We start from the raw sequence: 115343 nt of genomic DNA, 5'->3' as shown, positions 1-115343 counted from the left end.
CTCCGACACCTGGCCCGTCCACTTGCGGGTCGCGTCCGGGCCGACGGCGAGGTCGGAGCCGGACGCCTCCAGCGCGGTGACGAGCGAGGCGACCGCGTCCGGCGGCATCGGGTTGCCGTCGTCGTTGAACAGCAGGAACTCGCCGGTGCTCTCCGCGACGCCGAGGTTGCGGGCAGCGCCGCGGCTCGGCGCCCCGCGCCGGACGAGCCGGAACCGGTCGTCGGGCAGCGCCGCCTGCGCGGCGGTGCCGGTGCCGTCGTCCACGACCAGGACCTCAAGGTCGCGGAACGTCTGGGCCGCGATGGACTCGAGGGCGTCGGCGAGACGCTCCCCGGCGCCGTGCGAGAGCACGACGACGCTGATCCTGCTGGCGGACAACCGACCCACTCCTTCGATACTCGGCCGGACCGGCGACGTGCCGGACGGCTTCCCTGCGGGGACCACCCGGCGCCCCGGACCGGACCCCGGGGACGGCGCGGCCGACGTGGTGGGGCGGGCGCCGTGCGGCCGGGTGCGGCGGGACCTGGGAGGGCCCTCGTCCAGAAGTTGCCGATCTTGACCGGATGTTACTGCGGGGAGCTGCGCCCCGTGGTCCGTTGGCCGCTATTGCGGCGGGTTCGCGATCTTCTCCCCGAGGAACACGCGGCGCACGGCGCGCTCGGCCGCGTTCCCGTCGTCCCACGGGCAGAACCGGGCGCGGAACGCCTCCAGGTTCTTCGTCGCCGCGTCGCTCCACGGCGCCCGGGACACGAACGCGTCGACCAGCTCGGCCTCGTTGTAGGCGATGACGCCCGGCGGGAACTCGGGGAGGTCGAAGTTCACGCCCCGGGTGAGCTTGTAGGTCTCCCAGTCGTTCGCGTAGATCACGATCGGCTTGCCGAGGTTGGCGTAGTCGAACATCACCGACGAGTAGTCGGTGAGCAGGGCGTCCGAGGCGATCGCGAGCTCCTCGACCGACGGGTGCGCCGACACGTCGATGACGCGGTCCTCGGGCCAGCCCATGTCGGCGGCCATGTCCTTGAGCTTGTAGTAGTAGTGCGCCCGCAGCAGCAGGACGTGGTCGTCGCCGAGCTGGCTCATCACGCGGCCGATGTCGAACATCGGGGAGTAGTGGCGCTGGTAGTCGCGGTGCGTCGGCGCGTACAGGACGGCGGTCGTGCCCTCCGCGAGGCCCAGCTCGTCGCGCAGCCGGGCCCGCTCCTCCTCGGTGGCGCGGACCAGCCGGTCGTTGCGCGGGTACCCGATCTCCAGCATCTCGTAGTGGCACGGGAAGCCGCGCTCCCACGCCTCGCTGGACAGCGGGTTGGACGAGACGAGGAAGTCCCACCGGTCGGAGCGCTCGATCAGGGCCTTGAAGTCCATGTCGTTGGCGCCGACCGGATACTCCATCTGGTCGAGGCCCATCTTCTTCAGCGGCGTGCCGTGCTGCGTCTCCAGATGCACCTGCCCCGGCCGCTTCACGAGGTGGTCGGGGAAGTTGACGTTGTTGACGAAGTACTTCGCGGCGGCGATCGTCCGGTAGTACTCGGCGGAGCCGGACACCACGTAGTCGACGCCCTCCGGCATCGCCTTGCGCCCGCCCGGCTTCACGATCCACACGCAGCGGATGTGCGGGGCCAGCTCCCGGACCTTCTCGTAGATCGCGGCCGGGTTGCAGGCGTACCCGCGGTACCAGTACGCGGCGAAGACGGCGAGGTCCTCCTCGACGGGCAGCCGGCGGCGGAGCTGGTAGTAGCGGTCCTTCGCGAGCTGCTTGGACCGGACGACGCCCTGCCGCTGGAGCTTGCGGACCTTGCGGCCGCTCTTCTTCGCCTTGGCCGTGAACCGGGGCGAGGCGAGCCGCTCCCACGCCTTGAAGTCGTTCCGCTCGATCGCCCGGTGCTTGTCGGCGAGGCGGGCGTCGTCGTCCGGCGGGACGTGCCCCGGCGGCTTGTACCGGTTGTAGGTCTTGGACATCTCCGCGAAGAAGCGCTGCTTCTCCGACGGGTAGACGCGGTCGGCGCGCTCGATGATGACGAGGAGGTGCCAGATCGTCCGGTCGAACATCAGCGGGCGGAACTGGTCCATCTCCGGGCCGAGCGCGTCCATGAACGCGAAGATGCGGTCGTACTGGTCGAACGCGTCGAAGTGCTTGGCGCTCGCCGTCTTCGTGATCGCGCCGCGGCGGCGCTGCCGGTAGACGTAGCAGACCCGGTCGAGGAAGCTGACCCGCTCCGCCGCCATCAGGACGGGGTAGGTGATGCTGACGTCCTCGTAGTAGCCGCTGTTGAAGCGCAGCCCGTGCTCGACCATGAACTCGCGGCGGATCGCCCGGTTCCAGATCGAGGTGAACATCTCCAGCAGGCTCGGACGGTCGGCGAGCGTGAACACGTCCGGCGCGGGCGGCTCCCGGAACAGGTGGTTGATGATGCTGCGCTTGACCTTGCCGTTCCAGTACGAGCGGGCGTAGTCGAACATCAGCACGTCGGGGCGGGTCTCGTCCAGCCGGTCGAGGACCGCGCGGACGGCGCCCTCGGTCGCGTAGTCGTCGCTGTCGAAGAACCAGACGTAGTCGCCGGTCGCCATGTCGAGGCCGATGTTGCGGGCGTGGCCGAGCCCGACGTTCTCGGTGAGGTGCCGCACCCGGACGCGGGAGTCTCTTTCGGCGAACTCGTCGAGGATCTCTCCGCAGCCGTCCGGGGACGCGTCGTCGATCGCGATGACCTCAAGGTTCGGGAGGTCCGGGTCGAGGATCGAATCCAGGCATTGGCGGATGTACCCCTGCACTTTGTGCGCGGGGACGATGATGCTCAAGGAGATGCCGTAATCACTGCTCACGCGTTGACCAATCGACTGCTCGGTGAATCAGGACTATACCCGCAGATGCTAGGAAATCTTATGTGCGGCGATGCGCGGGCCTGAGCAGCCAGCGGCCGTCGGGTTCGACGACCCTCCGGGTGAGCCGCTGTACCGGGACGGTGGCGAGCGCCGTGCCGAGCGCGAGAGCCCCGACCGTGACGGCGACGAGGCCGAGCGGCGTGCGGTAGAAGTCCGCGTCGAGGACGCCGCCGTAGTCGAGGCCCTTCACGATGAGGCCGTGCAGCAGGTAGACGTACATCGTCCGGGTGCCGAGCTCGGTGTACCAGGCGCGTCCGCGCGGCACGGCCGCGAGGAACGCCGCGCCCAGCACGACCGCCAGCGCCAGCGCCAGCAGCCGGTACCCCATGCCCTCCAGCGCCCCGAATCCCATGCGCTCGTAGCCCCGGTTCCACAGCAGGACGCCGTGCTCGATCTTCGGGACGACGTCCCCGCGCTGCCAGACGTAGGCCACCGGCAGCGCGATGACCAGCAGCGCGGCCCCGGCGTAGCGCGTCCACGGGCGGCTGCGCAGCGCCGCGACCCGCTCCGGCGGGGCGGTCAGCCCGAGCACGAAGAACGGCAGCAGCGCCGCCGTCCGGCACAGCGTCGAGTCGGAGTTGAAGCTCCAGCTCCCCGCGACCAGGCACAACGCGACCGACACCGCGACCGGGTACCGCAGGTGCGACCACAGCGGCGCGCTCAGCCGCCACAGCACGAGGGCCACCAGGAACCACATCAGGAATTGGGGACGGAAAATCTCGTGCAGCCGGAAGTCATTTCCGTTCAGCCAGACGAGCTGCAAACGGTAAAGGACGTTGAAAATCGCGAACGGCACGATCAGCATCGGGAAAATGACGCGGAATTTGTCGGTCGAGCGCATGAAGCCGCGGGAGAAGTAGCCCGAGACGAACACGAACACCGGCATGTGGAACCCGTAGACCACGCTGTAGGCCGCGTCCGCCGCGAGGCTGCGGGTGCGGAACACCTCCCAGACGTGGCCGACCACGACCAGCAGGATGAGGAAGAACTTGACGTTGTCGAAGTACGGGTCGCGGCGCCGCGGGCCGGGGCCCGGCGGCGGCGCCTGCGCCGCCTCGACGCCCGGCGCGGTACCCGGCACGACGCCGGTGGCGGCGGTGCCCGGCTCGGCGGTGCCCAGTTCGGCGGTGCCCGCTGCGGCGGTGCTCCGCGGTGGGGGAAGGGTGTCCGTCATGTCTCCGAAAGCTTCACTTGGTGCTCAACGGCCGTTCACGGGGAGGCATGGCGACTCTAGTGCCCGCGCGGGCGTGCCGCCCGCCGGATGCCCGAGGCGCATCGCTCAGCGTGACGCGCCGGGACGGCGCAGGGGGGTGAACACCCACGTCAGCTTGGGCTCCAGCGCCCAACTCATGGTCCGGACGACCGGCTTGGAGCACAGCGCCGTCCCGACGACGAGCGCGCCGCAGATCACGACGAAGACGCCGGGGATGGTGTGCATCCAGTCGGCGTGCCACCAGCCCGTGAAGTTCAGCAGCCGGGTGACGAACCCGTGCAGCAAGTACGCGTACAGCGTGTAGGCGCCGAGCTTGGTGAACCAGTGGCGGCGGCGCGGGACCAGCGCGAGGAACGCGGCGACGAGCACCGTCGCGGCGGCGAACATCGCGAGCCGCATCAGCGTCCCGTAGAAGTTGCCGACGCCGAGCTCGAAGTGGGCGTCCTTCCAGAAGATCCAGTTGCGCGACATGTGGTCCATGACGAGGTACGTGCCGCCGAGCCCGGCGAGCAGCACCACCGCGCCGATCGGCCGCGCGACCGGCTTCTTCAGCAGCTCGAAGTGCACGGGCTTCAACGTGAGCCCGAGGACGTAGAACGGCAGCAGCCCGATGACCCGGTGGATGTCGAACGTCCCGCCGAGGTCGCTCATGTACGACAGCAGCGCGAACCCGACCGCGACGGCGAGCGGCCAGCGGATCTGCTGCCAGACGGGCGTGGACAGCCGCCACATGAACAGCGCGAGCAGGAACCACGTCAGGTAGTACGGGTTCAGGAGGCTGATCTCCAGCTCGTTGCGCCCGGCCAGCCAGTCGTAGATGGAGTAGGCGAACTCGAACACCACGTACGGGACGCCGACGTTGGTGATGAGCTTGCGCGCCTTGCCGCCGGCGAACGTCCAGTTCCGCGAGAAGTAGCCGGTGATCACGATGAACAGCGGCATGTGGAACAGGTAGATGAAGATGTACAGGCCCTTGGCCACCGGGACGTTCAGCAGGTTGGCCAGCGAGTGCCCCGCCACCACCAGCAGGATCGCGAAGTACTTGGCGTTGTCGAAGTACGGGTCGCGCTCCTTGCGCGGCCGCGGCGCCTCACCCGCGGACGGGCCGGTGGACGGTCCTCCGGCTGGGCCCTCGGCGAGCGGCGGTCCGGCGGGAGCGGGGACGCCGGGGTCCGCGGTGAGCGGGCGGTCGGTGAGCGGTGCCGTCTCGGCCCCGAAGGGCCCGGTGGTGTAGGTCATGGCCTGCCCCCCGGTCTAGGTCTCCTTGCAGATGTCGTCGTTCGCCCGGATCTCGCCCTGCTGCTTGGGGATGCCGGCGCCGGCGCTCTTCAGGTTCGTCCAGTCGCTGCCGACGACGAGGTCGACGACGCCGGGCGTCCCGCCGCGGGTGCGCGCGGCCGGCGCGGGCTTGCTCGGGATGAGCGCGGCGAGCGACTGGGCCTGCTGGTCGGCCCCGGAACCGTACAGCACCTTGGTCGCGGACGTCGCGGCGGTCGCGTTGCCGCCGACCGTGACCTGGAAGCCCTGCGACTCCAGGTCGTCGGCGACGCGCCCGGCCTGGCCGTCGATGCCGCTGCCGTTGTAGACCCGCACGCGGATCTGGCTCGGCGGGATGGTCGTGCTGCCCGGCTTGGGCTCCTTCGGCACCGTCTTGTCGTTGCGGACGGCCGAGAAGAACGGCTGCGCGGCGGGGGTGAGCGCCACCCGGTTCGTGTCGAGCGGGTCGGGCCCGGACGGGACGGTCACGAACCGCAGCTTGCCGGAGGACATCCCCTGCATCTCGCGGCCGATGTCCATCATGACCTGCGGCGTCAGCTCCTTGTCGGTGGTGAGCGACTTGGTCACCGCGTTCATCAGGGCGAGCATCTTGCGCGGGTTGCTCAGCACGCCCGCGCTCATCGCCTTGCTGGCGAGGGAGCCCATGAACTTCTGCTGGCGCTTGATGCGGTCGGTGTCGGAGCCGTCCCCGAGGCCGTGCCGGACGCGCACGTACGCGAGCGCCTGCTCGCCCTTGATGACGTGCTTGCCCTTGCTCAGCTTGAGCTTGGACTTGGGGTCGTCGACGTCCTTCGGCAGGCACACCGGGACGCCGCCGACCGCGGTCGTGATGGACTTGAAGCCGTTGAAGTCGACCTGCATGAAGTGGTCGACGCGGATGTTGGAGAGGCTCTCGATCGTCTTGATGACGCAGGTCGCGCCGCCGTTGGTGAACGCCGAGTTGATCTGCGCGCGGGACTGGGGCGGGATCTGCGCGCCCTTGCGGCTCTTGCAGGACGGCATCCGGACCATCAGGTCGCGCGGGAAGCTGATGCCCATCGCCTGGCCGCCGCCGGGGGACAGGTGCAGCAGGATCATCGTGTCCGAGCGGGGCGGCTCGTTCTTCATCGACCGGCCGTACTTGGCGTTCGCGCCCTCACGGGTGTCGGACCCGAGGAGCAGGATGTTCATCGCGTTGTTCAGCTTCTTCGGCCGGTTCGGCCCGAGCTGGGCGTTGACGTCCTCGTGCGCGATGTTCCCGAACGCCTTGCGGTACAGGCCGTAGGCGGTGAGGGAGCCGGCCACCATGACCACCGACAGGCCCACGCAGACCCAGCCGAGGATGCGCCAGCCGCGTCGCGGCGCCGTCGGCTGCGGATCGGCGTCGTCGACGTACTCCATGTACATCGGGTTGCTGTTCATCGGCTCCGTGGTCCGGGACGCGGGGCGGGGTCCTGGGTGGGCAGGGCAAGGAGAGCGTAGGTCAGGCGAGCCGGCGAGGGGACTCGGATGCGGCATTCGGTCCCAGCGGGCCGGCGACCACCGTCACATGCTCCACGGTGAGCCGTCGATCCAGAACGGCTTCGTCGAAGTTTCGTTGGATTATGACGGAAGCCCCTGAGGCTAGTGGTGCGAGCAAGCCGGTCAGAACCCCGTTCAGTGTGGCGAACGGCATGTCAACCAGAAGGCGGTCACGCGCGTCCAGCTCCCATCTATCTGCGGCGGCGCGGGCCTCGGCGACCAGGTCCGCTCCGCTGAATGTGGCGTTTGTCACATTCAACGCGGGGGCCTCCGGAGTCACCTCCGGAGAGGGAGTGAACCTGTCTCCGTGACCGCGGACCTCCGCCGCGTAGTCGGTGACGCCGGGCGGGCAGTCGGCGAGCGGGCCGCCGAGCGCGTGCAGCGACAGGCCGACGACCTCCTCGGCTCCGCCCGCGAGCGCCTCGTCCGCGACCACGTCGTCCAGCACCTCCTGTGCGGCCGCCAGGATGTACGGCTCGGAGGGGGGCGGCGGTTCGATGGTTCCGTCGCGGAACGTGCCGGGATCGACGGGTTGCGCGACGATCCCGGCGGACCAGCAGGCCATCAGCCACACGGCGGTCTGCCAGTGCGGCGGCAGGACGAGCACGGCCCGCGTCCCCGGTTCGGCGGCGAGGCCGTCCACGAGGAAGTTCGCCGTCTTCGCGACCCAGTTGTCGAACGTCCGCGCGGACAGCTCGACCCGCTCGCCCGCAGCGTCGTCGTAGAAGGTGACGAACGGGCTGGACGGGTCGTCCGCGACGCGCCGCCGCAGCAGCTCGGCCGGCGGTTCGGCGGACCCGGTCGCGTCCCCGGCGTGTGCGCTCATGGTCCCCGAGCGTATGCCCGCATGATCGGCGGCGGCTCACCGCCCGGCCGGGGCCGCTACGCTCCGCACGGGAACGAACCACCATCGGACGGACGGGCACGGGGTCTGAACTCATGAACGCTGGACGGCTGCTCGTGCGGGTCACCGTCGCTCCGGCGCTGCTCGTCGCGGCGTGGCTGGCCGTCGCGCTGCCGCTGCTGCTCGCGGGCGTGTTCCGGCCCGGACCGGCGATCGCGCTGTTCGCGCCGGTCGCCGCGGTGGCGCTGTGGCTCGGCCTGCGGACCCGCGAGTGGGGCCGGGAGTGGGACGCGGTTCCGTGGTGGCCGGTCGCCGCCGTCCTCGCGATCACGGTGGCGTTCCTGGTGCTCCAGATCGTGATGGCCGGGGAGCAGATCGTCGTCCGGCGCGACCCGGCGTCCTACGTCCAGTTCGCGACGTGGTTGAAGGACGAGGGGTCGCTGCCGATCCCGCTCATGCAGTCGGCGTTCGGCGGTCCCGACCCGGCGCTGCACTTCGACAGCCCGGCGTTCTACCAGCACGACGGCGCGGTCGTCCCGCAGTTCATGGCGGGGTTCCCGCTGGTGCTCGCGCTCGGCGGCTGGATCGGCGGCACGCACGGCATGCTGCTGGCGGCGCCGCTGCTCGGCGCGTGCTGCGTGCTGGCGTTCGCCGGGCTGGTCGCGCGGCTCGTCGGGCCGCGCTGGGCGCCCGCCGGGGCGCTGCTGCTCGCGCTGACGCTGCCGATGCTCTACGTCTCGCGCGGCACGTTCAGCGAGCTGCCCGCGATCGTGCTGCTGCTCGGCGGGCTGTCGCTGCTGTGCGACGTCCGGCGGGACGGCGGCTGGGTCGCCGATCTGAAGGCGTTCCTGGCCGGGCTCGCGCTGGGGCTGATCGTGCTCGTCCGCATCGACGGGCTCCGCGACGTCCTCCCGGTGCTGGTCGTCGCCGGGCTGTGGGCGGCGCGCGGGCGGCGGACCGGCTACTGGACGGCGGGCGGCCTGCTCCTCGGCGCGGGCGCCGGGCTGGTCGAGGGCTACACGCTGTCGCGGCCCTACCTGTCGTATCTCGGGTCGTCCCTGAATCCGCTGCTGGCCATCGCCGCCGCCGTCGTCGTCGCGACCGTCGTCATGGTGGCGCTCCTGCGCTGGGACCGGACCGGCCTCCGGCTGCGCCGCCTCGGCTCGGCCGTCGCGCGCGGACGCCTGCCGGGCGCCGCCGCCGTCCTCACCGTGCTGGTCATGGCCGGGTTCGCGGTCCGGCCGCTGGTGCAGACCGTCCGGCGGGAACCGGCGACGCGCGACGACGAGATGAACGTCCGCTTCATCGAGACCGTGCAGCGCATCCAGCACCTCCCGGTGGACGGCACCCGCCAGTACTCGGAGCACTCGCTGTGGTGGGTCGCCTGGTACATCGGCATCCCGGCTGTGCTGTTCGCGACGCTCGGCGCGGCGCTCATCGTCCGGCGGCTGCTGCGCGGACGGTCGCCCGAATGGCTGCTGCCCTACGCGGTCATCGTCTGGACGACCGCGCAGGTGCTGCTCAGGCCCGGCATCACGCCGGACCACCCGTGGGCGTCCCGGCGGCTGATCGGCCTGGTCATCCCCGGACTGCTCCTGTTCACCGTGTACGCGGGGGCGTGGGCGGCGCGGCGCGTCCGCCGCCTCGGCTACGGGCCGGCGGTGGTCCGGGTGGGCACGGTCGTCGGCGTCGCGCTGATGCTCGTCCCGATCGTGATCACGTCCGCCGGGTTCCTGGTGACGCGGACGGAGCAGCACGAGGTCGGCGCCGTTCGCGGGATGTGCGACCAGCTCAAGCCGCGCAGCTCGGTGATCGTGGTGGAGCAGTCGACCGGGGACCGGTTCCTCCAGGTCGTCCGGGGCATGTGCGGGGTGCCCGCCGCGCGCACGACCGGCGGCGCGTCGCCGGACGACGTGCGCCGCGTCGTCGCCGGGGCCTACCGGGCCGGCCGCCGTCCGGTGATCATGGCGGCGAACGCGGCGCAGGTCGCGCCCTACGGGACGCCCGAACACGTCCTCCACGTGCGGACACGCCAGGACGGCCGGTCCCTCGCCGGGCCGCCCGGCGGGACGTGGGGCCTCTCGATGGACGTGTGGATCGCCGAGCCCGCGCGCGGCTGACCGGGGCGCCGTGCCGGACCACCGCGCGGCGGGAAAAGCGGTCGCGGTCGGCCGGGGCGAGTATCCTCGCGCTGCGTGAGCACACAGTCTGCCGAGCCGAAGACCGAGCCCGCGCCCGAACCCGTGGCCGAAGCCGTGGCCGAGACCGCGGCGGAGACCGTGGTTGAGACCACCTCTCAGACCGCCTCTCCGGCCGCGTCCCAGAGCGAGTCTCAGCCCGTGCCCGAGACGGCGGCCGTTCCCGCGCCCGCCGGGCCGGTGGACGGGCCCGTCCACGTCACGATCGTCCTGCCCTGCTACAACGAGCAGGACCACGTCATCGACGAGGTCGAGCGCATCACCGCGGCGATGGACGCGAGCGGCAAGACCTACGAGCTGCTCGCCGTCGACGACTGCTCGACCGACGCCACGCTCGCCCGGCTGGAGGAGGCCGCGCCCCGCTTCCCGAACATGCGGGTCATGGCGTTCCAGCACAACAGCGGCTCGGGGACGGTCCGGCGCATCGGCTCCCAGCAGGCCCGCGGCGAGATCGTCGTGTGGACGGACGCCGACATGTCCTACCCGAACGAGCGCATCCCCGAGCTGGTGGACGTCCTCGACACCGACCCGTCCATCGACCAGGTCGTCGGGGCCCGCACCACCGAGGAGGGCTCGCACAAGGCGCTGCGGGTGCCCGCGAAGTGGTTCATCCGCAAGGTCGCCGAGCGGCTCACCAACACGAAGATCCCGGACCTGAACTCGGGGCTGCGCGCGTTCCGCCGCGAGGTGTCGCTGCCGTACCTGCGGCTGCTGCCGCCCGGGTTCTCCTGCGTCACGACGATCACGATCGCGTTCCTGTCGAACCAGCACCCCGTCCGGTACATGCCGATCGACTACGCCAAGCGCGCCGGGAAGTCGAAGTTCCACTTCACCAAGGACGCCTACCGCTACATCCTCCAGGTGCTGCGGATGGTGATGTACTTCAACCCGCTCAAGGTGCTGATGCCGCCCGCGCTGTGGCTGATCGTGATCGGCCTGCTCAAGGGCGTGTTCGACATGGTCGTGCACTTCGGCTACTTCGCCAACAACACCATCATGATCTTCGTGACGGGGTTGATCATCGCGTCGCTGGCGCTGCTCGCGGACCTGATCGTCCGCTCGCGCGGCGACGTCTGACGCGCCCGTGCGCATCGCGATAGTCGGACCGGCCTTCCCGTACAAGGGCGGCGGCGCCCAGCACACCACCGAGCTGGCGCACCGGCTCGCCGCCGCCGGGCACGACGTCGTCATCGAGTCGTGGCGGGCCCAGTACCCCGGCTTCCTGTACCCCGGCCAGCAGACGATCTCCGACCCGGAGGGCGAGCCGTTCCCCGGCACCCGCCGCGCGCTCGACTGGCGCCGTCCGGACGGCTGGTGGCGCACCGGCCGCGCGCTCCGCGCCCGCGACCTCGCCGTCCTGGTGGTGCTGAGCCCGGTCCAGGTGCCCGCCTACCTGGGGATACTCGCCGGTCTTCGCGGCCGGACGCCCGTCGTCGCGCTGTGCCACAACGTCCTGCCGCACGAGCACAAGGCATACGACGAGCCGCTCATGAAGCGCCTGCTGCGCAGGGTCGACGCCGTTCTCGTGCACTCCGACGCGCAGGGCAAGCTGGCGCGGGGGCTGACCGGCCGTCCGGTGCGGGTGGCGGAGATGCCCGCGCACCTGCCGACGCCCGCCGCGCCGCCGCCGGGCGACGGGAAGGTCCGCCGCCGGCTGCTGTTCTTCGGGATCGTCCGCCCGTACAAGGGGCTGGACGTCCTGCTCCGCGCCCTCGCCGAAGGCCCGGACGACGTCGCGCTCACCGTCGCGGGCGAGTTCTGGGGCGGCCTGGACGGAACACGCGAGCTGATCCGCTCGCTCGGCCTGGCGGGACGGGTGGAACTGCGGCCGGGGTACGTCCCGGCGGCGGACGTCCCGGGGCTGTTCGCGGCGGCGGACGCGCTCGTCCTGCCGTACCGGACGGCGACCGCGTCGCAGAACGTGTGGATGGCGTACGAGCACGGCCTGCCGGTGATCGCCACCGACGTGGGCGGGTTCGCCGAGCAGGTCCGCGACGGCGTGGACGGCGTCGTCTGCACCCCGGACGACGTCGCCGCCCTGGCCGCCGCGATCAGGCGTTTCTACGCGCCGGGGGAGCCGGAGCGGTTGCGCTCCGGCGTCCGTCCGGTCGACCACGGCCCGGTGTGGGCCGCCTACCTCGACGCCCTCACCGGGCTCACAGGTGGGGCTCGATGACCTTCAGCAGGGCGCGCTTCGGCTTGGCGCCGACGATCTGCTCCACGACCTCGCCCTTCTTGAAGAGCAGCAGCGTGGGCAGGCCCATCACGCCGAACTTGTTCGGCGTCTCCGGGTTCGCGTCGTAGTCCAGCTTGGCGATCCTGATCTTGCCGTCCTGCTCGGTCGCGATCTGGTCGAGCACGGGGGCGATCATGCGGCACGGGCCGCACCAGTCGGCCCAGAAGTCGACCAGCACCGGGGTGTCGCTGTTGAGGACCTCGTCCGCGAAGGTCGCGTCGGTCACGGTGATCGGGGCCGTCACGGTCCCTCCTTCGTTCGCTGCGTATCCCTCACAAGCTCCCTGGACGCCGGTTCATTCCCGGCGTCCGCGGCGACCCTCGGGGCCGTCCGGCCGAGCAGGAACGCGACGCCCGCGTTGATCAGGTCGGCGGCGGTCAGCAGCACCCGGGACGCGATCGCCACCACGACCGGCGCGCCCGCGGGCAGCACCGGCGACAGCACCACGGTCAGCGCGGCCTCCCGCGCCCCGATGCCGCCCGGCGCGATGAACACGAGGAAGCCCGCGACGAACGCCAGCGCGTAGGCCCCGGTCGCGGTGAACGGCAAGCCCGTCCCGTCGCCGCCGACGGCGTCGCAGAGCAGCCAGGTGTGGACGCCGAACAGGCTCCAGCCGAGGACCGTCCAGCCGACCGCCTTCAGCGTGACGCCGAGGCTCACCGGGTGCTCCAGCGGCGGCCGCCGGATCAGCCTGAGCATCAGCCCGAGCGCCCACGTCACGATCTTCGGGTGCAGCATCGCCAGCATGACGGGCGCGAGGAGGAACAGCCACCAGTACGTCTCGCGGGCCGTCGCGGACGTCAGCGGCAGCGTCACCGCCGCGACCGCGAGCCCGCAGGCCGTGGACGTCGCCACCGCGAGCAGCGTCGAGCCGAAGCTGCGCTCCGGCGGCACCTTGTGCTCGCGGGTCATCTCGATCTGCGTGACGAGCGCCCACACCTTGCCCGGCACGTACTTGCCGAGCTGGGACACCCCGGAGATCCGGAACGTCGCGCGCACCGGCAGCGGCGACCCGAGCCCGGCGAGGAACTCCCGCCAGCCGAGCATCCAGGCGAACAGCCCAGCGAGCCCGGCGGCCATGGCCCCGGCGAGGGCGATCCACGACATCTGCCGGAACGCGTCGACGGCGGCGTCCCACTGCGAGGCCACGCTGTACCCGCAGAACGCGAGCGCGAGGACCACCAGGAGCACGCGCAGCGCCCGGACGGCGACGGCCTTCGTCTTCACGCGCCCAGCGTAGGCGAACGCGACCTCGCCGCCGCCCGCGCCGCCTACAGTTGGGGGCACGGTCAACGACCCGGCCCTGAAGCTGAAGGGCCGGGCTTGCAGCTCGTGACAGTCCCTGACCGGGGGACGGTGACACGGCCGCATGGGGCATGTTGACAAATACCCACGCCGTTCGTGCACGTCTACGGACGTTCACGGCGGCGATGTGGTCGGCCGGGCCGGCGAGCCCGCAGACCACGCAACAGAAGGTGTCCCGGGTGGGACGGTTGCGGCGGGAGACCATCCCGCAGCGCGGGCAGGTCTGGGAGGTGTAGTGGGCATCGACCTTGATCACTGGTACTCCGGCCCATCGGGCCTTGTAGCCGATGAAGGCTTCGAGTTGGTGGAACGGCCAACTGGAGTGGGTGGCCCGCTGGTGCCGTGGAACCCTTGTCCGGTCGCGGTCGCCCTGGAGGTCTTCCAGGGCGATGCCGCGTCCGGTGCGTTCGGCATCGGCCACCACCGACTTGGCGATGGTGTGATTGACGTGTGCGGCGTGCCGGGTCTCGCGCCGGGCACGCTTCTTCAGCTTACGTTTGGCGGACTTGGTGCCTTTGGCTTGCAGTTCGGCCCGTACCCGCGCCATCCGGCGCCGGTACTTCTCCAGCCCCCGCCCGTCATGGTTGGCCCCGTCGGAGGTGGCGGCCAGGTTGACGATGCCGCGGTCGACACCGATCCAGTCCACCGGGTCGGTGTCGAGCGGCGCTTCGGGCACCTCGCAGGTGGCCGTCAGGAACCATTTGCCGCCGCGCTGCAGCAGGCCGGACTCGCCGCGGCGGTGCGCGGTGAGGGTCTTGAGGTGGGCGGCCGACCCGGTGAACGCCACTCCTTTCAACCGGCCGTGCACCGTCCAGATCGACACCGTCCGCGCGTCGTACTGCCACGACAGGTTCCGGTCATCGAAGGGCTGCGCGGCATCCGGACGGAACCGGATCGGCTTGGCCTCGGCCTTGACGCGGCGCGCGGAGCCCTGCCCGCCCAGGTGCCCGGCCTTGATCTGGCCGCGCAGCATGGCGTAGGCGTCCACGGTCTTCCTGATCGCCCGGACGGCGGCCTGCGCGCCCAGCCCCCGCGCTCTGAGCTCGGTGTACACGGCCCGGTGCAACGGCACCTGCCGGGTCGCCAACCCGAACTCGCGGTAGGCCACCACCGACGCGTGATCGGCCGCCGCGTTGCACACGTGCAGGGTCGCGCTGAGGGCTGCCGCCTGCTCGGGCGTCGGCAGCAGCTTCACCTGCACCACGATTTTCACACCCGCGACCGTAGCGACACCCACTGACAGAACGCATCAACAAGATCACTCAACGTCACCTTCAACCGGTCGCGACCGGCACACCCACAATCCGGAAGGACGATCACTATGCCGCACTGCGCCACGCTTCCTCCCCGCCCTGAAGCTGAAGGACAGGGTCTCCACACTGCAGGTATCCGATGAAGATTTCCGATGTGGTCGCCTTCATGGGCCACCAGGTGCACGTGTGCCGGTACCGCGAGGCGGGGACGCTCCTCGGCTGGATGGGGCGCGACCTGCGCGGCAGGCGCGTCCTCGACGTCGCGGGCGGCGACGGCTACTGGGCCGGACGGGCGCGCAGGCGCGGCGCCGACGCCGTCTCGATCGACCTCGCCCGCAAGAAGATGGTCTACGGCCGGACGCTCGCCGACGCGCCCGCGCTGATCGAGTGCGACGCGCTCCGCCTGCCGTTCGCGGACGGCTCGTTCGACGCGGTCCTGTCGGTCTGCGCGATCGAGCACTTCGACGACGGCGGACGCTCCCTGGACGAGATGGCCCGCGTCCTCAAGCCCGGCGGCGAGATCTTCATGTCCGCCGACGTGCTGAGCCGCGCCGACGCCTGGCCGAAACTGCGCGACGCGCACAGGTCGAAGTACCACGTCCAGCACACGTACACGCACGAGAGCCTGCGCAAGCTGATGGACGAACGCGGCCTCGACCTGGTCAAACACAGCTACCAGTTCCGGACGGCCGGGGCCGAGCGCCTCTACCTGTCGCTGTCCACCTACGGCGGGAAGGTCGGCTTCAACGCGGCCGCGCCGCTGACTCCGCTGGTCGCGCTGGCCGACCGCGGCGCGCCGAACGAGCGTGGCAGCATCGTTCTTATTCAGGCCCGAAAGCGGTAGTTGTTCACGAGGTGCTGAATCGCTGTGTGAGGTCCCGCGAAGCGGGCATCGGCGGGCGTAGGCTCGAAGAGTAAAGAGTGATCTACGCCACCGGGCTTGGATGGGGGGATGGACCGTGGCGCCTCGAATCCTGCTCGACGCCACAGCCGTGCCGGCCGACCGCGGCGGGCTCGGCCGATACGTCGACGGGCTGCTCGGCGCCCTGCACGCGCAGGGCGCCGACCTCGCCGTCGCCTGCCAGCGCTCCGACGAGAAACGCTACGGGGAACTCGTGCCGGGGGCGCGGGTCGTGGCGGGTCCGGCGACGCTCGCGCACCGCGCCACCCGGCTCGCCTGGGAGCAGTCCGGCCTGCCGCACGTGGCCGAGCGCGTCGGCGCGGGCGTCATCCACCTGCCGACCTACACGATGCCGGTGAGCGCGACGCTGCCCACGGTCGTCACGATCCACGACGTGACGATGTTCGCCGACCCCGAGCCGCACGACCCGGTGCGGACGTCGTACGTCAAGTCCGCGACCCGGTCGGCGGCGCGCCGCGCGACCCGGCTGATCGCGCCGTCCCGGGCGACCCGCGACGAGCTGGTCCGGCTGCTCGGCGCCGACCCCGGGCACATCGACGTCGCCTACCACGGCGTCGACCACGACGTGTTCCACCGGCCGAGCGAGGCCGAGACCAAGCACGTCTCCGACCGGCTCGGCCTGCACGGACGTCCCTACGTCGCCTATCTCGGGGCGTTGGAGCCGCGTAAGAACGTCCCGAACCTGATCCGCGGCTGGGTCCGGGCCTGCGCCGGGCGGACCGACCCTCCGGCGCTCGTCCTCGCCGGCAGCGGCGGCTGGGACGACGACGTCGACGCCGCGCTCGCCACCGTCCCGCTCGAACTGCGCGTGCTGCGTCCCGGCTACCTGCCGTGGTCGGCGCTGCCCGGCTTCTTCGGCGGCGCGCTGGTCGTCGCGCACCCGAGCCGCGGCGAGGGCTTCGGCCTGCCGGTGCTGGAGGCGATGTCGTGCGGCGCGCCCGTCCTCACCACGCGGCAGGGGCCGCTGCCCGAGGTCGGCGGCGACGCGGTCGCCTACACCGAGCCCGCGGCGGAGGCCATCGGCGACGCGCTCGCCGCCCTGTTCGACGACCCGGGCCGCCGCGGCGAGCTGGCCGAGGCCGCGCATAAGCGCGCGCAGCGGTTCTCCTGGTCGGCGTCGGCGGCCGCGCACCTGGAGTCCTACCGGCGGGCCGTCGACCAGTACGCCGCGTCCCACAGCCACTAGGTCCCACAGCCACTAGGCTCGCGGTGGTCGCCCGCCGCGAGAAAGGAACCGAGTGGAAGCGATCCTCCTTGTGGGGGGCCGGGGCACCCGCCTGCGCCCGCTGACCATCTCCACGCCGAAGCCGCTGCTCCCCACGGCGGGCGTCGCCTTCCTCGCGCACCAGCTCGCGCGCGCGCACGCGGCGGGCGTCGAGCGGATCGTGTTCGCCACGTCCTACCGGGCGGAGATGTTCGAGGCCGTGTTCGGCGACCACGCGTACGGCGTCGACCTCGCTTACGTCTGCGAGGACGAGCCGCTCGGCACGGGCGGCGCGATCCGGAACGCGTCCGCCGCGCTGACCTCCGGGCCGGACGACCCGGTCCTCATCCTGAACGGCGACATCCTGTCCGGCCACGACGTACCGGCCCAGGTCAAGCTGCACGAGCAGGCGGGTGCCGCCGTCACGCTGCACCTCACCGTGGTGGACGACCCGTCCCGTTTCGGCTGCGTGCCCACCGACGACCATGGCCGCGTCACCGCGTTCCTGGAGAAGACGCCCAATCCGGTGACGAACCAGATCAACGCGGGCTGCTACGTGTTTCGCCGCTCGGCCATCGACACGATCCCGGAGGGCGAGGTCGTCTCCGTCGAACGCGAGACGTTCCCGTCCCTCATCGCGTCGGGCTCCATCGTGATGGGCCACGTCGAGTCGTGCTACTGGCTCGACGTCGGCACGCCCGAGGCGTTCGTGCAGGGGTCTCGCGATCTGGTGCTGGGCGAGCTGGCTTCTCCGGCGATGCCCGGCGAGCCGGGCGAGCACCTTGCCCTCGCCGGGTCGAGCGTGGCGGCCAGCGCGGTCGTCCGCGGCGGCACCACGGTCGGACGCGGCGCGGTGGTCGAAGCCGGGGCGACCGTCCTCGGCAGCGTCCTGCTGGACGACGCTTTCGTCGCCGAGGGCGCCACCGTCCGCGACTCGGTCCTCAGCCGAGGCGCCCGCGTCGGCCCCGGCGCCGTCCTGGACGGCGTGGTCCTGGGCGACGGCGCGGTGGTGGGCCCCGGCAACGAACTCCGTCCCGGTGCCCGCGTCTGGCCGGGCATCGAACTCCCTCCCACCGCGATCCGCTTCTCCAGTGACGCCTAACCCGCCTCACCCGACCGCGTCCGCGACGATGCGTTCAACCGTGTTGGGGACGTCGCTCCCGGAGACGTTCGCGGCCGTGACGTCCCCGCTGGACGAGGCTCGCCAGGTAGGGCCGCGCGTTGGCCACGCGGACACGGCGAGGTACTGGATCTTCGCGCGGGTCTTCAGCGACGCCCGCCGCATCCCCTGCCAGACGGGCGCGGCCTCCGCGCCCGCGATCCCGCGCGAGTCGGTGAGCAGGCACGCCTTGAACGCGATGTACTGCCGCGCGCGCGGCTCAGGCGACGGCCGCAGAAACGCGAAACAGACCGCGCCGACGACGACGGCGGCGAGCGCCACGAGCGCGGACGCCCGCCATCCCACGGGTAAGCGCGTCCACCGGTCGCGGGCGGCCCGCGCGGTCTTCGCGACCGCCGCCCGCCCGCTCGCCACGGATGTCGGCATGGGGTTGAAGAAATCACGAACAATCCGCTCCGTGTGAAGCCGCTCGCGCGCAATCGAACGGCTTATCTTGGGGAGGACGGCAAGACGATCGTGCTCCGCGATCCCGGGCACTCTGACGGAGGCACCGTGTTCCGGCGTGAGAAAAACTTGGACAAGTACTGGGACACCCTCGAGTGACATCAGAGCCGCGTGAGCTGTTGCCGGGATCGTTGTTGGGCGACGACGAGGTCGGGTTGCTCCGGCGGGCGCTGCTGGAATGGGGCGGCCCGGCGCACTGCTCGGATGAACTGGCCGTCGGCATGGGCTTCGATGGGGTCGATGACCTGCTTGATCAATGCCATCGAATTCGAGGGGCGCTCGAAAGAGATGAGCCCATGTCGTCGCTGGACTGGGCTCGGGCTTTGCTGGCGACGGAGATCGTGTTCGTCAGCGATGTGGCCGGGTCCGGCTATCAGTGGGCGACGACGACCGGTTACACCGACGAGTTCACCATCCGGCTGATTCGCTCGATCCAACGGAAGCTTGCGAAAGTAGTGGGCCCCTTCTTCGGAAAAAGCCTGAGCGCCACAACCGTCACGCCGCCAGAAGAGAAAGGATGAACTGTGGCCTGGGGGGTGTCCCTATGGGATTCGTCAAGCCGCTTGGGCGGTGAGTTTGCGTGTGGGCTGGTAGGGCTGTTTGTCCCGGAGCATGGCGTAGATGACGTCGCTGCGGCGGCGGGCCAAGCAGATGAGGGCGGCGTTGTGCTTCTTGCCCTCGGCTCTCTTCCGGTCGTAATAGGCCCTGCTCAGCGGGTCGGAGAGCGAGGCGAACGCTGCCAGGAACATGGCTCGTTTGAGCGCCTTGTTGCCGCCCTTGGGAGGGTGTTCGCCCTTGATGGACGACCCGGAACGGCGGGCGACAGGGGCGAGACCGGCGTAGGCGGCCAGGTGCCCCGGGGTCGCGAAGGCCGTGATGTCACCGATCTCCAGCAGGATTCGAGCGCTGGTCCTGATCCCGAGGCCGGGCATCGAGATCAGGACCTTGGCAAGAGGGTGGGCATCAAGGATCTCCTCCACCTGCGTGGCGACCTGGTCGCGCTGGTCGTGGACCGATCGTAGGGAGCGGGCCAGGTGCGGCAGGACGGTCACGGCCGCGGTGGTGCCGGGAACGACGACGGTCTGGGCGTCAAGGGCGGTCTTGACCGCCTCGACCAGGCGTCCGGCCATGCGCGGGGCCAGCGGTTTGGTGGTGGCCAGCAGGTCGTCTGCGGGGGCAGCGCGCAACCCGTCCGGGCCGCCGTAGGTGATCAGCAGTTCCAGTGCGGCGGGGTGGTGCAGCCTCGGTCCCAGGGCCTTCTCCAGAGCGGGATGGATGGTGACCAGCAGCCCGCGGATCCGGTTGACTAGTCGGGTCGACTCGCCCGCCAGGTCGTCGTCGAACCCGACGAGGACCTCCAGCTCGGCCAGGGCCTCCTGGCCGGTATCGACGCGTCGCAGGGAGTGCGGCAGGGTGCGGGCGGCGTCGGCGATGATGTAGGCGTCGCGGGCGTCGGTCTTGGCGTTGCCGGGGTGCAGATCGGCCAGGCGGCGCATGGTCAGCCCGGGCAGGTAGGCGACCTGGCAGCCCTGGTCGCGGGCGACCGCGACAGGCAGCGCGCCGATCGAGGCGGGCTGGTCGACCACCACCAACACCCGACCGTGGCGGCCGAGCTGGGTGAACAGGGTCCGCAACCGCTGCTCATCGTTGGGCAAGGCCTTGTTGTGCAGCTTCTTGCCGGAGGGGTCCAAAGCACAGGCGTGATGTTCGCCCTTGCCGACGTCCAACCCCAGGAACACCGCGTACTCGACGCTCACGTCTACCTCGATCGGGAGGGTGTTCGGCCTGGTCACAGATCTGGCGTCGGCTGCCGGCATCCACGTTACGGCGAGACGATGACTTCGTCACACAAGGCGCCTTGTCCCTATGAGCGGTCCACCGACGCCACCCGGGCCCGGTGACAACACCCCCCGGATCATTCGTGCGACAGGGGGCTTGAGTCATGCCGGACCGGGTGACCTGGCTCCCCACAACGGATGGGGACGCGAAAACGGTAACGGGGCGTTACGGCGTGGCCGGGGGGTGCATGCCCGAACGGCCGGCGCACCTGCCGGCTCCACCTCATCCCGCCGTCGGCTGTACTGGCACGCTGCCGCGGTTGATCGGTCAGGCGGCGTGGGTGTCGGTGCCGCGCAGGATGTACTGGTCGTCACCGAAGACCGCGGAAATCTGGAGTTGGCCGCCGAGGGCTTGGACGTAGCGGGCGATGGCGTCGACGGTGGAGACTTCGCCGCGTTCGATCTGGGACACGCGGCTCTTGGTCACGCCCATCTTGTCGGCCACTTCGGTCTGTGACAGGCCGACGGCCTTGCGACGTTCGGCGAGCCGATGGCCGTCGATGTATGCCTGGTTGCGCTTCCGGGCCTCGGCAACGGCTTCCTCACCGCCCGCCGCTGCGACGACGTCGGCGCGGACCTCACTCCACTTGGGGAAACTCGTCATCGTTGCTCCTCCTCGACCTGACGTTCCTTCAAATACTCCTCGTACAGGTCTTCGGCGCGGGAGATGGCTTGCTTGTACCAGCCTGACCAGTTACCGGACTTGTCGCCCCCGGTCAGCAGGATGGCCGAACGCCACGGGTCGAACACGAACAAGACTCTGATCTCCGAGCGACCTGCCGAGCCTGGTCGCAGTTCCTTAAGGTTGTGCAGCCGGGAGCCCTCAATGCGGTCCACGAGCGGACGGCCAAGCCCTGGACCGGCTTCGGCGAGACGGTCGATGGCGTCAGTGACCTGAGCCTTCGACCACTCGTCCAGACTGTTGATCCAGACGAGTAGCTCATTGGTGACGCGGATCTCCCACTCCTCCACACCAAGGAGTGTAGCGAATCCTTTACCCAGCTCCGGTCGCCAGGCATGGTTACATCCTGCTCTTGGACCACGTCGAGGCGAGCACGGCTACCGCAACCGTGTGGCCGTCGGAAGTGTGACTGCGGCTCGGGAGAGTGGTGGTTCTGGTGGGGCGGAGGCATGGGTGGGCGGGTGGCAGACTGGCGGGGTCTTGTTGAGCGGTTGATGGAGTGAGATGACCCCCGGACCAGGCGGCCTTCCCTACGCGGGTGGGCGTGGGGCCGGGGAGTCGACCGCTGGGCGGCTCCCCGGCCGGGTTCGGGAGTGGCGGCCGCCTTGGGAACTGGACCTGCTCGGGACGCTCGCGCCGCATCAGCGTGGTGGAGGGGGGGATCCCGCGTTCAGGGTTGAGCGGGACGGGTCTGTGTGGCGCGCGTCCTATACGCCGGAAGGGCCCGGGACGATTCGGCTGTGTTGGGCCGGTGATGTCGTCCAGGCAATGGCTTGGGGGCCGGGGGCCGAATGGCTGCTCGACGGGGTGCCGGAGCTACTGGGGGTCGATGATGAGCCGGAGGGGCTTGTCGCGCGGCATGACGTCGTCCGGGAGCAGGTGACCAGGCGGGGCGGGCTGCGGATCGGACGGACGCGGCGGGTTTTCGAGGCGCTCGTCCCCGCCGTGATGGAGCAGAAGGTCCTCGGGCAGGAGGCGTGGCGGGGCTGGCGTTACCTGCTGCGCCGGTTCGGGGAGCCCGCGCCGGGCGCGCCGCACATGCGGGTTCCGCCGCCGCCGGACGTCTGGGTCCGGATTCCCTCGTGGGAGTGGCACCGGTCGGGGCTGGAGGCCGTCCGGGCACGGACGATCATCGGCGCCGCGCGGGTCGCGCGGCGGCTGGAGGAGGGGCCGGACGAGGCGCGGCTCCGCTCGCTGCCCGGCATCGGGGTCTGGACGGCCGCCGAGGTCAGGCAGCGCGCGGTCGGCGATCCCGACGCCGTCTCCGTGGGCGACTACCATCTGCCCGGCCTGGTGGGCTGGGCGCTGGCGGGCCGCAAGGTCGACGACGCCGGGATGCTGGAGCTGCTGGAACCGTACGCCGGGCATCGCTACCGGGTCACCCTGCTGCTGGGATCGTCCGGGAAGCACCCGCCGAGGCGCGGCCCTCGGCTGCCGGTCCGCGACTACCGGTCGTTTTGACCTGGTCGGGTCCGCGGCGGCGGCGCAGCCAGAAGTTGTCGGGAGTCCAGTCGAGGCCGTCGCGGCTGTCGGCGCCGAACAGCGGGCCGAGGACGGCGAGGGCGGCGATGAGTCCGAGCACGTACAACATGGCTTCTTCCTTTGGGATCGCAGTGTTAGAGCGTTCCCGCGCGGGGCGATCGGTGGTGGCGGGGTCTCCGCCGCTTTCCGTCGCACCTACAGTTTGACTGGGTCCAACGTTGAGGTCCAGCGACAGTTCCTGCATGGATTGTGTAAGAATCTCTTCACTATGCTGGATCTCGGCCGGTTGCGGGTGCTTCGCGAACTCAAGCGGCTCGGGACGGCCGGAGCCGTCGCCGACGCGCTCGGGTACAGCCCGTCCGCGGTGTCGCAGCAGCTCGCGCAGTTGCAGCGGGAGGTCGGCGTCCCGCTGGTGGAGCGGGCCGGGCGGCGGCTGCGGCTGACCCCGGCGGGCGAGGTGCTGTGCGAGCACGCCGAGGCCCTGCTCGCCCGCGCGAAGCGCGCGGAGGAGGCGGCCCTCGCGGCGAGCGGGCGCGTAGCCGGGGTGGTCCGGCTCGTCGGTTTCCAGACGGCCCTGCTCCACGTACTGGCCCCCGCGCTGCCCCGGCTCGCGAAGATGTATCCGGAGCTCATGGTGGACGTCGTGGACGAAGAGTCCCACCGCGTCTTGCAGGATCTCGTCCTTCAGGAGATCGACCTCGTCATGACGGACGAATACGCCCTGCTGCCGCGTCCGCGACGTCCGGAGCTGACGTCGGAGGTCCTCATCACGGAGAAGATGCGCGTCGCGCTGCCCGAGGACCATCCGCTCGCCCGGGGCGGCGGCCCGGTGCGAGTGACCGACCTCGCCGGATGCGCATGGGTGACGGGCCACGTAGGCACCAACCACGCCGACCTGCTCGAACGAACGTGCGTGGAGCTAGGCGGCTTCCGCCCCGACGTCCGCCACAGGTCGAACGACCTCCTGGTGATCCTCGCGATGGTGGCCCATGGCGGGGTGGCGTGCCTCGTCCCCGACCTGGCGCTCGCCGAACGCGAGGACGGCATCGTCGTCCGCGACATCGCGGAGGCGCCCGTCGACCGCCGCATGGTCCTCTGGACGCGAGTCGGCGCCGACCTCCGCCCCTCGGTCATGGCCGTCGTCGACGAACTCCGCCGCTCGGCAGACGAACTAGTGGAACGCCACCCCACCTGCATCCGCGGCATCCCCTGACCAGCCCGGCCGGGCCGGAACGCCTGCGGGCCGAGGCCACCGCCGCTACCGGAAGTCGGAGGTCACGGCGGGGGCCCGAGGGCGCGGTCGTGCAGTCATGCGGTCGAGATCGGGAGGGCTCGGAGCCGTCCGAATTCGCCGATGCCGTCCGTGCGGCGCGATGCCTCCAGTCTTTCTGCGGGCACCTCGCCGTACAGGGTGGTGCGTTGCCGGGACGGACGGCCCGCGCGTCGCGCTATCTCCTCCAATTCGCTGATGGCCTTAAAGGAGCCGTTTTCGGATCCGGCCATTCGGCTGATGGTCTCCTCCATGAGCGTCCCGCCCAGGTCGTTCACGCCGCCTTGCAGGACGCGGGTGCAGAGTTCGTCTCCCAGTTTCACCCAGGACGTCTGGATGTTGGAAATGGAGCCGTGCAGCAATATGCGCGCCAGCGCGTGAACGGCGACGTTCTCCCGGACGGTCGGCCCCGGCCGTGCCAGCCCGGCCAGGTAGATCGGCGAATTGTGGTGGACGAACGGCAGCAGCACGAATTCGCTGAATCCGCCCGTCCGTTCCTGGATGGAGCGGAGCAGTTTGATGTGCGCGACCCAGTGCGCAGGGGTGTCCACGTGCCCGTACATCATCGTGGACGTCGTCGGCATGCCGATCTCGTGCGCCGTGGTGACGACCTCGACCCACTGGTCGGTCGGCAGTTTGCCCTTGGTCAGCACCCAGCGGACGTCGTCGTCCAGAATTTCGGCGGCCGTCCCGGGGAGCGAGTCGACACCGGCCTCCCGAGCCGCCTCCAGCCATTCGCGGATGGACATGTCCGTCCGGGACGCGCCGTTCACGACCTCCATCGGGCTGTACGAATGCAAATGGATGTCGGGGGCGCGGCGCTTAACCTCGCGGGCGAGATCGAAGTACGCGGTGCCGGGCAGGTCGGGGTGAATGCCGCCCTGCATGCAGACTTCGGTGGCGCCCGCGGCCCACGCCTCCTCTACGCGGTCTCCGACCTGCTGGAGGGAAAGGCTGTAGGCGTCGGCGTCGGTGCGGCGCTGGGCGAACGCGCAGAAACGGCAGCCGGTGTAGCAGACGTTCGTGAAATTGATGTTCCGGGTGACGACATAGGTGACCTCGTCGCCGACCGCCTCGCGGCGCAGGTCGTCGGCCAGCGCGGCCAGCGCGTCCAATTCCGGGCCGTCGGCGTGGAGGAGGGCGAGCGCCTCGTCGTCGGTCAATCCGGCGGGGTTCTGCTCGGCGCGGGAAAGGGCCGCCTTCACGTCTGCGTCGAAGCGTTGCGGGGCGGACAGGCGGTCGCGCAGCGCGTCCCAGTCGCCGTACACCTCGTCGAAATCGTCGCGGCGGTCGGTGGTGCGGCCGGTGGTGTCGATTTCGGTGTGCAGGTCGGTTCGTCCGGACGACTCGAAACCGCCGTCCGGCTCCTGCCAGGGACGTCCCTCAAGGACGGCGTCCTCGCGGGCGAGGCCGGTCGCCGGGTCGGCCAGGGCGGCGACGTGCGCGGTCAGGCGCGGGTCGAGCCACGGCTCGCCGCGCCGCACGTACTCGGGGTAGATCGTCAAACGTTCGCGCAGGTCGAAGCCCGATTCGGCGGTCTTCGCCGCCAGTTCCTCGATCTGCGGCCACGGCCGCTCCGGGTTCACGTGGTCGGGCGTCAGCGGCGACACCCCGCCCCAGTCGTCGATCCCGGCGCGCAGCATCAGGGCGAACTGGTCGGCGACGAGGTTCGGCGGCGCCTGCACGCGCGCCTTCGGGCCGAGGACAAGGCGCGTCACCGCGATCGTCGCGGCGAGTTCCTCCAATTCCGCGTCGGGGGTGTCGCGCATCTTCGTGTCGGGCTTCGCGCGGAAGTTCTGCACGATGACTTCCTGGATCGCGCCGTACTCGCGCATCGTCCGGCGGATCTCGAAAATGGCGTCCGCGCGTTCCTCGACCGTTTCGCCGATGCCGATCAAAATGCCGGTGGTGAACGGCACGTTGGTGCGTCCCGCGTCCTCAAGAACGCGCAGCCGGACGGCCGGGTCCTTGTCCGGCGACCCGAAATGCGGGCCGCCGCGCTCGGAGAACAGCCGCGTCGCCGTCGTCTCCAGCATCATCCCCATGGACGGCGCGACCGGCTTGAGCCGCTGGAAGTCGCGCCACGTCAGCACGCCCGGGTTCAGATGCGGCAGGAGGCCGGTCTCCTCAAGGACCCGGATCGCCATCGCGCGCACATAGGAGAGCGTGTCGTCGTAGCCGTGCGCGTCCAGCCATTCGCGGGCCTGCTTCCACCGGTCCTCGGGACGGTCCCCGAGCGTGAACAGCGCCTCCTTGCAGCCCATCGCCGCGCCCTGCCGCGCGATCTCCAGCACCTCGTCCGGGCTGAGGTAGGGCGCGTCCAACTTGTGCGGGACGGTCGCGAACGTGCAGTACCCGCAGCGGTCCCGGCAGAGCCGGGTCAGCGGGATGAAGACCTTGCGGCTGTAGGTGATGACGCCCGGACGGCCCGCCGCCTCCAGACCGGCGTCCCGGGTTCGGGCCGCGTACGCGAGCAGGTCGTCGAGCTGCGGCCCCCGAGCCTGCAGCAGTGTCGTCGCCTCGGATCGGTCCAGTGTCTTGCCGTCACGCGCGCGGGCCAGTGCCCGGCGGAGCGCGGAGCTGGTGGCGTCCATGCGGGCACTCTATGCCAATCGTCATATTCCAGATTGCTGTGGGTGCCCCGGCCGTCCGACCATCCCAAGCCGCGACGCCCGCGATCTATTCCCGACCCACTACCTGACCTCGACAAAGGCGTCCGGACTGCGCGGAGGGCGGTCGCGGGGCGGGGCGGCGGCGTGGCCGATGCCGACGGCGCCCATCGGGTCCCAGTCGTCCGGCAGGTCGAGGACGTCGCGGACGACGTCGCGGCAGAACATCGTGCTCGACACCCAGCACGACCCGAGCCCCTCCGCCGCCAGCGCGACCAGCAGATTCTCCACCCCCGCCCCGGCCGCGACGACGAACATCTCCCGCTCGGCGCGGGCCCGGCGCTCGTCCGGGTAGTCGTGCGAGCCGTCCATGACCAGGCACGGGACGACCAGGTACGGCGCCCGCCGCAGCGGCTCCCCGCGGCGCAGCCGCTTGGTGACCGACTCCTCGGAGAAGCCGTCCCGGCGCAGGTCGGCCTCCCAGGCGTCGCGCATCGCGTCGAGCAGGCGCGTCCGCGACTCCGCCGACTCCAGCAGCACGAACCGCCACGGCGTCGTGTGGTGCGGCGCCGGAGCGGTGATCGCGGCGGCCACCGCGCGGCGCACCGCCGCCGGGTCGACCGGGTCGGCGGTGAACTCGCGGATCGTGCGGCGTGCCTGGAGCACCTCGGACGGGCCGTACCGGAACATGTCCTCGTCGGGCGGCCGGACGAGCAGCCGCGCGCCCGGCCCGTCGTCCGCCGTGACCAGCGCGGACAGCCCGCGCACCACCGCGATCGGCACGCCGTCGAGCTTGCCCTTCACCAGTTCCGCGGCGGCGGCGATCTCGTCCGCGACGGCGGTGATCGTCTGTTCGAGGCGGTTGCCGTGCCGGTCGTCCATGCCGCGCAGGTCGCTCAGCGGGTCGAGGCCCGCGACGCCGATCGCCGCGTCCGTCAGCCCGTTCCGCCACGGACGGCCGAGCGTGTCGGACAGGATGACCGCGACGTCCGCGCCCAGCCGCTCGCGCACGCCCGCGCGGATCCGGCGGGCCGAGGCGTCCGGGTCCTCCGGCAGCAGCAGCACCGTGCCCGGCCTGGTGTTGGACGCGTCCACGCCCGCTGCCGCGAGGACGAGCCCCTGCCGCGTCTCCACGATCCGCGTCTCGCCGCGCGCGTGCACCCGCCGCGCCACCACCCGGACGGTCTCCGCGTCGATGGCCTTCTCCCGGTCGTCCGCGACCAGGACCCGGCCCTCCGCCTTGCTCACGATCTTGGACGTGACGACGAGCAGGTCGCCGTCCCGCACCGCGTCCGCCGGGATCAGCGCGGCGATGTCGTCGCCCTCCGCGACCTCCGGCAGCCCCGGGATCCCGAACACCTCGAAGTTCACTCCGCGTCCTCCGCCCGCTTCAGTTCCAACGCGAGGTCGAGGGCCGCGCGGGCGATGGCGGCGGTCGCCTCGGCGTCGCTCATCAGCAGCGGGCGCGCCCGCACCTCGATGCCCTCCACCCGGACGTCGGCGTCCGCGTCGTCGACGAGCCAGCCGTCCAGCAGCCCGAGCCCGTACAGCTCGGCGACCGCGCGGGCCGACGTCTGGACGCCGATCGCGGTCAGGCAGGCGTCCGCCATGCCGCGCACGGGGGCGTCCCCGATGATGGGGGAGACGCCGACGACGGTCTTCCTGGCCACCGCGTCGCGGATGCCGGGGACGGCGAGGATCGTCCCGATGCTCACCACCGGGTTGGACGGCGGGAACAGCACCACGTCCGCCGCGTCGACCGCCTCGACCACGCCCGGCGCGGGCTTGGACTCCTCCGCCCCGACCGCCGCGATCGACAGCGCCGGGACGGACGCCCGGAGCCGCACCCACCACTCCTGGAAGTGGACGGCCCGGCGGCCCTGGTCGTCCTCGATCACGACGTGCGTCTCGACCTGGTCGTCGGTCATCGGGAGCAGCCGGACGCCCGGGTTCCACCGGTCGCACAGCGCCTCCGTCACCGCCGACAGCGGATACCCGGCGGCGAGCATCTGCGTCCGGACGATGTGCGTCGCGAAGTCGCGGTCGCCCAGCCCGAACCACCCGGGACCGACCCCGTACGCCGCGAGTTCCTCCTTGACGGTGAACGTCTCGGCGGCCCGGCCCCAGCCCTGCTCCTCGTTGATGCCGCCGCCGAGCGTGTACATCACGGTGTCCAGGTCGGGACACACCCGGAGCCCGAACAGGGAGATGTCGTCACCGGTGTTGCCGATGACGGCGATCTCCGCTTCGGGGGCGGCGGCCTTGAGCCCGCGCAGAAAACGGGCCCCGCCGATCCCGCCCGCCAACGCCACGATCTTCATAAGATCAACCCTATTCACCCGCGTCCGGGCCCGAGTCCGTCCCCTCCCGGGACGTCCTCCCCTCTGGGTCTGACGGGCGTGGATATGCAAAGCTTTGCCGTGTAATCACGCAGCCTCGGTCTGGAGATGTCACCGTGAACAAGGAAGCCGTCCAGCGCCTGCGCGAACCGGCCGCCTGGGTACTGCTCGCCTCAGCGGGCGTGCAGTTGCTCGCGGGCATCATCAGCCTTCTCGGGGACGACGGCTCGTTCACCTACCGCGCCCTCCTGGAGACCCTCGGCGGGACGTTCCTCCAGATCGGGATCGTGGGGCTGCTCGTCCTCGCCGTCCTGCTCGCGACGTGGGAGACGCCCACCCCGCAGGGCAGGACGATCACCATGGGCGCGCTCGGCGTGCTCGGCGGGATGGCGCTGTTCGGCGTGATCTGCTGGCTGAGCGGGATGCTCGCCGACTCCGAGGCCGCGAACTCGGTCACGAAGCTGTCGGCGTTCCTGGTCGGGGCCGGGAAGCTCGCCGTGCTCGGCGTCGGCGGATGGTTCGTCTTCACCGTCTTCCAGCGGCTCCAGCCGCCGCGTCCGCAGATGCCGCAGGGCTACCCGGGCTACCAGCAGGGACAGCCCGTCCAGCCCGGCCAGCAGGGCTATGACCAGCAGGGCTATGACCAGCAGGGCTACGGGCAGCAGGGGTACGACCAGCAGGGCTACGGCCAGCAGCAGTACCAGCAGTACGGCCAGCAGCAGCCGGGCGCCGAGGGCCAGCAGCAGTACGACCCGCAGGCGTACGGGCAGCAGGGTTACGGCCAGCAGCAGTACTACCAGGGCGGCGCCGGTCAGCAGGCCGGTCAGCAGGCTGGCCAGCAGGGCTACGAGCAGCAGCCGCAGCCGTCCGAGCAGGACGAGATGGGCGAGTGGACCCGCGCCTACGGCGGCTCCGGCCAGGAGCAGGGCCCGCAGGGCACGCAGCCCGCGCCGCCGCAGCAGGGCGGCGGGGACCGTCCCGAGGACAGCGGCGACTGGTACCGCGACAACCGGCCCCCGCCGCCGCAGTGACACCGGCCGCAGCGACACGGGCGCGGTGAGACGGTCGCGCTGACGGTGGTTACCGCCCGATTAACGGATCTTCACCGAAAGGTCACCGGGCCCTCCCGGGATAGCCCGCTTTGTCGGGCCGGAAAGCTCTCCGGCTTGACGGGGCGGGCGCTACACACGTGTAATTTCGTCGGTGTAGTTTCAATGCGCTCTCAGGGGAATGAACCCCGGGGGGAGGCATTGACCAGGGGGTTCCACGGGCAGGGAGGTGCGCTGTGAGCGAGGTCGTCATCCCGCTGGCGCACGGCACAGACGGTGAAGAGTTGGGCTGGCAGGAGCGCGCCCTGTGCGCGCAGACGGACCCGGAGGCGTTCTTTCCGGAGAAGGGCGGCTCCACTCGGGAGGCCAAGAAGGTGTGCCGGGCATGCGAGGTGCGTACGGAGTGCCTGGAGTACGCGCTGCAGCACGATGAACGCTTCGGCATCTGGGGAGGGCTCTCCGAACGGGAGCGTCGCAAACTGAAGCGGCAGGCCGTCTGACGCGCGACGTCTCGCGTAACGTCCGACACACGACGTGACGCACGCACGACGTAACGCACGACGGCGCCGCGTCCGACCAGCGCGGCTTCGGGCGTCGAGACCGGCCGACGGGGAGAGGCCCTCTACGGGGGAGGGCCGCCGGATCTCGGGTTTCCGAAGCGTGTTCACATGGTCCGCGCGTACAGTGTGCAGCCGTGTCGGCTCCGTGCCGGCACGGCTGCTTTCGTTCTCCACGCGAAATCAGCCGTTCCCCGTCGTCCCCCCCACAGATCGATCGTTTTCTTGGCCCGCACTCTCGATCGCCATGTCGTCACGGCCGTCCTCGTCGCGCATGACGGTGCGCGGTGGCTTCCGGAGACGCTCAAGGCGCTGCTGACGCAGGCGCGTCCGGTGCAGCGCCTCGTGGCCGTGGACACCGGAAGCCGCGACCGCGGCCCCGCCCTGCTCGCCGAGGTCATCGGCGACGGGACCGTCCTCACGCTGCCGCGCACCACCGGCTACGGGGAGGCGGTCGCGGAGGCGCTCCGGCAGGACGCCGCGTCCGCGCCCGTCCCCGACGACGAGCCGGGGAACCCGCGCACCGAGTGGGTCTGGCTGCTGCACGACGACTGCGCGCCCGCCCACGACGCCCTCGCCCTTCTGCTGCGGACGGCCGACACCGACCCGGGCATCGCGGTGCTCGGCCCGAAGGTCCGCGACTGGGACGACCGGCGCGTCCTGCGCGAGGTCGGCGTCACCGTCGACGCCGCCGGACGCCGCGCCACGGGCCTCGACCCGCACGAGTTCGACCAGGGGCAGCACGACGGCGTCCGGGACGTCCTCGCCGTCGGCAGCGCGGGGATGCTCGTCCGCCGGGACGTGTGGGAGCGGCTCGGCGGGTTCGACGTCGACTACGGCCTCTTCCGCGACGACCTCGACTTCTGCTGGCGGGCGCACGCCGCCGGGCACCGCGTCGTCACCGCGACCGACGCCGTCGTGTACCACGCGGAGGCGGCCCGCCGCGGGCTCCGCGAGATCGGCATGTCGGCCGAGCACCCGGCCCGCCGCGACCGGCGCAACGCCGTCCACACGCTGCTGGCGAACCAGCCGCTCGGCGCGATGCTGCGGGCCGTCGTCCGGAACGTGTGGGCCTCGCTCGTGCACGCGCTGTTCATGCTGGTCACCAAGCAGCCGGGGGCGGCGCGCGAGGAGCTGCGGGCGCTCGGCGACGTGCTGCGCGACCCGGGCCGGGTCCGCCGCGCCCGCGCCGCCCGCGCGGACGGGCGCAAGCACGTGTACCGCAGCGTCCGCAGGTTCCAGGCCAGATGGGTGGTCGGACGGCGTGCGGCCGAGACGGTCTCGGAGTTCCTCGCCGCCCACGAGCGCGACCACGAGCACGACGAGGACCCGACCGTCGACGAGCCCGGCCCGATCCGCCGGTTCCTCGCCCGGCCGGGCGTCCTGATCGTGCTGGCGCTCGCCGTCGTGGCGGGCGTCGCCGAGCGGTCGCTGCTCACCGTCGCCGGACGGCTCGGCGGCGGCGCGCTCGTCCCCGCGTGGGGCGGCGCGGGCGACCTGTGGGCGCAGTACGTGTCCGGTTGGCATCCGGTCGGGCTGGGCAGCGGCGCCGGAAGCCCGCCGTACGTCGGTGTGCTGGCCGTGCTGTCCACGGTTTTGTTCGGGAAGCCGTGGCTGGCCGTGTCGGTCCTGCTGCTCGGCAGCGTGCCGCTCGCCGGTCTCACCGCCTACCGCGCGTCCCGGCTGCTCGTCACCGGGTCGGCGCGGACGGGACGCCGCGCCCGCGCCACCGGCCGCCGCGTCCCGGTCGGCGCCGTCCGGGCCTGGTTCGCGGCCGCGTACGCGCTGCTCCCGGCCGCGACGGGCGCCGTCGCGGGCGGACGGCTCGGCACCGCCGTCGTGCACGTCCTGCTGCCGCTGATCGCCGTCAACGTCGCCCGCGTGTACGGGCTGCCGCGCTCGGCGGCCGGTCCGGAGAACGCCGCGCTGGACGCCCGCACGCGCCGCAAGCGCGCCGGGCGCGCCGCCTGGGCCGCCGGGCTGCTGCTCGCCACCGCGACGGCGTTCGTCCCGCTGACCTGGCTGATCGCGGTGATCGCGGCCGGGACGGTCTGGGCCCTGTTCGACCGGCCGCGCCGCGAGGGCCGCCGCAACCTGCTCATCGCGCTCGGCGTCCCCCCGCTGCTCCTGCTGCCCTGGATGGCCGGGCTGCTGCTGCACCCGTCCCGGTTCCTGCTGGAGGCGGGCCTGCACCGGCGGTTCGAGCCCGGAACGAGCGCGGCGGGGCTCCTCGCGCTCGACCCGGGCGGGCCCGGCACGCCCGCGTGGTGGGCGCTCGCCGGTCTGCTCGCGGTCGCGGTGTGCGCGCTGCCGCTGCGAAGCCGCCGCAACACCGTCCTCGCGGGCTGGCTGATCGGCGTCTACGGGCTGCTCGTCGCCGTCCTGACCAGCGCCGCCGTCGTCACGAAGGGCGCGGACGAGGCGCCCGTCTGGCCCGGTGTCGCGCTGCTGTTCGCGGGCGCCGGGACGCTGCTCGCGGCGACGGCCGTCGTCCAGCGCGCCACCGAGGCCATCGCCGGGCAGCACCTCATCTACAAGGCGGGCGGCGCGGTCGTGCTGGTCGCCGCGCTCACCGCGCCGCTGCTCGCCGCCGGGTTCTGGACGGTCCGCGGCGCGGACGGCCCGCTCGGCGGGCTCGACCCCGACGTGGTGCCCGCGTTCGTCCACGGGCCGGGCGGGCCGCGGACGCTCGTCCTGCGCACCGACCCGGACGGGCGCGTGTCGTACACGCTCGTCCGCGACGGCCGTCCGCGCCTCGGCGAGGCGGAGGTCGCGGCGACCGGACCCGGCCCCGACCGGCTGGACGGCCTCGTCGCCGGTCTCGCCGCCGGACGCGAGGGCGACGACGGGCCCGCGCTGACCCGGATGGGCGTCCAGTACCTGCTCGTGCCGAAGCCCGCGAAGGACCCGGTCACCAAGGTCCTGGACGCGGCCCCCGAGCTGACCCGCCTCAGCCGCACCGGGACGTTCGCCGTGTGGCGGCTCCAGGCGCAGTCGGCGCGGATGATGCTCGTCGAGGGCGGCACGGTCACGCCCCTGCGCGCCGGACGGATCGACGGCCGCGTCCGCATCCCGGCGGGCACCGGGCCGCGCACGCTCCTGCTGGCCGAACCGTCCGACGGCGGATGGCGGGCCACCCTGAACGGCCGCGACGTCAGGGAACGGAAGGTGGACGGCTGGGCCCAGGGCTACGACATCCCCGCGGGCGGCGGCGAGTTCGCGCTCACGCGTTCGATGACGACGCGGCACGTGTGGATCGGCGTCCAGGCGGTCGCCGTCCTGGTCGTCGCGGCGCTGGCGCTGCCTGGCGCGCGCGGCGACACCCTGCTGTTCACCGGCGAGCGCGAACGGCGGCGCGGCCGCGGACGGAACGGCCGGGGACGGAAGGGACGGCGGCGCGGGACGCACACGCGCGTCTCGGAGGAGCCGCCGGCGCTGGCGGCGCCGCGTGCCGTGCGGGAGCTCACGGCGGGGCCGCCCGCTGAACCGTCCGTGGAGGAAGCCAGCCCCGACCCCGAGGAGGTCTCGTGAACCTGGACAGGGTGCTGCGCCTCTTCGGCATGCGCTACGCCTCCGCCGCGCTGATGCTCGTCGCCCTCGCCGCGCTGTACGGGGCGGCGACGTTCTCCCGTCCGGGCGAGGCCGCCGAGAAGGGCGGGCGGGCGCCCGTCACGTCGGCGGTGCTGGTGTGCCCGGGCCATGAGGGCGGACGGCTCGCCGTCCAGTCGGCGGGCGAGCAGCGCGGCGCCGGACGCGCCGACATGGCCCCGACCAAGGGCGGCTCCGCGCTCGCCACCATGACCTCGCCCGGCCAGGGCTGGGGCAAGGACACGAAGTCCGGCGACGACTCCTACACGCTGCGCGCCACCGGCGCCCTCGCCGCCGGGCTGGAGGCCGAGCAGACCACCGACCGGGGGAGCGGCGACGACCGGGGCCTCGCCGGGGCCCGCTGCGCCGCGCCCACCACCGACACGTGGTTCGTCGGGCCCGGCCCGGACGCCGCCGACCAGGTCGTCCTCTACCTGACGAACGTCGACTCGCAGCCCGCGTCCGTCGACCTGGCCGCGCTGTCCGGCGAGGGCCCGCTCGACACGGTCGAGGGGCGCGGCACGCGCGTCGACCCCTACACGACCAAGGTCGTCCGGATCGGGGAGTCGGACGAGGGGCTCGGCAGCATCGTGAAGTCCGCCGCCGACCTCGCGCTGCGCGTCCGGACGACGAGCGGGCGGGTGGCGGCGTCGCTGCGCGTCCGCGCCGGGAAGGGCAAGGGCGTCGAATGGCTGCCCGCGTCGCCCGCGCCCGCCGCGTCCGTGATCGTGCCGGGGGTGCCGGGCGGGGCGGGGCAGCGGCGGCTGCTCGTGTCCGTGCCGGGCGACGCCGACGCCCAGATCAGGGTGCAGGTGGTCACGAAGGACGGCACGTTCGTCCCGGCCGGGCAGGACGTCCTGGACGCGCCCGCCAAGACCGTCACGTCCCTCGCGCTCGACGGCGCGCTGTCCGGACGGGCGGCGGCGGTGCGGCTCGTCGCGGACCGCCCCGTCCTCGCCGGGTTCGCGGCCGAGCGCGGCGCCGACGTCGCCTACGGGGCGGCCGCCGCGCCGCTCGGCGCGTCCGGGCCGGGGCTCGTCGCGGACAACCGGTTCGACTCGACGCTCGTGCTCAGCGCCCCGGCGGGCGCGGCGACCGTCCAGGTCACGACCGTGAACGCGCAGGGCAGGAGCGGGCCGCGGGAGGTCGCTGTTCCGGCGGGGCACACCGTCGAGTCCAAGCTCGCCGCGCCGAACGGGGGCACGGAATTCGGGGTGATCATCACGCCGAAGGCGGGCTCCGGTCCCGTCTACGCGGCGCGGACGCTCTCGAAGGGCAAGGGCGACGAGTTCCTGTTCACCGTCCTGCCGATCGTGCCCGCCGTGACGAGCATCGACCTGCCGGGCACGGCCGACTCGCAGAGCGCGCTGACACCGGGCTGAGGCGGTCCCGAGGTCAGTCGTCCGGGCTGTCGTAGCTCGGGTCGACGGACTCGGGGGACAGGCCCAGCAGGTCGGCGACCTCCTCGACCAGCAGGTCGCGGATCAGCCGGGCCAGCTCGGTCTCGCCCTTCGCCCGCGCCTCCACCGGACGCCGGAACACCGTGATGCGGACCGGCCGGTCGCCCTCGCCCGGGACGGTCTGCCCGAGCGGGACGGGCCCCTCGAACCACGGTTCCACGCCGGGGACGTCCTCGACCGTGAAACGCACCTTGGCCAGCTCGCGCCCCCAGCGGCGGCCGAGTCGGCGCACCTCGTCGTCGACGAGGTCGTCGAACCGCTCCGCGCGGGTGCGGGAGACCGGCGCCTGCGGGGGTGTGAGCGGACCGCGGACGCCACGGCCGTGCCGGTCGCGGCGCCGTACGCCAGCCAGACGGGATCGCACCCGATAAGCGTACCTCCACCACACGCGCCGCAGACGGGCCCTGTCTGCACGGTGAGAGTTTGAGACCACACGGAATGTAGTTGTTACCCCGGAAATCACCCGGTAACGGCGACACGTGCGCCCGGGTGGTGGCGGAGCCGCTGGGACGGAGGTACGGTCAGCCATCGTGAGCCCCGTCCGCACCTGCTCTCGTACCGCCTGCAAGGCGCCCGCAGTGTTCACGCTCACGTACGTCTACCGTGACTCCACGGCGGTCCTGGGGCCGCTCGCAACGTACGCAGAGCCGCACTGCTATGACCTCTGCGCCGAGCATTCCGAGCGGCTCACCGCCCCGATGGGGTGGGAACTGGTACGGCTCCCCGTCGAGGAGGAGACCGAGCCCAGCGCCGACGACCTGGAGGCGCTCGCCGACGCGGTCCGCGAGGCCGCAAGGCCCGCCCCCGGCGGGACGCACGAGCCGGTCGGGCAGGGCACGGAGGTCGGCCGCCGCGGCCATCTGCGGGTCCTTCGCTCCGAGCCCGCGGGAACCCAGCCCGGCCAGGAGTGACACGCCCTCGCGATCCCCGGCCCGGCGTGGGTTCGCGCCGGAACCCGCCCCTCGTCGGCGGCGTCGCGGCGGGTCCGGACCGTCCGTCCCGGTAGGCTCGGGAACCCCGTTTCTTCGTTTCTTCGGGCCGGGTTCTTCGAACAGGGAGCAGGAGTGGGCGACCTCGCCAAGATCTTCAAGGCGTACGACATCCGGGGCGTCGTGCCGGACGAGCTCGATCCCGCGACCGCCGAGGCGGCGGGCGCGGCGTTCGTCCGGGTCACCGGGGCCGACGCGGTCGTCACCGCCCACGACATGCGGGAGTCGTCGGTCCCGCTGGCCGAGGCGTTCGCGCGGGGCGCGACGTCCCAGGGCGCGGACGTGATCGAGGCCGGGCTCGGCTCCACCGACATGCTCTACTACGCCAGCGGCAGCCTCGACCTGCCCGGCGCGATGTTCACCGCGAGCCACAACCCGGCCCGCTACAACGGGATCAAGCTGTGCCGCTCCGGCGCCCGCCCGGTCGGCCGCGACACCGGCCTCGCCGACATCCGCGAGCTGATCGAGAACGGCGTCCCCGCCTACGACGGCAAGCCCGGGACGGTCTCGCGGCGCGACATCCTCAAGGGCTACGCCGAGCACCTGAAGACGCTGGTCGACCTGTCGTCGATCCGTCCGCTGAAGGTCGTCGTCGACGCGGGCAACGGGATGGGCGGGCACACGGTCCCGTCGGTGTTCGAGGGCCTGCCGATCGACCTCGTCCCGCTGTACTTCGAGCTGGACGGCACCTTCCCGAACCACGAGGCCAACCCGATCGAGCCGGAGAACCTGCGCGACCTCCAGGCCAAGGTGCGCGAGACGGGCGCCGACATCGGGCTCGCCTTCGACGGCGACGCCGACCGCTGCTTCGTCGTGGACGAGCGCGGCGAGATCGTCGCGCCGTCCGCGATCACGGCGCTGGTCGCGACGCGCGAGCTGGCGAAGCACCCCGGCTCCTCGATCGTGCACAACCTGATCACGTCGCAGGCCGTCCCGGAGATCGTCTCCGAGCGCGGCGGGGCGCCCGTTCGCACCCGCGTCGGGCACTCGTTCATCAAGCAGACGATGGCCGAGACGGGCGCGGTGTTCGGCGGCGAGCACTCCGCGCACTTCTACTTCCGCGACTTCTGGTTCGCCGACTCCGGCATGCTCGCCGCGCTGCACGTGCTGGCCGCGCTCGGCGAGCAGGACGGCCCGCTCTCCGCGCTGATGACCGAGTTCACCCGGTACGTCGCGTCCGGCGAGATCAACAGCGAGGTCGCCGACCAGGACGCGACGACCGCGCAGGTCCGCGAGGCGTTCGCCGGACGCCCCGGCGTCACGGTCGACGAGCTGGACGGCCTGACCGTCGCCGACGACGCCGCCGGCTGGTGGTTCAACCTGCGGCCGTCCAACACCGAGCCGCTGCTGCGCCTGAACGCCGAGGCGGGCGACGAGGAGACGATGGCGGCGGTCCGCGACGAGGTCCTCGCCCTGGTGAGGAAGAAGTGAGGGAGAGTGACGCTGCGATGACCATGCACCTGGACTCCTGGCTCCTGGAGATCCTCGCCTGCCCGAACTGCGGCGGCGGCCTGCGCGCCGACGAGGCGGCCGCCGAGCTGGTCTGCACCGGCACCTGCGGCTACGCCTATCCGGTGCGCGACGACATCCCCGTCCTGCTCGTCGACGAGGCGAGGACTCCCGCTCCGTGACCTCGCCCGGCCTCGACCCCTCCCGGCTGGACGACGCGGACGCCGCCGAGGCGGCCGACCCCGGCGGGATGCTGCGGCAGGTGGCCTCGTCCGCCGCGCAGGTCCGGGAGGCGCGCCGCGCCGCCGAGGAGGCGGGCGTCGGCGTCCTCGCCGAGGACGGGCGCCCCCGCGCGATCGTCGTCGTCGGCATGGGCGGCTCGGGCATCTCCGGCGACGTCCTCGCCGCCGTGTGCGGGACGGGTTGCGCCGTCCCGGTGACGACGGTGCGCGGCTACCGGCTGCCCGGCTGGGTCGGCGCGGCCGACCTGGTCATCGCCGTGTCCTGCTCCGGGCGGACGGAGGAGACCCTCGACGTCGCGGCGGAGGCGGCCCGCCGGGGCTGCCGGCTGCTGTTCGTCGGCGGCGAGGGATCGCCGCTCGCCGAACTCGCCGCCATGACCCGCGGGGTGTTCGTCCCGGTGCGGTCGGTGGGGCAGCCGCGGGCGACGCTGTGGGGGCTCACCGTCCCGGTGCTGCTGGCGGCGCGGGCGCTCGGCCTCGCCGACGTGCCCGACGCGGTCCTGGAGTCGACGGCGACGCGGCTGGAGGACGTCGCGCACCGGTGCCGTCCGTCCAGTGAGCCGTTCGTGAACCCGGCGAAGCGGATCGCGCTCGACCTCGCGGGCGACGTGCCGCTGGTGTGGGGGTCGTCCGCGCTGGCGGCGACGGCCGCGTACCGGCTGTGCTGCCAGCTCAACGAGAACGCCAAGTATCCGGGCGTCTTCGGCGAGGTCCCGGAGGCCCAGCACAACCAGGTGATGGCGTTCGACGGGCATTTCGCGCGGGGCAGGGTCTCCTCCTCGGAGGATCCCGACGACTTCTTCCGCGACCGGTCCGACGACCCCGAGCACGGGCTGCACCTCGTCCTCCTGCGGGACGCGGACGAGCACCCGCAGGTCCGCAAGCGGTGCGAGGCGTCGGCCGAGCTGGCGCGCGGCCGGGGCGTGGCGGTCACCGAGATCGCGGCCGAGGGCGAACACCCGCTGGAGAGAATCGCGACACTGATCGCGCTGAGCGACTATGTCACGGTTTACTTGGCTATCGCGCTGGGGGTGGACCCCACTCCCGTGCCTGCCATTCAAGAGCTCAAAGCGAGGATTGCGTAGAGATGAGTGCTGAGGGTGGAACGAAGGCCATCGTCGCCGCGTTGGCCGCCAACCTCGGGATCGCGGTGTCGAAGGCCGTCGCGTTCGCGTTCACCGGTTCGTCGTCGATGCTCGCCGAGTCGATCCACTCGGTCGCGGACTCCGGGAACCAGGGGCTGCTGCTCCTCGGCCGGAAGCGCTCCGAGCGGGACCGGACGCCGCAGCACCCGTTCGGGTACGGCCGGGAGCGCTACTTCTACGCCTTCGTCGTCGCGGTCGTGCTGTTCACGGTCGGCGCGGCGTTCTCGCTGTACGAGGGCTACCACAAGATCTCCCATCCGGAGAAGGTAGAGTCCCCGATCTGGGCGTTCGCCGTCCTGATCATCGCGATCGGGATGGAGTCGTTCTCGTTCCGCACCGCGATCAAGGAGTCGAATGCCATCCGCGGCGAGCAGTCGTGGTGGGCGTTCATCCGGCGGGCGAAGGCGCCGGAGCTGCCGGTCGTCCTGCTGGAGGACCTCGCCGCCCTGATCGGCCTGCTGCTCGCGCTGTTCGGCGTGTCGATGGCGGTGGCCACCGACGACGGCGTCTGGGACGGCGTCGGCACCGTCGCGATCGGCGTGCTGCTCGCCGCCGTCGCGACGATCCTCGCGATCGAGACGAAGAGCCTGCTGATCGGCGAGGGCGTCGACCCCGAGCACGAGCGGGCGATCATCGAGGCGCTGGAGTCGGTCGACCAGGTCGACCACGTCATCCACATCCGCACCGAGTACCTCGGCCCGGACGCGCTGCTCATCGCCGCGAAGATCGCCGTCAACCACGACGACACGGCGGCGGACGTGGCGCGCGGCATCGACGCGGCGGAGGCGAAGATCCGCGAACGGTTCCCGGAGGCGAAGCTCATCTACCTGGAGCCCGCCCTGGACGAGGCGTCCCGCACCGGCGTCACCGTCGCGGACGCGAAGGCACCCGAAACGTCCTGAGCGTTCGGTCTGAGTTTTGGCCTGAACGTTCGGGCGGGTGCGTCGTCCGGGAGGGGGTGCGGCGCGTCTTCTAGACGGGGGCGCCGTTCCGCGAGGGGCGTCGTTCCGACATGGGACCCCTCGCCGGGCGGCCGTTGCCGTGCCGGCCGACCCCAGCCCAGGCTAGACCGGCTGTGCCTCGTGAGAGGCGCGTACCAGGCCGTCCGGCGAGGTGCTTTCCCATGCCTCCCCACCCGGACCCCTGAAACCGGGTGGTTCTGGTGTGACCGCGGCAGCCGCACCGAACCCCCTACGCCGGCGCCGCTGCCGTTGCGGTCACGGTTGAAACACTACGTTCGCGAGCCTCTTCCGCACGTCCCCCTCAAGGAGGGAAAGCGGGTGGTACCAGAGGCGGATCCGCCTCGTCCGCATACATCCGCGCGGTGAGGTGATACCTCGGCCCAACGGTCAGTATGGAGTCGTGACCTCCGATGACAAGCCCAAGACCGGAACCGGCCCCGCGGGGTTCGGCCCGGCCGTAGCGCACCACGCGTGGCGGCTGTCCGGCCGGATCGTGGCGGGCGTCGGACAGTTGCTGCTCTGGATCCTCACCGGCATCGGGACGCTGCTGCGCCCGCTCGCGCTGAAACTGGGCGCGCGGCTGAACGGCGGCCCCGCCGGTCCGGGCGGGGCGACCGCGCCGCTGCCGCGCTGGATCGGCACCTGGCGCGAGGTCGCCGGCTCCTGGTACTTCGCCCCGGTCACCGGGCTCGCGCTCACCGTCGCCGCGCTCGCCGAACTGGCGCCGAGCGGCGAGTCGCCGGTCAGCCTCGCGGGCGGGTTCGCGGTCGCGGCCACGCTGCCGCTCTGCTGGCGCCGGGAGAACCTGCGGCCGGTCGCGGCCATCGTCCTCGGAGCGGTCTCGGCGAGCCTGCTGACCGGGCAGATCCTCCTCGTCACCAGCGGCTTCGCGGCCCTCTACACGCTGTACGCGCTGGGCCGCCAACTGCCCCGCCAGTCGGCCGGAGTGCTCGCGGTCGGCAGCGTCGTCACGGTCGCGGTCGTGTACCTGGCGACGTCGACGCTCCGGGACGTCCCCTGGCCCGCCGTGCTGATCGCCGTCCTCGCCGCGATCGGGCTGGGCGACGCGCGCCGCGTCGTCGAGTCCGCCGGACGGACGGAGGCGGAGGCCGCCGAGCGCACCAACGAGACCCTCACCCGGCTCACCGCCGTCCAGCGGGAGCAGGCGGTGATGCGCGAACGCGCCCGGATCGCGCGCGAGCTGCACGACGTCGTCGCGCACTCCGTCTCCATGATCGCGGTGCAGGCGGAGACGGCGCCGTACACGATGGAGAGCCTGTCGCCGGAGGCCCGCGCCGGGTACAGCGAGATCGCCAAGACCGCGCGGGAGGCGCTGGTGGAGATGCGGCGGCTGCTCAGCGTGCTGCGCGCCGACGCCACGCCGGAGCCGGACGCGGCGAACTCCCCGCAGCCCCGGCTCGACCGGCTGCCCGACCTGATCGAGCAGCACCGCGGCGCGGGCGGCCGCGTCGAGCTCGCCGTGCACGGCGACCCGCGCGGGCTGTCCACGACGGTGGAGCTGTCGGCGTACCGGATCGTCCAGGAGGCGCTGACGAACGCGCGGCGGCACGCGCCGGGCGCGGGCGTGCACGTCGATCTGATGTTCCTGCCGGACCGGCTGGCGGTCCGGGTCCGCGACGACGGCCCGGGGCCGTCGTCGCAGCCCCCGTCGTCGCAGACCAGGGTGCTGAGGCGGGACGACCCCGAGTCCCGTACCGCCGTCCTGGATCCGGCGGGCCCCACCGCCGTGGACGCCGGGCACACCCGGCTGGAGACGCCGGAGCCGCCGGAGTCCGGTGGCGGACACGGCCTCGTCGGCATGCGGGAACGTGCGACCATGCTGGGCGGGCGGTTCTCCGCCGGCCCGGCCGCCGAGGGCGGGTTCCTGGTGGAGGCCGAGCTTCCGGTGACGAGGGAGGGGAATTCCACCCGTGGACACGGTTCACACGGTTCCGAGGCGCCTCCGGGGCGGCGCTGATCCGGCGCCGGCCGCGCCGGCCGCGCCCGCCGTCCGCCCGGGGCGGCGCCGGTGATCAACGTGCTGATCGTCGACGACCAGACGATAGTCCGCGCCGGGTTCGCCGCGCTGCTCGCCGCGCAGGACGACATCACCGTCGTCGGCGAGGCGGGCGACGGGCGCGAGGCGCTCCGGATCGCCGAGCGGCTCCCGCGCCCCGACGTCGTCGTCATGGACATCCGCATGCCCGGCATGGACGGCATCGAGGCCACCCGCCGCATCCTGGCGCTGCCGGGGTCGGACAACGTCCGGGTGCTCGTCCTGACGACGTTCGACGTGGACGAGTACGTCTACGAGGCGCTCGCCGTCGGCGCCAGCGGGTTCCTGCTGAAGGACGCGACGGCCGACGAGCTGGTCTCCGCCGTCCGGGTGGTGGCGCGCGGCGACTCGCTCCTCGCCCCGCAGGTGACCGGACGCCTCATCCGCGAGTTCACGAAGCAGCGGCGGAACCGTCCGCAGGCGCCGTCGGAGCTCGCGACGCTGACGGCGCGGGAGACGGAGGTCCTCGTGCTGATCGCGGGCGGGCTGTCGAATGGCGAGATCGCGCAGCGGCTCGTCGTCAGCGAGCACACCGTCAAGACGCACGTGGCGCGCGTGTTCACCAAGCTCAACCTGCGCGACCGGGCCCAGGCCGTCATGCTCGCCTACGAGTCGGGCGTGGTGGTGCCGGGCGAGAACACGGCGCCGTAACCGGGCGCGGCGTCGTCGTCGGAATGCGGTGTCGTGGCCGCAGGGCGGTGCCGTGGCCGAGCGCGCCGCCGTGGCCCGCTGGTCAGCCGTGGTACGGCGGGTAGGCGCCGGGCGGCGGCTGGGGCGGGTACCCGCCGGGCGGCGGGAACGCCGGATGCGCGGCGGGCGGCACGGACGGGTAGCCGGGCTGCGCCGCGGGGTAGCCGGGCTGTCCGGGCGGGTGCGGGCCGGGGTGGCCGTGCGCGGCGTGCGGGTGGGGCGCGGGGCCGCCGTAGGTGCGGTAGGCGGCGCGGGCGCGGCGGCGCCGTCCGGCGAGCAGCACGGCGCCGCCGACCGCCACCAGCGGCCCGACGATCATCATGATGACGCCCTCGCGGCCGTCCTTGGACTTCTGCTCGTCGTAGCCGCGCTCCGTGGAGTCGCCGCCCCTGATGGTCGTGCAGGTGTCGCCGGGCGACATCGTCCTGCCGCCGCATTTCACGTCGTCGTCGCCGCTCGACGCGGCGCCGCCCACGAACAGGCCGATGCCGATGATGATGCCGAGCACCCCGTAGACCATCGAGCGCATGAGCCGCCCTTCCGTCCGGTTACCGGGCGGATCGTAGCGGTTACGAGAGGCGCGCCGGGCTCGTTCCGAAACACCGCGATCGGTCCCGATTCGTCGGTGGCACCGGCGATGCCGGGCCGGATCATTGTGGGGGGACGACCCCCCACGCCCCTCGGAACGGCCCGTCACCTCCGGCGCAGCAGCCGCATCGCCTTCTCCTTCTCGAAGTCGAGCGCGCGGGTCGGCGGCGCGGACAGCCGCCCGATGCGCTCGCCCAGCTCCCGCACGTGCGCCTGGACCTGCGGCTCGGCGAGGACGCGCAGCCCGAACGCCAGCTCGGCCGGGCCGACGTCGTAGCGCTTCTCCAGCGCGAGGGCGAGCGCGACGGCGCGCAGCTCGGCGTCCCCGAACCGGCGGTGCCCGCCGCCGCGCCGCGCGAGCGCCGCCTCCCGGGTGACGGGCAGCAGCCCGAGGGCCTCCCGGTAGCGGAGCATTCGGGGCGAGGTGCCGAGCCGCCGGGCGGCCTCCGTGATGCGCATGAAGCAATTCTGACAAATTCGTGTCAGAAAGTCGCGCTCGACCGTGCCTCGCGGTGTCCGGCCCCCTTAGACTCGCGGCGTTGACCCAGTGCCCGTCCGGGCGTCAACCCTCGCGTACCTCGCGTACCGCACCGCCATCCGACCCGCCATCCGCGGACCAAGGAGCAACGAAAGCATGGACTACAAGGTCGCCGACCTTTCGCTGGCCGACTTCGGGCGCCGGGAGATCCGGCTCGCCGAGCACGAGATGCCGGGCCTGATGGCGGTGCGCGAGGAGTACTCCGCCGCCAAGCCGCTGCGCGGGGCCCGGATCATGGGCTCGCTGCACATGACGATCCAGACCGCCGTCCTGATCGAGACGCTGGTGGACCTCGGCGCCGACGTCCGCTGGGTGTCCTGCAACATCTTCTCCACCCAGGACCACGCCGCCGCCGCGATCGTCGTCGGCAGGGACGGCACGCAGGACGACCCGAAGGGCGTCCCGGTGTTCGCCTGGAAGGGCGAGACGCTCGAAGAGTACTGGTGGTGCACCGACCAGGCCCTGCGCTGGCCGGACGGCGGCACTCCCAACATGATCCTGGACGACGGCGGCGACGCGACCCTGCTCGTCCACAAGGGCGCCGAGTACGAGAAGGCGGGCGCGGTGCCGACCGCGTCCGAGGACGACCCGGAGGAGTGGGGCATCATCCTCGACACCCTCCGCCGCACCATCGCCGAGACGCCGGGCCGCTGGACGGAGACCGCGGGCGCGGTCAAGGGCGTCACCGAGGAGACCACGACCGGCGTCCACCGCCTGTACGAGATGGCGAAGGCCGGCACCCTCGCCTTCCCGGCGATCAACGTCAACGACTCGGTCACCAAGTCGAAGTTCGACAACAAGTACGGCTGCCGGCACAGCGTGATCGACGGCCTGAACCGCGCCACCGACGTCCTGATCGGCGGCAAGGTCGCGGTCGTCTGCGGCTACGGCGACGTCGGCAAGGGCTGCGCCGACGCGCTGCGCGGCCAGGGCGCCCGCGTGATCGTCACCGAGATCGACCCGATCTGCGCGCTGCAGGCCGCGATGGACGGCTTCCAGGTCACCACGCTGGACGACGTCGTCGAGATCGCCGACATCTTCGTCACCACGACCGGCAACTTCAACATCATCACGGCCGCGCACATGGGCCGGATGAAGCACCAGGCGATCGTGTCCAACATCGGGCACTTCGACAACGAGATCGACATGGCCGGGCTCGCCAAGACCCAGGGCATCGAGAAGATCGAGATCAAGCCGCAGGTGCACGAGTGGCGGTTCGCCGACGGCCACTCGATCATCGTCCTCGCCGAGGGCCGCCTGATGAACCTCGGCTGCGCCACCGGACACCCGTCGTTCGTGATGTCCAACTCGTTCACGAACCAGGTCATCGCGCAGATCGAGCTGTTCACGAAGACCGAGGAGTACCCGGTCGGCGTGTACGTCCTGCCGAAGCACCTGGACGAGAAGGTCGCGCGCCTCCACCTCGACGCGCTCGGCGTGAAGCTGACCGAGCTCACCAAGGAGCAGGCCGGCTACATCGGCGTCCACGTGGAGGGCCCCTACAAGCCGGACCACTACCGTTACTGATTCACTGCGTCAGCCGGTACTGCCGGACGGGTCGCCACCCGTCCGGCAGTCGCTTCTTGAAGGTGCGGATGAGCGATATCGCGGGTGGGGCGCTCGCCTATGAGGGCGTCAAGCGCATCGAGTGGGCCGATCGGAGCATGCCCGTTCTGCGGCAGATCCGGGAAAGGTTCGCCGAGGAGCGCCCATTGGACGGCTTCAAGGTCGCGGCGTGCATGCACATCACGACCGAGACGGCCGGGCTCATCCGGACCCTTCAGGCGGGCGGCGCGAGCGTGGCGCTCGCGGCGTCCAATCCTTTGTCGACGCAGGACGACACGGCCGCCGCGCTGGTGGAGGAGTACGGCGCGGCGGTCTTCGCCCGCGCCGGAATCGACCGCGAGGGCTATTACGCGCACATTCACCAGGCCCTGGAGACCGAGCCCGACTTCGTCCTGGACGACGGCTGCGACCTGGTCAACACGTTGCACATCGACCGGACGGATCTGCTCGGCGCTGTCAAGGCGGGATGCGAGCAGACGACGACCGGCGTCATCCGGCTCCATCAAATGGCACGCGAAGGCGCGCTCCGTTTTCCGATGGTCGCGGTGAACGACACCGACACCAAGCACATGTTCGACAACCGCTACGGGACGGGCCAATCTACACTGGACGGAATCGTCCGCGCGACCAATACTCTGTTGGCCGGTAAGACGATTGTCATCGCGGGTTTCGGCTATTGCGGACGTGGTCTGGCCGAACGGGCCCGCGGGTTGGGTGCGCGTGTAGTGGTGACCGAAATCGATCCTGTGAAGGCGTTGGACGCCGCTTTGCAGGGGTTCGCCGTCCAGCCGATGGCGGAGGCGGCCGTGCACGGCGACGTGTTCATTACGGTCACGGGGAATCGTGACGTCGTGAACGGTGAGCACCTCGCCGTCATGAAGGACGGCGCGATCCTCGCGAACTCCGGGCACTTCGACGTGGAGATCGATGTCCGGGCGCTGAGCGAAATGGCCGTCGAAGTGCATCACGGGATCCGGCCGCAGACGGACGAGTACGTGCTCGCGGACGGGCGGCGCCTCGTCCTGCTCGCCGAGGGCCGCCTCGTCAATCTGGCGGCCGCGGAAGGGCATCCGGCGGCCGTCATGGACATGTCGTTCGCCGATCAGGCGCTCACCTGCGCGTGGCTCGCGACCGCGCATTCGACATTGGCCCCGGCCGTCCACGACGTGCCGAAGGAGATAGACACGGAAGTGGCGCGGCTGAAGCTGGCGTCCATGTCGGTGTCGATCGACGAGCTGACCTCCGAGCAGGAGGATTACCTGCATTCCTGGCGCCTGGGGTCGTGACCGTGCCCTCCGGGACCTATCTCCTCATGAACGGGGATGTCGAAGAGCGTTTCCAGTGCGCGCCGGGGCCGGGCGGCTGGCGTTACACGTCGCGGCGTTCCGACGGCGTCCGGACCGACCTGGTCGTGGACTCGCGCTGGCGGCAGATCCGCGTCGAAGTCGTCACCCCGACGTGGTGGCTGCGAGGCGGTGTCACGGGCGCGCAGGTCGCATGGGTGCGCGCCGCCGGAGAAACGCTGCGCGCCGCCGGGGAGACGGGGACCGAGCACGCCGAACGGGCGTCCGGATTCATGTTCGACTCGCCCGCGTTCCTTGTCGCGGCCGCCCATTCATTGGGCTTGGAGGAGGGGGCGCGGACGACCGTTCGCCTCGTCCTGCTGAGCGGGCCGTCGCTTTCGCCGCTGACCGTCGCGTGGCAGTGGAGCCGGGGCGAGACGGCCACGTACGAAACGGAGACCGAGCCGCTTCCGGTATCGCGCTACGAGGTCGCGGATCTGGCCACGGGAGAGGTCGAGACCGTCCATTTGGCGGGGGACGTGGTGGTCGGCGCGCCGGGCGTGGAATTGACCGAGCTGGATTCCCCGCCGAATCTGCGCTCCTGAACGCTTACGCGGAATGAATCCGGCAGGATCAACGTCCTTGCGGGTTGTGGTTCTGCGGGTAGTGGCTTTGTGGGTATTGGCCTGACGGATATCGGCCTTGCGGATATTGACCCTGCGGGTACTGGCCTTGTGGGTACTGGCCTTGCGGCGGATATCCCTGCTGCCAAGGTCCCTGCTGCGGCTGCTGCGGAGGGGCGGGCGGCCCAGCGGGCGCGTACGGGCCGCCGGGCGGCGCGGTCGAACCCGGGTGGGGGCCGGGCGGGTACGGGCCGGGAGCGGACGGATGAGGCCCGTGCAAGACGCCCTGGTAGGGCCCGGCGCCGTAGTCGGACGGCGGCAGGAACCGCGGCTGCCCCGGGCCCGGCGCGCTGAACGGCGGCGGCGCCGGCGGACCCGCCGTGATCGGCCCGGACGGCGGCGGCCCCGCCATCGCCATGGCCGGCGCGGCGGCGGGCTGCCAGGACGTCCAGCCGAAGCGCCTCATCCGCTGCGCCCTGCGCTGGGCCAGCCTCCACTCCTCCCGGTACCGCCGCTCGGCGAGCACGGCCGACAGGAGGATCTCCGGCCGCACCCCCGGCGGCGGCGGTGGGCTCACCACGGCGACGACCTGGGACGCGATCCGCTGCCCCAGCGAGTCGCGCACGTCCGGGAGCAGCTCCCAGAAGCGCGTCAGGTACTGGCGGGCCGTCATGGCGAGTTCGTCCGAGAGCATCGACAGCTCCAGGGAGCGCCCCCACCAGGCGAGCTGCGGCGGCATGACGGCCACGGGCCCGAAGAACATCGCCGACGCGGGCACCCGCTCCTGGATGACGATCGTCCCCGCGAACAGGTCCCCGAGGCGCTTGCCGCGCCGGTTGCAGAACGAGGTGATGAGCGCGGGCGAACCGTAGAGGATCCAGAACTCGATGACCCCGGCCAGTGCGCGCACCAGTGCCTGCCTGAAGCGGACGGGCCCGCCGTCGTCCGCGACGACCCGGAGACCCACGGCCATCTTGCCGAGCGTCCGTCCGCGGGTCAGCGTCTCGAAAAGGCACGGGTACCCGACCAGGACGGCGACGGTCACGAGCAGCGTCAGCCCCACCGTCCAGGCGTCGTCGGCCACGAGCGACGTCATCGCGGTGATGTACACGGCGAAGTACAGCAGCATCGTCTGGAAGAGCAGGTCGAGCAGTATGGCGCAGCCACGGCTGGCCAGCCGCGCGACCCGGATGTCGAGCGCGACGGCCTCGCCGGTGACGAGTTCGGCCATGTCCTGATCCTCCAAGGGTGTGCATCAGGGTCCGGTCCATCTTGCCGGTTCGGCGGGACGACGCGGGTCGGTGGGACGACGGAGTTCGGTGGGACCACGCGCGTCGCGTTAGTCTCCCCGGGTGGACGTCGACGCCTATGTTGCCGCGCACAACGCGGAATGGCAGCGCCTTGAGTGGCTCATCAACCGCGGCCGCAAACTGTCCGGCGCGGAGGCCGACGAACTGGTCGAGCTCTACCAGCGGACGGCGACGCACCTGTCCGTCGTCCGTTCCAGCTCGCCCGACCCCCAGCTCGTGGGGCGGTTGTCGTCCCTCGTGGCACGAGGCAGGGCGACGGTGGCCGGGGCGCAGGCGCCGCTCTGGCGCGACGTCACCCGCTTCGTCACGGTGTCCTTCCCGGCGGCCGCGTACAGGATGCGATGGTGGTGGCTCGGCAACGCCGTCCTGGGCAACCTCCTGGCGCTTGCACTGGCGATCTGGGTCGTGCACAACCCCGAGGTCCAGGCGAGCGTCGGGACACCGGACGAGATCCGTGAACTGGTCGAACACGACTTCGCGAACTACTACACCGAGCACTCCGCGTCTTCGTTCGCGTTCCAGGTCTGGGTCAACAACGCGTGGGTGTCGGCCATCGCTCTTACGTTCGGCATCCTGCTCGCCATCCCGACCGTGTACGTGCTGCTGGCGAACCAGGTCAACCTCGGTCTGATCGGTGGCCTGATGTTCGCCTACGGCAAGGGCGACGTGTTCTTCGGGCTGATCCTGCCGCACGGCCTGCTGGAGCTGACCGCCGTCTACCTGGCGTGCGCCGGGGGCCTCAAGCTGGGCTGGACCATCATCGACCCCGGACGCCGCCGCCGCGGCCAGGCCCTGGCCGAGGAGGGACGCGCCGCCATCAGCATCGCCATCGGGCTGATCGGCGTCCTGCTCGTCTCGGGCCTCATCGAAGGCTTCGTCACCGGCTGGGTCCACACCACATGGCTCCGCATCTCCATCGGAGTCGTGGCCGAGATCGCCTTCCTCTCCTACGTGATCGTCCTAGGCCGCCGCGCGGTCCGCCAAGGCGAAACCGGCGACGCCGACCTCCGCCCCGACCTCGCCCCCGTAGCCGGCTGAAGTCAAAGGCGTCCGGCGGCTTTCAGGGCCAGGTAGGCGTCGGCCAGGGCGGGGGCGATTTCGTCTGGTGGGGCGTCCACTACTTCGACGCCGTGTCCGCGTAGTTCGGCGGTGAGGTGGCGGCGTTCGGCCCGCGCGCGTTCTGCGGCGGCCGCGTCGTACACGGACGCGAGGTCGCCGCGTCCGGCCGCCATCTCGCCCACCCGCGGGTCGGACACCGCGGCGATCATGACCAGGTGCCGGGCGGTGAGCTGCGGCAGCAGCGGGAGCAGGCCCTCTTCGAGCGCGGCCGCGTTCAGCTCGGTGAGCAGGACGACCAGGCACCGCTGCCGGACCCGCGCCATCAGCGTCGACACCATCCCGGCCGCGTCGCACTCGATGAGCTCCGGCTCCAGCGGCGCCATGGCGTGCACCATCGCGGGCAGCAGGTCCGTCCGGGACGCGCCCTCGACCCGGGTGCGGACGCGCCGGTCGTAGGCGAGCAGGTCGACGCGGTCGCCCGCCCTGGACGCGAGGGCGCCGAGCAGCAGCGCCGCGTCCATCGAGCAGTCGAGCCGGGGAATGTCGCCGACCCGTCCGGCGGACGTGCGGCCGGTGTCGAGCACGAGGTAGATCCGCCGGTCGCGCTCCGGACGCCACGTGCGCACCACGATGTCGTTGCGGCGCGCGGTGGCCCGCCAGTCGATGGAGCGGACGTCGTCGCCGTCCACGTATTCGCGCAGGGAGTCGAACTCGGTGCCTCGTCCGCGGATGAGGGTGACATGCGCGCCGGTGAGCTCACGCAGCCGTGCGAGCTTGGCCGGGAGGTGGCGGCGGGACGGGAACGCGGGCAGCGCGCGGACCGTCCAGGGCGCGGCGCGCGAAAGCTGCCGCGCGGCCAGCCCGAGCGGCCCGACGGAGCGGACGACGACCGTCACGGCCTTGCGGTCGCCGCGCCGGGTCGGCGTCAGCGTCATCTCCACGCGGCGCCGCTCCCCGGCGGGCACGTCCACCCTCACCATGCGCGGGGTGGCGCCCGCGCTGGGCGGCCACACGTCCCGCAGGCGGGCCTTGAGGCGGCGCCGTCCGAGGTTCTCCACGATGAGGGACACCTGGGCCGACTCCCCGAGCCGGACGTTCTTGTCGCCCGCGCGGTGGAAACGCAACGCGCGCACGTTGCCCGCCAGGGCCAGGTCGGCGAGGACGCCGAGCAGCAGCGCCCCCCACACGGCGAACAGCGCCCACCACTCCGGCGCGAACAGCGGGACGATCGCGCCGAGCAGGGCCAGCAGCCCGAGGCGCCCGGTCAGCGCCATCAGCGCGGGGCGGGGACGTGGGACAGGATGCCCTCCAGCACGCCGTCCGCGGTCGCGCCCTCCAGTTCCGCCTCGGGACGCAGCTGGACGCGGTGCCGCAGCGTCGGCCGGGCCAGGGCCTTCACGTCGTCCGGCGTCACGTAGTCGCGGCCGGACAGCCACGCCCACGCCCGGGACGTCGCCAGCAGCGCCGTCGCGCCACGCGGCGACACCCCGAGCTGGAGCGACGGTGACTGGCGCGTAGCCCGGCACAGGTCGACCACATACGCGGCGACCAACTGGTCCAGATGGACGGCCCGGACCGCGGCGCGCCCTGCGGCGAGCTCGGCCGCGCCCGCGACCGGCTGCACCTCTGACAGGTCGCGCGGGTCGAATCCGGCCGCGTGCCGCTGGAGCATGGCGATTTCTTCGTCCCGCGTGGGGACGGGCACGGTGAGCTTGACCAGGAACCGGTCGAGCTGGGCTTCTGGCAGGGGGTAGGTGCCCTCGTACTCGATCGGGTTCTGCGTCGCGCACACCACGAACGGGTCGGGCAGAGCGCGCGCGGACCCCTCCACGGAGACCTGCCGTTCCTCCATGGCCTCCAGGAGCGACGCCTGCGTCTTCGGCGGCGTCCGGTTGATCTCGTCGGCGAGCAGGAGGTTGGTGAAGACGGGCCCCTCGCGGAACTCGAACTCCGACGTCCGGTTGTCGTAGATGAGCGATCCGGTGACGTCGCCCGGCATCAGGTCGGGGGTGAACTGGACGCGCTTGAAGTCGAGGTCGAGGGCCCGCGACAGCGTCTTGATGAGCAGCGTCTTCGCCGTGCCGGGGACGCCCTCCAGCAGCACGTGGCCGCGGCACAGCAGCGCGATGACCAGGCCGGTGACGACGGAGTCCTGGCCGACGACCGTCTTCGCGACCTCGCCGCGCAGCGCGGTCAGCGCCGCGCGGGCCGTCTCGCTCTGGCGCCGCGCGTCCTCGGAGAGCGCGCCCGGCGGCGGGGTGTCGCTCTCGGCGCCCTTCCCGAGATCTACTGGGTGGTTCAAGACTGGCGTACCTGCCTTTCCAGGTCGTCGAGGACGTCGCTGAGCGCGATGAGCCCGGCGTCGTCCACGGGTGGGGGACCGTACAGGGCCGCGCCGACGTACGGCTCGTCGTAGGGCGTCCGGCGGGCGACCGCCGTGACGATCTCCTGCGCGGCGGAGGGGTCCTGCGCACGGCCGCGGGGAAGCCCGAGCAGCGGGACGAGTCGTTCGCGGGCGCCGGAGCGCAGCGCGTCGGAGGCGCGGTCGCGGGCGTGCCCGGCGCGGTAGAGGCGCGCGCGCCCCTCCACGGTCTCCGCGGACCGGACGACGACCGGCAGCGCCTCCGCCACCACCGGCCCGAGCCTGCGCGCCCGCCACAGCGCCACCAGCAGCACCGCGACGATCAGTTCGAGGAAGAACAGCTTGGTGCCGAACGGAAGGAGGTCGCCGAGGGACTTCTGCCCGGCCCCGGAACCCGTCTTGGGCAGGTCGGGGATCAGCCAGACGACTGAGGAACCCGAGCCCGCCGCCAGGTTCATGGACAGCGCGGCGTTCCCCTGCTCGGTGAGCCTCCGGTTGGTCAGCGGCCCCCTGGAACCGAGCACCGTGACGGTGTTCGCGCCGTTCTGCACCTGGACGAGGCGCGCCCCGCCGTACTTCGTCCCGTAGCACTCGGTGCCGGGGCCGGTCACCTCGTACGTCATCGCCTCGTGCAGCGTCACGGCGCCCGCCAGGGTCGCCGCCTGCAGAGAGCAGCCGGGTGCGTCGGCCTCCACGGGGCCGGGGTAGTCCTCGCGTACGCGCGGGGCCAGGTCGGCGAGGGCGAACGACGTGGGTTGGACGAGCAGCAGGTTCGCCTGGACGTTGCTCAGCAGCACGAGGTCTTCGTTGGTGAGCCGTTCGGTGCGGGTCACCACGATGACCGTGTCCGGCCTCGCCTGGTTGACCGCGTCGTTGGCGTGCCTGGCCACGGTCACCTGCGTGCCGTGCTGGCGGAGGATCTCCACCAGGGCGCGACTGCCGTCCGGCTTGGGCGAGGTCGGGTCGAGTGCGTCGGGGGACGTCGACGGACGCAGCGCGGCCAGGATCACCGCGACCACGACCATGGCGAGCAATGCGGCGACGACACCGCGCGCGGAGCGCCAGCGCCGTCCCGCGACCTGCCGGGCGGACGGCTCCGCGGGCCCCTGCGCGCCCTGGGACGAACCCTGGGGCGCGGTCTGCGTCACCATCGCGGGCCCTCCTCGTCACCGGCTCCGACGGGGGCGAGTTCGTCCGCCTCAAGCGGCTTGGGCTTCGCCGCCCGGAGCCGTTCGTCCACGTCCTTGACCCGCGCGTACCCCTCGGCCGTGCCGGGACGGTCGCCGTACCAGACGTCGTCGAAGACGAGCACGGCCGCGCGCAGGTCGTCCGCCAGGGCGGGCACGGCCTCGCCCGCCTCGGCCGCCAGCTCGTCGGCGGTGCGCCCCGGACGCGCCGCCAGGACCGCCCGCTCCTCCAGGTCGCGGGCTATCGCCCGGAGGCGTTCGCGGATGGCCTCGGCCCACTGCCCGGCCGCCGCGTGGCGTTCCGCCGCGTCCCGGTGGTCGAGCGCGGTGGACGGCACGTCGTCCAGCAGGGGGGCGCCGCGGGAGCGCGGGTTGCGGCGGCCCTTCATCAGCCACACCGTGATCGCCAGCGCGGCGAGGACGACGACCACGATGACGGCGATCGACAGCCAGCCGCCGCCGCTGCCCTGCGAATCCGGACGCGGGGACTGGTCGAACAGGTTCTGCAGCCAGTTGGCGAAATCCTCCAGGAGGCGTTCCACCCAGGACGGCTTCTCGCGCTGGTAGATCTGCTTCTCCAGCTCGCGGCGGGCCATCTCGCGCGCCTCGTCCCGGCCGACCGGGTCGCCCGCCTGAGCGCCGAAAGCCTGAGCACCGAGCGCCTGAGCACCGAGCGCCTGAGCACCGAGCGCATGGGCGGTGAGCGTTGTGAGCATGGCCGTCATTGGTTCGCCCCCGTCCCGGGACGTGCCGGTAGTGGGTTCGTCCGCCACAGGTCGATGAAGCCCTCGCCGCGGTCGGTGTCGCCGTGGTCGGTGTCGCTTTGCTCGCCGCCTTCTGGCGCGGAGCCGTTCCGGTCTCGCGCGATGGACTCTCTCGCGATGGCGGAGGCGGAACGTCCTCTGGTACGCAGGTCGAGGTCGAAGCCCTCACGGCGCATGCGCCTGTCCATGTACAGGAGGGCGATCACACCGGCGTCGAAGGGGAGCACCACCGACCAACTGACGATGCGGCCGACCGTGTCGACCGCGAGAGCGCCCATCGTCGCGTCGTTGCCAGAGGAGCTGCCGAAAAAGATCAGTTGAACGACCAGGAACGGGATGCGCAGCGCGAAGAAGCCCATGAACACGGTGATGAGCATGGCGAGCAGCAGCGTCCCGAACGTGCGGAACCAGCGCCCCTTGGAGAGCGCGACCGCCCGGCGCAGCGCGCCCGTAACCGTCTGCCGTTCGAGGACGACCGCCGGGACGGCCTGGACGAACAGCAGGTAGAGCCACACCATGAGCCCGATGCCGATGGGGAAGCCCAGCACGCCCGCGAGCACTCCCAGCGCCGGATGGGCCCCGCCGACCAGCAGCAGGGTGAACGGGACGAGGGGCAACACCAGCGCCCCCAACGAGATGCCTATGACGGCCGCGGCCGTGACGACCAGCCGGAGCAAGCGGGGCCTGGCGTCGCGCCATGCCTGCCTGGGCGCGATCGGCATCCCCACGAGTTCACGGCCAAGGATCGGTGCGAGCATCCCCGAGAGCAGCAGGATCCCGAAGGCCGACAGGACCAGGCTCATGACGGTGAGGGTGAGCTGCGCGCCCAGCGACTCCATCAGCACGTCCGGGGTGACCTCGTCGCGGGCCTGGTCCCCGATGAAGAAGTAGGCGGCGATGGAGCTCGCCACCTGGATGACCGTGCTGATCGCCGCGGCCAGGCCCAGTGACGTGCGCGGACGCCGCCGGATCCCGGCGATGGCGCCGTCCAGCATCTCGGACATGGACATGGGACGGAACGGGACGCCCTGCACGCCGTCGGCGTCCATGTCGTCGTCCCAGCCGTCCGGTCCCGGCATCTCGGCTCCCTGCGATGTGTGGAGGGGGTCTGCCGGCGCGTCCCCCTGGGCCCCCAGGGGCCCCGGCGCCCCCGCCGGTCACGTCATCCTGTCACGCGCGAGGTGCCGGGTTTGCCGTCTGCCGACCTGTGGATAACGTTCCGGGACGCCACCGGGCCCGGGGGGCGTCCGGTTCATGCCGATCTTGTCCTGGGCCGCGCGGGTTTCGGGAGCACCCCCTACAATTCCGTGCGCCCACCATCCAGCGGGAGCCATGTACGACACAAACGCGGGTAACCTTGCACGCCAAGGCATATCTCTCCCTGGCGAGGTGGGGCCGAGCCATCGCGCCTTCGAGGACGTATCGTCCGCCGCACAGCGCGCCGGCGCCGCCGGCCAGGGCGGAGCCGACACGTGCTCACCCCACCGAACCCCGACTTTGCGACGATGAGGGCCATGAGAGGACGTGTACTGGTCGTCGACGACGACCTCGCGCTCGCCGAGATGCTCGGCATCGTGCTGAGGGGCGAGGGTTTCGAGCCCTCCTTCGTGCACGATGGCGACAAGGCGCTTGAGGCGTTCCGGGAGACCCGGCCCGACCTCGTGCTGCTCGACCTGATGCTGCCGGGGGCGGACGGGATCGACGTGTGCCGCCAGATCCGCGCCGAGTCCGGTGTTCCGATCGTCATGCTGACGGCCAAGAGCGACACGGTCGACGTCGTCCTCGGCCTGGAGTCCGGCGCCGACGACTACATCGTCAAACCGTTCAAGCCCAAGGAACTGGTGGCCCGTGTGCGCGCGCGCCTGCGCCGTACCGACGAGCCCGCCCCCGAGACCCTGCAGATAGGCGACATCACCATCGACGTCGCCGGGCACTCCGTGAAGCGCGGAGAACGCCACATCCCGCTGACGCCGCTGGAGTTCGACCTCCTGGTGGCCCTTGCCCGCAAGCCCCGCCAGGTGTTCACCCGTGAAGTCCTCCTGGAGCAGGTCTGGGGTTACCGGCACGCCGCCGACACCCGACTGGTGAACGTCCACGTGCAGCGCCTCCGCGCCAAGATCGAGAAGGACCCGGAGCGCCCCGAGATCGTCGTCACCGTCCGCGGTGTGGGCTACAAGGCGGGACCGGCCTGACGCCGGACCACCCATGAGCGCCGGCATGACGAGGGCGAAGCGGTCCGTCCGGCGTGGGCTCGGGGCCGTCCACCGCGCCCTGCGGAGCGCCGTCCGGACCGGGTACACGCGGTGGCGCCGCTCGATCCAGGTGCGCATCGTCACCTCGACGCTGTTCATCTCAGCGATCGTGGTGGCGATCCTGGGCGCGTTCCTGATGCAGCAGGTGTCGTCCGCCCTGATGGACGGGAAGGTCAAGGCCGCACGCCTGCAACTGGACGACGGTCTGGCGCAGGTACAGCGCGACCTGGGGAACTCGCCGGGGGACGGCAGCAGGCTCAACGCGACCATCGACAGGTTGAAGTCCCGTAGCGGGCCGTCCGGTCTGTACGAGGTCTATATCCGCGACACCACGGAGCAGTACTTCGACGGATACACGACCAATGAGCTGCGGGAGGAGAGCGTCCCGCGTCGGCTCCGTGAGGAGTTGAAGAACGCTCCGGCGGGTGCGAGCGCCTACACCTACGGAAAGCTCTCCTACGTCGGTGACCGTCCGTCCGAGCGCGGGCTCATCGTGGGCGGTAAGACCGGCCAGTTCGAGCTCTACTACCTGTTCCCCCTAGAGGAGGAACAGCGGACGCTGACCAACGTGGGGCGGTCCCTGGCCGGGGTGGGTGTCGTCCTTGTGCTGCTCTTGGCGGCGATCGCCGCGCTGGTGACGAGGCAGGTCGTCCTACCGGTGCGGTTGGCCGCGCAAGGGGCGCAGCGCCTCGCCGCCGGACGTCTCGAAGAGCGCATGAGGGTCCGCGGTGAGGACGACCTGGCACGCCTCGCCCGTTCGTTCAACGACATGGCGGCGAACCTGCAAGAGAAAATCGGGGAACTGGAAGACCTGTCGCAGGTGCAGCGCCAGTTCGTCTCGGACGTGTCCCACGAGCTGCGCACGCCCCTGACAACCATCAGGATCGCCGCGGACATGCTCTACGAGAACCGCGACACCTTCGATGATCCCGCGGTCGGACGCTCCGCGGAGTTGTTGCAGAGCCAGTTGGAGCGGTTCGAGTCCCTCCTGGCCGACCTATTGGAGATCAGTCGGCACGACGCTGGGGCGGCGACGCTCGACGCTGAGTCGCTGGACATGCGCGACCTCGTCCTGCGCGTTGTCGGGGACATCCAGGGCCTGGCAGAGCGCAAGGGCAGCAAGGTCGTCCTGCAACTGCCCGGTGAGCCTTGCATGGCCGAGGTGGATCGGCGCAGAGTCGAACGGATCCTGCGGAACCTGCTCGTCAACGCCGTGGAGCACGGCGAAGGCGAGGACATCGTCGTTTCCGTGGCCGCCGACCGCGATGCCGTGGCCGTCGCCGTCCGTGACCACGGCGTGGGGCTCAAACCGGGAGAGGGGCAGATGGTGTTCGACCGGTTCTGGCGCGCGGACCCCGCGCGCGCCCGCACCACCGGCGGCACCGGCCTCGGCCTGTCGATCTCCCGGGAGGACGCGCAGCTGCACGGCGGATGGCTGCAGGCGTGGGGAGAGCCCGGCGCGGGCTCCCAGTTCCGCCTCTCGCTGCCTCGCGTGGCCGGGGCCGAACTCAGGGGCTCGCCGCTGCCGCTCGTCCCTCCTGGGGCCGGTGACGCCCGTCCGCTGTACGCGGAGCTGGAGGCCGGGGAGTGAAGCGGGGCACGTGTCTTCTCGCGGGAGGGCTCTTCGTGCTCGGCGGTGCGGGGTGCGCGACCGTCCCGAGCGGGGGGCAGGTCGTGACCGGCAAGCCCGCGGAACGCGCGGAGCGCGTCGACGACCCGTACGTGCGGCTGATCCCGGTGAAACCGCGGCCGGAATGGGGTCCGGCCCAGATCGTCTCCGGGTTCCTCGCCGCGTCCGCCAGTTTCGACGACAACCACCATGTCGCGAAGACGTACCTCAGCCCGCAGACTTCCTGGAATCCGGGTCTGCGCCCGTTCGTGACCGTCCTGTCCAGCCGGATCATCGCGCCGCAGGTGGTCAGGACGGCCGGTGACCAGGCGACGGTCAGGGTCACCGGCGACGAACTGGGCACGATCACGTCCGACGGGCAGTACACCGCGTCCCCGAAGGGGCTCGACAGCACGTTCCAGTTGGCCAAGACCCCGCAGGGCGTATGGCGCATCACCGGAATGCCGGGTGACGACAAGGGCGGTCTGTTCCTCTCCAAGGACGACGTCGAGCGCGCCATGCGCACCGTCAACCTGTTCTTCTTCGCGCCTGATCAGCAGACCCTCGTCCCCAACGGAATCTTCCTGCCGGTGGTCAACAGGCAGACGTTGCCCACTCAGCTCGTCCAGGCGTTGCTGGCGGGGCCGACGTCCTGGCTGAACGGTGCCGTCCGTACTGCTTTCCCGCCTCGCACCCGGCTGCGTCGGGGCGTCCATATCGAGAAGGACGTCGCCACCGTCGACCTCTCCGAAGAGGCCCACGCAGGCAACATCGAACGGATGTCGGCGCAACTCAGTTGGACGATGCGGCAGCTTTCGGAGATCAAACGGTGGCGACTCCAGATCAACGGCGAGACCGTCATCGCCCAGGACATGGAGGCCACCCAGCCCGTGCACGCGTGGGAGGGCAACTCCCCTGACGGCCAGGTGCCGCAAGGCGAAACCCACGAGAACGCCTACGTGGTGGGGTCGTCCGGGTACCTGGGCACGTTGCAGGGCGACCGCGCCCAACCCATCGTGACGGGGCCCGGCGGTCGTCTCTCCCGTCCTGCCATCGCTCCCGACTACCAGGAGTTCGCCGGGCTCAGCGCCACGGGCCGCCAGGTCTTTGTCGCGGCCCCTGTCACGGGAGCGCCCACCCCGCACGTCCTGCTGACCGCGCAGGAAGGGGCTCGTTTCACCGCCCCGTCCTGGAGCAATGACGGCACGCTGTGGGTCGTGGAGACCCGGCGGGACGAATCCTGGCTGTGGGTGCGTCCGCGTGGCCGTCCAGCCGTGCGAGCCGCCCACTGGGGTCTGGGCGGACGTGAGGTACTGGCCTTCCGCGTCGCGCGCGACGGCGTCCGCGCGGCCGTCATCGCGCGGATCGACGGCCGTCCTCAGGTGCAGGTGGGCCGCATCGCCCACGCTCCGGACGGTTCCCTTGACGTCGGCTCGTTCCTGCCGGTGAGCTCCGAACTCCAGGACGCGGTCGACCTCGCCTGGCGTGACTACAACACCCTCGCCGTCTTGGGGCGTGCCAAGCGCGACTCGCAGACGCTGCCGTTCCTGATGCCCATAAGCGGTAGCGCCATCACGTCCCTGGGAGTGGGCTCCCTGGGCGAGCCCCGCACGATCGCCGCCGCGCCCGGCGCTCCGATCCTCATCGGCACCCGCTCGTCCGGGAAGGAACAGGTCTGCCGCCAGCGCGTCCCGAGCAACTCCTACAGCCCCTGGATCTGCCCGACCGCGGCGAAGGACCCGAGCTACCCGCGCTGACGTCGCGCTCGGCGAAGTTATCCACAACTCGCGGATCTCGTGCTCCCGGCGGCTCGCTGGCGGCATCGTCGAGGGCATGAGCTTCCTCGCCGACTTGATCGAGTTGCTGCTCCCGGAGCGCTGCGCCGGCTGCGACGCGGCTCCCGTCCTGCTGTGCGACGACTGCGCGGCCCCACTGCAAGCCCCCGCCAGACCCGCCCTAACGGCCCCAGACGGCCTGCCGCCTCCCTGGACCGTCGCCCCCTACGAGGGCCCTCTCCGGACGATCCTGTCCGCCTACAAGGAACACGGCCGCACGGCCTTAGCCGCCCCCTTGGGCGAGGCCCTGGCCACCGCCGTCCACGCCGCCCTGCCGCAGACCCGCTCGCCCCCGCCCAAAACCACCCCGCGCCTGCCGGTGGCCGTCGTGTGGGTGCCGTCGGCGCGCGGGGCGGTCCGCCGACGCGGGCACGACCCGCTGCGGGGAGCGGTCGCCGTCGCGGTACGGCGCCTGCGCGCGAAGGGCCTGCCGGTGACCGCCGTCCCCGCCCTGCGGCAGTGCGGCCGCGTAGCCGATCAGGCCGGGCTCACGGCCACGCAACGAATCGCCAACCTGGACGGAGCCCTCGAAGTGACGCCGAGCACCGGCCTCACCGACCACCGGATCGTCCTGGTGGACGACGTGATGACCACGGGCGCCTCCCTCGCGGAAGCTGCCCGAGCCCTCCGCGCCGCCGGAGCCGAGCCCTCAGCCGCCGCCACAATCGCCACCACCCCCCTCCGCCGAAAACGCACGTAGCAGCCACCCCAGCCCTACCGCAGCGGTGGCAGGGGGATGGCTTGGGGCGTTCTTGGCCTTGGGGGTGGTTGGTGACTTTCTTCACGTTGGGGAGAAACACCGGCAGGTAGTTACCTTGTGTAGTCGGGATTTCGGGGGAGGTGAGGCGGGTGTCCGGGGCGCGTCTTGATGGTGGGAGAGTCGAGGTTTTCCAAACTCACCGAAGGGGGAGTCCCATCTGACCTGCGGTGGTGGAGGGGGTGCGACGGGCGCGTCCGCAGGGGTTGACGGTGGTCGGTGGGGCGCCTGAACCGGGGCGGGGTACCTGATGCGACAGTCTCCGATGACGGTCAGTGAGTTTTTCCTCCGTCCACCCCCCTGACATTCGAGGCGTAAGGGGTTAGCGTTCCTGACATGGCACCCGCCCGGGTCCGTGGTTGCGTTGGATCGCAGCGCTCGTCAGGAGCGCGTCAGCCGGTCCGGCTAGCCGATGCCAGGCGCAGGCGAAACGGCCCACGTAAGGCGACTTCTCGTCGACCGATCACGGTGCGCCTTAGAGGTAAGTCCTGCCCCGGCGGGGGATCCGACATCCCCCGCGCAGGGAGAAGGGCAGTAGTGGCGAAAGCGCCGCGAGGCCTTCAGCAGGCGGATGTGGGGACGAAGACCAGGTCGGCCGGGCGGGTGCGACCCACCGTCCTGTGGTGCCGTCCGGGGCGGACAGGAGATCCCCGGCCGGCCGGAAACGCAACCGGGAGAAGGGGGGTCCCCGCGTGAACATCACCGTCAGGGGCCGGCACACCGATGTCAACGACAGGTTCCGTCGGCATGTCGACAACAAACTGGCCAAGATCGAGCGGCTCAACCAGAAGGTCATCCGCGTGGATGTGGAGGTGTCCGAGGAACGCAACCCACGGCTCGCCGACCAGCGCGAAAGGGTGGAGCTGACGATCCGCTCCCGAGGCCCGGTGATCCGTGCCGAGGCCGCCGCCGACGACCGGTACGGCGCCCTCGACCTGGCGCTCGACAAGCTGGAGTCACGCCTGCGCCGCGACTCCGAACGGCGCAAGGGGCACGGCGGGAAGGGCCGTGCCAAGCTCGCGACCATGGAGCCGCTCCCGGAGGCGCTCCCCGAACCCCCGGCGCCCGTCACGCGACCCGCTCCGCCCGTCAGGGACGAACCCGAGGCCGTGAAGGTCTCGCCGGACGAGAACATCGTCCCGATCCCCATGGACGGCGACGGCCCCGTCGTCGTCCGCGAGAAGTTCCACAAGGCCGAGCCGATGGGCATCGAGCAAGCCCTGTTCGAGATGGAGCTCGTCGGCCACGACTTCTTCCTGTACCGCGACAAGGCCACCGGGCACCCGTCCGTCGTCTACCGGAGACGGGGCTGGGACTACGGAGTCATCAGGCTCGTCGAAGAGTGATGCGGCACTCGCGTCACGTCACCGTCCGAACCATGCCATGATCTGAAAAGGCGTACCAGCCGAACCGCGGACGCGGTGGTCCGGGGGAGGGTCCGGTGCGGCGCCGAGCGCCACTCGGCCGTCCCGGAGCCAGGCCCGGCCCCGCGCCGCGGCGGCGGTCCCGCCGGGTCTCCGGATCCGCGGCGGGCACCCGGGAACCTCCCGGGACGCACAGCAGTTCACCGGAGGACACCCCGGCCCGAAATCCCCCGGGTCCGTCCCCGGAACCCGTAGGTTCCCCAGAACGACACCGTCGGAGAGCAGCCAACCCTCCGGCGGTCGCAGATCGCTGAGTGCTGAATATTGAAGATTGAAGGGGGGAAGCGGCGTCTTCTCCACGCCGCGACTCTGGTGAGCGAGAATCCCGAGGCTCGCGACGCCGCGGCGGTACCCCGTCAGGCCGGCGCAACCCCCGCCGGCCCTGCGGCGGCCCAGCCCGCCGATCCGATCCGCGTGCTCATCGTCGACGACCACGCGCTGTTCCGCCGCGGCCTGGAGATGGTGCTGCAGGGGGAGAGCGACATCGAGGTCATCGGCGAGGGCGGCGACGGGCACGAGGCTGTCGAGATGGCCGGCGACCTGCTGCCGGACGTCGTCCTGATGGACATCAGGATGCCGCGCCGCAGCGGCATCGAGGCGTGCACGGCGATCAAGGACGCGGCGCCCAGCGCCAAGATCGTCATGCTCACGATCAGCGACGAGGAGGAGGACCTCTTCGAGGCGATCAAGGCGGGGGCCAGCGGCTACCTGCTCAAGGAGATCTCGATCGACGAGGTCCCGCAGGCGGTCCGCGCGGTGCACGGCGGGCAGTCGCTGATCAGCCCGTCGATGGCGTCCAAGCTCATCACCGAGTTCGCCGCGCTGGCGAAGCGCAGCGAGGAGCGGACCCAGCAGGTCCCCGCGCCGCGCCTCACCGAGCGCGAGATGGAGGTGCTGCGGCTCGTCGCGCGCGGCCTCGGCAACCGGGAGATCGCCCGGGAGCTGTTCATCTCCGAGAACACGGTGAAGAACCACGTCCGGAACATCCTGGAGAAGCTGCAGCTCCACTCCCGGATGGAGGCCGTGGTGTACGCCGTCCGGGAGAAGCTGCTGGAGATCACCTGAGTCCGTCGCGACCGGCAATCCGCTTTTGTCGGTGTCGTGCCGTAGCATCGCGGACGTGATCGAGGCAGAGCTCACCGCGGACGAGGCACGGCGGCTCCAGCTGCGTGCCCAGGGCTTCATCGGCGCGCGCCCGAAGGGCGGCGTCCCGGCCATGCTGGAACGGCTCGGCGCCGTCCAGCTCGACACGATCTCCGTTCTCGCGCGCTCCCACGAACTCGTCCCCTACGCCCGCCTGGGTCCGGTCGGCCGCACCGCCATCGAAGCCGCCTACTGGGGCAGCGGCCAAGCCGCCAGCACCGCAGCCCGGCCCGCCGGACGTCTCATCACCGCTCCGGTTGGACAGGCCGGTGCCGCCGCTGCGAACGGGCTTGCCCGCGTGCCCGCTCCGGGCGGACGTGCCGGCGCCGCCGCTCCGGGCGGGCGTGCCGGAGGCGCCGCTCCGGGCGGAGTAGCCGGTGGCGTTGCTGCGGGCGGAGTAGCCGGTGGCGCCGTTTCCGGCCCGTCTGCTGGACGACGTGCTGGAGCGACCGGTCGTTGGGACGGGCTTGGGACGTTCGAGTATTGGGCGCATGCGGCTTCGGTGTTGCCGTTGGGCGACTGGCCTTTGTTCGCATTTCGTCGACGGGCGTACCTGCGGCGGGGGTGGCGTTGGCACAAAGTGCCCGAAGGGGTCTGTGACGAGATCCGTGCCCGGCTGAAGGCGGACGGTCCGCTCACCACCAAGGAGCTCGGCGGGGCCAAGGCGAGCGCCGAGTGGTGGGACTGGAGCGACCACAAGATCGGCATCGAGTGGCTGCTGGACATCGGCGAGGTCGTCTGCGTCCAGCGCGTCGGCTGGCGGCGGGTGTACGACCTGGCTGAGAGAGCCGTTCCGGCGGAGTTGCTCGCGCGCGAGCTTGACGACGACGCCTGCCTGACCGCGCTCGTCGCCCGTGCCGGACGGGCCCTCGGCGTCGGGACCCGGGCCGATCTCGCCGACTACTACCGGCTCAAGCAGGACCAGGTGGAGCAGGTCGTCGAGGCGACCGGGCTGGTGCCGGTCAAGGTCGCGGGCTGGACGCAGCGCGCCTGGGCCGACCCCGACGCGCTGGCCGAACTTTCGGGCCTGCGTGGCAGGCATGCCACCACGCTGCTGTCACCGTTCGACTCGCTCGTCTGGGACAGAGCCCGTGCGTCCCGCGTGTTCGGGTTCGACCACCGCCTGGAGGCGTACGTCCCGAAGGCGAAGCGGGTCCATGGCTACTTCGCGATGCCGCTGCTGGTCGGGGGCCGTCTGCTCGGACGGGTCGACCCCGCCAGGGAAGGCCGCACCCTCATCGCCCGGCAGGTCTCCATGGAGGCTCGGGCGACCGGCACGCCGTCGCGGTCGGAGTCGTCCGCCGCGGCGCTCGCCACGGCGCTGTGGCGGGCCGCCTCCTGGGTCGGCTGCGACGACGTCCGCGTCGAACGCTCCGACCTGCCGCGCGACGTCCTCGAATCCGCCCTGAAGAACGCCGCCCCTTCCTGACACACCTCCCGGACGTGCCCGGTTTGGGGTGGCGTGCCCCGCCTCCGGCCCCTTGGGGCGAGCCGGCGGCGGGGGTTTGGTGACGCTCGGGGGTAGAGGGGATGCTTGGAGTGACATTCCGGGGCGGGGATTTCGGGGGCGGCTCGGGGGAGCCTGGGAATGGAGCGGGTTTCGGGCTTGTTGTTATGCGACGAAAGACATGCTCCAATTCCGGGGAATTCTGATCTCCGTCCGGAACGTCAGCCGTGCGGGGTGTGCTGGGGATCGGTCGCGATGGGACGGTCCAAAGCCTCGCCGCCCGCGCCGCCGCGCCGCCTCGCCGTCCGCCTGCCGAACAGCGAGTAGTCGACGATCTCCGGGATGACGCGGGGCGCGTCCACCACCACGTCCGCGAACAAGTGGACGAAACCGCTGATGACCACGCCGAGCACGACCACGCCGACGCCCACCCAGAACATGATCCACAGGGGGCCGAGGCACACCGCGACGCCGCCGACGACGAACCCGGCGAAGATGACGGCCACGGCGAACCACGAGCTCAGCGCGCCCGCGTGCGAGCCGTGCGGCTCGTGCACCACGTGCGAACCGTGCGGCGACTGCTCGTCCCGGGATTTCTGAGACCCTCCCGGGCCGTCCGCTCCGGCCGTGCGCGGCTCTCCTGACTGCGAATTTTCGGACACAGCGCCTCCCTCCGACTGCTGTGGGGGATCCTCTCCGGCACCCGGAATGTCAAACGGGGCCCGTTGTGGATTGCGCTGCGGAGTGACCTAGACCATTCTGGGTCTCGCCTACGATGGGCATCGTACGTGTGGTGTGCGCACCGCCTGGAGCGGTGAACCACGATCTGCAAGGAGCCTTCGAGAGTGCCGCCAGTCATCGACAAGATCCTTCGTGCGGGCGAGGGAAAGACCCTGCGCAAGCTCAAGAAGCTCGCGGATCAGGTCAACTCGATCGAGGAGGACTTCCTCGAGATGAGCGACGCCGAGTTGCGCGAGCTGACCGACAAGTACCGAGAACGCCTCGCCGACGGCGAGACCCTGGACGACCTGCTCCCCGAGGCGTTCGCGACCGCTCGCGAGGCCGCCAAACGCGTGCTCGGGCAGCGCCACTTCGACGTCCAGATCATGGGCGGGGCCGCGCTGCATCTCGGCAACATCGCCGAGATGAAGACGGGGGAGGGCAAGACCCTCACCGCCGTCCTGCCGGCCTATCTGAACGCCCTGTCCGGCGACGGCGTCCATGTGGTCACGGTCAACGACTATCTGGCCAAACGTGACGCCGAGTGGATGGGCCGCGTCCACCAGTTCCTCGGGCTGGAGGTCGGCGTCGTCCTGGCGCAGATGACGCCCGAGGAGCGGCGCGCCGCCTACGAGGCCGACATCACGTATGGCACGAACAACGAGTTCGGCTTCGACTACCTGCGCGACAACATGGCGTGGAGCCTGGACGAGTGCGTCCAGCGCGGCCACAACTTCGCCGTCGTCGACGAGGTCGACTCCATCCTGATCGACGAGGCCAGGACCCCGCTGATCATCTCGGGACCGGCCGAGCAGAACTCCAAGTGGTACGGCGAGTTCGCCAAGATCTCCCCGCGCCTGAAGCGCGCCGAACTGGTCAGCACCGCCGGCCAGGTCGACGAGTACGGCCCGGGCGACTACGAGGTCAACGAGAAGAAGCGCACGGTCGGCATCACCGAGTCGGGCGTCGAGAAGGTCGAGGATTGGCTCGGCATCGACAACCTGTACGACTCGGTCAACACGCCCCTGGTCAGCTTCCTGAACAACGCCCTGAAGGCCAAGGAGCTCTACAAGCGGGACAAGGACTACGTCGTCATGAACGGCGAGGTCCTGATCGTGGACGAGTTCACCGGCCGAATCCTCCACGGTCGCCGCTACAACGAGGGCATGCACCAGGCCATCGAGGCCAAGGAGGGCGTGGCGATCAAGGACGAGAACCAGACGCTCGCCACGATCACCCTGCAGAACTACTTCCGCCTCTACTCGAAGCTGTCCGGGATGACCGGTACCGCCGAGACCGAGGCGGCGGAGTTCAACAAGACCTACAAGATCGGCGTCGTGCCGATCCCGACGAACAAGCCGATGATCCGCGAGGACGTCGCGGACGTCGTCTACAAGACCGAGCAGGCCAAGTTCGAGGCCGTCGTCGACGACATCGCCGAGCGGCACGAGAAGGGCCAGCCGGTCCTCGTCGGCACCACGTCCGTGGAGAAGTCCGAGAAGCTGAGCAAGATGCTCAAGCGGCGCGGCATCCCGCACCAGGTGCTGAACGCCAAGCACCACGAGCAGGAGTCGGCGATCGTCGCGGAGGCGGGCCGCAAGGGCGGCGTGACCGTCGCGACGAACATGGCGGGCCGCGGCACCGACATCATGCTCGGCGGCAACCCCGACTTCCGCGCCGACCTGGAGCTGCACCAGCGCGGGCTGTCCCCGCTGGAGACGCCCGAGGAGTACGAGGCCGCCTGGCCGGAGGCGCTGGAGAAGGCCAAGGAGGCCGTGAAGGGCGAGCACGAGGAGGTCGTCGAAAGCGGCGGCCTGTACGTCCTCGCGACCGAGCGGCACGAGTCGCGGCGCATCGACAACCAGCTCCGCGGCCGGTCCGGCCGCCAGGGCGACCCGGGCGAGTCCCGGTTCTACCTGTCCCTTGAGGACGACCTGATGCGGCTGTTCAACTCCGCCCGGGTCGAAGCGATCATGAACCGGCTGAACATCCCGGACGAGCAGCCGATCGAGTCGAAGATCGTCTCGAACGCGATCAAGTCGGCGCAGAGCCAGGTCGAGCAGCAGAACTTCGAGATGCGCAAGAACGTCTTGAAGTACGACGAGGTGCTGAACCGGCAGCGCAAGGTCATCTACGCCGAGCGCCGCAAGGTGCTGGAGGGCGCCGACCTCCACGAGCAGGTCCGCAACATGATCGACGAGGTCGTCGCGGGCTACGTCGCGGGCGCCACCGGCGAGGGCTTCGCCGAGGAGTGGGACCTCGACAAGCTGTGGAAGGCGTTCAAGCAGCTCTACCCGATCGCCATCACGGTGGACGAGCTGGTCGAGGACGCCGCCGACGGCGACATCTCCGGCCTGGACGCCGAGACGCTCGCCGCGAAGATCCGCGACGACGCGCACTCGTGCTACGACAAGCGCGAGGAGGAGCTCGGCGCCGAGGTGATGCGGGAGCTGGAGCGCCGCGTCGTGCTGAACGTCCTCGACCGCAAGTGGCGCGAGCACCTCTACGAGATGGACTACCTCCAGGAGGGCATCGGCCTGCGGGCCATGGCGCAGCGCGACCCGCTGGTCGAGTACCAGCGCGAGGGCTACGACATGTTCAACGCGATGCTCGACGGCATCAAGGAGGAGTCGGTCGGCTACCTCTTCAACCTGGAGGTCCAGGTCGAGGAGCAGGCGGACGCCCCGGTCGTCGGCGCCGCGCCCGTGTCGGTCGCGAAGTCGTCGGGCGACGTCGAGACCCTCTCGCTGGACGACGTCGAGGAGGTCGACGAGGCCCCCGCGGAGGCCCCCGCCATCAAGGCGAAGGGCCTGGAGAAGCCGTCGCGTCCGACGAAGCTGGAGTACTCGGCTCCGACCGTCGACGGCGAGGGCGGCGTCGAGCACCACAGCGAGGAAGTCGACGACGAGTACGCGGGCGTGAACCGCAACGACCCGTGCCCCTGCGGCTCGGGCAAGAAGTTCAAGCGCTGCCACGGCGACCCGCGCAGCCGCGGCAAGTAGCCGCGTAGCACCGCTTCGCACGTAGCACCGTTTCGACGGCGGCCTCCCGGACTTCCGGGAGGCCGCCGTCGTCTATCGGGCGGTCGTTTCGAGGGCGGTGCAGCGCCAGCGGCCCCGGGTGTGGTCGAGGCGCAGCGCCAGGGCGTGGACCCGTCCCGCGATCACCACTACGGCGGTCGTCTCGGCGATCGCCCGGGCGGGACGCTGCGTCCGGCACGAGAGCACCCTCGGCGGGACGACCCGTCGCCCGGCGAGGCTCGGCGCGGCCCGGTGGAGCAGCTCGCGGCAGACCGCGGGGACGGCCACCAGGGAGAGCTGGTGCGTCGGACGGGTGCCCGCGAGGACCTCCACGATCAACCGTACGGCGGCATCCGCGACGGCCCTGACCTCGGCTTCCACCCCGTCCGCCGGACGGACCAGGCGAAGCCCCGGCGGCCGCGGCGGGTGCGTCCGGGGCGGCGCGGGCCGCAGCGCCAGCGCGCCCCGGGTGGCGGGCATCGGACGGTACCGGACGAATCGCACCGCAGCGGGCTTGTCCGTACGTCGCCGCATGAAAGACCTCCTGTCTCGGTTCATGACAGGAGTCGCGAGAGCCGCGAAAAATACGTCCTGGCCGACTAAGGCCGGAAAACCCCGAACAGGCCGATTATCCGCCGCCAAAGCGATAAGCGAACCGGCCGGACGCTGGGAATGGGAGAAGGCGGCGGGACGCTGGGGCGTCCCGCCGCCTTCTGGGAGCGGGCCCCGGACGGGTGCGGGGGCGCCGGGGCCCGGGAGCGGGGCCGGTGGGCTGGACCGGCCCGGGGGGAGGGCGCCGCGAGCGCGGTCACCCGGGGTCGGTCAGCCGCTGGCAGGGGAGTCCTGCGGCTTCGCGCGCTTCTTCCCGCCGCCGTCGGTGCTGCCGCTGCCGGCGAGCTCGGGGTCGGCGGTCGGGTCGGCGATGCTCGACTCCTCGCCCTCGGGTTCACGTCCCGGAGTCGCGAAGTTGAACTTCACGATCAGGAACTTGAAGACGAAGTAGTACACGAAGAAGTAGAGGACGCCCATTCCGAGGATGAGCGGCAGCCCCTTCGTGTTGTCCTTCGAGGCGTTCAGCAGCAGGTCGATGCCGCCCGCCGAGAAGCCGAAGCCGAGCTTCGCCCCGGCGGCCTCCAGCACCGCCATCGAGATGCCGGTGAGGACGACGTGCACCCCGTACAGGACGGGCGCGACGAACATGAACGCGAACTCGATCGGCTCGGTGACGCCGGTGACGAACGCGGTCAGCGCGGCGGAGACCATGATGCCGCCGACGGCGGGACGGCGGTGCGGCGGCGCGGCGCGCCAGATGGCCATCGCGGCGCCCGGCAGGCCGAACATCAGGACGGGGAAGTACCCGGCGAGCAGGCCGCCCGCGTGGGGGTCGCCGGCCAGGTAGCGGTTGATCTCGCCGTGCACGGCGCCGTCCGGGCCGTTGTAGGTGCCGAACACGAACCAGATGAGCGAGTTCACGATGTGGTGCAGGCCGAACGGGATCAGCAGCCGGTTGACGACGCCGTAGATGCCCGCGCCGAGCGCGCCCGCGCCGGTGATCCAGTCGCCGAAGTCGGTGAGCCAGCCGCCGAGCACCGGCCAGACGAAGCCGATCAGGACGCCGAGCAGCAGGCCCGCGAGCGCGGTGACGATGGGGACGAAGCGCCGTCCGCCGAAGAACGCCAGGTAGGTCGGCAGCTTCACGCGGTAGAAGCGCTGGTAGAGCAGCGCCGCGGTGAGGCCCATGAGGATGCCGCCGAGCACCTGCGTCGGGTTCGTGGCGCCCCAGTCGATGGTCGGCGCCGGCTGGCCGTCCTTCATCTGCGTGATGAGGACGGTCGCCTTGAGGTCGTCGGAGTGCGAGAACATCGTCTTGGAGACGTGGTCGAAGACGAGGTACCCGACCACCGCGGCGAGCGCGGTGGAGCCGTCGGACTTCTTGGCGAAGCCGATCGCCACGCCGACCGCGAAGAGCAGCGGCAGGCTCATGAACAGCGCGTTGCCGGCGTTGCCGACGACTTCGGCGACGCGGTTCCACTCGAGGCCGTCCTTGCCGAGCATGTCGGGCTGGCCGAAGCGGAGCAGCAGTGCGGCGGCGGGCAGCACGGCGATCGGCAGCATGAGGCTGCGGCCGATCCGCTGCAGCACCGCGAGGATGCTCGACCCGCGCCGTGGCGCGGAGTCCACTGTCGTGGCGGTCATCGCGAGGTTCCTCCTCAGGGGTTACAGGAGTTCTCAGGGGTGTTGGTCGGGGCGGGACTACTCAGGGGCTGGACTTTTCAGGGGCGGAACTATTCAGGGGCGAGACTTCTCAGAAGCTGAGACTTCTCAAGGGCTGAGACTTCTCCGGGCTGGGGACTTCTCATGGGTGGGACTTCTCAGGGGTGGGGATGCGGGGGTGGGTTTCGCGGGGCTGGGTCAGGGCTGCTGCGCCGGGGGGTTCCCCAGGGCGGTGTGGATCTGGTACCGGTCCGCCCGGTAGGTCGACACGCCCAGTTCGGCGCACGCGCCTCCGGTGTAGGAGCGGCGTTGCAGGTGCAGGACGGCACTGCCGCGGGGGATCAGCAGGTGCCTGGCGTCGGTCGCGTCGGCGAGACCGGCGTCGATGGTCTGGTCTCCGGCGTCGAAGACCAGCCCGTAGACCGCTTCGAGCACGCCGTAGAGCGATCGGTCGGCGAGCCTGCGGTCCAGGAGGTCGGGGGCGAGCGAGGCGAGGATGTGGGCACGTTCCAGCGCCATCGGCTCCCCGTCGGCGGTGCGCAGCCGCTCGATGACGTGGATCTCCGTCCCGGGTTCGATCTCGAAGATCCGGGCGAGCCTCGCGTCGGCCGGGACGGTCCGGCGGTCGAGGTCGATCGCGCCCGGACGCAGCCCGCGGCTCAGCATGTCCTCGGTGAAGGACACGAGCCGGAGCGGCATCTCGATCTTCGGTCTGGCGACGAACGTGCCCTTGCCCGGGACGCGGTACAGCCGTCCTTCCGAGACGAGCTGGTCCACGCCCTGCCGGACGGTCATCCTGGACAGTTCGTACCTGACGCACAGCTCGCGCTCCGAGGGGATCGGGGCGTCGACGGGCAGCTCGGCGCTCTCGATGAGGTCGAGGAGTATCGCGCGGAGCTGGAAGTACTTCGGGACGGGACTGTGCGGGTCGATGGTCGTCACGGGGGTTTCCTCGATGGCCGGGGGCCGGATCGACTGGATTCGCCGGGCTACGACGGGTATGTGGGCTAGACAGTAGTTCAGGGCTATTCGATTTGGTTCGTACCGGTCTAGGCCGGACTAGACCACAGGTTCAAAACACCTGTCAATGCACGAATTCGTAACGACGACATCACGGCGTTCGTCCGGCAGGATCGGCGTACGCGCAGGTCAGGGACCTCGTGCGGAGGGCGTGTCCGGCTGCTCGTCCGGTGGCGCCTCGGGTGGCATGTCCTCTTCCGGCTCCCGTCCGGGCGTCGGCAGGTCGAACTTCGTGATGACGAACGTGAAGATCGCGTAGTACAGGACGAAGTACACCCCGCCGAGCGCGACGACCATCCACAGATGGCGGGTGTTGCTCTTGGTCGCGTTCAGGAGCAGGTCGATGAGCCCGGCCGAGAAACTGAATCCGAGCTGCGCGTCCGCCGCCGCGAGCAGGGCCATCGACACCCCGGTCAGCAGGACGTGGATCCCGTACAGCGCCGGCGCGACGAACATGAAGGAGAACTCGATGGGCTCGGTGACGCCGGTGACGAACGCGGTCAGCGCGGCGGAGAACATCAGGCCGCCGACGGTGGCGCGGCGGTGCGGCGGGGCCGTCCGCCAGATGGCGAGGGCCGCGCCGGGCAGGCCGAACATCAGCACGGGGAAGAACCCGGCGAGCAGCGTCCCGGAGTGCGGGTCGCCCGCCAGGTAGCGGTTGATCTCGCCGTGGACGACGCCGTCCGGCCCCCTGTAGGTGCCGAACACGAACCAGATCAGCGAGTTCAGGATGTGGTGCAGGCCGAACGGGATCAGCAGCCGGTTGGCGACGCCGTAGACGCCCGCGCCGAGCGCGCCCGCGCCGGTGATCCAGTCGCCGAACGCGTCGATGCGCCCGCCGAGCACCGGCCAGATCAGGCCGAGGACGACGCCGAGCAGCAGCGCGGCGGCGGCGCTGACGATCGGGACGAACCGCCGCCCGCCGAAGAACGCGAGCCAGGACGGCAGCCTGACCCGGTAGAACCGCTGGTAGAGGAGGGCGACCATGATCCCGACGACGATGCCGCCGAGGACCTGGGTCGGGTTCGTGAGCCCGTAGCCGACCGTCTCCTTCAGCGAGCCGTCCTCCTGCCGGACCAGTTGGACGACCGCCCCCTTCAACTCGGGGCTGTGCGCGAACAGCGTCTTCGAGACGCGGTCGAACACGAGGTAGGCGACGACGGCGGCGAGCGCGGTCGACCCGTCGGACTTCTTCGCGAACCCGATGGCGACGCCGACCGCGAACAGGATCGGCAGGTTGTCGAGCAGCGACCCGCCCGCGGCGGCGAAGACCTCGGCGATCCGGTCCCAGCCGAGGCCGTCCGCGCCGAGCAGGTCGGGCTGGCCGAGCCGGAGCAGGATTCCGGCGGCGGGCAGCACGGCGATCGGCAGCATGAGGCTGCGGCCGATCCGCTGCAGCACGCCGAACACGGACGTCCAGGCGCCACCGAGGCCCGTCCGTTCCTGACGAGTTCCGGCCGACATTGTCATTCTCATCCGATTCGTGGAGTATGGTGCCTGCTGGTCTAGTCCGGACTAGACCAGTTGAACCGGGCGTCAACGAACAGCGATCGTCGCGTCACAGAGAGTGCGCACCCATGGCATCACTTCTGATCACGGCCAACCGCATGATCATTACCCCCGCGGGCAGTTCTACCCGCGTACTCTCGCCGGGATACGTCCGCGTCGTGGACGGCGTGATCGCCGAGGCCGGGCAGGGCCCGCCGGACGGACCGTCCGACGTCGACCTGCCGGACGGCCTGCTCGCCCCCGGCCTCGTCGACCTCCAGGTGAACGGCTTCTTCGGCCACGACATGGTGGACGCCGACGAGGCCGCCTGGCACACCGTCGTCGGCCGCCTCCCCGAGACCGGCGTCACCGCGTTCCTGCCGACGTTCATCACCGCCCCGGTCGCGACGCAGGCCGCCGCGCTGCACCGCCTCCGCGACCTCCTGCCGGGACTTCCGCGCGGCACCCGCGTCCTCGGCGTCCACCTCGAAGGCCCGTTCCTGTCGGAGAAGCGCAAGGGCGCGCACAACGCGATCTACCTGACCGACCCGGAGCCCGAGGCCGTCGCGACGCTGCTGGAGACCGGGCTCGTCAAGCTCGTGACCCTCGCCCCCGAACGGAACGGCGCCCTCGACGCGATCCGCACCCTCACCGCGGCGGGCGTGCTGGTCAGCGTCGGGCACAGCGACGCCACCGCCGCGCAGACCGCGGAGGCCGCGGACGCGGGGGCGCGCATGGTCACCCACATCTTCAACGCCCAGTCGGGCGTCCATCACCGCGAGCCGGGCGTCGCGACGCAGGCGCTCATCGACGACCGGCTGAGCCCCGGCCTCATCCTCGACCTGCACCACGTCGGGCCCGAGGCGGCCGAACTCGTGTTCCGCGCCGCGGCCGGACGGGTCGTGCTCGTCACCGACGCGGCGGCATCGGCCGGGATGCCCCCCGGCACCTACGAACTCGGCGGCGAGCCCATCACCATGCCCGAGCAGGGCCCGCCGCTGCGCGCCGACGGCACCATCGCCGGGTCCGGCCTCCGGCTGGACGACGCCGTCGGCAACGCGATCGGCCTCGGGATCGGCACGGCCGCCGCGGTGGACGCGGCGACCCGGATCCCGGCCGAGCTGATCGGCCGGCCGGACCTCGGCCGCATCGCGCCGGGCGCCGCCGCGGACCTGGTCTGGCTGGGGCCGGACCACCGGGCGCGTACCACGTGGGTCAACGGGCAGAAAGTCTTCGGAGGGGGATCATGACCAGCAAGATGCGCGCCGAGATCGGCGAGCAGCCGGACGCGCTGCGCCGGACGATCGACGCGCTGCTGCCGCGCACGCCCGACATCGGGGCGCTCGCCCGGGAGACGCGGCAGGTGCTGTTCATCGCGCGGGGGTCGTCGGACAACGCCGCGGTGTACGGCCGCTACCTGGTGGAGTCGCGGGCCGGACGGCTGTCCACGCTCGCCGCCCCGTCCATCGCGACGACCTACCGGCGCAGGCTCGACCTGTCCGGCGTGCTGGCCGTCGCGATCAGCCAGTCCGGCAAGACCGAGGAGATCGTCGAGACGCTCGCCTGGGCGAAGGACTGCGGCGCCCGGACGGTCGCCGTCACCAACGGCGCCGGGTCCCCGCTCGCCGAGGCGGCCGAGGTCGCGCTGATCACGCTCGCGGGCGACGAGATCGCCGTCCCGGCGACGAAGACCTACACGACCCAGCTCGCCGCGCTGTCGGTGCTCGGCGTCGGGCTCGGCGCGGACGTCGCCGCCGACGACCTGCGCCGCGTCCCCGACGAGGTCGCCCGGATGATCGAGCGGACCGAGGGGTCCGCCGCGCTGGCGGAGATCGTCGAGGCGCTGGCGAAGGTCCCCGGCGCGGTCGTGTCCGGGCGCGGCATCGCGTTCGGCACCGCGCTGGAGCTGGCGCTGAAGATGAAGGAGGCGTGCTACCTGCACGCGATGGGCCTGTCGTACGCCGACCTGCAGCACGGCCCGATCGCCGTCGTCGACGACCAGACGCCGGCGCTGCTCGTCGCGGCGGACTCCGGGCCGACGCTCGCCGGGACGGTCGCGCTCGCCCGCCGCGTCGAGAGCGCCGGGGCGCACGCCTACGGCATCGGCGGCGGCGACGACCTCGCGGCCGCGTCCACGGCGGCGCTGCCCGGACCGGCGCTGCCCGAATGGGTGGCGCCGCTCGGCCTCATCGTCCCCGGTCAGCTTCTTGTAGAGAACCTGGCCCGCCGTCTCGGCATCGACCCAGACGTACCCCGTGGCCTCAACAAGGTCACCCAGACACACTGAGCCGTCCCGACCAGCGATCCCCGAGAGGCCCGCGACGCCGGGCCCGGCCCGACAGGAGAAACGACATGGACAAGGCCGAGGCGATCGTCGCCGCCCTGGGCGGCGCCGAGAACATCGTGGAGATCGAGCCGTGCGCGACCCGGCTGCGCACGGAGGTCGCGGACCCGAGCAAGGTCGACGACGCCGCGCTGAAGAAGGCGGGCGCGTTCGGCGTCATGCGCAGCGGCATCGTCGTGCAGGTCGTGGTGGGCCCTGAGGCCGACACCATCTCCAGCGACATCGAGGACCTCCTCGACTGACCCGTCCCCAGCGAGCCCTTCCCACCGACCCAGAGGACCCCCTGATGACCCGAGTACTGTCACCGGTCTCCGGCCGGGTCGTCGGCCTGGCCGGCGTTCCCGACCCGGTGTTCGCCCAGGCCATGGTGGGCCCGGGCACGGCGGTCGACCCCGAGCGCGGCCCGAGCCAGGCGATCGCGCCGGTCACCGGCAAGATCGTCAAGCTGCATCCGCACGCCTACGTCGTCGTGGACGAGGAGGGCCACGGGGTGCTCGTCCACCTCGGCATCGACACCGTGAAGCTGAAGGGGGAGGGCTTCGACCTCCTCGTCGGCGAGGGAGACCAGGTCGTGGCCGGGCAGCCGGTCGTCGGCTGGAACCCGGCCGTGATCGAGGCGGGCGGGCGCTCGCCCGTCTGCGCGGTCGTGGCCCTGGACGCGGGCGCCGACGCCCTCTCGGACGTGGCGGAGTCGGGCGAGGTGACGAAGGGGGCCGAGCTGTTCACATGGAGCTGATCGGATGGCGGTGATCGACTTGGACGCCGCCGTGTTCGACCTCGACGGCACCCTCATCGACACCGAGCCGCGCAACCGGGTGATGTGGTCGCGCCTGTTCGACGCGCACGGCGCCCCCTACGACGACGCGGTGATCGCGTCGTTCGCGGGGCGCCGCGGGCGCGAGGTGCTCCAGGAGCTGGCGCACCTGTTCCCCGGCCGGACGGTCGAGGAGCTGTTCGAGCAGGCGCTGTCCTACGGGACGCTGCCCGGCCTGCCGGCGGCCGAACCGGTGCCCGGCGCGGTCGGCCTCGTCCGGTCGCTGGCCGGGGCGGGGGTGCCGCTCGCGGTGGTGACGTCCGGGCAGCGCGCGTACGCCGAGGGCCTGCTGGCCGAGCTGGGCGTCCGCGACCTGCTCGACGTCGTCGTGACCGCGGGCGACGTCGCCAGCGGCAAGCCCCACCCGGAGGGCTACCTGGCCGCCGCGCGGGGCCTCGGCGTCCCGCCGGCGGCCGCGGTCGGGTTCGAGGACGCCCCGGCGGGCGTCGCGGCCGTGAAGTCCGCGGGCATGACCTGCGTGGGCGTCGGCACCACGCAGCCGCCGGACGCGCTGGCCGGGGCCGACCACGTGGTCGCCGACCTGAACGAGGTGGACGTCGTGCCGGGCCCCGCGCTGCGGGTGCGCGGCCCCGTGAACACCAGAGTTGACCCGTGAACACCAGAGTTGACCCGTGAACACCAGAGTTGACCCCTAACACCAGAGTTGACCAGGGACAAGCTGAGAGGGAGTGTGCCGTGACCGAGCGCAAGGTCAAGATCGAGTCGAGGGTGGGGCTGCACGCGCGGCCGGCCGCGTTGTTCGTCCAGACGGCGGCCAAGGCCCCGATGGACGTGACGGTCGCCAAGCACGGCGGCGCCCCGGTGAACGCCAAGAGCATCCTCGCCGTGCTGGGGCTGGACGCCCGGCACGGGGAGGAGGTCGTGCTGTCGGCGGAGGGCGCGGGCGCCGACGAGCTGCTCGACGACCTGGAGCGGCTGCTCGCCACGCCGGAGCCCGAGGGGGCCTGACGTGGGTTCGTCGCAGGACGGGAATTCGTCGCAGGCCGGGGGCTCGCTGCGGGGCGCCGGGGTCAGTCCCGGCGTCGGCGTCGGGCCGGTGCGGACCATCGCCGGGGCCGTCCCGGAGCCGCCCGCCGGGTTCCGGCACGGCGGGGACGCCGCCGCCGAGCGCGCCGTCGCGGCGGCCGCGCTGGAGGCGGTCGCCGCCGACCTTGAGGACCGCGGCGACCGCGCCGCCGCGGTGGGCAACACCGACGGCCGCGACGTGCTGAACGCGCAGGCCCTGATGGCCCGCGACCCCGGCCTCGCCGACGGCGTCGGCGCCCGGATCGACGACGGCGCCGCCGCTCCCCGCGCGGTCTTCGAGGCGTTCGGCGTCTACCGGGACATGCTGGCCGGGGCGGGCGAGTACATGGCCGCCCGGGTCACCGACCTGGACGACATCCGGGACCGGGCGATCGCCCGGCTGCTCGGCCTGCCGATGCCCGGCGTGCCCGCCTCCGACGAACCGTTCGTGCTGGTCGCCCGCGACCTCGCTCCCGCGGACACGGCCGTCCTCGACCCCGCGCGGGTCGTCGCGTTCGTGACCGAGGAGGGCGGGCCGACCAGCCACACCGCGATCCTCGCCCGGACGATGGGCGTGCCCGCCGTCGTCGCGCTGCCGGGCGCGACGTCCCTCGCGGACGGGACCCGCGTCCTCGTCGACGGGAGCGCCGGGACGGTCGTCCCGGACCCGTCCGACGCCGAGGTCGCGGCGGCCCGCGCCGCCGTGGCCGCCCGCGCGTCCGCGCTCGCGGACTCGACCGGGCCCGGCGCCACCAAGGACGGCCACGCGGTGCCGCTGCTCGCGAACATCGGCGGCCCGAAGGACGTCGGCGCGGCGCTGGAGAACGGCGCCGAGGGCGTCGGCCTGTACCGCACCGAGTTCCTCTTCCTGGACCGCTCGACGCCGCCGAGCGCGGACGAGCAGGAGGACGCCTACCGCCGGGTCCTGGAGGCGTTCCCGGACGGCCGCGTCGTCGTCCGGACGCTGGACGCCGGCGCCGACAAGCCGCTCGCGTTCCTGCCGGCGCCCGCCGAGGAGCCGAACCCGGCGCTCGGCGAGCGCGGCCTGCGGATGACCCGGCTGCACCCCGAGGTGCTGTCCGCGCAGCTCGCGGCGCTCGCCCGCGCGGCGTCCGGACTGCCGGTGAAGCTCCAGGTCATGGCCCCGATGGTGGCGGACGCCGAGGAGGCCGCCTACTTCGCCGGGGTCTGCCGGGACGCGGGCATCGAGCATCCCGGCGTCATGATCGAGATCCCGGCGGCGGCGCTGCGCGCCCGCGACCTCGCGCCGGAGGTCGAGTTCTTCAGCATCGGGACGAACGACCTCACCCAGTACACGTGCGCGGCGGACCGGCAGGTCGGCGCCCTCGCCGGCCTCCAGGACCCGTGGCAGCCAGCCGTCCTCGACCTGGTCGCGCCCGCGGCCGGGGCGGGCGTCCCGTGCGGCGTCTGCGGCGAGGCGGCCGGGGACCCGGCGCTCGCCTGCGTCCTCGTCGGGCTCGGGGTGACGTCGCTGTCGATGAGCGCGCCCTCGCTGCCGCTGGTGCGGGCCGCGCTCGCCCGGCACACGCTGGACGAGTGCCGCCGGGCCGCGTCCGCCGCCCGCGCGGCCCGCACCGCCGCCGAGGCCCGCGACGCCGCCCGCGCCCACCTGCCGCACCTCGCCGACCTGGGCGTCTAATCCTGCTGATAGGGAGCGAGCTGCCAGTACGGGCCGGTCTTGCGGAGGGTGAAGGCCGCCGCGAGGAGGCCGCCGGGGCGGGCGGGCTCGCCCGCCCACTTCAACTGCTCGAAGCGGACGGTGTACTCGCCGTCCGCCGGGCCGTCCTCGCAGGCCGGGACGGTCACGCCGCGCAGCGCCGCCACGTCCTGCGGGCGCAGTTGCGCGCGCGCCCGCAGGAACCCGGCGCGGCATCCGCCCGCCCTGCCGAACGCCGCCCGCTCGAACTCCGGCGTCAGGTACGTGCAGGCCCGGACGTTGCCGACCGCGACGCCGCGCAGGTACTTGTAGAGCGCCAGCCGCGCGGGGAAAGTGTCCGCCGGGGCCGCCCGGGTGGCGCCGCCGACCAGCCGCGAGTCGCCGGGCTCGGGGGTGAGCGGCGGCATCGACAGGTCCGGCTCGCCGCCGCACGCGGTGGACGCCGCGAACAGGAACACGACCGCGAAGAGCACGCGGACACGCACGGGGACCTCCTGGGGGCCGAAGGCGCGCCGATCCTCCCAGGAGACGGGCGCCCCCGTCCACACAGCCGGTCCGGGTTACTTGTACGTGAGGCCGTGGCCGACGCGCTGCCCGCCCGCCGGGACGGGGAGCTTCCCGGTCGGCTTCACCGCGCCGCTCAGCACCCCGGCGAGCGCCCCGACCGACACGGCGCCGGACGAGTAGGTCGCCAGCGCCGCCCGCGCGCCGCGCGCCGAGTCGAGGTCGTAGGGGCGTCCGAGCGCGGCGACGACGACCGGTTTCGACCCGGCGGCGCGGATCCGCGCGGCCGTCGCCGCCCCGGCGTTCTCCGTGGTCAGCACGATGACGTCGGCCGCGCCCGCGGTGGTGATCGCGACGCCCCGGCGGCGCAGCGCGGTGCTCAGCGCCGCGCTCGCGGGCCCCGTCACCGCGACCTTCCTGCCCTTGAGCGGCAGCAGGTCGCGGTCGTTGCGGACGAGCGTCACCGACCGCTCGGCGACCCGCCGCGCGGTGGCGCGGTGCGCGGGCGTCCCGATCGCGGCGGCGGCCTTCGCCGGGTCGGCGGACGTCCCCTGGAACAGCCCGCGCCGCTGCTTGAGCTTGAGGATCCGCGTGACCGACTCGTCCAGCCGCCGCTGCGAGATCTTCCCGGACCGGACGGCGGCCACCACCGCCCCGTACGCGCGCGGCAGGCTCGGCGGCATCAGCACCTGGTCGGCGCCCGCGAGGATCGCCCGGACCGGCACCACCGCGTCGCCGTACTTCTGCCGGACGCCCGCCATCTCCAGCGAGTCGGTCGTGATCACGCCCTGGTAGCCGAGCGTGCCGCGCAGCAGCCCGGTCAGCACGGCCTTCGACAGCGTGGACGGGTCGCCCGACCGGTCGAGCTTCGGCACCACGATGTGCGCCGTCATGATCATGTCGGCCCCGGCCGCGACCGCCGCCCGGAACGGGGGCGCGTCGAGCCGCTCCCACGTCCGCCGCGAGTGCGTGATCACCGGCAGCCCGGTGTGGCTGTCGGTCGCCGTGTCGCCGTGCCCGGGGAAGTGCTTCGGGCTGACCGCGACCCCGGCGTCCTGGTAGCCCTGGATCGCGCCGGTCACCATCTTCGACGCGAGCGCCGGGTCGGCGCCGAAGGAGCGCAGCCCGATCACCGGGTTGCGCGGGTTCACGTTGACGTCGGCGTCCGGCGCGTAGTCGAGGTTGATCCCGACCGCGCGCAGCTCGGCGCCGGTGACCCGGGCGGCGGCGCGGGCGTCCGCCGGGTCCGCGGTCGCGCCGAGCGCCATGTTGCCGGGGAACCGGGTGATGAACGGGGTGCGGGACACGATGCCCTGCTCCTCGTCCACGCCGAGCAGCAGCGGGATCTTCGACGCCTTCTGCAGCGCGTTCGACTGCGCCGCCGTCCGGGCCGGGGACGAGAAGTTCTCGGGGAAGTAGATCAGCCCGCCGACGTGGTACTTCCTGATCTTGGCGAGGCCGTCGGCGCGGCTGGAGAAGCGCGTCACGAACAGCTGCCCGACCTTCTCGGCGAGCGACATCTTCGCGACACGGCCGGGGATCCAGGCGTCCGGCGCGGGTGTGGGGCGTCCCGCCGTACCGGGGGATCCGGAGCGGCCCGCCGCCGGGCGCTCGCCGCCGTCACCGCCACCGCCGCACCCCGCGGCCAGCGTGAACGCGAGGGCCGCGACCGCTACGGGACGGGAAGCACGCACCCCGCCAACGCTACGGCATCATCGGGCGCGGCCGTCACCGTGGTCACAACGAGATCACGATGGACCCCAGGATCACCATTCGCGGATCGGGTGGGGTCCATCGCGATGACCCCGGACGGCGTCGATGCCGTCTGCCAGGGAACGGCCGGGCCGATCGGCGGCCGGGCCGGGCGCCGGGCGGAGCGCTGTCGGCTCAGCCGGGCAGGGGGTGGCCGAGGCGGCGCAGCGCCATCCCGGCCGCGCCGACGGCGCCGTCGCCCGCGCAGCGCGGCGCCGCGGCGAAGCGGTCGCGCAGCCCGGTCCGGACGGCCTCGGCGACGGGTCCCTCGCGCAGCACCGAGCCGTGCATCACGACCGGGGCGCGGGGATCGGACAGGGCCGGGCGCACCGCGTCCACGTCGCGGAGCAGCCACTGCGCGGCCTCTTCGGTGATGCGCCGCGCCACCGGGTCGCCGGCGGCCGCGGCGGCGGCGACCACCGGGCCGAGCCGCCCGAGTGCCGCGGGCGGACGGCCGTACACCTCCTTGATGATCGCCTGGGCGAGCCGGGGGTTCGGCGGCGGGTCGGGCGAGCCGCTGCCGAGCCCGCCGCTCGGCGGCGACTGGCAGGGCCCGTCGTTCCCGCTCGCGGGGTCGGGCGGATCGGAGAGCAGCACGGCGGTTCCCGTGCCGCCCGGTGCGGGGGTGCCTGCTCCGGAGGCGAGCGCGCCGCCCTGCGAGAGGACCGAAGCGCCTTGTGACGACGAAGGGGCGCCGGCCAAGGCCAGCGCCCGCGGGGAAGGGCGAGGTCTTCGCCGTTCTCCGTCGATCTCCGCCACCACCGTGGCGCCGAGGAGCGCCCGCGGGACCGAGTCGGTGAGGAGCGTCGGGGAGCCTCGGCCGTCGTAGGCGGCGAGCGCCGCGCGAACGGCCTCCTTCCCGAGCCACACCGCCGAACCCTCGTCCCCGACCAGCCAGCCGTAGCCGTCCGCGCGCTGCACGATCGCGCCGTCGTTGATGACCGCCGCGCCGGCGCCCGTGCCGGAGAACACCACGATGCCCTTGGGCTCGGGTGTCCCGGCGGCGAACGCCACCGCGATATCGGTCACCACCGCGGGCGAGCCGCGCAGGCCGACGGCCTGCCACGCCTGCCGCGCCGCCGCGACGGCCGCGGGCCGTCCGGCGGAGCCGGCGCCGGCGATGCCGAACACGCCGGTGAGGATGTGGGTTCGGTCCAGGTCCCCGAGTGCTTCCCGCAGGGCCGTGGTGAGGGCCCCGGCGGTGTCGCCTCCAGAGTTGGGGTTGGCCCCGGGGCCGGTGCCGGAACCGGCCAGAGCACCCCCCAGCGTCAGTACTACGCAGCGGGTCTTCGTGCCACCCGCGTCGATACCGACCACGTAAGGACCGGCCAAATGGGTCAACACATGGCGACCGTAGCCTTTTCTACCGTTGACGTGACATCTCGCACGTAAGAAAATTTCCGCCATGAGGAAACCGATCGGCTCCGAGCGGAGCCCCGAACAGGGCGCCGAGCGGGGGATCACGGGGGAGCCCGGTGCGCCACGAGAGGAGGCGGCGTCTCACGTGCAGACAAACGACAGAGAGAGGGACAGGGAGTCGACGCCGCTGAGCACCGTGGTGCGGGTCCGCTCGCTGCTGCCCTCGCTGCCCCCCGCCGAGCGACGTGTCGCTCAACGTGTCATCGACGACCCCGAGGGGGTCGCCAACTCCACCATCACCGAACTCGCCCAGACTTGCGGCACGTCCGAAACCACGGTCATCAGGTTCTGCCGGGCGATCGGGTTTCACGGCTACCCGGAGCTGCGGCTGACCCTCGCCACCGAGGCGGGACGCGCGCAGAGCGCCGCGGGCGGGCGGGTCATCGGCAGTGACATCAGTCCCGACGACTCGCTGGAACAGATCGTCGAGAAGGTGACCTTCGCCGACGCCCGCGCCGTCGAGGAGACCGCCTCGCAGCTCGACATCAAGATGCTCGAACAGGTCGTGGACGCGGTCGTCGCCGCGGACCGGGTCGACGTCTACGGGGTCGGCGCCAGCGCGTTCGTCGCGGCCGACTTCCAGCAGAAGCTGCACCGGATCGGCCGCGTCTGCTCGGCCTGGGCGGACGCGCACATCATGCTGACCAGCGCCGCCGTCCTGAAGACCGGGGACGTCGCGATCGGCATCTCGCACACCGGCGCGACCGTCGAGACGATCGACGCGATGGAGGTCGCCCGGAGCAGGGGCGCGCGGACGGTCGCGCTCACCAACTTCCCCAAGTCCCCGATCGCGGAGGTGGCCGACCTGATCCTGACCACGGCGGCGCGGGAGACGACCTTCCGCTCCGGCGCCACCGCCAGCCGGCTGGCGCAGCTCACGGTGGTCGACTGCGTCTTCGTCGGAGTGGCGCAGCGCACCTACGGGCCGACCCGCAAGGCCCTGGAAGCCACATTCGAGGCGGTCCGCGGCCGGACCGTGCGACCCGACCGGAGGCGTCGGTGATCGATTGCGAGCTCCCCACCGAGGGCCGCAACCCGCGGACCCTCGACGTCGACACGCTGCCGACCCTGGAGGTGCTGCGCCTGATCAACTCTGAGGACGCGACGGTGCCGATGGCCGTGGCCTCCGTCCTGCCGGAGGTCGCCCGGCTGGTCGACATCGCCGTGGACTCGCTGCGCTCCGGCGGGCGGGTGCACTACTTCGGGGCCGGGACGTCCGGCCGGCTGGCCGTGATCGACGCGGCCGAGCTGCCCCCGACGTTCGGCATCTGGGGCCGCGTCGTGGCGCACCACGCGGGCGGGCCCGGCGCGCTGTCGCAGGCGATCTCCGACGTCGAGGACGACGTCGAGCTCGGCCGCCGGGACGCGCGCGACGTCCAGTCAGGGGACGTCGCCGTCGGGATCGCGGCGAGCGGCCGCACCCCGTACGTGGTGGGCGCGCTGCGCGCGGCGACCGCGCTCGGCGCCCGCACCGCGCTGATCAGCTGCAACCCGCACACCCCCTACGGAGCCGAGGTGGAGGTGCACATCGGGCTCGCCACCGGGCCCGAGGTGATCACTGGCTCCACCCGGATGAAGGCGGGCACGGCGACCAAGCTCGTGCTCAACTCCTTCTCCACCACACTGATGATCAGGATGGGGCGCACCTACTCCAACCTGATGGTCAGCGTGAACGCGCTGAACTCCAAGCTGCGCGCCCGGCTGGTGCGCATCCTCACCGAGGCGACCGGAATGGACGCCAGGACCTGCGAGAACGCCCTCACCGAGGCGGGCGGCAACACGCGGGTCGCGCTGGTCTCGCTGCTCGGCGAGGTCCCCGCGGCGCGCGCGACGGTGGTGCTGGAGGAGACCGACGGCGGCGTCCGCGAGGCGCTGCAGCGGCTCAGGTCGGCGTGAGCGAACCCCGGTGGAGAGCGCACCGGAACCGGAACGGACGGCCCGGCGGGGGAGACGCCGGCCGCTAGGAAACGTCCGTGATCATGCGATCGTCCCCGCACCGGTCGCATGGTCACGGACCCCGCGCCCCGTCCCGCACGGCCGGGCGGGTAGAACGCGGTTCGGTGAATCGCCCGGAATCGCCTACGATCTGGGACGTGTCCGACGAACGACCGGTCAAGGCCGTGATCACCGACTGGGGCGGCGTGCTGACGTCCCCCCTCAACGACGCCATCGACGTGTGGCTCACCGCCGAGCGCATCGACGTGGAGCGCTACAAGGACGTCATGCGCGCCTGGGTCAAGCAGGCGTACGACGGCAGCGACGTCAACCCGATCCACGGGCTGGAGGACGGCTCGCTCCCCGTCGCGGAGTTCGAGGGCCTCCTCGCCGCCGAGCTGCGCACCGTCGAGGGCGACCCGGTCGAGGCGGCGGGGCTGATCGCGCGGATGTTCGGCGCGTTCGCGCCCGTCCACCCGATGTACGACGCGCTTCGCGCGGTCCGTGCCGCCGGTACCCGCACCGCTCTTCTGTCCAACTCGTGGGGCAACGACTATCCGCACGACCTCTTCGCCGACCTCTTCGACGCCGTCGTGATCTCGTGCGAGGTCGGGCTCCGCAAGCCCGACGCGCGCATCTTCCGGCACGCGCTCGACCTCCTCGGCCTGGACGCCGCCGACTGCGTCTTCATCGACGACATCGAGCACAACGTCCGCGCGGCGGAGGCGCTCGGCATCCGGGGCGTCCACCACACCGCGCCCGACGCGACGATCACCGAACTGCGGAGCCTGCGCGTCCTGCCGTGACGGTCTGGCAGACTGGCTGACCTCATGCGCCTCTACCTGCCGTCCACGCTCACGCTGCTCGCCCGCGCCCACGCCGCGCGGGAGGTCGGCCCCGCCCCGCTCGCCGCGCACGCGGTCACGCCCGCGCTGCGCGAGTGGTACGTCGGCGGCGACCTGGAGGAGCTGGAGTACGCGGCGATGTCCGCCGCCGCCCGCGCCTCGCTGCGGCTGCTCGCCGCCGACCCGGCCGCGCCGCGCCGCCGCGTGGTCCTCGCCGCCGAGGTCGCCGACGACCTCGTCCGCCGGACGCCCGGCGACGCCCGGCTCGCCGACGACGACCGCGCGCTGGTGGAGGTCGCCGCGGTGATCCCCTGGCAGCGGATCGCGTCCGGCCACGTGGACGACGAGGACGCCGCCCTCGACGTCGCCGCCGCCGTCGAAGCCCTCGCGGCCGCAGACGCGGGCGACGACGACGCCCGGTTCACGGTCGACGGCGCCGAAGGCCACGACCTCCTCTGGTACGCCACCCAGGAACTCCAGCACCTCCTCGACTGACCGCTCCGCCGTTCGCCGGGCGGGCGGTATGGCCGGGCTGGCGGTATGGCCGGACGCAGGCGGGTAGGGCCTGCGACAACGCCGTCGTCATCGCAGGGGGCCGTCAGATGGACGCCGTCACCACCGTGCCGGAGCCGGTGAACGAGCCGGTGCGCGGCTACGCGCCCGGCAGCGGCGAGCGCGCCGCGCTGGAGGCGCGGATCAAGGAGCTGGCGGGCGCGCGGACCGAGCTGACGATGACGATCGGCGGGGAGCGGCGCATGGGCGCGGGCACGCCGGTCGACGTGGTCGAGCCGCACAACCGCCATCACGTCCTCGGCCGGATGGGCAACGCGAGCGAGGCGGACGTGGTCGAGGTGATCGCGGCGGCCCGGGAGGCGGCGCCCGGCTGGCGGGCCATGTCCTTCGACGACCGCGCCGCGATCTTCCTGCGCGCCGCCGACCTGCTCGCCGGGCCGTGGCGGCCGACGCTGAACGCCGCGACGATCCTCGGGCAGTCCAAGTCGGTGCAGCAGGCCGAGATCGACGCGGCCTGCGAGCTGATCGACTTCTGGCGGTTCAACGTCCGGTACGCGCAGCGGATCCACGAGATCCAGCCGCTGTCGTCGCCGGGCATGTGGAACCGGCTGGAGTACCGGCCGCTCGAAGGGTTCGTCCTCGCGATCACCCCGTTCAACTTCAGCGCGATCGCCGGGAACCTGCCGACCTCGCCCGCGATCATGGGGAACGTCGTGGTGTGGAAGCCGTCCCCGACGCAGCAACTCGCCGCGCACTTCACGATGCGGGTGCTGGAGGCCGCCGGGCTGCCGCCCGGCGTGATCAACCTCGTCACCGGGGACGGGCAGGCCGTCTCGAACGTCGCGCTGCGCCATCCCGACCTCGCCGGGCTGCACTTCACCGGGTCCGCCCGGACCTTCCAGAACCTCTGGCGGACGATCGGCGAGAACATCTCCGTGTACAAGGGGTACCCGCGGATCGTCGGCGAGACCGGCGGCAAGGACTTCGTCGTCGCGCACCCGTCCGCCGACCCGGCGGTGCTGAAGACCGCGCTGGTCCGCGGCGCGTTCGAGTACCAGGGGCAGAAGTGCTCCGCCGCGTCCCGCGCCTACGTCCCGCGCTCGGTCTGGGACGGCATGCGCGACGACTTCCTCGCCGAGACCGAGTCGCTCACCATGGGCAATGTCGCCGAGGACCTGTCGCTGTTCATGGGCGCCGTGATCGACGACCGCGCGTTCGCCAAGCACAAGCGGGCGATCGAGCGGGCCCGCGCCACCGCGTCCATCCGGATCCTGACCGGCGGCGAGCTGGACGACTCGCGCGGCTACTTCGTCCGGCCGACGGTGCTGGAGGCGTCCGACCCGACCGACGAGGTCTTCACCGACGAGTACTTCGGGCCGATCCTCGCCGTGCACGTCTACGACGACGGCGACTACGAGACCGTCCTGCACCAGATGGAGGGCGTCTCGGAGTACGGGCTGACCGGCTCGATCATCGCTGAGGACCGGCACGTGACCGCCGCCGCCACCGAGACCCTCCGGTTCGCCGCCGGGAACTTCTACATCAACGACAAGCCCACCGGGTCGGTCGTGGGGCAGCAGCCGTTCGGCGGCGCCCGCGCGTCCGGCACCAACGACAAGGCGGGCTCGGTCTTCAACCTCACCCGCTGGACGAGCGTGCGCTCCATCAAGGAGACGTTCGTCCCGCCCACCGACTACCGCTACCCGCACATGGGCTAGCGAGTAGTCCCCGGTTGCGCGGGGCGCGGGAAAAGGCCGACGATAAGCTCGGCCCATCCACGCTCATCTAGCCGCGTATGGGAACGGGATGTCGACGCTGAACCGTCTGGTGCTGTGGAACATCGATCAGACCCTGGTCGACGTCGGGCGGGTCACCCGGGACGCCTACGCCGAGGCTTTCCAGCGGACCATCGGACGGCCCCTCGTCCGGCTCGCGCCCACCCCCGGCCGCACCGAGTCCGAGATCATCTTCGAGACCCTCGCCTTCAACGACGTCGTCACCACCGACGACCACCTGCCCGCCTTCTTCGCCGCGCTGGCCGAGGCGTTCGGCACCCGCCGCGCCGACCTGCGCGCCCACGGCCGCGTCCTCGCCGGTGCCCGCGAGGCCGTCGAGGCGCTCGCCCACGTCCCCGGCGTGGTGCAGTCGGTGCTCACCGGGTCGGTGCAGCCGAACGCCGTCCTGAAGGTGACCGAGCTGGGCCTCGCGCCCCGTCTCGACCTGGGCGCGGGCGGCTACGAGAACGGCGTCTACAGCAAGGCCGCCCTCCTCGAACTCGCCCGGACCCGCGCCGCCGAACGGCACGGCGCCCGCTACCCCGAGGCGGCGACCGTCTACATCGCCGACTCGCCCCGCGACGTCCAGGCCGCGCGCATCGCGGGCTCGCCGATCATCGCCGTCGCCACCGGCAGCGCCACCGAGGCCGAGCTGCGCGCGGCGGGCGCCGACCACGTCCTCGCGACCCTCTCCGACACGAACGCCGTCGTCAGCGCGGTGGCCGAGCTCACCCGCATCTGACCCGCGACCGACTCAGCGGTGGGGCCTGTGAGCTGGGCGTCGAGTGGGCGGCGGTAGGTTGCGTGGGATGCGGGACCGGCCCGATATTGGGATGGCCGCGCGGCGCCGCGCGGCGGGGAGGGAGCGAGATGTCCCGTGAGGTGACCGAAGGCTCGACGCTGTGGGAGCCGTCGGAAGAGGTCGTCGCGAACGCGCGGGTGACCCACTTCGTCCACTGGCTGTGGGACCGGGGCGTCCTCACGGAGTCCTACGACGACCTGTGGCGCTGGTCGGTCACCGAGGTCGACGCCTTCTGGGACGCGATCTGGTCGTACTTCCAGGTCGTCGGCGAGCGCGGCGACGGTCCCGTCCGGACGGGCGGCCCCATGCCGATCGACGGCCTGAAATGGTTCCCCGGCGCGACGCTCAACTACGCGGCGAACGCGCTGCGCCGGGCCGAGGAGGCCCCGGACGAGACGGCCGTGGTCTTCCGCTCCGAGGCGGGCGGGCACCGCGTCATCTCGCACCGGGAACTGGCGCTGCACGTGGCGGAGGTCCGCGCGGGCCTGGTCGAGGTGGGCGTCGGCAAGGGCGACCGGGTCGCCGCCTACGTCCCGAACATCCCCGAGGCGCTGATCTGCTTCCTGGCCACCGCGTCGCTCGGCGCGATCTGGTCGTCGTGCTCCCCGGACTTCGGCTCCTCCTCGGTGATCGACCGGTTCGCGCAGATCGAGCCCAAGGTGCTCATCGCCGTGGACGGCTACGCCTACAACGGCAAGCGGTTCGACCGCAGCGGCGTCGTCGCCGAGATCGAGGCCGCGCTGCCGACCCTCGCCGCCACCGTCCTGATCCCCTACCTCGACCCGGCCGCCACGCCGGACGGTCTGCGCGTCGGCATGCACTACGGCGATCTGCCCCGCCCTGGGCACGACACCCTGGAGTTCGAGGCCGTCCCGTTCGACCACCCCCTGTGGGTCGTCTACTCGTCCGGGACGACGGGCCTGCCGAAGCCGCTCGTGCATGGGCACGGCGGGGTCGTCCTGGAGCACCTCAAGGCGCTGTCCTTCCACCAGGACCTCGGGCCAGAGGACGTCTTCTTCTGGTTCACCACGACCGGCTGGATGATGTGGAACTACCTCATGGGCGGTCTTCTGGTGGGTGCGACCGTCGTCATGTACGACGGCGCCCCCGTCGAGCTGTGGAAGCTCGCCGCCGAGAGCGGCGTCACCTATATGGGTGTCGGCGCGCCGTACATCACGGCGTCCGCCAAGGACGGACAGCGTCCGGGCGAGGAACACGACCTGTCCGGGCTGCGCGGCATCGGCTCGACCGGTTCACCGCTCCCGCCCGAAGGGTTCGCGTGGGTGTACGACGCGGTCGGCAGCGACCTGCTGCTCGGCTCGTTCTCCGGCGGCACCGACCTGTGCACCGGGTTCGTCGGGCCGTCGCCGCTGCTGCCGCTGCGCGCGGGCGTCATCCAGTGCCGGGGGCTCGGCGCGAAGGTGGAGGCGTTCGGCGACGACGGCAAGCCCGTCGTGGACGAGGTCGGCGAACTCGTCATCACCGAGCCCATGCCGTCCATGCCGGTGTTCTTCTGGAACGACGAGAACGGCGAGCGCTACCGCGAGTCCTACTTCGACATGTTCCAGGACACCTGGCGGCACGGCGACTGGCTGAAGATCCTCCCGGACGGCGGCTGCGTCATCTACGGACGGTCAGACTCCACCCTGAACAGGGGCGGCGTCCGGATGGGGACGTCCGACTTCTACCGCGTCGTCGAGGCGTTCGACGAGATCGCCGACAGCCTCGTGATCGACACCGGACGGCTCGGCCGGGAGGGCAGGCTGCTGCTGTACGTCCAGCTCGCGGAGGGCGCGTCACTGGGCGACGACCTGCTCGGACGGCTCAGGCGCGAGCTGCGGACGGCGCTGTCGCCGCGGCACGTCCCGGACGAGATCCACGCCGTCCCCGGCATCCCGCGCACGCTGTCGGGCAAGAAGCTGGAGGTCCCCGTCCGCAAGATCCTCCAGGGCACCCCGGTGGACGAGGCGGCCAACCGCGACTCCATGGCCAACCCGGAAGTCCTCCAACACTTCACCCCCTAGCCGGATTCTGTCCGCATTAAGGTTGTCGTCCGGCCATACGTGGCCGACGGGACGTGGTGCCGCAGAACACACCGTAAGGTCGCATGACCGGGTGAACTTCACGCGGGCCTCAGGCGTCTCACTGTCAGAGGGGTGATCCGGGCCGCAGGGGGCATCAGGCGGCCCGTCGATCGAGAGAGGGACGGTTCCACGCATGGAGGTTGGGGCGCTGCGGTCCGGGGACCCGGACCGGCTGGGGTCGTACGCCCTGATCGGCCGGGTGGGCGAGGGCGGTCAGGGCACCGTCTTCCTCGGCGCGGACGACGACGGCAGGCAGGTCGCGATCAAGCTCCTGCACGCCGAGCTGACGTCCGACGACAAGGCCAGGGCGAGGTTCCTGCGCGAGCTGGAGGTCGCCAAGCGGGTCGCGCCGTTCTGCACGGCCCAGGTGATCGACGCCGACGCGGACGGCGAGCGGCCCTACATCGTCAGCGAGTACGTGCGCGGGCCGTCGCTGAACCAGCAGGTCATGGCGCACGGCCCGCTGGACGGCGCCGCCCTCGACCGGCTCGCCGTCGGCACCGCGACCGCGCTCGCCGCGATCCACCAGGCGAAGATCGTCCACCGCGACTTCAAGCCGCACAACGTGCTGATCGGCCCGGACGGCCCGCGCGTCATCGACTTCGGCGTCGCCCGCGCGCTCAGCGCCGGGACGACGCTCACCAGCCGGGTGATCGGCACGCCGTCCTACATGGCGCCCGAGCAGATCGGCGGCGACGAGGTCGGGACGCCCGCCGACGTGTTCTGCTGGGCCGCGACCCTGGTGTTCGCCGCCACCGGCGAGCCCCCGTTCGGCCAGGACACCATCCCCGCCGTGATCAACCGCATCCTGAACGAGGAGCCCGACCTCGGCGACCTCGGCGGCGCGCTGCGCGAGCTGGTGCTCGACTGCCTGGAGAAGGACCCGGCCGACCGGCCCGGCGCCCGGCAGGTGCTGATGCGGCTGCTCGGCCACGACGACGCCTCGCTGCACGGGCCGCGGCGGCGGGACGCCCGCCCCGCCGACGACACCGACGAGAACGCGATGCTCGCGGCGGGCTCGGTCCGCGCCGCGGAGGCCGTCACCGGCGACGTCTTCGACCCCGACCCGGTGTTCGGCGACGACCCCGTCTTCGACGACGACGCCGCCTACGACGACGAGCCGATCTTCAACGACCCGGAGGCGTCCCCGGCCGCGGTGGCGTTCCACGGCGCGTTCGGACGGTCCGACGACGACCCGGACGACGATCTGCACGACGATCTCCACGGCGACCTGCACGGCGGTCTCCACCAGACCCCGGCCGAATGGGCCGCCGGGAACACGCTGCCCAGCGACCTCGACCCGGTCGAGCCGGGCGACGGCGCCGGGCGCGGCCGCGGCCTGCGCGGCGTGCTCGCCGGGTCCGGCCGCTCGGCCCTGCTCGCCGGGGCCGCCGCGCTGTTCGTGGCGATCGTGGTGGTGTCGTCCGTCCTCGCGCTCAGCTCCGGCGACAACGGCAAGGCGGGGCAGAAGGTCGCCGACCCGAGCGCGCCGCCCACCTCGTCCGGCTCCGTCCCGAGCATGGAGCTGCCGGCGAGCCGGAAGCCCGCGCACACCCAGACCGCGCCGACCTACCAGCCGACGCAGTCGTCGGAGTCGCCGTCCGACAGCCCGACGCCGACCAGCCCGACGCCGTCCGCCACCAAGCCGACGAAGCCGACGCCGACCGACTCGCACGGGCCGACCGACCCCTCCAGCGGTCCCGGCGACCCGTCCGGGCCGCCCGACCCGTCGGCCAATCCCGCCCCCTAGCAGGGCCTTCGCAAGAGCCGTCCCAACCCCTGGGACGAGTTCGCCGATCGTCGACGGACGTCCGCGACGGCCTGGCAGGCTGGGACGGGCAGGGTGGGGCAGGCCACGTCGCCGTCCCGGCCGGGCAGGTCGGCTTTGCGGTGTTTCGTAGCTACGCTCGTGCAGTGAGCGTCGCCACAACGGAGTGGCGAAGGTTCTCTAGGGGAGTTGTTATTGATGGGCGGCATGCTCGATCAAGCGAAGGACGACCTGCTCAGGCGGGCCGCGGAAACATGCGCTCCGAATCCGGGGGCGCGCGGCGAGGACCTGGAGGAGGCCGTCGCCTACCTCCGCCTCTACTACCGCCACGTCGACCGCGAGGACCTGCTGTCCCGCGACCCGGCCGACGTCTGCGGCCCGGCGCTCGCGCACCGCGCGCTGGGCGAGGAGCGCCCGCAGGGACGCGCGAAGGTGCGCGTCTTCACCCCGACGGCGGATGAGGACGGCTGGGACCCGGGCCACACCGTCGTCCAGGTCGTCACCGACGACATGCCGTTCCTCGTCGACTCGGTCACGATGGAGCTGTCCCGGCACCAGCTCGCCACGCACCTGATCGTCCACCCGCTACTCGGCGTCGACCGCGACGTCGCGGGCCACCTGCGGGCCTTCCGCGGCAAGCTCGACAGCGACGACGACATCGACGAGTCGTGGATGCACATCGAGGTCGACCGGACGAGCGACCCGGCCGCCCTCGACCGGCTGGAGAAGGACCTGCTGCGCGTCCTCCAGGACGTCCGCGTCGCCGTCGAGGACGAGCCGAAGATGCGCGCCCGCGCCGGCGAGATCGCCGCCGCCATCAAGGCGGCCGCGCCGCCGCTGCCGGACAAGGAGCTCGCCGAGGGCGTCGAGCTGCTCGACTGGCTCGCGAACGGCCACTTCACCTTCCTCGGCTACCGCGACTACACCCTCACCGAGGGCGAGGACGCGGACGGGCACAACGGGCTCGCCCTGCGCCCCGAGCCGGGCACCGGCCTCGGCATCCTGCGCAGCGACAAGCGCGAGTCCGACAGCTTCGCGGCGCTGCCGCCCGAGGTGCGCGAGAAGGCGACGGAGAAGCGCCTGCTCGTCATCACCAAGGCGAACTCGCGCTCCACCGTCCACCGGCCGCTCTACCTCGACTACATCGGGGTGAAGAAGTTCGACGGGTCCGGCGCGGTCATCGGCGAGCGCCGCTTCCTCGGCCTGTTCACCCACGTCGCCTACAGCGAGTCGATCGCCCACGTGCCCGTTCTCAAGCGCAAGCTCGAGGAGGTGCTCGAGCAGGCCGGGTTCCCCGCCGACAGCTACGACGGGCAGGACCTCGTCGAGACGCTGGAGGGCTACCCGCGCGACGAGCTGTTCCAGATGTCGGTGGACGACCTGCTCCCCATCGCGCTCGGCGTGCTGCGGCTGCGCGAGCGCCGCCAGCTCAAGCTGTTCCTCCGCAAGGACATGTACGGCCGCTACATGTCCTGCATGGTCTACCTGCCGCGCGACCGCTACACCACGAAGATCCGGCTGCGCGTCCAGGCGCTGCTGAAGGAGGCGTTCGAGGGCGTCAGCGTCGACTACAGCGCGAACGTCACCGAGTCGAACCTCGCCCGGCTGCACGTCGTGGTGCGGGGCGAGCGCGGCCGTCCGCTGCCCGACGTCGACGTGTCCAACCTGGAGGAGCGGCTCGCCGCCGCCATCCGCTCCTGGGAGGACGATCTCGGCGACGCGATCCTGGACCAGTGCGGCGAGGAACGTTCCGGGGCGCTGTCCCGCCGCTTCGGCGAGGCGTTCCCCGAGGGCTACAAGGCCGACTTCCGCGCCCCCACCGCCGTCGCCGACCTGCGCCGCCTGGACGACCTGTCCGGCGACGCCGACACGTCGATCGACCTGTACGAGCCGGACGGCGCCGAGCCCGGCGAGCGGCGGCTGAAGATCTACCGGCTGGGCGAGCCGATCTCGCTGTCCCGGGTCCTGCCGCTGCTGCAGAACATGGGCGTCGAGGTGATCGACGAGCGGCCCTACGAGATCAACTCCGCCGAGGGGCGGCGCTACTGGATCTACGACCTCGGGCTGCGGTACCAGCCGCCCGCCGACGTCGCGGAGGAGTCCGTCAAGGGGCTCTTCCAGGAGGCGTTCACCCGGCTGTGGCGCGGCGAGATCGAGAACGACGGGTTCAACGCGCTCGTCCTGCACGTCGGGCTGAACTGGTGGCAGGCGATGATCCTGCGCTCCTACGCCCTGTACCTGCGCCAGGCCGGGACGACGTTCTCCAAGCGGTACATCGAGCAGGTGCTGCTGCGGAACTCGTCCATCACACGGCTGATCGTCCGGCTGTGGGAGAGCCGCCTCGACCCGTCGTTGCAGGGCGGCGAGGAGGAGCGCAGCGCCGGGATCACCGAGGAGCTCCAGGGCAAGCTGGACGAGGTCGCGAGCCTCGACGAGGACCGCATCCTGCGCGCCTACCTGGCACTCGTCCAGGCGACGCTGCGCACGAACCACTACCAGGGCAAGCCGTACCTGGCGATGAAGTTCGACCCGCAGGGCATCCCCGACCTGCCCGAGCCGCGCCCGAAGTACGAGGTGTTCGTCTACTCGCCGAAGGTCGAGGGCGTGCACCTGCGGTTCGGGTCGGTCGCGCGCGGCGGGCTGCGCTGGTCCGACCGCCGCGAGGACTTCCGCACCGAGATCCTCGGGCTGGTCAAGGCGCAGGCGGTGAAGAACACCGTGATCGTCCCGGCGGGGGCGAAGGGCGGGTTCGTCGGCAAGCAGCTGCCCGACCCGTCCGTCGACCGCGACGCCTGGTGGCAGGCCGGGATCGCCTGCTACAAGGACTTCATCTCCGGCCTGCTCGACCTCACCGACAACCTGGTGGACGCGAAGGTCGTCCCGCCGCCGAACGTCGTCCGGCACGACGGCGACGACACCTACCTGGTGGTCGCCGCCGACAAGGGCACCGCCACGTTCTCCGACATCGCGAACGGGGTCGCCGCCGAGTACGGCTTCTGGCTCGGCGACGCCTTCGCCTCGGGCGGGTCGGTCGGCTACGACCACAAGGGCATGGGCATCACCGCCCGCGGCGCCTGGGAGTCGGTGAAGTACCACTTCCGCGCGCTCGGCACGGACGTCCAGAGCGAGGAGTTCACCGCCGTCGGCATCGGCGACATGTCCGGCGACGTGTTCGGCAACGGGATGTTGCTGTCCGAGCACACGCGCCTCGTCGCGGCGTTCGACCACCGGCACATCTTCATCGACCCCGACCCCGACCCGGCGGCCTCGTTCGCCGAGCGCCGCCGCCTGTTCGAGCTGCCGCGCAGCAGTTGGGGCGACTACGACACGGCGCTGATCTCCAAGGGCGGCGGCGTGTTCCCGCGCACCGCCAAGTCGATCGCGCTGACCCCGCAGACGCGCGCCGCGCTCGGCATCGCCGACAGCGTCAAGGCGCTCGCCCCGTTCGAGCTGATCAGGGCCGTCCTCATGGCGCCCGTCGACCTGCTCTGGAACGGCGGCATCGGCACCTACGTCAAGTCGTCCACGGAGAACAACGCCGACGTCGGCGACAAGGCCAACGACCCCGTCCGGGTGGACGGCGGCGAGCTGCGCTGCAAGGTGGTCGGGGAGGGCGGCAACCTCGGCGTCACCCAGCTCGGCCGGATCGAGTTCGCCCGCGGCGGCGGACTGATCAACACCGACTTCATCGACAACTCGGCGGGCGTCGACACCTCCGACCACGAGGTCAACATCAAGATCCTGCTCGACCAGGCGGTGCGGGACGCCGAGCTGACCGGCGAGCAGCGCGACGGCCTGCTCTACGAGATGACCGACGAGGTCGGACGGCTCGTCCTGCGCGACAACTACGCGCAGAACGTCGTGCTCGCCGCGGCCCGCGCGCAGGCCCCCGCGATGCTCCACATCCACGCCCGCTACCTGCGGAAACTCGAACGGGACGGCCGCCTCCAGCGGCGCCTGGAGTTCCTGCCGGACGACAAGGCCCTGGCCGAGCGGCGGCAGTCCGGGCTCGGGCTCACCAGCCCGGAGTTCTCCGTCCTGCTGGCCTACGCCAAGCTCGCCCTCGACCACGACCTGGTCGCGTCCGACCTGGCCGACGACCCGTACCTGGAGTCGTGGCTGGTCGACTACTTCCCGACCCCGCTGCGCGAACGGTTCCGGCCCTACATGGACCGGCACCCGCTGCGCCGCGAGATCATCACCACCGCCGTGGTGAACGACCTGATCAACGCCAGCGGCTCCACGTTCGTGTTCCGGATGAACGAGGAGACGGGCGCGTCGTCGTCCGACATCGCCCGCGCCTACCTCGTCGCCCGCGACGTGTTCGAGATGCCGAAGTTCTGGCGGTCGGTCGAGGGCCTCTCCGACCAGGTGGACGAGTCGACGCAGATCGCGATGCTGCTGGAGGCGCGCAAGCTCACCGAGCGCGGCGCCCGCTGGCTGCTGCACAACCGGCGCCCGCCGTTCGACATCCGCGAGACGACCGACTTCTTCGCGGGCAGCGCCGCGACGCTCAGCACGCACCTGTCGAAGCTGCTCGTCGGCCTGGACCTCTCGGCCTTCGAGCAGCGCCGGGACGGGTTCGCGCAGCGCGGCGTCCCGGACGAGCTGGCCGAGCGGTGCGCGACGTTCGTCCCCGCCTTCTCCACGTTCGACCTGGTGGGCATCGCCCACGACACGGCGCGCCCGGTGGAGGAGGTCGCGGAGGTCTACTTCGACCTCGCGGACCGGCTGCAACTGTCCCGGCTCCGCGAACGGATCATCGCGCTGCCCCGCGACGACAAGTGGCGCTCGATGGCCCGCTCCGCGCTCCGCGACGACCTGTACACCGCCCACGCGGCCCTGACCAGGGACGTCCTCGTCACCAGCGAACCCGGCGGCGAGCCGGAGGAGCGCATGGTCCACTGGGCGGAGAAGAACAGGCCAGCCGTCCAACGCGCCCAGCAGACGCTGAGCGAGATCTGGGAGAGCGACAGCTTCGACCTGGCGACCCTCTCGGTCGCCCTGGGCGCGATCCGCACCCTGGTCACCGCCAGCTCTCTACCTGCTGACTAACCCAGGGGGGCGACCCCCTGGAACCCCCGTTGCGAGCCGGTCGATCCTCACGCCACCGTCGCGGTCGTCGTGACCGTGCGGTTGTGCGGTGGCGCTGCGGTCGACCGGCTCGAAACACCACCGGGTGCCGAGGCGGGCCCGCTGCAGCGGTCGGAGGAGCGGGACCGCCCGGCACCCGGTGGAGGTCAGGAGCCGTGTACCGCGACTGCCTTGCGGTACATGGCGGCGACGGCGGCGCGTCCCTTCGGCGGGACGGTCGCCAGATACTGGACGAGGACGGTCGTGTCCATCCGCGTCGTCGCGGCGCGGGCCGGGGCGAGACCGAGGAGGTCGCCGCCGACGGTGAGCGCGCCGGGCTTGGACGACGAGTACGCCTCGTTCTGTTTGAGGACGTACCAGACGAGAGCCCCACGGTCCTTCGTGCGCAGCGCGTACACCCCGTACGGGGTGGTCGAGAACCGCGACGAGAGCGTGACGCCGCGTCCGGCCAGGGTCTTCTCGCCCTGCTGGAGCGCCTTGTACGTCTCGCTGGTCTTCGCCCCGTCGGCGAGGAGCGCCGCGCCGGACGCCCGCGGGCCGTCGGTGAGCAGCGCGGCGTGCGCCTGCGGCAGCCGCTCCGGCGGGACGGCGAGGCCCTCCGCGCCCGGCTTGACCGGCGTGGCCGTGCCGTCCGGGGCTAGCGCGACCCGGTTGAGGACGTCCTCCCCCGAGTAGGGCGCCGCGGCCAGCAGCCACGGCGCGCCCTCCCTGGCCTGCGTGAACAGCATCGCGTACTGGAGCGTCTGCTTGCCCTTGCCGCTGACCACGGCGGACGCGAACCAGTGCGGATAGCCGGTCAGGCGCGGGATGTAGTACGCCGTCGGCGTGAACTCCACCTTCGGCGCGCGTTGGTTGGCGGCGCGGCGGAATTTCAGCGCCGCGACGTCCATGGACAGTTGCGGATCGGCCTCGATCGTGCCGAGGGCCGTTCCGTTGAAGCGCCGCGCGGCCTGGTTCGCGCGGTCTGAGTAGGACGCGAGCACCTGCTCGGCCTGCGCCCTGCTGAGTGCGGGTGTGCCCGCGGGTTCGCCCTGTTCTGCGGACGAGGTGTTGTTCCCGCCGCCTGAGCATCCCGCGCTGAACGCAGCGGCGAGCAGCAGGGATGAAGTGACTGAGGCGGTGGTGACGGTGCGTGCGGCCATGCGAAGCCCCCCGATATGGCGTCGGCGATCCGGACCGCAGGACATCTTCGCAGAGTGACCGACAGGTCACGCTCTGAATCTGAAACTCGCCGAGAAAGTTCTCGGGGCGGGGCTCATCGCCACGGTCGGGGCCACTACCAGGGCCGCTACCGGGCCACCACGAGGAACGCCGCCGGGCCGCTACCAGGGCCGTGTCAGGCCACTACCCGGAATGCCGCCGGGCACTGCCAAGCGCCGCCAAGGAGCACCGAGGGGCTACTGCCGAGGAGCGCCGTGGGGGCTACTGCTCCTGCTGGCGCATCCAGCGGATCTCGGCCTCGATGAACTCGTCGATGTCGCCGTCGAGCACCCCGGACGGGTTGCCGACCTCGACGCCGGTGCGCAGGTCCTTCACGATCTGGTACGGGTGCAGCACGTAGTTGCGGATCTGGGTGCCCCAGCTGCTCGTGCCCTCGCCGCGCAGGGCGGACATCTTCTCCGCCTCCTCCTGCCGCTTGCGCTCCAGGAGCTTCGCCTGCAGGACGTTCATCGCCGTCGCCTTGTTCTGGATCTGGCTGCGCTCGTTCTGGCAGGACACGACGATCCCGCTGGGGATGTGGGTGATCCGCACCGCGGAGTCGGTGGTGTTGACGCCCTGGCCACCCGGCCCGGACGACCGGTACACGTCGATACGCAGCTCGCTGTCGTCGATGTCGACGTGGTCGCTCTGCTCGACCACGGGCACGACGTCCAGCCCGGCGAACGACGTCTGGCGGCGGCCCTGGTTGTCGAACGGGGAGATGCGGACGAGGCGGTGCGTCCCGTGCTCGCCGCGCAGCGTCCCGTAGGCGTAGGGGGCCTTGACGGTGAAGGTCGTCGACTTGATCCCGGCCTCTTCGGCGTAGGACGTGTCATACACCTCGGTCGGGTAGTTGTGGCGCTCGGCCCACCGCAGGTACATGCGCTGGAGCTGCTCCGCCCAGTCGGCGGCGTCGACCCCGCCCGCCTGCGCGTTGATCGTGACGAGCGCCTCGCGGGCGTCGTACTCGCCCGACATCAGGGTGCGGACCTCGAGCTGCTGGACGGCCTTGCGCAGGGCGGCGAGCTCCTCGTCGGCCTCCGTGCGGGTGGCCTCGTCGTCCATCTCGCCGGCGAGCTCGTAGAGCGTGACGGTGTCGTCCAGCCGCTGGCGCAGCGCCTCGACGCGGTTGAGCTCGCTCTCCAGGTAGGACAGGCGGCGCGTCACCGACTGGGCGCGCTCCTGGTCGTTCCACAGCTCGGGGTCGGCGGACTGCTCGCGCAGCTCGGCGATGTCGCGCCGCATGCCGTCGAGGTCCAGCACCTGCTCGATGCCGGACAGTGTCGAGCCGAGCTCCTTGAGCTCCTCTTCCGGTTCGATGCCTGCCACGCCCCCGAGCTTAGCGCCGTCCCGGCACTGCTGGTCGCGCGCCGACGCCCTGTGGACAACGCGGGGCGCCGCACGGGCGGCGCGCAGGCGGCCCGCGCCTTCCGTGCCGGACGACCGGCCGGGCGTCCCGCCAATATCATGTTGGTGGAAGAATCACGGGCCGAGGGAGCCCGGCCGGAGGACGGTCGGCATGGAGCTCGGTCCGGGGGACGGATCTGTGTACGGATTCACGCGGACGGTCGTGGCCGGTGCGGCCCTCGTCCTGCCGCTCGCCGCGGGCTGCGCGGCGGGCGGGGAGGGCCGGACGGAGGCGCGGCCCACCGTCAGCATGCCCTCGACGTCGCCGCCGCCGGCCGTCCCGCTGACCCCGAAGGTCGCGGAACGCGCGTTCCGTACCTATGTCACCGACGAGGACGTGGCACGCGCGGCGGGCGACGAGCGGCTGGCGCTGACCTGGACGTCGGACGGCCAGTCCCAGCTCACCGCGGCCGAGTTCCGCAAGGCGGCCTACGACGGCGACCCAGTGCGGCGGTTCGTGTACGGCGACCCCAAGCTGTACGTGCCGAAACTCAAGGACGACGGTTACCCGCAGTGGTTCGTGGCGTCCGTGGACCGCTCGGTCGCGGGGGAGTCCAAGAGCAAGCGCAAGGCGCTGATGGCGTTCGTCCTGCGCGGGCCGTCCGACTCGTGGAAGCTGACGCTCGCGACCCTTCTCCAGCCGAAGGCGAAGGAACCGAAGGTCGAGATCGACGACGCCGGGTACGCGACCGCGCTCGGCTCGGACGATCCGTCGGTGCTGATCCGTCCGCGTGATGTGGGCGGCATCCAGGCGACGATGGCGGCGGAGGGACCGGGGAGCGTCGCAGCCAAGGTGATGAAGTCCGGTGCCACCACGACGGGCTATTACCAGAAGGCCAAGCGGGCCAAGAAGGACGCCAAAAAACACGACCTCACGCTCCAGGTCGTCTACACCGCGACGCCGTTCCACTACTTCGGGCTGCGGACGGAGCACGGCGGCGGCCTCATCATCTACTCCCTGTTCCGCACCAGCTCCCTTGTCGCGAAGGAGCCGTCCACCGCGAAGCCGGAGATCCCGGAAGAGGCGGAGCACCTGCTCGACGGCACCGTCGAGGGCAACGAGGTCGACACTACGGCGACCCTCCATTTCGCCGCCTACGACCCGCCCCGGGCGAAGAAGGGCAAGACCCAGGCCAAGGCGCACCTGGTGGCCGACGACGGGGCGATCTCCAAGGCCGCCACCCCGCCGATCAAAAAGCCCTAGCGGCCCCTGGCCTAGCCGTAGACGCGCTGCAGGACGAGCGCGACGAAGAACAGTGCGACAAGCCCGGCCAGGACGACCGACGGCGGCACCGAGGGGCCGTGCCGGTGCAGCTCCGACCGGGCCTCGCGGCAGGTGGGGCAGCGTCCGTCGACCACCGGGTTCGAGCACCGAGCGCAGATCAGATGTTCGCAGCTCATGTCGTGGCCCCAATCTCCGAGAACGGCATGCGGGTCCGTGCGCGAAACGTCCACCCTCCGGGTGTACGTCCACCCATTAGGTATCTTTCGCCATCATCCAGCGTAGCCGGACTGTATGGTCGTTCCGGCAAGTCCGGGAGCTAGACGGTACGAAACGGCCGGACGTCGGGAGACGGGTTCGCATGGCACTGATCGGACGGCACGCACCGCACGCTCGCGGTGCCCGTTCGGTGTACCCGGCCCCGGCCCTCCGCGAACCGGACGACGAATGTTCACCGATCGGACGCCTCGCCGCCGCTGGGAGGCCGTACCACTCCGAGTGGGACGAGCCAGTTGACTCACCCCTCTACACTGCTCCAAGGCTCAGCGTCCCACCTGGTCGCGGAGCCGGGCGGCGCAGAACGCGAGGCGCGGACGAGTCCGCGACCGAGCGCCGGGCCGCTCCCCAACCCCTAGACTGAACCGCCGTGATGCAGCCGTGATCCATTTCGACAACGTCACCAAGGTCTACCCGAGCCAGAACCGGCCCGCTCTGCAGCATGTGAACGTCGCCATCGAAAAGGGCGAGTTCCTGTTCCTGGTGGGTCCGTCCGGCTCGGGGAAGTCGACCTTCCTGCGCCTCATCCTCAAAGAGGAGCGTCCTTCCCAGGGTCACGTGCACGTGGCCGGCAAGGACCTGAGCAGGCTGAGCAACTGGAAGGTGCCGCACCTGCGCCGCAGGATCGGCTGCGTCTTCCAGGACTTCCGCCTTCTCCCCAACAAGAACGTCTTCGAGAACGTCGCTTTCGCCCTAGAGGTGATCGGCAAGCCGCGGCGCTTCATCGGCAAGGTCGTCCCCGAGGTCATCGACCTCGTCGGCCTGGAGGGCAAGGCCCACCGGATGCCGGACGAGCTGTCCGGCGGCGAGCAGCAGCGCGTCGCCATCGCGCGGGCGTTCGTCAACCGGCCGATGATCCTGCTGGCGGACGAGCCGACGGGGAACATCGACCCCGCCACCTCGATCGGCATCATGAAGGTGCTGGACCGCATCAACCGGACCGGCACCACCGTCGTCATGGCCACCCACGACGCCGCGATCGTCGACGCGTTCCGCAAGCGCGTCGTCGAGCTGGAGGACGGCCGGGTCGTCCGCGACCAGTCGCGCGGCGTGTACGGACAGGCGTACTAACCGCGTACCAGACCATCTGAACCATCGATTCCTGCCGGGTCGTACGAAACCCCGAGGCCCAGAGGCAGGACCCCCGCATCGGGCCGCGCCCGGGCCGCTTTCAGGCCGCGCTCCGGCCGTGTTCCGGAGCGGACGGCCCAGGCTTCCGGCGGGACACAGGCGATCAAGGACAGCGAGGCATGCGCGTACAGTTCGTTCTCCAGGAGATCTGGATCGGTCTCCGCCGGAACATGACGATGACGATCTCCCTCGTCATCACCGTCGCCATCGCCATGGCGCTCTTCGGCACAGGGATGCTCCTGCGCGAACAGGTCCGCGCGTCCAAGAGCTACTGGTACGACAAGATCGAGGTCTCGATCTTCCTGTGCGCGAAGACCAGCTCCAATCCGAGCTGCCAGAAGCAGGACGTCTCCGACCAGCAGCGGCAGGCGCTCCAGTCGCAGCTGAAGGGGATGCCGCAGGTCTCCGGCGTCCAGTACGAGAGCAAGCAGCAGGCATACACCCGCTTCAAGGACCGCTTCTCCGGCTCGCCCGGCTTCGTCGAGAGCACCCGCGAAGGCGACATCCCCGACTCGTTCCGGGTGAAGCTCAAGAACCCGGAGGAGTACAAGGCGGTCGCGCAGGCGGTGCTCGGCCGTCCCGGCGTGGACACGGTGATCAACGAGCAGGAGATCCTCAAGCGGTTCTTCCGGATCCTGAACGGCCTCCAGGTCGCCGCGCTGATGATCGCGCTGATCCAGGTGGTGGCCGCGGTGATGCTGGTCGGCAACACCGTCCGGCTGTCGGCGTTCAACCGGCGCCGGGAGACGGGCATCATGCGGCTGGTCGGCGCCTCCAACACCTATATCCAGATGCCGTTCATCCTGGAGGGCGCGATCGCGGGCCTGATCGGAGGGCTGTTCGCCTCCATCTTGCTTGTGTTCAGCAAGACACTGCTGATCGACAGACTGGCGGGCGACGTCCAGCTCGTCAGCCAGCTCGGCTGGAGCACGGTGATAGCCGTCATGATCGTGTCGATCTGCTTCGGAGTCCTGCTCTGTGCCCTCTCGTCGTTCCTGACGCTCCGGAGATATCTGCGAATCTGACGCGATGACCGGATCCGGCGGGACCGCCGGGTCCGGTGTGCCCCGTGCCGCCCTAGACTTGCCGCATGTTCCGGCCCCTTGTCGGCGGGCCCGTCGTGACCTACGAGCCGCGCGGTGATCGTAGGATCGCGTACATACGAGAAGGGCTTCGACCGGCCACCCAGGGAGGCCGAGCGCCGCGCCCGGACGGTGCTGCGCGGCCTGCACGCGACGGACAAGGACTGACGAAGTGGCACGGGACACCGGGCGCAAGAAGGACACGTCGAACAAGCTGATCGCCCAGAACAAGCGGGCCCGCTACGACTACCACATCGACGACACGTGGGAGGCGGGCATGGTGCTGATGGGCACCGAGGTCAAGGCGCTGCGCGCGGGCCGCGCGTCCCTCGTCGACGGCTTCGCCCATGTGCGGGACGGCGAGATCTGGCTGGAGAACGTCCACATCCCCGAGTACACCCAGGGGACCTGGACGAACCACGCGCCGCGCCGCCGCCGCAAGCTCCTCCTGCACAAGCGCGAGATCCAGAAGATCATCACCAAGTCGGAGGAACCGGGCTGGACGCTGATCCCGCTCTCGCTGTACTTCAAGGACGGCAAGGCCAAGGTCGAGATCGGCCTGGCCCGTGGTAAGAAGTCGTACGACAAGCGTCAGGCCATCGCAAAGCGGGAGGCCGATCGCGAGATGCAGAAGGCTGCGGCGGCCCGGTTCAGGAGACGGTGAAGGGTGTCGATGAGCAAGCGCGGCCGGAGGCGGGCTCCGGCGGGGACGCGGACGCCGGCCTGGAGGCGCGGCCGCCGGGCGGTCGCGCTCGCGGGGTGCGGCGCCCTCGTCGCGACGATGACCACCGGGTGCTGGGCGGAGCCGTCCGCGATGCCCGCCGTCCGCGACTTCCTGATCGCCTGGCAGGTCGGCAACTACCACGCCGCCGCCGGGCGGACCGTCGGCCTCGACCGCGACCAGGTGCAGGACGCGCTGAGCCGCGTCCGGCAGCAGCTCGACGCGGCGTCCCTGCGGCTGTCCCTCGGCACCGAGGTGCCGGGCAGCGAGGTCGACCAGATCGTCAAGAAGGGCGACGAGGCCGACGCGCGCTTCACCGTGAAGATCGACCTCGGTGAGAACGGCCAGCCGTGGGAGTACCCGGGGCTGATGCACCTGAAGCGTGTCGGCGGCAAGTGGAAGATCGTGTGGAGCCCGTCCATCATCCACACGAAGCTGCGGCAGGGGCAGCGGCTCGCGGTGGTGACCAAGGTGCCGAAGCGCGCCCAGATCACCGACACGCAGGGCCGGTCCGTGCTGCGGGTGACCGGCGCGTACATGGTCGGCGTGTACCCCGGCCAGCTCGCCGACCCGAAGCGCACCATCGACCTGCTCACCAAGCAGACCAAGATCGACGGGGGCCGGCGGCTGGACGCCGAGCGCCTCCTCGGCCGCGTCCGGTCCGCCCCGCCGCAGGAGTTCCTGCCGCTGCTGACCCTCCAGGTCCCCGCGCACTGGGGGCTGATCCAGCGGCTCGGCAACGTGCCGGGGCTCCAGTTCAAGGGCATCCAGGCGCCGATCGCGCCCGGCTACGCGCCCGAGCTGGTCGGCGGCCTCGGCCCCGCGACCGCCGACCGCCTCCAGCAGGTCGGCGCCCCCTACCAGCCGGGCGACACGATCGGCGTCAGCGGCATCCAGCTCCTCCAGCAGCGCCGCCTGGCGGGCACCCCGACCGTCCAGGTCGTCGCGCAGGACGAGAGCGGCAAGAACACCGAGGAGCTGCGCTCCTGGGAGGGCCAGAAGCCGCAGGCGGTGCAGACGACCCTCGACCCGGCCTTCCAGGCGCGCGCCGACAACGCCCTCAGCAAGCTGCCCTATCCGGCGTCGCTGGTGGAGGTCCGGCCGAGCACCGGCGAGGTGCGGGCCGTGTCCAACCACGGGACGAACGGCCGCAACCTCGCGTTCGAGGGCCGCTACCCGCCCGGACTGGCGTTCGGCATCGTGTCGACCGAGGCGCTGTTCTCCCAGGCGGGGATGAAGGCGTCCACGGAGACGACCTGCCCCGGCACCGTCACCATCGGCGACAAGACGTTCACCAACAGGACCCTTCCCAAGGCCACCCTGGCCGACCACTTCGCCGCGTCCTGCAAGACCGCCCTCGCCCAGCTCGGCTCCAGACTGGACGCGCAGACCCTCGTCAAGGAGGCGTCGCAGTTCGGCCTCGGCAAGGACTACGGGCTCAGTGTCCCCGCCTTCACCGGCTCCGTGCCGGCCCCGGCCAACGACGGCGAGAAGGCCGCGATGATGGTCGGGGAGGGGAACGTCCGGGTGAGCCCGCTCGCGATGGCCCTGGTCGCGGGCGCGGCGCAGAGCGGCACCTGGCGGCCGCCGTACGTGCTGAAGGACATCCAGCAGACCGTCCAGCCGCCGCAGGCGCAGAGCCTCCAGGCAGAGCCGATCGCTGGCCTCAAGAAGGTCCTCGACCAGACGGCGAAGCGCGGGAACGCGCGGCCCGCCCGCGTGTCCGGCGACGTCGTCGGCGTGGCCGCGCTCGCCACCTACGAGGAGGGCGGACGCACGAAGACGGTCTCCTGGTTCGTCGGCTCCGCCGGAGACCGCGCCTTCGCGCTCGCCGTCGAGGGCCGCGTCCCCACCGCCCAGATCGCCGCGCTCTTCCTGCGCGGCGTTCCGCGCACCGCCCGAACCACAGGCTGACCAGGCCGCGCCGCGAGTTTGTCAGCTCTTTACGCCCTGGGGGCAACCATCCCGTCACCCCCGTGCGTCTTTCCAGGTGACTGAGGTTCCGCTTGGGGGGTTGCGGACTCAGTCGCCGTGATGAGACCAGAGCCTCGTCTCGGGGGAGGCTCTGCCGTCCGGACCGGCCCGACCCTGCCGGTCGACCCCGGTGGGCGCGCCACGCGCACGCCCACCGGGGCTCACGGTGCCCCTCGGCCGGGGAATTACGTTGCCGGTTACCGCGTTATCCTTGTAACGTCGTCTAGCGGACGTCCTCGGGCGCCCGTTTTGACAACTCAACATGGGGGTGACCGGCTTCGACTTCGGTCGTTCGAGCCAGGGGAAGCGGGTCGAGGGTTGCTGTCGTGACCTCGTAAATCCTGTGACAGCAAACCAATAACTGCCAACAAGAAGCAGTCTGAGTTCGCCCTCGCCGCCTGAGCGAGGAGCGAACTCTGTCAGCCCGGTAGCGTCTCCGAACCGGGGTCTGGCATCGTAAGGAGACTCCACCTACCAGCCCGGTCGCGGGGCAGGTAGGAACAACAAACAGCGACTGAGCCCGTCGGCGACACGCCTGCGTGAGCGCCGGGACTGAGAAAACGCCAAGCAGGCTGCACCCGGAGAAGCCCTGACCCATCACCGAAGGACGCGGGTTCGATTCCCGCCACCTCCACCACATGAGAAGCCGCTGGTCAGAACACATCTGGCCAGCGGCTCTTGTGTTGCGCATCCACTTTAAGCCCACTTTATGGCGGCGCCTTGCCGAGGATCTCGGCCGCCTCGGCCGATGCAACGTTGCGTCCCATGTACACGTCCTGGGTCATGCTGGGCTTGGCGTGGCCGAGGTGGTCGGCGATCGCGCGGGCGCTGAGCCCGGCGTCATCGAGCCGGGTCGCCACGGTCTTGCGGAAGGTATGCGTGGTCACCCAGTCGAACGCCGCCTCGTCCAGGCGGGCGAGCACCCTGGTCATGTCGCGGTTGGCGTTGCTCGGGTCCCGGACGCCCCCGAACAGGCCGGGAAACACCAGGCCGACCTCCCGCGCAGGTCTCTGGGACTCCTGGCCGTCCTCGTCGATGACCGTGATCGACCGGTCGTCGTCCGGCCGCGCCATCGCGATCCGGCGGCGGCACAGCTCCACCAGATGAGGCGGCAGCGCGATCACTCGCCAGCCCGCCTCGGTTTTGGCGTGGAGTTGCAGGCATGCGCCCCTGCCTTTCAGGCGGACGACCGTCCCGCAGACCTCGACGACACCGGCCTCCAAGTCGACGACGTCGGCCCGGATCGCGAGCGCCTCGCCGATGCGCATTCCGGTGCCGTCGAGGAACTCCACCAAGTCCGGGAGATCGCGCTCTCGTGCCTCTTCATCGGCCCCGACCTTGGCCAGCAGCGAATCCTGCTCCTCGACGGTGAGCGCCCGCGGCTTGGCCTTGCGACCCTTGGAGACCTTGGCGACGTCCCGGACCGGGTTGGTGTCGAGAGCGCCGTGCCGGACGGCCATCGCGAGCATCAGCGACAGCACGTTCTTGGTAGTCCGCGCAGCGCCGGGGCCGTGGCTCTCGCGCACCGCCTTGATGAACCTGTCGCACTTCGGCACGGTCAACTCGCGCATCTGCAACCCGCCCAGGGATTTGACGATGCGCGTCATCGTCCGCTCGTATATCTCGCGTGTCTGGGCGGTCAGGGTCCCTGACTCCTCAATCTCCGCCCACCACTGCGGTGCCGCCTGCCGCAGGCGCGTGTCCGCCGTGATCTCGCCGTTGGTCGGCGGCCCGGCCCGATCGCGGATCGCCTCCTTCAAACGCCGCTCGGCCTCGGCCTGGGTGGCGCCGTACCGGGAGATCTCGCGAACCTCTCCGTCCTGATCCCGATACTTCGCGCGGGCGCGCACACGGCGCGGACCGACCCTTTGGAAGCGTGCCTTCCCAGGCGTGCCGACCGGCAGGGGCGGCCGTCCCATGGTCTACTTCCCCTTCCCGCGCGGGCGGGACTCTGGCTTCTCGTTCTCCAGGGTGCGGACCTCGACGAGTTCCTCCTCGATCGAGGACAGCACCTCAGCATCCCGCTTCAACATCTCCTTGTGGCTCTCGATGCGCCCGAGCACCTTCTGGCGGCGGGCCTCAAGGACGAGGAGCCGTTCGTGGACTTCGGCGCCGATGTCGGCCTCATCGAGCAGGGTGGACAGGGCCACTCCGAAGATCCGGGCCAGCGAGGCTGCTTCGTTCACCCGGATCGGGCGTGTCGCGGCCTCGGTCTTGGCCACGGTGGTCTGCCGCCAGGAATGCCCCTTGTCGACCATGTGGCGCGCCACCGCCTCCTGGGACATTTCGCTGGCCATCCGGATCTTGCGGAGCGCACGGGCGAGTATCTGTTCGGACGTCAGTCCGGGCCCGTTCACTGCCGCTGACCGAGGTTCATCCTCCATGGGGATGAAGTGTACATCTCTATCTGGGTTGACTCCAGAGGGTTGGAAGATCATGCTGGTAACAGGTGGGGCGGCCGGTCGCCGAATGCTTGGTTGACCGAGGTGTCCTACAAGGGGGTTGCGTGAGCGTGGGCAAGGCGAGAAAGAGGGTGGCCCTGCAGCCGAGCGAGGCCCGGTCTTCCCCTGAGGGGCCGACGAGAGTCGATCGCAGTAGTGACCGTCTGGTGCCGTTCGCTGAGGCGGCCGAGATCACGACGCTGTCACCCGCCACGTTGCGCTGGCTGCGTCACCGTGGCGAGGGGCCTCCCTTCTTCAGACTTCATCGACGTCTCGTGGTCTGGGAATCGGAGCTGTACGACTGGATCGCCGAGCAAGCTGCCAAGGAGTAGGCGGCTGCGTTTGGCCGTCCTGAGCTACCCATGAACCGCTTTAGGAGAGCGGTGACCTGCATGGGGCCGGGTTGGGTGCAGGTTGGTCCGGCCTGGTCAGGTTGGGTTTCGCGGCTGACCTTCCGTGGTCTGGTTGAGTCGGTTGAGGCGCCGTTTGTGCCAGCGGCGTGCCAGCACGGCACGGCTCTCACCTGCCGCTGACCAGGGGCCGGGCGCCCGCGTGGGACTGGCGAGTGAGCGTCCCGCTTCCTCTCGTCGGGCCCCGGACGTGGCGGCAAGGTCACTCGTCCGGGGCCTTCGCGCGATTCGGTTGCCGCAGGTGCCGCAGCCATCATCTGGCTGCTCAACCTGCTCGCTCACCACCTCTGAGGGTCCCGCCAGCGCGCCGCTCCGTTCGGGAACAAGGACACGCGGCTGGGAACCTGACCGGGGGACACGAACGGCGGGCGGAAGGAGCGTCTTAGCCAGGGCCGCTCCCGATTGGTTGTGATGCCTGGACCTCAAGCTGAACTGGCCGCTAGGCCCAGGGTCCCTCGATTTTCCCGGCGGCGGTTAGGCCGAAGCGGAGGAGCCGTTCGGTGCCGTCGGGGTCTCCGACCTGCTCCCGCAGCTTCGCCAGGTACGACAGCGCGCTGGTGTCCCCGGCGTCGGCGGCCTGCCGGTAGAACTGTTCAGCGCCCTGGTGGTCGCTGGCCCGGTCCCGCAGCCGAGCCACATGCAGCAGCGCGTCGGTTTGCCCGGCGTTGCTGGCCTGCCGGTAGAGCTGTTCGGCGCTGTGTAGGTCACCGGCCCCCCTCGCGCAGCCGGGCCAGGCTGGTCAACGTGTCGGGGCGTCCGGCGTCGGCCGGGCATCTCATGGTGTTACTTCGGGTTGACCGAGTACACCATCGCTTTTCAGATCACAACGCCTGAGCGCTGTACTGACCTGCAAAAATCCAGGTCGCCCACGAGCGAGAAGCCGATAAGCGGATTGTGTTCTCCGGCAGCCTAGGGCCTGTTTTGTGGATCTGGATCTTTGGGTTGTGGCTTGATGGTGGCCATGGTGCGGAGACATGAGTTGACCGATGCTGCCTGGGCGCGGATTGAGCCGTTGTTGCCGGTCAGCGCCGGTCCGGGGGGCCGGTGGCGGGACCACCGGCAGGTGATCAACGGGATCTTATGGAAGATCCGTACCGGCGCCGACTGGCGGGACGTGCCCGAACGGTACGGCCCTTGGCAGACCCTGTATCAGCGGTTCCGCCGCTGGAGCGCGGATGGGACCTGGGACCGGCTGCTGGCGCACGTCCAGGTGCACGATGATGCGATCGGGGTGGTGGACTGGTCGGCGGTGTGCGTGGACTCCACCATCGTGCGTGCCCACCAGCACGCCGCTGGCGCCCGTAAAAAGGGGAACACCCGGGGACGAAACCGGCGTCATCGGCGACCCTGACCGCCGGACAGGCGCTGGGGCGGTCCCGCGGCGGGTTGACCAGCAAGATCCACCTGGCCTGTGATGGGCGCGGTCTGCCGCTGGCGTTCACGGTGGCCGCCGGCAACGTCAACGACTGCACCCGCCTGATCGAGGTCGTCCAGGCCATCGTGGTCCGGCGCCCCGGGCCGGGCCGTCCGCGGACCCGGCCGGGGCACCTGATCGCTGACAAGGGCTATTCCACCGGCATCATCCGCGGCTATCTGCGACGGCGACGCATCCCGCACACCATCCCCGAACGCAGCGACCAACTGGCCCAACGGGCCCGGCGGGGGCATCGCCGCTGCGGATTCGACCGTGACCGCTACCGGCGCCGCAACGTGGTCGAACGCTGCTTCAACCAGCTCAAACGCTTCCGCGGCCTGGCCACCCGCTATGACAAACTCGCCACGCACTACCGCGCCGTCGTCACCATCGCCAGCCTCGTCCTCTGGCTCAACCACGATCCACAAAACAGGCCCTGGCCCAGGAGGCCGCGTCGAGCACGGCTTGGTTGATCATGTTCGATGGCGTTGCCTCGAAGGTACGTTGTGTGGTCCGTGAATCTGGGGGTTGAGCTCCTCAAGACCTATGCTGGTTCGGCGCCCATCACCCGTGCCTCCGGCAAGTTATCGTCCACTACCCAGAATCGGAAAGGATCGCTTGGGTGAATGCGTGTATGCATGGTGGCGTGACGACGCCAGCCCAGGCGATGGACTTCGATGAGGTCGCGCTGGGCCAGTCAAAGGCTGGAGGCCGGACAACGCCACAGCTTCGGAACCTCTAGCGCTCAGACGATCCCCAAGGGGTTCTGAAGTGGGTATGAGACACTTTGTGATGTTTCACCGTCTTTGCTCTAGAGATCAACCTGTCACAACATGTAATAACTGCACTTGAAGTGCCGTGGCGCCCGCCCTCAGCGACGGGCGAGGATCGCAACTTAGCGTCACGAGGTATGAGCCTCCCCATCGGCATCGAGGTGGCGCCCGCCCTCAGCGACGGGCGAGGATCGCAACCAGAAGATGGCCGCCGCCGGACGCAAGAAATAACCGGTGGCGCCCGCCCTCAGCGACGGGCGAGGATCGCAACGCCGTGATGGGCGCGGCCTACCCGCTCGCGCCCGCCCGGGTGGCGCCCGCCCTCAGCGACGGGCGAGGATCGCAACTTGCCGTTGCCGCGCTGCCAGTTCGCGACCTCGGCGTGGCGCCCGCCCTCAGCGACGGGCGAGGATCGCAACGCGTTTGGCAGCGATGACGTGGCCGGTGGTCTCGGGTGGCGCCCGCCCTCAGCGACGGGCGAGGATCGCAACCGACTGAGCGGTCCATGCGCTCGGCGGCCTGTGCCGCGGGTGGCGCCCGCCCTCAGCGACGGGCGAGGATCGCAACCTCGTCTTGCAGGAGATGGCCTGACGCCGCACCTTCCGGTGGCGCCCGCCCTCAGCGACGGGCGAGGATCGCAACCGACTGAGCGGTCCATGCGCTCGGCGGCCTGTGCCGCGGGTGGCGCCCGCCCTCAGCGACGGGCGAGGATCGCAACCGGGTGACCGTGTCGTACATCCGCCGCAGTTCCGGCGTGGCGCCCGCCCTCAGCGACGGGCGAGGATCGCAACGCCTTCGGGCTCAAAGTAGGCGTCGCTCTTGGCGTCGGTGGCGCCCGCCCTCAGCGACGGGCGAGGATCGCAACGGCTGGATGTCTGGTATCCGCAGCGCGGCACGGAGTGGCGCCCGCCCTCAGCGACGGGCGAGGATCGCAACGTCCGCGGGCCGCGCGGCCGGGCCGAGGCTCCTCGTCGTGGCGCCCGCCCTCAGCGACGGGCGAGGATCGCAACCACCACATCGACCGGCCGCGCAGCTCGGGGTGGTCGTGGCGCCCGCCCTCAGCGACGGGCGAGGATCGCAACTCGTGGTGGCACAGCTGCACGCCGTCCGGCGCGGTGGTGGCGCCCGCCCTCAGCGACGGGCGAGGATCGCAACGACGTCCTGCGTCGCGACATGGCGGCCGTGCAGGCCGGTGGCGCCCGCCCTCAGCGACGGGCGAGGATCGCAACAACGAGCTGCTCCTGCGCAACCCGCAGAAGCTCAGTGGCGCCCGCCCTCAGCGACGGGCGAGGATCGCAACACGAAGTTCGCGGCGTCCCTGGCCCAGATGGCCGTGGCGCCCGCCCTCAGCGACGGGCGAGGATCGCAACACCCTGCCGATCAGCCGGACGATCATCAGGGGGCGGGTGGCGCCCGCCCTCAGCGACGGGCGAGGATCGCAACGCGCTGTCCGCGCGGACCCCGCGCCCCCTTGTCGGGGTGGCGCCCGCCCTCAGCGACGGGCGAGGATCGCAACACCCTGCCGATCAGCCGGACGATCATCAGGGGGCGGGTGGGCGCCCGCCCTCAGCGACGGGCGAGGATCGCAACGCGCTGTCCGCGCGGACCCTTGTCGGGGTGGCGCCCGCCCTCAGCGACGGGCGAGGATCGCAACATCTCCTCCAGGCCGCCCTCGTACCCGCTGGGGGTCACGTGGCGCCCGCCCTCAGCGACGGGCGAGGATCGCAACAGGAAGGCGTACGTGCGTGCCTGCGCCGGGAATCGAAGGTGGCGCCCGCCCTCAGCGACGGGCGAGGATCGCAACAGGAAGGCGTACGTGCGTGCCTGCGCCGGGAATCGAAGGTGGCGCCCGCCCTCAGCGACGGGCGAGGATCGCAACACGTCGCAGGTCTTCAGGAGCGCGCGGATCTCGGCGTGGCGCCCGCCCTCAGCGACGGGCGAGGATCGCAACACGTCGCAGGTCTTCAGGAGCGCGCGGATCTCGGCGTGGCGCCCGCCCTCAGCGACGGGCGAGGATCGCAACGACCTGCTGACCTGGACGGACACGACGTGGTGCACGTGGCGCCCGCCCTCAGCGACGGGCGAGGATCGCAACGAGAATGCCGCCTACATCGAATACGCGGACGGGACGGCGTGGCGCCCGCCCTCAGCGACGGGCGAGGATCGCAACCCTGCAGCGGCGCGGGCCGGGCGGTCGCTGCAGCGCTGGTGGCGCCCGCCCTCAGCGACGGGCGAGGATCGCAACGCTCGAAGTGTTTGGTCACGGCAGGTACCCCGCGGTGGCGCCCGCCCTCAGCGACGGGCGAGGATCGCAACGTCGAGACAGTCCCGGATACGGTCCCGGTCGGTGTGTGGCGCCCGCCCTCAGCGACGGGCGAGGATCGCAACGCCTCGTCCGGCTCCGGGGACAGCAACGTCCAGATGTGTGGCGCCCGCCCTCAGCGACGGGCGAGGATCGCAACTCCACTACGCAGGCGGGAATTCTTTTCATCGACCGGTGGCGCCCGCCCTCAGCGACGGGCGAGGATCGCAACTCCACGACCGTCACGCGGACCGTCATGCACGTCCAGTGGCGCCCGCCCTCAGCGACGGGCGAGGATCGCAACGCGGCAAGGGCACGTATGTGCTCGCCCCGGATCACGAGTGGCGCCCGCCCTCAGCGACGGGCGAGGATCGCAACGTCTGGTGCCAGCCGGTCGCCGCGGCGAGCTGCACGCCGTGGCGCCCGCCCTCAGCGACGGGCGAGGATCGCAACCTCTTCCTGCGCGGCAGATCCGAGCGGACCCAGGAGGTGGCGCCCGCCCTCAGCGACGGGCGAGGATCGCAACAAAATGCGGATCACGGCCGTGAAGTGGATCCGGCGTGGCGCCCGCCCTCAGCGACGGGCGAGGATCGCAACGGGATGATGTCCCTGCTCTCCCCCTGGCTGTGGGCGAGTGGCGCCCGCCCTCAGCGACGGGCGAGGATCGCAACCGCAACAACGAGTCGGGCCTGCGCCGGTTCCTGTCCCGGTGGCGCCCGCCCTCAGCGACGGGCGAGGATCGCAACCCGCTGGCGCGTGCGGTGCAGCGCCGCGGTGACGGGGTGGCGCCCGCCCTCAGCGACGGGCGAGGATCGCAACCCGTTCGACGTCACCGTAGGCGGCGAGGTCATCACCGTCGTGGCGCCCGCCCTCAGCGACGGGCGAGGATCGCAACCGGTGAGCGTTCCGGCCGTCGCGAGCGTCCCCGTCCGGTGGCGCCCGCCCTCAGCGACGGGCGAGGATCGCAACAGGTTGACGACGCCCTCGACTGGACGCGCGGCAAGGTGGCGCCCGCCCTCAGCGACGGGCGAGGATCGCAACTTGCTGTCCCGCGCGCCGGGCGCGGGAAGTCTCAAAGTGGCGCCCGCCCTCAGCGACGGGCGAGGATCGCAACCTCAACTGGCGCGACCGCATGGCCGAGATCGCACCCGTGGCGCCCGCCCTCAGCGACGGGCGAGGATCGCAACGACCTGCTCGTCAAGGGCGCGCAGTCCGGCGCCAAGTGGCGCCCGCCCTCAGCGACGGGCGAGGATCGCAACTTGATCGGCCGCTGGCCGGGGACCTTGCCCGCGGGTGGCGCCCGCCCTCAGCGACGGGCGAGGATCGCAACTCCCTCGCGCTCGCTTCGGACACCGGCTGGCTGCCCGGTGGCGCCCGCCCTCAGCGACGGGCGAGGATCGCAACTTCACCAGGTCGTCCGGCGCCGTGGTGAAGTCGGGGGTGGCGCCCGCCCTCAGCGACGGGCGAGGATCGCAACTTGTCCGTGGCCGCGGCGCGGCGCGGGGTCTTCGTGTGTGGCGCCCGCCCTCAGCGACGGGCGAGGATCGCAACTTGTCCGTGGCCGCGG

Annotated in this window: 92 protein-coding genes, 1 other RNA gene, 3 pseudogenes and 1 CRISPR repeat array (1 of these 97 running past the window's edge); of the genes and pseudogenes, 57 read left to right on the top strand and 39 right to left on the bottom strand. The window is 71.5% G+C overall.

Annotation, left to right across the window (positions count from 1 at the left end):
- From FXF65_RS34260 to FXF65_RS34235, 6 genes are all read right to left on the bottom strand, one after another.
- Positions 1–378 carry the 5' portion of a bifunctional glycosyltransferase/CDP-glycerol:glycerophosphate glycerophosphotransferase gene (locus tag FXF65_RS34260; protein WP_148354225.1) on the bottom strand. 3033 nt of this gene lie to the left of the window's left edge, so the window shows 378 of its 3411 coding nt (coding positions 1–378); the start codon lies at positions 376–378; its stop codon lies off the left edge, out of view.
- Between the two features lie 225 nt (positions 379–603).
- Positions 604–2817 carry a bifunctional glycosyltransferase/CDP-glycerol:glycerophosphate glycerophosphotransferase gene (locus FXF65_RS34255; RefSeq protein ID WP_222868877.1) on the bottom strand — a complete coding sequence of 738 codons (2214 nt, stop codon included), beginning with the start codon at positions 2815–2817 and terminating at the stop codon, positions 604–606.
- Positions 2818–2875: 58 nt separating this feature from the next.
- On the bottom strand, positions 2876–4051 hold the full coding sequence (locus tag FXF65_RS34250) for an acyltransferase family protein (RefSeq protein WP_148354224.1): 1176 nt from the start codon (positions 4049–4051) through the stop codon (positions 2876–2878).
- A gap of 105 nt (positions 4052–4156) precedes the next feature.
- Complete coding sequence (locus FXF65_RS34245) at positions 4157–5329, bottom strand: acyltransferase family protein (RefSeq protein ID WP_148354223.1); 1173 nt, start codon at positions 5327–5329, stop codon at positions 4157–4159.
- Positions 5330–5344: 15 nt separating this feature from the next.
- Complete coding sequence (locus FXF65_RS34240) at positions 5345–6769, bottom strand: LCP family protein (protein WP_148354222.1); 1425 nt, start codon at positions 6767–6769, stop codon at positions 5345–5347.
- A gap of 61 nt (positions 6770–6830) precedes the next feature.
- Positions 6831–7694: a TIGR03089 family protein gene (locus tag FXF65_RS34235; protein WP_148354221.1), complete on the bottom strand. Its 864-nt coding sequence runs from the start codon at positions 7692–7694 to the stop codon at positions 6831–6833.
- A 113-nt stretch (positions 7695–7807) separates the two neighbouring features.
- On the opposite strand from FXF65_RS34235, the gene FXF65_RS34230 reads away from it, so the two are divergent.
- The 3 genes from FXF65_RS34230 to FXF65_RS34220 all read left to right on the top strand — a co-directional run bounded on the left by FXF65_RS34230 (position 7808) and on the right by FXF65_RS34220 (position 12086).
- Positions 7808–9832, top strand: a complete 2025-nt coding sequence (locus FXF65_RS34230) for a hypothetical protein (RefSeq protein ID WP_148354220.1) — start codon at positions 7808–7810, stop codon at positions 9830–9832.
- Positions 9833–10051: 219 nt separating this feature from the next.
- Positions 10052–10987, top strand: coding sequence for a glycosyltransferase family 2 protein (locus FXF65_RS34225; protein WP_222868894.1), 936 nt, complete (start codon positions 10052–10054; stop codon positions 10985–10987).
- A 7-nt stretch (positions 10988–10994) separates the two neighbouring features.
- Positions 10995–12086, top strand: a complete 1092-nt coding sequence (locus FXF65_RS34220) for a glycosyltransferase family 4 protein (RefSeq protein WP_148354219.1) — start codon at positions 10995–10997, stop codon at positions 12084–12086.
- Here FXF65_RS34220 and trxA read toward each other — a convergent pair.
- The 3 genes and pseudogenes from trxA to FXF65_RS34205 form a co-directional block, all read right to left on the bottom strand.
- The gene (gene trxA / locus FXF65_RS34215; protein WP_148354218.1) at positions 12067–12390 is read right to left on the bottom strand and encodes a thioredoxin; all 324 of its coding nucleotides are present in this window, start codon (positions 12388–12390) and stop codon (positions 12067–12069) included. The two genes, FXF65_RS34220 and trxA, sit on opposite strands and share 20 nt — an antisense overlap.
- Positions 12387–13373, bottom strand: a complete 987-nt coding sequence (locus tag FXF65_RS34210; protein WP_246199300.1) for a lysylphosphatidylglycerol synthase transmembrane domain-containing protein — start codon at positions 13371–13373, stop codon at positions 12387–12389. Before FXF65_RS34210 ends, trxA begins: the two co-directional genes overlap by 4 nt.
- Before the next feature lie 238 nt (positions 13374–13611).
- Positions 13612–14592: pseudogene (locus FXF65_RS34205) on the bottom strand (RNA-guided endonuclease InsQ/TnpB family protein); the annotation flags it as partial.
- Between the two features lie 251 nt (positions 14593–14843).
- Between FXF65_RS34205 and FXF65_RS34200 the strand changes: the two are divergent.
- The 3 genes from FXF65_RS34200 to manB all read left to right on the top strand — a co-directional run bounded on the left by FXF65_RS34200 (position 14844) and on the right by manB (position 17932).
- Positions 14844–15548 carry a class I SAM-dependent methyltransferase gene (locus FXF65_RS34200; protein ID WP_148354216.1) on the top strand — a complete coding sequence of 235 codons (705 nt, stop codon included), beginning with the start codon at positions 14844–14846 and terminating at the stop codon, positions 15546–15548.
- A gap of 115 nt (positions 15549–15663) precedes the next feature.
- Positions 15664–16812 (top strand): glycosyltransferase family 4 protein, encoded by a 1149-nt coding sequence (locus FXF65_RS34195; protein ID WP_148354215.1) that lies wholly within the window; start codon positions 15664–15666, stop codon positions 16810–16812.
- Positions 16813–16864: 52 nt separating this feature from the next.
- Positions 16865–17932, top strand: coding sequence for a mannose-1-phosphate guanylyltransferase (gene manB / locus FXF65_RS34190; RefSeq protein WP_148354214.1), 1068 nt, complete (start codon positions 16865–16867; stop codon positions 17930–17932).
- Positions 17933–17938: 6 nt separating this feature from the next.
- On the opposite strand, the gene FXF65_RS34185 is transcribed toward manB, so the two are convergent.
- Positions 17939–18376, bottom strand: coding sequence for a hypothetical protein (locus FXF65_RS34185; RefSeq protein ID WP_148354213.1), 438 nt, complete (start codon positions 18374–18376; stop codon positions 17939–17941).
- A 212-nt stretch (positions 18377–18588) separates the two neighbouring features.
- Here FXF65_RS34185 and FXF65_RS34180 point away from each other — a divergent pair, with 212 nt between their 5' ends.
- Entirely contained in the window at positions 18589–18975 is a 387-nt protein-coding gene (locus FXF65_RS34180; RefSeq protein WP_222868876.1) for a hypothetical protein, read from the top strand.
- Positions 18976–19008: 33 nt separating this feature from the next.
- Here FXF65_RS34180 and FXF65_RS34175 read toward each other — a convergent pair whose 3' ends face one another.
- The 3 genes from FXF65_RS34175 to FXF65_RS34165 form a co-directional block, all read right to left on the bottom strand.
- On the bottom strand, positions 19009–20211 hold the full coding sequence (locus FXF65_RS34175; protein WP_148354212.1) for an IS110 family RNA-guided transposase: 1203 nt from the start codon (positions 20209–20211) through the stop codon (positions 19009–19011).
- 349 nt (positions 20212–20560) lie between these two features.
- A complete protein-coding gene (locus FXF65_RS34170; RefSeq protein WP_148354211.1) occupies positions 20561–20896 on the bottom strand; it encodes a helix-turn-helix domain-containing protein in 336 nt (111 codons plus the stop codon).
- Entirely contained in the window at positions 20893–21264 is a 372-nt protein-coding gene (locus FXF65_RS34165; RefSeq protein ID WP_148354210.1) for a type II toxin-antitoxin system RelE/ParE family toxin, read from the bottom strand. Before FXF65_RS34165 ends, FXF65_RS34170 begins: the two co-directional genes overlap by 4 nt.
- A 478-nt stretch (positions 21265–21742) precedes the next feature.
- Here FXF65_RS34165 and FXF65_RS34160 point away from each other — a divergent pair, with 478 nt between their 5' ends.
- Both FXF65_RS34160 and FXF65_RS34155 read left to right on the top strand, forming a co-directional pair.
- A complete protein-coding gene (locus FXF65_RS34160) occupies positions 21743–22435 on the top strand; it encodes a DNA-3-methyladenine glycosylase family protein (RefSeq protein WP_246199299.1) in 693 nt (230 codons plus the stop codon).
- A gap of 289 nt (positions 22436–22724) precedes the next feature.
- Positions 22725–23669: a LysR family transcriptional regulator gene (locus FXF65_RS34155; RefSeq protein ID WP_148354209.1), complete on the top strand. Its 945-nt coding sequence runs from the start codon at positions 22725–22727 to the stop codon at positions 23667–23669.
- Between the two features lie 95 nt (positions 23670–23764).
- Here FXF65_RS34155 and FXF65_RS34150 read toward each other — a convergent pair whose 3' ends face one another.
- The 3 genes from FXF65_RS34150 to cofD form a co-directional block, all read right to left on the bottom strand.
- On the bottom strand, positions 23765–26320 hold the full coding sequence (locus FXF65_RS34150) for a bifunctional FO biosynthesis protein CofGH (protein WP_148354208.1): 2556 nt from the start codon (positions 26318–26320) through the stop codon (positions 23765–23767).
- 99 nt (positions 26321–26419) lie between these two features.
- Positions 26420–27706: a coenzyme F420-0:L-glutamate ligase gene (locus FXF65_RS34145; RefSeq protein ID WP_148354207.1), complete on the bottom strand. Its 1287-nt coding sequence runs from the start codon at positions 27704–27706 to the stop codon at positions 26420–26422.
- Complete coding sequence (gene cofD, locus FXF65_RS34140; protein ID WP_148354206.1) at positions 27703–28656, bottom strand: 2-phospho-L-lactate transferase; 954 nt, start codon at positions 28654–28656, stop codon at positions 27703–27705. The genes FXF65_RS34145 and cofD overlap by 4 nt, the downstream gene beginning before the upstream one ends.
- A 134-nt stretch (positions 28657–28790) precedes the next feature.
- On the opposite strand from cofD, the gene FXF65_RS44110 reads away from it, so the two are divergent.
- The 4 genes from FXF65_RS44110 to FXF65_RS34120 all read left to right on the top strand — a co-directional run bounded on the left by FXF65_RS44110 (position 28791) and on the right by FXF65_RS34120 (position 35250).
- A complete protein-coding gene (locus FXF65_RS44110) occupies positions 28791–29705 on the top strand; it encodes a hypothetical protein (protein WP_187412653.1) in 915 nt (304 codons plus the stop codon).
- 254 nt (positions 29706–29959) lie between these two features.
- On the top strand, positions 29960–30223 hold the full coding sequence (locus tag FXF65_RS34130) for a WhiB family transcriptional regulator (RefSeq protein ID WP_021594342.1): 264 nt from the start codon (positions 29960–29962) through the stop codon (positions 30221–30223).
- 282 nt (positions 30224–30505) lie between these two features.
- A complete protein-coding gene (locus tag FXF65_RS34125) occupies positions 30506–33811 on the top strand; it encodes a glycosyltransferase family 2 protein (RefSeq protein WP_246199298.1) in 3306 nt (1101 codons plus the stop codon).
- Positions 33808–35250, top strand: coding sequence for a DUF5719 family protein (locus FXF65_RS34120; RefSeq protein ID WP_148354204.1), 1443 nt, complete (start codon positions 33808–33810; stop codon positions 35248–35250). Before FXF65_RS34125 ends, FXF65_RS34120 begins: the two co-directional genes overlap by 4 nt.
- A gap of 13 nt (positions 35251–35263) precedes the next feature.
- Here the strand turns inward: FXF65_RS34120 and FXF65_RS34115 are convergent, their stop codons facing one another.
- Positions 35264–35692: a metallopeptidase family protein gene (locus tag FXF65_RS34115; protein WP_246178388.1), complete on the bottom strand. Its 429-nt coding sequence runs from the start codon at positions 35690–35692 to the stop codon at positions 35264–35266.
- Between the two features lie 166 nt (positions 35693–35858).
- On the opposite strand from FXF65_RS34115, the gene FXF65_RS34110 reads away from it, so the two are divergent.
- From FXF65_RS34110 to FXF65_RS34080, 7 genes are all read left to right on the top strand, one after another.
- A complete protein-coding gene (locus FXF65_RS34110) occupies positions 35859–36239 on the top strand; it encodes a DUF3499 domain-containing protein (protein ID WP_148354203.1) in 381 nt (126 codons plus the stop codon).
- Positions 36240–36392: 153 nt separating this feature from the next.
- Entirely contained in the window at positions 36393–37748 is a 1356-nt protein-coding gene (locus FXF65_RS34105; RefSeq protein ID WP_148354202.1) for a phosphomannomutase/phosphoglucomutase, read from the top strand.
- A gap of 17 nt (positions 37749–37765) precedes the next feature.
- Positions 37766–37948 (top strand): Trm112 family protein, encoded by a 183-nt coding sequence (locus FXF65_RS34100; protein WP_148354201.1) that lies wholly within the window; start codon positions 37766–37768, stop codon positions 37946–37948.
- On the top strand, positions 37945–39093 hold the full coding sequence (locus FXF65_RS34095) for an SIS domain-containing protein (protein WP_246199297.1): 1149 nt from the start codon (positions 37945–37947) through the stop codon (positions 39091–39093). Before FXF65_RS34100 ends, FXF65_RS34095 begins: the two co-directional genes overlap by 4 nt.
- A 2-nt stretch (positions 39094–39095) precedes the next feature.
- Complete coding sequence (locus tag FXF65_RS34090; RefSeq protein WP_148354200.1) at positions 39096–40055, top strand: cation diffusion facilitator family transporter; 960 nt, start codon at positions 39096–39098, stop codon at positions 40053–40055.
- Positions 40056–40515: 460 nt separating this feature from the next.
- Positions 40516–42093: a sensor histidine kinase gene (locus FXF65_RS45565; RefSeq protein WP_246199296.1), complete on the top strand. Its 1578-nt coding sequence runs from the start codon at positions 40516–40518 to the stop codon at positions 42091–42093.
- Positions 42094–42144: 51 nt separating this feature from the next.
- Positions 42145–42822: a response regulator gene (locus FXF65_RS34080; protein WP_148354199.1), complete on the top strand. Its 678-nt coding sequence runs from the start codon at positions 42145–42147 to the stop codon at positions 42820–42822.
- Positions 42823–42904: 82 nt separating this feature from the next.
- Here the strand turns inward: FXF65_RS34080 and FXF65_RS34075 are convergent, their stop codons facing one another.
- Both FXF65_RS34075 and FXF65_RS34070 read right to left on the bottom strand, forming a co-directional pair.
- Entirely contained in the window at positions 42905–43390 is a 486-nt protein-coding gene (locus tag FXF65_RS34075) for a hypothetical protein (RefSeq protein ID WP_148354198.1), read from the bottom strand.
- 164 nt (positions 43391–43554) lie between these two features.
- Positions 43555–43908, bottom strand: coding sequence for a MerR family transcriptional regulator (locus FXF65_RS34070; protein WP_148354197.1), 354 nt, complete (start codon positions 43906–43908; stop codon positions 43555–43557).
- 175 nt (positions 43909–44083) lie between these two features.
- Here FXF65_RS34070 and ahcY (FXF65_RS34065) point away from each other — a divergent pair, with 175 nt between their 5' ends.
- The 3 genes from ahcY (FXF65_RS34065) (at position 44084) to FXF65_RS34055 (ending at position 47441) form a co-directional block, all read left to right on the top strand.
- Positions 44084–45514, top strand: coding sequence for an adenosylhomocysteinase (gene ahcY, locus FXF65_RS34065; RefSeq protein WP_148354196.1), 1431 nt, complete (start codon positions 44084–44086; stop codon positions 45512–45514).
- Positions 45515–45582: 68 nt separating this feature from the next.
- Positions 45583–46839, top strand: coding sequence for an adenosylhomocysteinase (gene ahcY, locus FXF65_RS34060; RefSeq protein ID WP_148354195.1), 1257 nt, complete (start codon positions 45583–45585; stop codon positions 46837–46839).
- 26 nt (positions 46840–46865) lie between these two features.
- Entirely contained in the window at positions 46866–47441 is a 576-nt protein-coding gene (locus FXF65_RS34055; RefSeq protein ID WP_246199295.1) for a hypothetical protein, read from the top strand.
- 28 nt (positions 47442–47469) lie between these two features.
- Here FXF65_RS34055 and FXF65_RS34050 read toward each other — a convergent pair whose 3' ends face one another.
- Positions 47470–48690 (bottom strand): RDD family protein, encoded by a 1221-nt coding sequence (locus FXF65_RS34050; RefSeq protein WP_148354194.1) that lies wholly within the window; start codon positions 48688–48690, stop codon positions 47470–47472.
- Positions 48691–48811: 121 nt separating this feature from the next.
- On the opposite strand from FXF65_RS34050, the gene FXF65_RS34045 reads away from it, so the two are divergent.
- Complete coding sequence (locus FXF65_RS34045) at positions 48812–49807, top strand: stage II sporulation protein M (protein WP_148354193.1); 996 nt, start codon at positions 48812–48814, stop codon at positions 49805–49807.
- A gap of 2 nt (positions 49808–49809) precedes the next feature.
- On the opposite strand, the gene FXF65_RS34040 is transcribed toward FXF65_RS34045, so the two are convergent.
- The 5 genes from FXF65_RS34040 to FXF65_RS34020 all read right to left on the bottom strand — a co-directional run bounded on the left by FXF65_RS34040 (position 49810) and on the right by FXF65_RS34020 (position 55220).
- Positions 49810–51102 (bottom strand): DUF58 domain-containing protein, encoded by a 1293-nt coding sequence (locus tag FXF65_RS34040; RefSeq protein WP_148354192.1) that lies wholly within the window; start codon positions 51100–51102, stop codon positions 49810–49812.
- Positions 51102–52025, bottom strand: coding sequence for an AAA family ATPase (locus tag FXF65_RS34035; RefSeq protein WP_246199322.1), 924 nt, complete (start codon positions 52023–52025; stop codon positions 51102–51104). The genes FXF65_RS34040 and FXF65_RS34035 overlap by 1 nt, the downstream gene beginning before the upstream one ends.
- Positions 52026–52126: 101 nt before the next feature.
- Positions 52127–53341 carry a DUF4350 domain-containing protein gene (locus FXF65_RS34030; protein ID WP_148354190.1) on the bottom strand — a complete coding sequence of 405 codons (1215 nt, stop codon included), beginning with the start codon at positions 53339–53341 and terminating at the stop codon, positions 52127–52129.
- A complete protein-coding gene (locus FXF65_RS34025; protein ID WP_148354435.1) occupies positions 53335–54093 on the bottom strand; it encodes a DUF4129 domain-containing protein in 759 nt (252 codons plus the stop codon). Before FXF65_RS34025 ends, FXF65_RS34030 begins: the two co-directional genes overlap by 7 nt.
- Positions 54094–54098: 5 nt before the next feature.
- Positions 54099–55220, bottom strand: a complete 1122-nt coding sequence (locus FXF65_RS34020; RefSeq protein ID WP_148354189.1) for a hypothetical protein — start codon at positions 55218–55220, stop codon at positions 54099–54101.
- 435 nt (positions 55221–55655) lie between these two features.
- Here FXF65_RS34020 and mtrA point away from each other — a divergent pair, with 435 nt between their 5' ends.
- The 7 genes from mtrA to FXF65_RS33985 all read left to right on the top strand — a co-directional run bounded on the left by mtrA (position 55656) and on the right by FXF65_RS33985 (position 64590).
- Positions 55656–56333 (top strand): MtrAB system response regulator MtrA, encoded by a 678-nt coding sequence (gene mtrA / locus FXF65_RS34015; protein WP_148354188.1) that lies wholly within the window; start codon positions 55656–55658, stop codon positions 56331–56333.
- Between the two features lie 25 nt (positions 56334–56358).
- Positions 56359–57984: an MtrAB system histidine kinase MtrB gene (gene mtrB / locus FXF65_RS34010; protein WP_187412650.1), complete on the top strand. Its 1626-nt coding sequence runs from the start codon at positions 56359–56361 to the stop codon at positions 57982–57984.
- Between the two features lie 35 nt (positions 57985–58019).
- The gene (locus FXF65_RS34005) at positions 58020–59759 is read left to right on the top strand and encodes an LpqB family beta-propeller domain-containing protein (RefSeq protein WP_246199294.1); all 1740 of its coding nucleotides are present in this window, start codon (positions 58020–58022) and stop codon (positions 59757–59759) included.
- Between the two features lie 76 nt (positions 59760–59835).
- Complete coding sequence (locus tag FXF65_RS34000; RefSeq protein ID WP_148354185.1) at positions 59836–60537, top strand: ComF family protein; 702 nt, start codon at positions 59836–59838, stop codon at positions 60535–60537.
- A 749-nt stretch (positions 60538–61286) separates the two neighbouring features.
- The gene (gene hpf, locus FXF65_RS33995) at positions 61287–61940 is read left to right on the top strand and encodes a ribosome hibernation-promoting factor, HPF/YfiA family (RefSeq protein ID WP_148354184.1); all 654 of its coding nucleotides are present in this window, start codon (positions 61287–61289) and stop codon (positions 61938–61940) included.
- A gap of 486 nt (positions 61941–62426) precedes the next feature.
- Entirely contained in the window at positions 62427–63083 is a 657-nt protein-coding gene (locus tag FXF65_RS33990; protein WP_222868892.1) for a response regulator, read from the top strand.
- A gap of 55 nt (positions 63084–63138) precedes the next feature.
- Entirely contained in the window at positions 63139–64590 is a 1452-nt protein-coding gene (locus tag FXF65_RS33985; protein ID WP_378231201.1) for a winged helix-turn-helix domain-containing protein, read from the top strand.
- Between the two features lie 239 nt (positions 64591–64829).
- On the opposite strand, the gene FXF65_RS33980 is transcribed toward FXF65_RS33985, so the two are convergent.
- Positions 64830–65168: an HGxxPAAW family protein gene (locus FXF65_RS33980; protein ID WP_148354182.1), complete on the bottom strand. Its 339-nt coding sequence runs from the start codon at positions 65166–65168 to the stop codon at positions 64830–64832.
- Positions 65169–65453: 285 nt separating this feature from the next.
- Between FXF65_RS33980 and secA the strand changes: the two are divergent.
- Positions 65454–67995, top strand: a pseudogene (gene secA, locus FXF65_RS33975) (preprotein translocase subunit SecA); the annotation flags it as partial.
- Positions 67996–68033: 38 nt separating this feature from the next.
- Positions 68034–68330 carry an SEC-C metal-binding domain-containing protein gene (locus tag FXF65_RS46325; RefSeq protein ID WP_378231267.1) on the top strand — a complete coding sequence of 99 codons (297 nt, stop codon included), beginning with the start codon at positions 68034–68036 and terminating at the stop codon, positions 68328–68330.
- Positions 68331–68402: 72 nt separating this feature from the next.
- On the opposite strand, the gene FXF65_RS33970 is transcribed toward FXF65_RS46325, so the two are convergent.
- From FXF65_RS33970 to FXF65_RS33955, 4 genes are all read right to left on the bottom strand, one after another.
- Positions 68403–68882 (bottom strand): Rv3235 family protein, encoded by a 480-nt coding sequence (locus tag FXF65_RS33970; RefSeq protein WP_148354180.1) that lies wholly within the window; start codon positions 68880–68882, stop codon positions 68403–68405.
- Between the two features lie 288 nt (positions 68883–69170).
- Positions 69171–70544, bottom strand: coding sequence for a PTS transporter subunit EIIC (locus tag FXF65_RS33965; protein WP_148354179.1), 1374 nt, complete (start codon positions 70542–70544; stop codon positions 69171–69173).
- A 216-nt stretch (positions 70545–70760) separates the two neighbouring features.
- Complete coding sequence (locus tag FXF65_RS33960; RefSeq protein ID WP_148354178.1) at positions 70761–71504, bottom strand: GntR family transcriptional regulator; 744 nt, start codon at positions 71502–71504, stop codon at positions 70761–70763.
- A gap of 207 nt (positions 71505–71711) precedes the next feature.
- Positions 71712–73052, bottom strand: a complete 1341-nt coding sequence (locus FXF65_RS33955; RefSeq protein WP_148354433.1) for a PTS transporter subunit EIIC — start codon at positions 73050–73052, stop codon at positions 71712–71714.
- 107 nt (positions 73053–73159) lie between these two features.
- On the opposite strand from FXF65_RS33955, the gene nagA reads away from it, so the two are divergent.
- The 7 genes from nagA to ptsP all read left to right on the top strand — a co-directional run bounded on the left by nagA (position 73160) and on the right by ptsP (position 78914).
- Entirely contained in the window at positions 73160–74320 is a 1161-nt protein-coding gene (gene nagA / locus FXF65_RS33950; protein ID WP_148354177.1) for an N-acetylglucosamine-6-phosphate deacetylase, read from the top strand.
- Entirely contained in the window at positions 74317–75357 is a 1041-nt protein-coding gene (locus FXF65_RS33945; protein WP_148354176.1) for an SIS domain-containing protein, read from the top strand. Before nagA ends, FXF65_RS33945 begins: the two co-directional genes overlap by 4 nt.
- Before the next feature lie 65 nt (positions 75358–75422).
- Positions 75423–75656, top strand: a complete 234-nt coding sequence (locus FXF65_RS33940) for a PTS sugar transporter subunit IIB (RefSeq protein WP_148354175.1) — start codon at positions 75423–75425, stop codon at positions 75654–75656.
- A gap of 44 nt (positions 75657–75700) precedes the next feature.
- Positions 75701–76150 carry a PTS sugar transporter subunit IIA gene (locus tag FXF65_RS33935; protein WP_148354174.1) on the top strand — a complete coding sequence of 150 codons (450 nt, stop codon included), beginning with the start codon at positions 75701–75703 and terminating at the stop codon, positions 76148–76150.
- 4 nt (positions 76151–76154) lie between these two features.
- Positions 76155–76844: an HAD family hydrolase gene (locus FXF65_RS33930; protein ID WP_148354173.1), complete on the top strand. Its 690-nt coding sequence runs from the start codon at positions 76155–76157 to the stop codon at positions 76842–76844.
- Positions 76845–76924: 80 nt separating this feature from the next.
- Positions 76925–77197 carry an HPr family phosphocarrier protein gene (locus FXF65_RS33925; protein WP_148354172.1) on the top strand — a complete coding sequence of 91 codons (273 nt, stop codon included), beginning with the start codon at positions 76925–76927 and terminating at the stop codon, positions 77195–77197.
- Position 77198: 1 nt separating this feature from the next.
- The gene (gene ptsP / locus FXF65_RS33920; protein WP_148354171.1) at positions 77199–78914 is read left to right on the top strand and encodes a phosphoenolpyruvate--protein phosphotransferase; all 1716 of its coding nucleotides are present in this window, start codon (positions 77199–77201) and stop codon (positions 78912–78914) included.
- On the opposite strand, the gene FXF65_RS33915 is transcribed toward ptsP, so the two are convergent.
- The 3 genes from FXF65_RS33915 to FXF65_RS33905 form a co-directional block, all read right to left on the bottom strand.
- On the bottom strand, positions 78911–79417 hold the full coding sequence (locus FXF65_RS33915) for a hypothetical protein (protein WP_148354170.1): 507 nt from the start codon (positions 79415–79417) through the stop codon (positions 78911–78913). The two genes, ptsP and FXF65_RS33915, sit on opposite strands and share 4 nt — an antisense overlap.
- A 75-nt stretch (positions 79418–79492) precedes the next feature.
- Entirely contained in the window at positions 79493–81130 is a 1638-nt protein-coding gene (locus FXF65_RS33910; RefSeq protein ID WP_148354169.1) for a glycoside hydrolase family 3 protein, read from the bottom strand.
- A gap of 193 nt (positions 81131–81323) precedes the next feature.
- Positions 81324–82532, bottom strand: a complete 1209-nt coding sequence (locus tag FXF65_RS33905; protein WP_246199292.1) for an N-acetylglucosamine kinase — start codon at positions 82530–82532, stop codon at positions 81324–81326.
- Between the two features lie 61 nt (positions 82533–82593).
- Here FXF65_RS33905 and FXF65_RS33900 point away from each other — a divergent pair, with 61 nt between their 5' ends.
- From FXF65_RS33900 to FXF65_RS33860, 9 genes are all read left to right on the top strand, one after another.
- Complete coding sequence (locus FXF65_RS33900) at positions 82594–83610, top strand: MurR/RpiR family transcriptional regulator (protein WP_246199291.1); 1017 nt, start codon at positions 82594–82596, stop codon at positions 83608–83610.
- Complete coding sequence (murQ, locus tag FXF65_RS33895; RefSeq protein WP_148354168.1) at positions 83607–84503, top strand: N-acetylmuramic acid 6-phosphate etherase; 897 nt, start codon at positions 83607–83609, stop codon at positions 84501–84503. The genes FXF65_RS33900 and murQ overlap by 4 nt, the downstream gene beginning before the upstream one ends.
- Before the next feature lie 197 nt (positions 84504–84700).
- Positions 84701–85348 carry an HAD family hydrolase gene (locus FXF65_RS33890; protein WP_246199290.1) on the top strand — a complete coding sequence of 216 codons (648 nt, stop codon included), beginning with the start codon at positions 84701–84703 and terminating at the stop codon, positions 85346–85348.
- 24 nt (positions 85349–85372) lie between these two features.
- The gene (locus FXF65_RS33885) at positions 85373–85882 is read left to right on the top strand and encodes a DUF6912 family protein (protein WP_148354167.1); all 510 of its coding nucleotides are present in this window, start codon (positions 85373–85375) and stop codon (positions 85880–85882) included.
- Between the two features lie 107 nt (positions 85883–85989).
- Positions 85990–87618 (top strand): L-glutamate gamma-semialdehyde dehydrogenase, encoded by a 1629-nt coding sequence (gene pruA / locus FXF65_RS33880; RefSeq protein ID WP_148354166.1) that lies wholly within the window; start codon positions 85990–85992, stop codon positions 87616–87618.
- Between the two features lie 88 nt (positions 87619–87706).
- On the top strand, positions 87707–88417 hold the full coding sequence (locus FXF65_RS33875; RefSeq protein WP_148354165.1) for an HAD family hydrolase: 711 nt from the start codon (positions 87707–87709) through the stop codon (positions 88415–88417).
- A gap of 128 nt (positions 88418–88545) precedes the next feature.
- The gene (locus FXF65_RS33870) at positions 88546–90501 is read left to right on the top strand and encodes an acetoacetate--CoA ligase (protein WP_148354164.1); all 1956 of its coding nucleotides are present in this window, start codon (positions 88546–88548) and stop codon (positions 90499–90501) included.
- A gap of 193 nt (positions 90502–90694) precedes the next feature.
- On the top strand, positions 90695–92311 hold the full coding sequence (locus FXF65_RS33865) for a serine/threonine-protein kinase (protein ID WP_148354163.1): 1617 nt from the start codon (positions 90695–90697) through the stop codon (positions 92309–92311).
- Between the two features lie 216 nt (positions 92312–92527).
- Entirely contained in the window at positions 92528–97384 is a 4857-nt protein-coding gene (locus FXF65_RS33860) for an NAD-glutamate dehydrogenase (RefSeq protein WP_148354162.1), read from the top strand.
- A 185-nt stretch (positions 97385–97569) separates the two neighbouring features.
- Here the strand turns inward: FXF65_RS33860 and FXF65_RS33855 are convergent, their stop codons facing one another.
- Both FXF65_RS33855 and prfB read right to left on the bottom strand, forming a co-directional pair.
- A complete protein-coding gene (locus FXF65_RS33855; protein ID WP_148354161.1) occupies positions 97570–98565 on the bottom strand; it encodes a DUF8094 domain-containing protein in 996 nt (331 codons plus the stop codon).
- Positions 98566–98845: 280 nt separating this feature from the next.
- Positions 98846–99952: a peptide chain release factor 2 gene (gene prfB, locus FXF65_RS33850; RefSeq protein ID WP_148354160.1), complete on the bottom strand. Its 1107-nt coding sequence runs from the start codon at positions 99950–99952 to the stop codon at positions 98846–98848.
- A 190-nt stretch (positions 99953–100142) separates the two neighbouring features.
- Between prfB and FXF65_RS33845 the strand changes: the two genes are divergently transcribed.
- A complete protein-coding gene (locus FXF65_RS33845) occupies positions 100143–101234 on the top strand; it encodes a DUF8094 domain-containing protein (RefSeq protein WP_148354159.1) in 1092 nt (363 codons plus the stop codon).
- Positions 101235–101245: 11 nt separating this feature from the next.
- On the opposite strand, the gene FXF65_RS33840 is transcribed toward FXF65_RS33845, so the two are convergent.
- Positions 101246–101431 carry a hypothetical protein gene (locus tag FXF65_RS33840; RefSeq protein WP_148354158.1) on the bottom strand — a complete coding sequence of 62 codons (186 nt, stop codon included), beginning with the start codon at positions 101429–101431 and terminating at the stop codon, positions 101246–101248.
- 478 nt (positions 101432–101909) lie between these two features.
- Between FXF65_RS33840 and ftsE the strand changes: the two genes are divergently transcribed.
- The 5 genes from ftsE (at position 101910) to ssrA (ending at position 107073) form a co-directional block, all read left to right on the top strand.
- Entirely contained in the window at positions 101910–102599 is a 690-nt protein-coding gene (gene ftsE, locus FXF65_RS33835; RefSeq protein ID WP_021597771.1) for a cell division ATP-binding protein FtsE, read from the top strand.
- A 179-nt stretch (positions 102600–102778) separates the two neighbouring features.
- Positions 102779–103684 (top strand): permease-like cell division protein FtsX, encoded by a 906-nt coding sequence (ftsX, locus tag FXF65_RS33830; RefSeq protein ID WP_148354157.1) that lies wholly within the window; start codon positions 102779–102781, stop codon positions 103682–103684.
- A gap of 229 nt (positions 103685–103913) precedes the next feature.
- The gene (smpB, locus tag FXF65_RS33825) at positions 103914–104405 is read left to right on the top strand and encodes an SsrA-binding protein SmpB (protein ID WP_148354156.1); all 492 of its coding nucleotides are present in this window, start codon (positions 103914–103916) and stop codon (positions 104403–104405) included.
- A gap of 9 nt (positions 104406–104414) precedes the next feature.
- Positions 104415–106376: a penicillin-binding transpeptidase domain-containing protein gene (locus tag FXF65_RS33820; RefSeq protein ID WP_148354155.1), complete on the top strand. Its 1962-nt coding sequence runs from the start codon at positions 104415–104417 to the stop codon at positions 106374–106376.
- Between the two features lie 324 nt (positions 106377–106700).
- Positions 106701–107073: a transfer-messenger RNA gene (gene ssrA / locus FXF65_RS33815) on the top strand.
- A gap of 70 nt (positions 107074–107143) precedes the next feature.
- Here ssrA and FXF65_RS33810 read toward each other — a convergent pair.
- Complete coding sequence (locus FXF65_RS33810) at positions 107144–108355, bottom strand: site-specific integrase (protein ID WP_148354154.1); 1212 nt, start codon at positions 108353–108355, stop codon at positions 107144–107146.
- Between the two features lie 3 nt (positions 108356–108358).
- Positions 108359–108820, bottom strand: a complete 462-nt coding sequence (locus tag FXF65_RS33805; protein WP_148354153.1) for a helix-turn-helix domain-containing protein — start codon at positions 108818–108820, stop codon at positions 108359–108361.
- Positions 108821–108942: 122 nt separating this feature from the next.
- Here FXF65_RS33805 and FXF65_RS44890 point away from each other — a divergent pair, with 122 nt between their 5' ends.
- The gene (locus FXF65_RS44890) at positions 108943–109209 is read left to right on the top strand and encodes a helix-turn-helix transcriptional regulator (protein WP_222868875.1); all 267 of its coding nucleotides are present in this window, start codon (positions 108943–108945) and stop codon (positions 109207–109209) included.
- A gap of 517 nt (positions 109210–109726) precedes the next feature.
- On the opposite strand, the gene FXF65_RS33795 is transcribed toward FXF65_RS44890, so the two are convergent.
- On the bottom strand, positions 109727–109924 hold the full coding sequence (locus FXF65_RS33795) for a hypothetical protein (protein ID WP_148354152.1): 198 nt from the start codon (positions 109922–109924) through the stop codon (positions 109727–109729).
- 324 nt (positions 109925–110248) lie between these two features.
- Here FXF65_RS33795 and FXF65_RS33790 point away from each other — a divergent pair.
- A pseudogene (locus FXF65_RS33790) lies at positions 110249–111174 on the top strand (IS5 family transposase).
- Between the two features lie 385 nt (positions 111175–111559).
- Positions 111560–115327: a CRISPR direct-repeat array (repeat unit 37 nt; unit sequence GTGGCGCCCGCCCTCAGCGACGGGCGAGGATCGCAAC).
- Positions 115328–115343 lie beyond the last annotated feature (16 nt).

The sequence above is a fragment of the Actinomadura syzygii genome (assembly GCF_008085905.1).
In the GTDB taxonomy this organism is placed as follows: domain Bacteria; phylum Actinomycetota; class Actinomycetes; order Streptosporangiales; family Streptosporangiaceae; genus Spirillospora; species Spirillospora syzygii.
Note: the sequence above shows the minus strand (reverse complement) of the source record. Positions and strands in the feature narration are given on the sequence as shown.

Coding starts and splice junctions, on each gene's coding strand:
- FXF65_RS34000 (WP_148354185.1), top strand. CDS start 59,836: ATGAGCTTCCTCGCCGACTTGATCGAGTTGCTGCTCCCGGAGCGCTGC.
- ahcY (WP_148354195.1), top strand. CDS start 45,583: ATGAGCGATATCGCGGGTGGGGCGCTCGCCTATGAGGGCGTCAAGCGC.
- mtrB (WP_187412650.1), top strand. CDS start 56,359: ATGACGAGGGCGAAGCGGTCCGTCCGGCGTGGGCTCGGGGCCGTCCAC.
- FXF65_RS34020 (WP_148354189.1), bottom strand. CDS start 55,220: ATGCCGGGACCGGACGGCTGGGACGACGACATGGACGCCGACGGCGTG.
- FXF65_RS33930 (WP_148354173.1), top strand. CDS start 76,155: ATGGCGGTGATCGACTTGGACGCCGCCGTGTTCGACCTCGACGGCACC.
- FXF65_RS34025 (WP_148354435.1), bottom strand. CDS start 54,093: ATGCTCACAACGCTCACCGCCCATGCGCTCGGTGCTCAGGCGCTCGGT.
- FXF65_RS33875 (WP_148354165.1), top strand. CDS start 87,707: ATGTCGACGCTGAACCGTCTGGTGCTGTGGAACATCGATCAGACCCTG.
- FXF65_RS33970 (WP_148354180.1), bottom strand. CDS start 68,882: ATGCGGCGACGTACGGACAAGCCCGCTGCGGTGCGATTCGTCCGGTAC.
- FXF65_RS33820 (WP_148354155.1), top strand. CDS start 104,415: ATGAGCAAGCGCGGCCGGAGGCGGGCTCCGGCGGGGACGCGGACGCCG.
- FXF65_RS34070 (WP_148354197.1), bottom strand. CDS start 43,908: ATGCGCATCACGGAGGCCGCCCGGCGGCTCGGCACCTCGCCCCGAATG.
- FXF65_RS34030 (WP_148354190.1), bottom strand. CDS start 53,341: ATGGTGACGCAGACCGCGCCCCAGGGTTCGTCCCAGGGCGCGCAGGGG.
- FXF65_RS34040 (WP_148354192.1), bottom strand. CDS start 51,102: ATGGCGCTGACCGGGCGCCTCGGGCTGCTGGCCCTGCTCGGCGCGATC.
- FXF65_RS34050 (WP_148354194.1), bottom strand. CDS start 48,690: ATGGCCGAACTCGTCACCGGCGAGGCCGTCGCGCTCGACATCCGGGTC.
- FXF65_RS33860 (WP_148354162.1), top strand. CDS start 92,528: ATGGGCGGCATGCTCGATCAAGCGAAGGACGACCTGCTCAGGCGGGCC.
- FXF65_RS34090 (WP_148354200.1), top strand. CDS start 39,096: ATGAGTGCTGAGGGTGGAACGAAGGCCATCGTCGCCGCGTTGGCCGCC.
- FXF65_RS33885 (WP_148354167.1), top strand. CDS start 85,373: ATGCGCCTCTACCTGCCGTCCACGCTCACGCTGCTCGCCCGCGCCCAC.
- FXF65_RS33805 (WP_148354153.1), bottom strand. CDS start 108,820: ATGGAGGATGAACCTCGGTCAGCGGCAGTGAACGGGCCCGGACTGACG.
- FXF65_RS33810 (WP_148354154.1), bottom strand. CDS start 108,355: ATGGGACGGCCGCCCCTGCCGGTCGGCACGCCTGGGAAGGCACGCTTC.
- FXF65_RS33940 (WP_148354175.1), top strand. CDS start 75,423: ATGGACAAGGCCGAGGCGATCGTCGCCGCCCTGGGCGGCGCCGAGAAC.
- FXF65_RS33900 (WP_246199291.1), top strand. CDS start 82,594: ATGAGGAAACCGATCGGCTCCGAGCGGAGCCCCGAACAGGGCGCCGAG.
- FXF65_RS34155 (WP_148354209.1), top strand. CDS start 22,725: ATGCTGGATCTCGGCCGGTTGCGGGTGCTTCGCGAACTCAAGCGGCTC.
- FXF65_RS34235 (WP_148354221.1), bottom strand. CDS start 7,694: ATGAGCGCACACGCCGGGGACGCGACCGGGTCCGCCGAACCGCCGGCC.
- FXF65_RS33845 (WP_148354159.1), top strand. CDS start 100,143: ATGGAGCTCGGTCCGGGGGACGGATCTGTGTACGGATTCACGCGGACG.
- FXF65_RS33945 (WP_148354176.1), top strand. CDS start 74,317: ATGACCAGCAAGATGCGCGCCGAGATCGGCGAGCAGCCGGACGCGCTG.
- ahcY (WP_148354196.1), top strand. CDS start 44,084: ATGGACTACAAGGTCGCCGACCTTTCGCTGGCCGACTTCGGGCGCCGG.
- FXF65_RS34250 (WP_148354224.1), bottom strand. CDS start 4,051: ATGACGGACACCCTTCCCCCACCGCGGAGCACCGCCGCAGCGGGCACC.
- FXF65_RS34160 (WP_246199299.1), top strand. CDS start 21,743: ATGGCTTGGGGGCCGGGGGCCGAATGGCTGCTCGACGGGGTGCCGGAG.
- mtrA (WP_148354188.1), top strand. CDS start 55,656: ATGAGAGGACGTGTACTGGTCGTCGACGACGACCTCGCGCTCGCCGAG.
- FXF65_RS33935 (WP_148354174.1), top strand. CDS start 75,701: ATGACCCGAGTACTGTCACCGGTCTCCGGCCGGGTCGTCGGCCTGGCC.
- FXF65_RS33955 (WP_148354433.1), bottom strand. CDS start 73,052: ATGACAATGTCGGCCGGAACTCGTCAGGAACGGACGGGCCTCGGTGGC.
- FXF65_RS33870 (WP_148354164.1), top strand. CDS start 88,546: ATGTCCCGTGAGGTGACCGAAGGCTCGACGCTGTGGGAGCCGTCGGAA.
- FXF65_RS34100 (WP_148354201.1), top strand. CDS start 37,766: ATGACCATGCACCTGGACTCCTGGCTCCTGGAGATCCTCGCCTGCCCG.
- FXF65_RS34200 (WP_148354216.1), top strand. CDS start 14,844: ATGAAGATTTCCGATGTGGTCGCCTTCATGGGCCACCAGGTGCACGTG.
- FXF65_RS34185 (WP_148354213.1), bottom strand. CDS start 18,376: ATGCCGACATCCGTGGCGAGCGGGCGGGCGGCGGTCGCGAAGACCGCG.
- pruA (WP_148354166.1), top strand. CDS start 85,990: ATGGACGCCGTCACCACCGTGCCGGAGCCGGTGAACGAGCCGGTGCGC.
- FXF65_RS33965 (WP_148354179.1), bottom strand. CDS start 70,544: ATGACCGCCACGACAGTGGACTCCGCGCCACGGCGCGGGTCGAGCATC.
- FXF65_RS34150 (WP_148354208.1), bottom strand. CDS start 26,320: ATGGACGCCACCAGCTCCGCGCTCCGCCGGGCACTGGCCCGCGCGCGT.
- FXF65_RS34245 (WP_148354223.1), bottom strand. CDS start 5,329: ATGACCTACACCACCGGGCCCTTCGGGGCCGAGACGGCACCGCTCACC.
- nagA (WP_148354177.1), top strand. CDS start 73,160: ATGGCATCACTTCTGATCACGGCCAACCGCATGATCATTACCCCCGCG.
- FXF65_RS34075 (WP_148354198.1), bottom strand. CDS start 43,390: ATGCGCTCGATGGTCTACGGGGTGCTCGGCATCATCATCGGCATCGGC.
- FXF65_RS33865 (WP_148354163.1), top strand. CDS start 90,695: ATGGAGGTTGGGGCGCTGCGGTCCGGGGACCCGGACCGGCTGGGGTCG.
- FXF65_RS34230 (WP_148354220.1), top strand. CDS start 7,808: ATGAACGCTGGACGGCTGCTCGTGCGGGTCACCGTCGCTCCGGCGCTG.
- FXF65_RS34170 (WP_148354211.1), bottom strand. CDS start 20,896: ATGACGAGTTTCCCCAAGTGGAGTGAGGTCCGCGCCGACGTCGTCGCA.
- ftsX (WP_148354157.1), top strand. CDS start 102,779: ATGCGCGTACAGTTCGTTCTCCAGGAGATCTGGATCGGTCTCCGCCGG.
- FXF65_RS34240 (WP_148354222.1), bottom strand. CDS start 6,769: ATGAACAGCAACCCGATGTACATGGAGTACGTCGACGACGCCGATCCG.
- FXF65_RS33840 (WP_148354158.1), bottom strand. CDS start 101,431: ATGAGCTGCGAACATCTGATCTGCGCTCGGTGCTCGAACCCGGTGGTC.
- FXF65_RS34055 (WP_246199295.1), top strand. CDS start 46,866: ATGAACGGGGATGTCGAAGAGCGTTTCCAGTGCGCGCCGGGGCCGGGC.
- FXF65_RS33855 (WP_148354161.1), bottom strand. CDS start 98,565: ATGGCCGCACGCACCGTCACCACCGCCTCAGTCACTTCATCCCTGCTG.
- cofD (WP_148354206.1), bottom strand. CDS start 28,656: ATGAAGATCGTGGCGTTGGCGGGCGGGATCGGCGGGGCCCGTTTTCTG.